Annotated in this window: 85 protein-coding genes, 1 tRNA gene, 1 rRNA gene, 1 other RNA gene and 1 pseudogene (1 of these 89 only partly in view); 15 read left to right on the top strand and 74 right to left on the bottom strand. The window is 38.5% G+C overall.

Annotated elements, in window-relative coordinates; translation table 11 throughout:
• The 10 genes from G592_RS0110705 to G592_RS0110660 form a co-directional block, all read right to left on the bottom strand.
• A 16S ribosomal RNA gene (locus tag G592_RS0110705) occupies positions 1 to 273 on the bottom strand; the annotation flags it as partial.
• 433 nt (positions 274 to 706) lie between these two features.
• The gene (gene radA, locus G592_RS0110700) at positions 707 to 2,092 is read right to left on the bottom strand and encodes a DNA repair protein RadA (RefSeq protein ID WP_028247814.1); all 1,386 of its coding nucleotides are present in this window, start codon (positions 2,090 to 2,092) and stop codon (positions 707 to 709) included.
• A gap of 79 nt (positions 2,093 to 2,171) precedes the next feature.
• The gene (locus G592_RS0110695; protein ID WP_028247813.1) at positions 2,172 to 2,585 is read right to left on the bottom strand and encodes a hypothetical protein; all 414 of its coding nucleotides are present in this window, start codon (positions 2,583 to 2,585) and stop codon (positions 2,172 to 2,174) included.
• 97 nt (positions 2,586 to 2,682) lie between these two features.
• On the bottom strand, positions 2,683 to 5,121 hold the full coding sequence (locus G592_RS0110690) for an ATP-dependent Clp protease ATP-binding subunit (RefSeq protein WP_028247812.1): 2,439 nt from the start codon (positions 5,119 to 5,121) through the stop codon (positions 2,683 to 2,685).
• A 14-nt stretch (positions 5,122 to 5,135) separates the two neighbouring features.
• A complete protein-coding gene (locus G592_RS0110685; protein ID WP_028247811.1) occupies positions 5,136 to 6,581 on the bottom strand; it encodes a hypothetical protein in 1,446 nt (481 codons plus the stop codon).
• A 115-nt stretch (positions 6,582 to 6,696) separates the two neighbouring features.
• Positions 6,697 to 6,888 carry a hypothetical protein gene (locus tag G592_RS0110680; RefSeq protein ID WP_028247810.1) on the bottom strand — a complete coding sequence of 64 codons (192 nt, stop codon included), beginning with the start codon at positions 6,886 to 6,888 and terminating at the stop codon, positions 6,697 to 6,699.
• 121 nt (positions 6,889 to 7,009) lie between these two features.
• Positions 7,010 to 8,359 (bottom strand): right-handed parallel beta-helix repeat-containing protein, encoded by a 1,350-nt coding sequence (locus G592_RS17095; RefSeq protein WP_051194879.1) that lies wholly within the window; start codon positions 8,357 to 8,359, stop codon positions 7,010 to 7,012.
• A 162-nt stretch (positions 8,360 to 8,521) separates the two neighbouring features.
• A complete protein-coding gene (locus G592_RS17090) occupies positions 8,522 to 9,169 on the bottom strand; it encodes a hypothetical protein (RefSeq protein WP_028247809.1) in 648 nt (215 codons plus the stop codon).
• A 319-nt stretch (positions 9,170 to 9,488) separates the two neighbouring features.
• A complete protein-coding gene (locus G592_RS17085; protein WP_028247808.1) occupies positions 9,489 to 10,127 on the bottom strand; it encodes a hypothetical protein in 639 nt (212 codons plus the stop codon).
• Between the two features lie 325 nt (positions 10,128 to 10,452).
• Positions 10,453 to 10,941 carry a PD-(D/E)XK nuclease family transposase gene (locus G592_RS0110660; protein WP_028247807.1) on the bottom strand — a complete coding sequence of 163 codons (489 nt, stop codon included), beginning with the start codon at positions 10,939 to 10,941 and terminating at the stop codon, positions 10,453 to 10,455.
• 662 nt (positions 10,942 to 11,603) lie between these two features.
• Here G592_RS0110660 and G592_RS17585 point away from each other — a divergent pair.
• The gene (locus G592_RS17585) at positions 11,604 to 11,762 is read left to right on the top strand and encodes a hypothetical protein (protein ID WP_155942197.1); all 159 of its coding nucleotides are present in this window, start codon (positions 11,604 to 11,606) and stop codon (positions 11,760 to 11,762) included.
• A 79-nt stretch (positions 11,763 to 11,841) separates the two neighbouring features.
• Here G592_RS17585 and G592_RS0110650 read toward each other — a convergent pair whose 3' ends face one another.
• Positions 11,842 to 14,259, bottom strand: coding sequence for a hypothetical protein (locus tag G592_RS0110650; RefSeq protein WP_028247806.1), 2,418 nt, complete (start codon positions 14,257 to 14,259; stop codon positions 11,842 to 11,844).
• 240 nt (positions 14,260 to 14,499) lie between these two features.
• On the opposite strand from G592_RS0110650, the gene G592_RS17715 reads away from it, so the two are divergent.
• Complete coding sequence (locus tag G592_RS17715; RefSeq protein ID WP_196801839.1) at positions 14,500 to 14,676, top strand: YlcI/YnfO family protein; 177 nt, start codon at positions 14,500 to 14,502, stop codon at positions 14,674 to 14,676.
• 46 nt (positions 14,677 to 14,722) lie between these two features.
• Here G592_RS17715 and G592_RS0110640 read toward each other — a convergent pair whose 3' ends face one another.
• Positions 14,723 to 16,150: an NCS2 family permease gene (locus G592_RS0110640; RefSeq protein ID WP_028247805.1), complete on the bottom strand. Its 1,428-nt coding sequence runs from the start codon at positions 16,148 to 16,150 to the stop codon at positions 14,723 to 14,725.
• 90 nt (positions 16,151 to 16,240) lie between these two features.
• Positions 16,241 to 17,833 carry a CTP synthase gene (locus tag G592_RS0110635; RefSeq protein ID WP_028247804.1) on the bottom strand — a complete coding sequence of 531 codons (1,593 nt, stop codon included), beginning with the start codon at positions 17,831 to 17,833 and terminating at the stop codon, positions 16,241 to 16,243.
• A gap of 374 nt (positions 17,834 to 18,207) precedes the next feature.
• Between G592_RS0110635 and G592_RS0110630 the strand changes: the two genes are divergently transcribed.
• Positions 18,208 to 22,458, top strand: coding sequence for a 2-hydroxyacyl-CoA dehydratase (locus tag G592_RS0110630; protein WP_028247803.1), 4,251 nt, complete (start codon positions 18,208 to 18,210; stop codon positions 22,456 to 22,458).
• Positions 22,459 to 22,633: 175 nt separating this feature from the next.
• On the opposite strand, the gene G592_RS0110625 is transcribed toward G592_RS0110630, so the two are convergent.
• From G592_RS0110625 to G592_RS0110500, 27 genes are all read right to left on the bottom strand, one after another.
• On the bottom strand, positions 22,634 to 24,256 hold the full coding sequence (locus G592_RS0110625; RefSeq protein WP_028247802.1) for a glycoside hydrolase family 13 protein: 1,623 nt from the start codon (positions 24,254 to 24,256) through the stop codon (positions 22,634 to 22,636).
• 234 nt (positions 24,257 to 24,490) lie between these two features.
• Positions 24,491 to 26,440: a molecular chaperone HtpG gene (htpG, locus tag G592_RS0110620; protein ID WP_028247801.1), complete on the bottom strand. Its 1,950-nt coding sequence runs from the start codon at positions 26,438 to 26,440 to the stop codon at positions 24,491 to 24,493.
• 254 nt (positions 26,441 to 26,694) lie between these two features.
• On the bottom strand, positions 26,695 to 27,135 hold the full coding sequence (locus G592_RS16300; protein WP_051194878.1) for a DUF6465 family protein: 441 nt from the start codon (positions 27,133 to 27,135) through the stop codon (positions 26,695 to 26,697).
• A 162-nt stretch (positions 27,136 to 27,297) separates the two neighbouring features.
• Positions 27,298 to 28,284, bottom strand: a complete 987-nt coding sequence (locus tag G592_RS0110610) for a peptidylprolyl isomerase (protein ID WP_051194877.1) — start codon at positions 28,282 to 28,284, stop codon at positions 27,298 to 27,300.
• Positions 28,285 to 28,286: 2 nt separating this feature from the next.
• Complete coding sequence (locus tag G592_RS0110605; protein WP_028247799.1) at positions 28,287 to 28,541, bottom strand: hypothetical protein; 255 nt, start codon at positions 28,539 to 28,541, stop codon at positions 28,287 to 28,289.
• Entirely contained in the window at positions 28,526 to 32,143 is a 3,618-nt protein-coding gene (gene addA, locus G592_RS0110600; RefSeq protein WP_028247798.1) for a helicase-exonuclease AddAB subunit AddA, read from the bottom strand. The genes G592_RS0110605 and addA overlap by 16 nt, the downstream gene beginning before the upstream one ends.
• 6 nt (positions 32,144 to 32,149) lie before the next feature.
• A complete protein-coding gene (locus G592_RS0110595) occupies positions 32,150 to 35,590 on the bottom strand; it encodes a PD-(D/E)XK nuclease family protein (protein WP_028247797.1) in 3,441 nt (1,146 codons plus the stop codon).
• A gap of 50 nt (positions 35,591 to 35,640) precedes the next feature.
• Positions 35,641 to 37,188, bottom strand: a complete 1,548-nt coding sequence (locus tag G592_RS0110590; RefSeq protein ID WP_028247796.1) for an amidohydrolase — start codon at positions 37,186 to 37,188, stop codon at positions 35,641 to 35,643.
• Between the two features lie 36 nt (positions 37,189 to 37,224).
• Complete coding sequence (locus G592_RS0110585; protein ID WP_028247795.1) at positions 37,225 to 38,469, bottom strand: 6-phosphofructokinase; 1,245 nt, start codon at positions 38,467 to 38,469, stop codon at positions 37,225 to 37,227.
• Between the two features lie 100 nt (positions 38,470 to 38,569).
• Positions 38,570 to 38,830: a hypothetical protein gene (locus tag G592_RS0110580; RefSeq protein ID WP_028247794.1), complete on the bottom strand. Its 261-nt coding sequence runs from the start codon at positions 38,828 to 38,830 to the stop codon at positions 38,570 to 38,572.
• A 26-nt stretch (positions 38,831 to 38,856) separates the two neighbouring features.
• A complete protein-coding gene (locus G592_RS18150) occupies positions 38,857 to 39,033 on the bottom strand; it encodes a phosphatase PAP2 family protein (protein ID WP_420329243.1) in 177 nt (58 codons plus the stop codon).
• A 364-nt stretch (positions 39,034 to 39,397) separates the two neighbouring features.
• Positions 39,398 to 39,931, bottom strand: a complete 534-nt coding sequence (locus G592_RS0110570) for a CarD family transcriptional regulator (RefSeq protein WP_028247793.1) — start codon at positions 39,929 to 39,931, stop codon at positions 39,398 to 39,400.
• A 216-nt stretch (positions 39,932 to 40,147) separates the two neighbouring features.
• Positions 40,148 to 40,491, bottom strand: an RNA gene (gene rnpB, locus G592_RS17100) — RNase P RNA component class A.
• A gap of 98 nt (positions 40,492 to 40,589) precedes the next feature.
• Positions 40,590 to 42,254, bottom strand: coding sequence for a nucleoside kinase (locus G592_RS0110565; protein WP_028247792.1), 1,665 nt, complete (start codon positions 42,252 to 42,254; stop codon positions 40,590 to 40,592).
• Between the two features lie 14 nt (positions 42,255 to 42,268).
• A complete protein-coding gene (locus G592_RS0110560) occupies positions 42,269 to 42,976 on the bottom strand; it encodes a tRNA (adenine(22)-N(1))-methyltransferase (protein WP_028247791.1) in 708 nt (235 codons plus the stop codon).
• A 122-nt stretch (positions 42,977 to 43,098) separates the two neighbouring features.
• A complete protein-coding gene (rpoD, locus tag G592_RS0110555) occupies positions 43,099 to 44,226 on the bottom strand; it encodes an RNA polymerase sigma factor RpoD (protein ID WP_051194882.1) in 1,128 nt (375 codons plus the stop codon).
• Between the two features lie 288 nt (positions 44,227 to 44,514).
• The gene (gene dnaG, locus G592_RS0110550) at positions 44,515 to 46,287 is read right to left on the bottom strand and encodes a DNA primase (RefSeq protein ID WP_028247789.1); all 1,773 of its coding nucleotides are present in this window, start codon (positions 46,285 to 46,287) and stop codon (positions 44,515 to 44,517) included.
• Between the two features lie 28 nt (positions 46,288 to 46,315).
• Positions 46,316 to 47,332 (bottom strand): deoxyguanosinetriphosphate triphosphohydrolase, encoded by a 1,017-nt coding sequence (locus G592_RS0110545; RefSeq protein ID WP_028247788.1) that lies wholly within the window; start codon positions 47,330 to 47,332, stop codon positions 46,316 to 46,318.
• A 135-nt stretch (positions 47,333 to 47,467) separates the two neighbouring features.
• Positions 47,468 to 47,734: a type II toxin-antitoxin system RelE family toxin gene (locus tag G592_RS0110540; RefSeq protein ID WP_028247787.1), complete on the bottom strand. Its 267-nt coding sequence runs from the start codon at positions 47,732 to 47,734 to the stop codon at positions 47,468 to 47,470.
• The gene (gene relB / locus G592_RS0110535) at positions 47,724 to 47,957 is read right to left on the bottom strand and encodes a type II toxin-antitoxin system RelB family antitoxin (protein WP_028247786.1); all 234 of its coding nucleotides are present in this window, start codon (positions 47,955 to 47,957) and stop codon (positions 47,724 to 47,726) included. The genes G592_RS0110540 and relB overlap by 11 nt, the downstream gene beginning before the upstream one ends.
• 70 nt (positions 47,958 to 48,027) lie before the next feature.
• The gene (locus G592_RS17970; RefSeq protein ID WP_278244644.1) at positions 48,028 to 48,162 is read right to left on the bottom strand and encodes a hypothetical protein; all 135 of its coding nucleotides are present in this window, start codon (positions 48,160 to 48,162) and stop codon (positions 48,028 to 48,030) included.
• A gap of 196 nt (positions 48,163 to 48,358) precedes the next feature.
• Positions 48,359 to 48,442, bottom strand: a tRNA-Leu gene (locus G592_RS0110525).
• Between the two features lie 718 nt (positions 48,443 to 49,160).
• A complete protein-coding gene (locus G592_RS0110520) occupies positions 49,161 to 50,099 on the bottom strand; it encodes a M14 family zinc carboxypeptidase (protein ID WP_028247785.1) in 939 nt (312 codons plus the stop codon).
• 62 nt (positions 50,100 to 50,161) lie between these two features.
• Positions 50,162 to 50,908 carry a metallophosphoesterase gene (locus G592_RS0110515; RefSeq protein WP_028247784.1) on the bottom strand — a complete coding sequence of 249 codons (747 nt, stop codon included), beginning with the start codon at positions 50,906 to 50,908 and terminating at the stop codon, positions 50,162 to 50,164.
• A 4-nt stretch (positions 50,909 to 50,912) separates the two neighbouring features.
• Positions 50,913 to 51,842 (bottom strand): DMT family transporter, encoded by a 930-nt coding sequence (locus G592_RS0110510; protein WP_051194875.1) that lies wholly within the window; start codon positions 51,840 to 51,842, stop codon positions 50,913 to 50,915.
• A gap of 108 nt (positions 51,843 to 51,950) precedes the next feature.
• Positions 51,951 to 52,631 (bottom strand): dihydrofolate reductase family protein, encoded by a 681-nt coding sequence (locus tag G592_RS0110505; protein ID WP_028247782.1) that lies wholly within the window; start codon positions 52,629 to 52,631, stop codon positions 51,951 to 51,953.
• Positions 52,632 to 52,657: 26 nt separating this feature from the next.
• Complete coding sequence (locus tag G592_RS0110500) at positions 52,658 to 53,461, bottom strand: Cof-type HAD-IIB family hydrolase (protein ID WP_028247781.1); 804 nt, start codon at positions 53,459 to 53,461, stop codon at positions 52,658 to 52,660.
• 146 nt (positions 53,462 to 53,607) lie between these two features.
• On the opposite strand from G592_RS0110500, the gene G592_RS0110495 reads away from it, so the two are divergent.
• Positions 53,608 to 54,438, top strand: coding sequence for an endo alpha-1,4 polygalactosaminidase (locus G592_RS0110495; protein WP_028247780.1), 831 nt, complete (start codon positions 53,608 to 53,610; stop codon positions 54,436 to 54,438).
• 104 nt (positions 54,439 to 54,542) lie between these two features.
• Here the strand turns inward: G592_RS0110495 and G592_RS0110490 are convergent, their stop codons facing one another.
• The 9 genes from G592_RS0110490 to G592_RS0110450 form a co-directional block, all read right to left on the bottom strand.
• A complete protein-coding gene (locus G592_RS0110490; protein WP_028247779.1) occupies positions 54,543 to 56,750 on the bottom strand; it encodes an EAL domain-containing protein in 2,208 nt (735 codons plus the stop codon).
• 146 nt (positions 56,751 to 56,896) lie between these two features.
• Entirely contained in the window at positions 56,897 to 57,328 is a 432-nt protein-coding gene (locus G592_RS0110485; protein ID WP_028247778.1) for a flavodoxin, read from the bottom strand.
• A 33-nt stretch (positions 57,329 to 57,361) separates the two neighbouring features.
• Complete coding sequence (gene eno, locus G592_RS0110480) at positions 57,362 to 58,657, bottom strand: phosphopyruvate hydratase (protein WP_028247777.1); 1,296 nt, start codon at positions 58,655 to 58,657, stop codon at positions 57,362 to 57,364.
• A gap of 232 nt (positions 58,658 to 58,889) precedes the next feature.
• Positions 58,890 to 59,018, bottom strand: coding sequence for a hypothetical protein (locus tag G592_RS17965; protein ID WP_278244643.1), 129 nt, complete (start codon positions 59,016 to 59,018; stop codon positions 58,890 to 58,892).
• A 36-nt stretch (positions 59,019 to 59,054) separates the two neighbouring features.
• Positions 59,055 to 59,576 (bottom strand): hypothetical protein, encoded by a 522-nt coding sequence (locus G592_RS0110470; protein ID WP_028247776.1) that lies wholly within the window; start codon positions 59,574 to 59,576, stop codon positions 59,055 to 59,057.
• Between the two features lie 116 nt (positions 59,577 to 59,692).
• On the bottom strand, positions 59,693 to 59,917 hold the full coding sequence (locus G592_RS0110465) for a hypothetical protein (protein ID WP_028247775.1): 225 nt from the start codon (positions 59,915 to 59,917) through the stop codon (positions 59,693 to 59,695).
• 17 nt (positions 59,918 to 59,934) lie between these two features.
• On the bottom strand, positions 59,935 to 60,180 hold the full coding sequence (locus G592_RS0110460; RefSeq protein WP_028247774.1) for a hypothetical protein: 246 nt from the start codon (positions 60,178 to 60,180) through the stop codon (positions 59,935 to 59,937).
• Between the two features lie 22 nt (positions 60,181 to 60,202).
• Positions 60,203 to 60,736, bottom strand: coding sequence for a hypothetical protein (locus tag G592_RS0110455; RefSeq protein WP_028247773.1), 534 nt, complete (start codon positions 60,734 to 60,736; stop codon positions 60,203 to 60,205).
• Positions 60,733 to 61,125, bottom strand: coding sequence for a hypothetical protein (locus G592_RS0110450; protein ID WP_036952607.1), 393 nt, complete (start codon positions 61,123 to 61,125; stop codon positions 60,733 to 60,735). Before G592_RS0110450 ends, G592_RS0110455 begins: the two co-directional genes overlap by 4 nt.
• A 228-nt stretch (positions 61,126 to 61,353) precedes the next feature.
• Between G592_RS0110450 and G592_RS0110445 the strand changes: the two genes are divergently transcribed.
• The 3 genes and pseudogenes from G592_RS0110445 to G592_RS18090 form a co-directional block, all read left to right on the top strand.
• The gene (locus G592_RS0110445; RefSeq protein WP_028247771.1) at positions 61,354 to 62,178 is read left to right on the top strand and encodes an ornithine carbamoyltransferase; all 825 of its coding nucleotides are present in this window, start codon (positions 61,354 to 61,356) and stop codon (positions 62,176 to 62,178) included.
• Positions 62,179 to 62,215: 37 nt separating this feature from the next.
• Positions 62,216 to 62,425, top strand: coding sequence for a hypothetical protein (locus G592_RS16290; protein WP_051194874.1), 210 nt, complete (start codon positions 62,216 to 62,218; stop codon positions 62,423 to 62,425).
• Between the two features lie 420 nt (positions 62,426 to 62,845).
• A pseudogene (locus tag G592_RS18090) lies at positions 62,846 to 63,064 on the top strand (ACT domain-containing protein); the annotation flags it as partial.
• Positions 63,065 to 63,136: 72 nt separating this feature from the next.
• Here G592_RS18090 and G592_RS0110435 read toward each other — a convergent pair.
• Entirely contained in the window at positions 63,137 to 63,928 is a 792-nt protein-coding gene (locus G592_RS0110435) for an HAD-IIB family hydrolase (protein WP_028247770.1), read from the bottom strand.
• Between the two features lie 152 nt (positions 63,929 to 64,080).
• On the opposite strand from G592_RS0110435, the gene G592_RS0110430 reads away from it, so the two are divergent.
• The gene (locus G592_RS0110430) at positions 64,081 to 64,860 is read left to right on the top strand and encodes a DeoR/GlpR family DNA-binding transcription regulator (RefSeq protein ID WP_028247769.1); all 780 of its coding nucleotides are present in this window, start codon (positions 64,081 to 64,083) and stop codon (positions 64,858 to 64,860) included.
• Positions 64,861 to 64,922: 62 nt separating this feature from the next.
• Here G592_RS0110430 and G592_RS0110425 read toward each other — a convergent pair whose 3' ends face one another.
• On the bottom strand, positions 64,923 to 65,378 hold the full coding sequence (locus G592_RS0110425; protein WP_028247768.1) for a GNAT family N-acetyltransferase: 456 nt from the start codon (positions 65,376 to 65,378) through the stop codon (positions 64,923 to 64,925).
• Between the two features lie 106 nt (positions 65,379 to 65,484).
• On the opposite strand from G592_RS0110425, the gene G592_RS0110420 reads away from it, so the two are divergent.
• Positions 65,485 to 65,943: a GNAT family N-acetyltransferase gene (locus G592_RS0110420; protein ID WP_028247767.1), complete on the top strand. Its 459-nt coding sequence runs from the start codon at positions 65,485 to 65,487 to the stop codon at positions 65,941 to 65,943.
• Between the two features lie 18 nt (positions 65,944 to 65,961).
• On the top strand, positions 65,962 to 66,477 hold the full coding sequence (locus G592_RS0110415; RefSeq protein ID WP_028247766.1) for a GNAT family N-acetyltransferase: 516 nt from the start codon (positions 65,962 to 65,964) through the stop codon (positions 66,475 to 66,477).
• A gap of 57 nt (positions 66,478 to 66,534) precedes the next feature.
• Here G592_RS0110415 and G592_RS0110410 read toward each other — a convergent pair whose 3' ends face one another.
• On the bottom strand, positions 66,535 to 67,632 hold the full coding sequence (locus tag G592_RS0110410) for a hypothetical protein (protein ID WP_028247765.1): 1,098 nt from the start codon (positions 67,630 to 67,632) through the stop codon (positions 66,535 to 66,537).
• A 123-nt stretch (positions 67,633 to 67,755) separates the two neighbouring features.
• Between G592_RS0110410 and G592_RS18085 the strand changes: the two genes are divergently transcribed.
• Both G592_RS18085 and G592_RS0110400 read left to right on the top strand, forming a co-directional pair.
• Positions 67,756 to 68,061 (top strand): SdpI family protein, encoded by a 306-nt coding sequence (locus tag G592_RS18085; protein WP_051194873.1) that lies wholly within the window; start codon positions 67,756 to 67,758, stop codon positions 68,059 to 68,061.
• A gap of 203 nt (positions 68,062 to 68,264) precedes the next feature.
• Positions 68,265 to 68,954 (top strand): peptidase E, encoded by a 690-nt coding sequence (locus tag G592_RS0110400; protein WP_028247764.1) that lies wholly within the window; start codon positions 68,265 to 68,267, stop codon positions 68,952 to 68,954.
• Positions 68,955 to 69,257: 303 nt separating this feature from the next.
• On the opposite strand, the gene G592_RS0110395 is transcribed toward G592_RS0110400, so the two are convergent.
• On the bottom strand, positions 69,258 to 70,583 hold the full coding sequence (locus G592_RS0110395; protein ID WP_028247763.1) for a hypothetical protein: 1,326 nt from the start codon (positions 70,581 to 70,583) through the stop codon (positions 69,258 to 69,260).
• 433 nt (positions 70,584 to 71,016) lie between these two features.
• On the opposite strand from G592_RS0110395, the gene G592_RS0110390 reads away from it, so the two are divergent.
• Positions 71,017 to 71,742 carry a hypothetical protein gene (locus tag G592_RS0110390; protein ID WP_028247762.1) on the top strand — a complete coding sequence of 242 codons (726 nt, stop codon included), beginning with the start codon at positions 71,017 to 71,019 and terminating at the stop codon, positions 71,740 to 71,742.
• A gap of 99 nt (positions 71,743 to 71,841) precedes the next feature.
• Here G592_RS0110390 and G592_RS16280 read toward each other — a convergent pair whose 3' ends face one another.
• Positions 71,842 to 72,951, bottom strand: coding sequence for a hypothetical protein (locus G592_RS16280; protein ID WP_051194872.1), 1,110 nt, complete (start codon positions 72,949 to 72,951; stop codon positions 71,842 to 71,844).
• Positions 72,948 to 73,511 carry an RNA polymerase sigma factor gene (locus G592_RS0110380; RefSeq protein WP_028247761.1) on the bottom strand — a complete coding sequence of 188 codons (564 nt, stop codon included), beginning with the start codon at positions 73,509 to 73,511 and terminating at the stop codon, positions 72,948 to 72,950. The genes G592_RS16280 and G592_RS0110380 overlap by 4 nt, the downstream gene beginning before the upstream one ends.
• Before the next feature lie 164 nt (positions 73,512 to 73,675).
• On the opposite strand from G592_RS0110380, the gene G592_RS16275 reads away from it, so the two are divergent.
• Positions 73,676 to 73,930, top strand: coding sequence for a nucleotidyltransferase domain-containing protein (locus tag G592_RS16275; protein ID WP_051194871.1), 255 nt, complete (start codon positions 73,676 to 73,678; stop codon positions 73,928 to 73,930).
• 247 nt (positions 73,931 to 74,177) lie between these two features.
• Here the strand turns inward: G592_RS16275 and G592_RS0110370 are convergent, their stop codons facing one another.
• The 8 genes from G592_RS0110370 to G592_RS17575 form a co-directional block, all read right to left on the bottom strand.
• Positions 74,178 to 75,218, bottom strand: a complete 1,041-nt coding sequence (locus G592_RS0110370) for an RNA ligase family protein (RefSeq protein ID WP_028247760.1) — start codon at positions 75,216 to 75,218, stop codon at positions 74,178 to 74,180.
• Between the two features lie 115 nt (positions 75,219 to 75,333).
• On the bottom strand, positions 75,334 to 76,269 hold the full coding sequence (rhuM, locus tag G592_RS0110365) for a RhuM family protein (RefSeq protein ID WP_028247759.1): 936 nt from the start codon (positions 76,267 to 76,269) through the stop codon (positions 75,334 to 75,336).
• Positions 76,259 to 76,591: a hypothetical protein gene (locus G592_RS16270; RefSeq protein WP_051194870.1), complete on the bottom strand. Its 333-nt coding sequence runs from the start codon at positions 76,589 to 76,591 to the stop codon at positions 76,259 to 76,261. The genes rhuM and G592_RS16270 overlap by 11 nt, the downstream gene beginning before the upstream one ends.
• A gap of 78 nt (positions 76,592 to 76,669) precedes the next feature.
• Entirely contained in the window at positions 76,670 to 76,966 is a 297-nt protein-coding gene (locus G592_RS0110355) for a hypothetical protein (protein ID WP_028247758.1), read from the bottom strand.
• 16 nt (positions 76,967 to 76,982) lie between these two features.
• Positions 76,983 to 77,738, bottom strand: a complete 756-nt coding sequence (locus tag G592_RS0110350) for a metallophosphoesterase family protein (protein ID WP_028247757.1) — start codon at positions 77,736 to 77,738, stop codon at positions 76,983 to 76,985.
• A 123-nt stretch (positions 77,739 to 77,861) separates the two neighbouring features.
• Entirely contained in the window at positions 77,862 to 78,161 is a 300-nt protein-coding gene (locus G592_RS0110345; protein WP_028247756.1) for a helix-turn-helix domain-containing protein, read from the bottom strand.
• A gap of 2 nt (positions 78,162 to 78,163) precedes the next feature.
• Positions 78,164 to 78,910 carry a DUF6577 family protein gene (locus G592_RS16265; RefSeq protein WP_051194869.1) on the bottom strand — a complete coding sequence of 249 codons (747 nt, stop codon included), beginning with the start codon at positions 78,908 to 78,910 and terminating at the stop codon, positions 78,164 to 78,166.
• Positions 78,911 to 79,460: 550 nt separating this feature from the next.
• Complete coding sequence (locus G592_RS17575; protein WP_155942195.1) at positions 79,461 to 79,628, bottom strand: hypothetical protein; 168 nt, start codon at positions 79,626 to 79,628, stop codon at positions 79,461 to 79,463.
• Positions 79,629 to 79,928: 300 nt separating this feature from the next.
• Here G592_RS17575 and G592_RS0110330 point away from each other — a divergent pair, with 300 nt between their 5' ends.
• Positions 79,929 to 80,921 (top strand): serine hydrolase domain-containing protein, encoded by a 993-nt coding sequence (locus G592_RS0110330; RefSeq protein WP_028247755.1) that lies wholly within the window; start codon positions 79,929 to 79,931, stop codon positions 80,919 to 80,921.
• Positions 80,922 to 81,061: 140 nt separating this feature from the next.
• Here the strand turns inward: G592_RS0110330 and G592_RS18025 are convergent, their stop codons facing one another.
• The 11 genes from G592_RS18025 to G592_RS0110280 all read right to left on the bottom strand — a co-directional run.
• The gene (locus G592_RS18025) at positions 81,062 to 82,660 is read right to left on the bottom strand and encodes an alpha/beta fold hydrolase (protein ID WP_196801837.1); all 1,599 of its coding nucleotides are present in this window, start codon (positions 82,658 to 82,660) and stop codon (positions 81,062 to 81,064) included.
• A 161-nt stretch (positions 82,661 to 82,821) separates the two neighbouring features.
• Positions 82,822 to 83,016 (bottom strand): hypothetical protein, encoded by a 195-nt coding sequence (locus G592_RS0110320; RefSeq protein WP_028247754.1) that lies wholly within the window; start codon positions 83,014 to 83,016, stop codon positions 82,822 to 82,824.
• A gap of 109 nt (positions 83,017 to 83,125) precedes the next feature.
• The gene (locus G592_RS0110310; RefSeq protein WP_028247753.1) at positions 83,126 to 83,371 is read right to left on the bottom strand and encodes a heavy-metal-associated domain-containing protein; all 246 of its coding nucleotides are present in this window, start codon (positions 83,369 to 83,371) and stop codon (positions 83,126 to 83,128) included.
• Between the two features lie 17 nt (positions 83,372 to 83,388).
• Positions 83,389 to 83,511, bottom strand: coding sequence for a hypothetical protein (locus G592_RS18145; protein ID WP_420329242.1), 123 nt, complete (start codon positions 83,509 to 83,511; stop codon positions 83,389 to 83,391).
• Positions 83,483 to 83,647, bottom strand: coding sequence for a hypothetical protein (locus tag G592_RS17565; RefSeq protein WP_155942193.1), 165 nt, complete (start codon positions 83,645 to 83,647; stop codon positions 83,483 to 83,485). Before G592_RS17565 ends, G592_RS18145 begins: the two co-directional genes overlap by 29 nt.
• Positions 83,648 to 83,668: 21 nt before the next feature.
• Positions 83,669 to 84,436, bottom strand: a complete 768-nt coding sequence (locus G592_RS0110300; protein WP_028247752.1) for an alpha/beta fold hydrolase — start codon at positions 84,434 to 84,436, stop codon at positions 83,669 to 83,671.
• Positions 84,437 to 84,441: 5 nt separating this feature from the next.
• A complete protein-coding gene (locus G592_RS0110295; RefSeq protein ID WP_036952596.1) occupies positions 84,442 to 85,350 on the bottom strand; it encodes an alpha/beta hydrolase in 909 nt (302 codons plus the stop codon).
• A 10-nt stretch (positions 85,351 to 85,360) separates the two neighbouring features.
• On the bottom strand, positions 85,361 to 85,543 hold the full coding sequence (locus G592_RS18140; protein ID WP_051194868.1) for a hypothetical protein: 183 nt from the start codon (positions 85,541 to 85,543) through the stop codon (positions 85,361 to 85,363).
• A 25-nt stretch (positions 85,544 to 85,568) separates the two neighbouring features.
• Positions 85,569 to 85,700, bottom strand: a complete 132-nt coding sequence (locus G592_RS18135) for a hypothetical protein (RefSeq protein WP_330365436.1) — start codon at positions 85,698 to 85,700, stop codon at positions 85,569 to 85,571.
• An 11-nt stretch (positions 85,701 to 85,711) separates the two neighbouring features.
• Positions 85,712 to 86,503 (bottom strand): class I SAM-dependent methyltransferase, encoded by a 792-nt coding sequence (locus G592_RS0110285; RefSeq protein WP_028247750.1) that lies wholly within the window; start codon positions 86,501 to 86,503, stop codon positions 85,712 to 85,714.
• A gap of 117 nt (positions 86,504 to 86,620) precedes the next feature.
• On the bottom strand, positions 86,621 to 86,746 hold the end of the coding sequence (locus G592_RS0110280) for a metal-dependent transcriptional regulator (RefSeq protein ID WP_028247749.1). The gene runs 246 nt beyond the window's last position; 126 of the gene's 372 nt are visible here — the last part of the coding sequence; the start codon falls outside the window, past its right edge; it ends in the stop codon at positions 86,621 to 86,623.

The raw sequence follows: 86,746 nt of genomic DNA, 5'->3' as shown, positions 1-86,746 counted from the left end.
TCACCAACTAGCTAATCAGACGCGGGTCCATCTTGTACCGAAAAAACTTTTCACACTGCATCATGCGATGCTGTGCGCTTATGCGGTATTAGCAGTCGTTTCCAACTGTTGTCCCCCTGTACAAGGCAGGTTACCCACGCGTTACTCACCCGTCCGCCACTCAGTCAATATCTCGTCACCCCGAAGGGATCGTAAGAAATTGCTTCGTTCGACTTGCATGTGTTAAGCACGCCGCCAGCGTTCATCCTGAGCCAGGATCAAACTCTCATGTTAAAAAGTTTAATTCCGAATCAGTATAAAACTGACTTGTTTACTGCAAATGTAAGAATCAGAGATTCTTACTAGGCAATGATTTTCAAAATCAAGTTTTGAAAATCCTCACCCTTTAATAAAGGTTTCGTTTCATCAAGAAACTTAAATGAATTTCAAGGATACATGTTTTAAATAAAACTGTATTAATTCAAGGTTTGTTTCACTGTTCAGTTATCAATCTACATTTGTTTTGTTTGCTCTGTGTGACTCGCTGTCCCTCAGTGCTCGATTATAATATCATCCTGAAACCCCAGTGTCAACAGATATTCTGTGATTTTTTAAAGTAAATCTATTTGGCTGAAACGACTAATTTGTATGATTTGTGTGAATTGTATCAATTATTTTTACAATTATCATTTCAGCCCTCAAGATGTAGCCCCAAATCCACTATTAGCTAACGAGATATAGCATCAACCGCTTCCTTCACATTAGCCACTCCTACTACCTTTATTCCTGATAAATTCTTGAGACTTGCAAGATTTGAATAAGGAACTATAGCTTTCTTGAATCCGAGCTTCTCCGCCTCTCGTACACGCTGCTCTGCCATAGATACAGAACGCACTTCACCAGACAGGCCTATCTCACCAAAGACAATTGTGCCTGCATCGATAGGAATATCCTTCTCGCTGGAGTATATTGCCATTGCAATAGCTAAATCGATTGCTGGTTCGTTTATACGCATACCGCCTGCTATATTTACATAAATATCTGAACGTCCAAGGAATATTCCGCAGGCCTTATTGGCTTTTGTATCTCTCATACGTTCCAACACAGCTACTAAAAGGTTTACTCTGTTGTAATCGCAACCTGTAGCCATACGTCTAGGAATTTCAAAAGCTGTTTTGCTAACAAGAGACTGTATTTCCACAAGGATAGGACGTGTTCCTTCCATGGCACAGGTAACAATAGAGCCTTCTGCGTTCTCTGGGCGGCCATCAAGCATAACAGCTGATGGATTCTTTACCTCAGCAAGGCCAGTATCCCTCATTTCAAATACACCTATCTCATTTGTGGAACCAAATCTGTTTTTAACTCCGCGAAGTATCCTATAGGAAGCGTGTCTGTCCCCTTCGAAATATAAAACTGTATCAACCATGTGCTCAAGGACACGCGGACCTGCCACTGTACCTTCTTTTGTTACATGGCCGACGATAAATACAGCAATTCCCTGAATCTTTGCGATTTCCATAAGAACGCTTGTAGATTCTCTAACCTGAGTAACGGAACCAGGTGCTGAACCAACAGCCTCATTATACATGGTCTGAATCGAGTCGATTATAAGGACAGTTGGTTTTTCGCGCTCTACTACTGCCTTAATTGTATCTAGGTTAGTCTCGCAGAATAAATCAAGCTTATCATTAAACTGTCCTATACGATCTGCACGAATCTTAATCTGTTGAAGAGACTCCTCACCTGAAACATACATAACATTAACTCCAGACTGGCAAAGGAGACGGCATGTCTGTAAAAGTAATGTGGATTTCCCAATACCAGGGTCTCCGCCAACGAGAACCATAGATCCTGGAACAATTCCTCCACCTAATACGCGGTCAAACTCTTCAATATTAGTAGATATTCTATGCTCATTTGAGGCTGTAACAGCAATGAGCTTTGTAGGGGTCACATCTGCCACCTTGGCCCTGGCCTTCACCTTTGATTTATCTACTATCTCTTCCACAAGGCTGTTCCATGCACCGCAGGCCGGGCATTGGCCTGACCATTTGGATGTTTCGTTTCCGCATTCCTGACAGAAAAAGACTGATACATTTTTCTTTGCCATATTATTCTCCTTTACTATAGAAAAATCTTCCCACTTATTTTTATAAATGGGAAGATTGATTAAATGATTTTATTGTTTATTAAATTCTTTTGACCTGTACGTCAACTGCAACCCCTGGGTCAAGCTCTACTGATAAATTAAGCTTTCCGCCTAAGTTAGTCTTCATCTGACTTGTAGTAGTGCCACCAACAGCAATAGAATACTCTGTCTCAGGCTCAAGCTCCAATGTAATCATGGCATCTCCTTTACCCTCTACAGTAAAAGATACAGCATCAGATGAACATTTAAATTTCTCAACTGCTGTGCCAGGAACTGACTCATATACAAACATTCCATTTTTCTCGAGCTTGGTAATGTCTGAAAAAGTCTTTACCTTGTACAAGTCCCCTTCGTGTTTGTAGTCCTCAAGCTTCTTCTTGTCAGCTAAGGTGTAGTCGCCAAAGCTGATACTTCCATCTGCTTCGCTGCGAATTAACTCGCTAATAACAGCCATCCTTACTCCTCCTATGCCACTGCTTAATTGCAGATTGTCTTATGCAAATTATAGCAAAGGAATTTGGTTTTAACAATAAATGACTGTGTGAAAAATATTATTTTTCGAAAACTACAACATCAGCCTTAACCTTAGCCTTTACAGTATCGCCGGACTTGAATTTGCCTGCGAGGATTTCTTCTGCCATAACATCCTCAAGGGCTGTCTGAATCTTACGACGGATAGGACGAGCACCATATTTAGGATCATATGCTTTTTCCACAATCCATGTCTTAACTGCAACAGGGATAGATACATCGATATCCATCTGGTCCTTGCAACGTGAAACGAACTGCTTAACCTGAAGGCCTGCAATCTGCTTCATATCATCCTTTGTAAGTGCACGGAATACAATTGTTTCATCTATACGGTTTAAGAATTCTGGCTTGAAGATACGCTTAACCTCTTCCATAACGCCATTCTTCATAAACTCGTAGTCTTTATTAGCATCTTCCTTAGATGCAAAACCAAGCTTCTTAGGTTCAATGATAGCCTGGGCGCCTGCGTTAGATGTCATGATAATGATGGTGTTCTTAAAGTCTACTTTACGCCCCTGTGAATCAGTAACGTGACCATCATCTAATATCTGAAGAAGTACATTAAATACATCTGGATGTGCTTTTTCAATCTCATCAAAAAGAATTACTGAGTATGGATTTCTGCGAACCTTCTCAGAAAGCTGACCACCTTCATCATATCCAACATATCCTGGAGGTGAACCAATCATCTTTGAAACAGAATGTTTCTCCATGTACTCACTCATATCAACACGAATCATAGATGATTCTGTGCCAAATACTGCCTCGGCAAGCGCTTTTGAAATCTCAGTCTTACCAACGCCAGTAGGCCCCAGGAATAAGAATGAACCGATAGGACGTCCTTTTTCTTTAAGACCAACGCGGCCACGGCGGACAGCTCTGGCAACTGCAGATACGGCCTCCTCCTGACCGATAACCCTCTTATGAAGAATGCTCTCAATCTTTCTGAGACGTACAGATTCCTGCTCTGTAAGCTTTGCAACTGGAATCTTTGTCCAGAGAGCTACAACTGTAGCTACATCATTTTCAGTAAGAACAACTGATTTTGCTTTACGCTTTCTAGCAGCTTTTTTATCTTCGGCTTCCTTCTTTGCAACAAGCTCATCCTTTTCCTTTTTAATAAGGCTGGCCTGAGCAATATCTCCATCAATAATAGCCTGTTCCATATCATCAGCTAACTGCTGAATCTTTGTGATGAGCGTATCATCCTTAACAACTTTCTTAACAAATGAAAGCTTTAATGAAGCCGCTGCTTCATCCATCAAATCTATAGCTTTATCCGGAAGGAATCGATCTGCGATGTAACGCTCTGACATCTTCACGCATGCTTCAACAGCCTCATCAGGAATAACTACTCCATGATGTTCCTCGTAGAGATAGCGTACGCCCTTAAGGATTTCGATAGTCTCCTCCTCTGTAGGCTCCTCTATCATAACTGGCTGGAAACGTCTCTCGAGAGCCGCATCCTTTTCTACGTATTTACGATATTCTGTAATAGTGGTAGCACCGAGAATCTGAATCTCGCCACGAGCCATAGCTGGCTTTAAAATGTTGGATGCATCGATAGCACCTTCTGCTCCACCAGCTCCAATAAGTGTATGTATCTCATCGATGAAAAGAAGGATATTTCCTTCCTCAACAACCTCTGCTATTACTTTTTTAATACGCTCTTCGAACTCACCACGATACTTTGAACCGGCAACCATGCCAGACAAATCAAGGGAAAGTACTCGAAGGTCACTGACTGAATCAGGAACATTTCCCTCAACAATGCGCTGAGCCAAACCTTCTACGATGGCTGTCTTTCCAACACCAGGCTCACCAATGAGACAAGGATTGTTCTTGCCACGTCTAGAAAGAATCTGGATAACACGCTGAATCTCTGAATCACGTCCAACGATAGGATCAAGCTCACCATCCTCAGCCATAGCTGTAAGATCTCTGGAGAACTGATCCAGGTACGATACTTCATTACGCTTTGCACGGCCACTGTTGATAGCCTGCATCTCTTCTTTATATACTGTGCCCTCGGCACCCATTCCTGCTACAAGCTCTGAGAAAAGCTTATGAGGATTAACATCTAATGAATTGAGAAGTCTTGCACCTGAACAATCCTGCATGCGAATCATTGCAAGAAGCAGATGCTCTGTACCGATAGTCTTAGAATTGCATTTGTCAGCTTCATCAGCTGCGTGCTCTAATAACTGTTCCATCTTAGGTGTGTAGCCATCGCGCTCGCGGACTGCCACATCACCTCCTGGTGAAATGAGCTCTTCTACAAGCTTGAGAAGCGCCTCTTTGTCTACGCCATTAGAATTCAAAACTTTAGCAGCAAGAGAATTCTCCTGTTCAATAATAGAGATAAGGAGGTGTTCTGTACCGACATAGCTATGCTGCAGTGACTTCGAAAGTTTTGATGCACCTGAAATAGCTCGTTTTGCCTGCTTTGAATATTCCATTATCTTCTCCTTTATTAAAGATCATTAAGATCCATCATATTTAAGCTTGAGTTTCTACGAGAATCATAATCAGAAGCTGACTCAATGTATGTAGTAGAACGAGCATCCTCGTATTCCTCGTCATACTCCTCTTCTTCATCTACATACTCATCATCGTACTCTTCCTCTTCGTATTCTTCTTCCTCTTCTTCCCTGGAGTTACGGTTGAATACAAGAGAACGAGGGCTTCTGCGTGTGTTTTTATTCTTTGCTGGAGCTTCTGCGAATACATCTCCATCGAAATCATCATCTCTGTCACGAGCCTTAAGTAATGTGTTAATTAATAAGAATACTAATATAACGCAAAGAACAATAAGACCCATGATAACTTTGCGATAAGTATCGAGCTTATTAATATAAATATCTACATTATCATTTACTGCTGCTGATGTATCTTCTTCGCTAACATCGCTAGATGAACCACCTGCAGAAAGGAGTGATTCGTCCATTCTTGAAACAGTGTCATTAGCGCTATCAAAAACAAACCAGCCTGTGTTGCCTGCTGTGTTTGTTCCATATACATAATAGAAACCTGAGTCACCAATAGTGTAAGCTGTAGTACTACCGCCAGTAACATCTAATGACATAGGTGTAAACGCTGATGATGGGCCAGCATCTGTAGGCGAAATAATAACGTAATTCTTAGCTGAACCAAGCATTAAAAATTCTGAAACTGTACCAGCTTCTGCATTATATAAATAGAAGACACCGGAACCTGCGATGTTATCAGCTGGCTTTAAATAAAGAAGTGTAAGGCTTCCATTAGTAGGCTCACTGTATGTGCTTGAGCCAATCTGAACTGTAGTCTTAGAGAAACCTGCTGGCACCTCTGAATCTGAATAACGTTCTGAAACAACATATGCTGCGCCATTGATATCGAAACCACCGCTGCCATTAAGTGTGCCAGCTGCTCCGCCTGCAGGAGCTGCTGTCTCTGCTGGTGCCGTAGGCTCTTCTACTGGTGTTTCCTCTGCTACTGGTTCGTCAGCTGGTTCCTCTGTAACCTGAGCTGCTGGCTGTTCCTGGGCAGCTGGCTCTGCTGGTGCACTACCTCCACCTATAGAAAGAGTAGTGCTGCTGCCAGAACATGAAGTAGATGAAACTATAATAGAAGCTGTGCCTGATGCTGCAGCTGTAAATACGACGTCTCCTGTCTTTCCAGAGAAAGAAACAGAATTGCCTGATGTAGTGTAACCTGAGCCTGTGCAGCTAACGAATGTGAGCATGGCAGATGTGTATTTAACAGTGATAGTGCCAGACTCTGAAGCTGTAACAGAAACTGTGACCTTATCTCCTACGGCAGGAGAATTCTTAGATACTGCAATCATAGTGGTACCCTGAGCGAATGCCACAATATTCATTGCAAAAACAAGCATAACTATAGCTAAAACAGTAAATGTTCTTCTCATCAATTTATTCATAACAAATTACCTTCCATTTCCTGTGATACACTCAACAACACTAGAGATTGCTACTGAGCCCCTTATATCACACTATATATAGATAATTTAATTATAGATAAACCACAATTCATAGTCAACAGTTACGGCAAAGTAAAAGGAGCCAAATACCACCTGAAAGTCCCGAGTATGAACCAACGATTCCTGTAATGTGCTCTGCCAAATCTATTCCAAAAATAGACATAATCAGGAACACAATTCCAAGCGCAAATGCAAGTGCCATGATTCCAAAAGAAATAATCAATTCTTTGTCTAATCTTCTTCTCATAAATATGTACCTCCGTTCCATAACCTTATTGGGATGATATAAATATAAATCAGGAAGGTGTCCATATTTATGTACAAGCAAAAGGACGCTGCCTAAGCAACGTCCTAATCATCACGGAAAGCTATTCTTCCACTCCGCCTGGAAGAATTGTACTGTCTGAAGAATTGTTGGTAATGAAAGCGTCGGTTTCTACTGTGACAACCTGATTTTTGTCATCAACAACAACGCTATCAATATTTATCACCTGATTATTTGAGCCAGTCTGAATATTCTTGTTAGCCAGGTTATCCTTAACGGTGTTACCATGGCTTCTTCTACCAAGAGTTTCTGAGTATATTTTGGCATTATTTGCTGCTATAAAAAGGTTGTTTTCAACAATGTTTGTAGAATCGCTTGCGTTTTGAACAACCACGCAGCTGTTTTCGGAATTTAAAACGGTGTTACGTGAAAATCTACAATCTACTGCAGTACCATTTCGTCTGTCAGCCCCACCAATACTTATACCTGCATAACCATCGTTATTTACAAGAGTATTGTTTGTCACATTAATGTCGCGTGTGTTTTTACCTTTGTGCTCGCAGGATACCTCAATGCCGATGTCGCAGTTCATAACGAAATTATCATAAATATCGATGTCCTGACCACCATCAACATAAATACCTCCGGCGCACTTTGAATCGTATGTGACGTTAGAATTTGGATCTGAAGAAATGTTTACAATAGTGTTATCGTGAATGCTTCCACGTTTTGCCGTGTCGTTTTTATTCTTAGTAGAATGTTCATATCCTATGGCATCAATTCCAATGTTGTCGCAATCATGAATGTAATTTCCTGAAATCTCAAAACCTTTTACAAAACCGTTAATCGCAATTGTTTCACTCTGGCCAAGGGCAAGATTGTACAATTCGCAATTATATATCTCTACATTAGAAATAGGATGTTTGTTATCGTCGGGATTGCTGGAAACTAAAATACCGTGGGCATTATAGTCTTCAGAGTCCACCTTATACTTGCATCCCATATCATGTATTTTGCATCTGGATATGGTAACGTTGCAGGATGCCTCACCTACTTCAATACCTATAGGGGCAACCTTGTCAGATGGCTTGCTAATATACAAGCCGGTGATTTCCAGGTTTTCAATAGTTACATTAGATGCGTTTATGTAAACCATGGAACCTGTGTTTCTGCCTGGCCTGATATCTGAACCATCCAGCACAGTACCGTTATCACCTTTGATGGTGATGCCGCTCTTGTCTGGATTGATGGAGATTTGCTCCTTATAGACATTCGCAGGAACTATAATTGTGTCACCAGAAGCCGCTGCTTCAATGGCTTCTGAAATTGTTTTTGTGTCTTTTCCTACTTCGATAACTTTCGGACTACTTTTTGCTTCCGCAGTGATAGAGGTACTTCCCAAAGCAATACATGCTACCAAAACCAAGGAAAACAATAATAATCTTTTCTTCATCAATTCTCCTTTCCACAAATATGTGTACCAGAAGATTATAACACATTTTAAATATTTTTGTAACTTTTTTGTAATTTTTAATTTTGCGTATAAAAATCGGCAGCCCCAAAAGGACTGCCGAACAACTTTTCAATATTAAATTTTTATACTAAACAAACAACATTATGGAGTTGATGGAGTTGAGCTTGTTGTTGGATGATATTTTCTATACTCTTCTGCTTCTGCCTGAGCCTTCATCTTCTTATCAACTACTAATTCACCATGCTTAATTGACTCTAAGTCATTAACGCCATTAATCTCTGACATATAAATCTGGTGTGGTGTAACAACTAATGAAGAATCAACGAGAGATGTAACTGTGATGCCCCACTGTGAAGCAATGTGAAGTGTAGTTACAGGTCTTGTCTCTGTACCCTTTGTGTTGATAAAGTGACGATAGTAAGCAAGAATATCATTTCCATAAGCTGCCTTCAAATCACTATATGCGCTAGCATAAGCATCAACATTGAAGTCCTGGTTGCCCTGACGGCCTTCCCAGATACCTGTTGTAATGAAGTGATTGAATAATGCATTCTCATCATTACCATACTTTGCATAAAGATCAGGATTAATGTATGCATAATATCCAGCGTCGAATAAAACCTTAAGTAATGCCTGGTCTTCTGCTGAAACTGTTCCATAAGTAACCTTTGTTCCATCCTTTACCTGGGTCAACTCCTCAGCCTGAGCTGCTGAAGCAAAACCAAAGAATGTTGCAGCTGATAATACTGCGCAAACTGCTAATGCCAAAATGTTCTTTGTTCTCTTCATGGTTAAAATACCCCTTTCTCTCACTGACAATCGTTACATTGCCGCCTCTGTTCCCGATAATAAATCCTGGATATAATTTATTCAACACCAAATACACACACGTTGTAGCCTTTCATATATTGTTCAATAAGTGTTCTATAGGAAAATGTTCATATCGATTCTTGCCACACATAGAAAATACTGAGAAAAATATAGAAAATACACAGTTGGGGATGTTCTATATTTTTTTTTAAAGAGTTACTTCTATAATATACCTTTTTTCTATAAGACAAAAAATCGGCAGCCCGTAGCGGACTGCCGAAAAATTATACAATATTAATTAGTGAGCAAGACCATGTGTTACTAAAAACTTTCTGTACTCTTCTGCCTCTGTCTGAGCCTTCATCTTCTTATCTGTAATTAATACACCATGCTTAACTGACTCTAAATCAGCTGTTCCATTAATCTCTGAGAAGTATACATCATAAGGTGAAATAACAATTGAAGGATCAACAAGTGATGTAACTGTGATGCCCCACTGTGAAGCAATGTGAAGTGTAGTTACAGGTCTTGTCTCTGTATCCTTTGTGTTGATGTAGTGACGATAGTAAGCAAGAATATCGTTTCCATAAGCTGCCTTTAAATCATCATATGCGCTAGCATAAGCGTCAACATTGAAGTCCTGGTTGCCCTGACGGCCTTCCCAGATACCTGTTGTGATGAAGTGATTGAATAATGCAGCTTCATCGTTACCATACTTAGCGTAAAGATCAGGATTGATGTATGCATAATATCCAGCGTCGAATAAAACCTTAAGTAATGCCTGGTCTTCTGCTGAAACTGTTCCGTAGTTAACCTTTGCAGAATCTTTTACCTGTGAGAGCTCTTCTGCCTGAGCTGTTGATGCGAATCCTAAAAATGTTGTAGCTGATAATACTGTGCAAATTGCTAATGCCAAAATGTTCTTTGTTCTCTTCATGGTTTGAATACCCCTTTCTCTGACTGGCGACCGTTATATCGCTGTTTCTGTTTGCGATAATATACCCTTCGTATAACTATTTCAACACCAAATACACACATGTTGTAGCCTTTCATATATTGTTCAATAAGTGTTCTAGTGGAAAAATGGTATATTTAGTCTTACCGTATATGGCAAAATCTGAGAAAAGTGGAGTAAATACACAACTGTGGATGTTCTATATTTTTTTATAAAAAAAGTATTGCTTTTAAATATAAGGGGGGTAAAAAAGACCTGGCGAAGTGTGCCAGGCCCTGTTACTTTCTAAACCGCTAGTAGTACATTGTTAATTTCCCAAATTCTCTAGTTTCTTTTTTAACTCGGCTATTATTGCATCTTTTTCTGCAAGTGCTGAATCTTTTTCTGCAAGTGCTGAATCTTTTTCTGCTAACTGTTTCTTATAGTAACTATGAAAATCGTTCTGAGTCTTATAGTAATCCTCTCTTGCTTGGCACTGAAGACGAACTTCTTCCTCTTTACTAAGCTTAAATACAGTCTCAGATGCTTTTTCAATTATAGGTTTTTTCTTTGCTAACATATGGATTTCCTCCCATGTAGTTGCAGTAAACAGCCTAGCCCAATAATCCAATCCATTAGTCTTGTCTTCTGCAGTAGCCATATCTATCTGAGTTAAGTCTAACACGTATAGTTGGATTTTGTCACTATATATCCGATGATTTTTCTCATTCATTAACTTATAGGAAGCAAAGAATTCTGGTGAATCTTCAAACAGTGTAAAGTTTAACAAGCCTACCTGAAGGCAAGTGTAGAACATCTTGGATTAACGCTTTCAACACCAGATTATTTTCCTGAAGAAGGGCTCTAAAAAAATAGAACAAAAATATAAAACAAAAACAAAAAAGCTCAAGATCATGAGCACGAGGATAATATCATATAACTTTTAAGGATGCAATATAATAAATGAGGGACCCGCGGAATGCGAGTCCCCCATTCGTGTAGGAATGTATTTTTTATACCTGGTTGAAGATATAAAAAGCTAGAATTTTGGTATTTCAATACCTATCCTGCTGAGAGTAGAGATATTTAATCACATTACTATGTAGAGATTCGGGTTAAGGAACAACGATAGCATTGGCTTCGCTAGGCTGCGATAAATGTGGTTGGGGGGTGTGACTACTTTTATCGCAGATGTGTCTACTTATAAGCTTTCTGGAGATACTTGCGATAATTGGTAATTAAAAAGGGGAGGGATTTTATCACTGAGGTAATTGGAAAGGTGCATTGTTTCGTTAGGCTGCGATAAATGGATTAGATGAGTTTATCGCGGGATGACTGTGAACTAGCTCTGCTTCGTTGGAACACGATAAATAGATATCGCAGAGGTGGCATGAAAAAGCTTAGTGGTGTGGATTTGCGATAATGGGTGTGGATTGAGTTGGTGATGTAGGATTGGGATGGAGATATTGGAGGTTGGGGATGGAAATTTTAGTTTATAGAGATAGGAAGATTTATGGGGATTTATGGGGATTTATGGGAAGTGGACACAAAGGAAATGGGAGGCCCGTGGATTACGACGGGTCTCCCATTCGTGTAGGAATGTATTTTTTATACCTGGTTGAAGATATAAAAAGCTAGAATTTTGGTATTTCAATACCTATCCTACTGAGAGTAGAGATATTTAACCACATTACTGTATAGAGATTAATGTTTACAGTTAGTTTGTTGGAAGACCATTAGCCTCAGTTACCTGATTATTAGCCTTATCCAAATTCTGCTGGGCAGTTGTCTTAGATGCATCAGCTGCAGCCTTAGCTTCATCTGCCTTTGTCTTGTTATCTTCAGCAGTTTCTAACTGACCTTCTACAGTCTCAGTTTGTGTTGCAGCACTTCCAACTGCAGCATTAGCTTCGGTCAATTCCTGCTGTGCCCAGCCAAGCGCGGTTTTTTCATTTCCATCAGGACTACCTGGTATTACTAAATTACCATTAGCATCTTTATCATATCCTGTTGTCTTTAAAGCATTAACTTCATCAGTGATTACATTCTTCTCGTTTGTGGCCTTGTTAACTTCTGCAGTTGCCTTTGCATTCTCAGTTGCTTGTGTCTCTTTTGCTTTACCCAATGCTTCGTTTGCAGTATCATAATCAGCCTTTGCCTTATCATTGGCATCTTTTGCTGTTGTAACATTCTGTTGTAAGGTTGAAAGCTTCTGTAAATTATCATCTGCAGTAGATTTTGCAGTAACCTTACTTTCATAATCTGTAACTGCAGCTGTAATTTGCTCTGATGTTCCAGCTTTCTTCTCGATAGCAATTAAAGCTCCATCTGTAGAAGATGTTGCATCAGGAGCTCCTGTTTTATATGCATAACTTTCCGCAACGGCTGGGGTTGCACCATCATCAGCTGCTGTATGTGTAATTAATGCTGCACTAGCATCAGCAACAGAATCATAACATCCATATTCTACTAATTTAGCTAGAGCTGCATCAATTTTATCTAATTCATCTTGTTTTGCACTTGATGTGGTAGCAGTTCCCCAATCAGTTATGGCGGTAGTAATCTTCGTCAACTCACTTGTAATTTGGCTATTTGTAGGAGCAGTCTGTTTTGCACGAGCAACTTCTCGAGTATTAACTGTTCCATCTTCGTTTACTGCAGATGCCACCATAGCCGTTAAAGCATTCTTGCTATCTGTAAGATTAGTTTCTGCTGAAGAAACCTGTCCTTCAAGAAAGTCTTTTCTAGCTTTTGTATTGGTTGCATCTACGGACGTTGCGCCTGAAGTTGTTACTTTTATTTCATTTAGAAGTGCTGTATTTGCATCGGCTAATGCTTTTCGTGTTCCAGCACTATCACTTGCTCCATAAACCGACTCAGCCGCGTTCAAAGCTGCAAGTGCATTACCCACAGCTGTTGCCTGCTCTGCTGCAACCTTTGTCTGATTCTGTTCTGCTTTTTCAACTGCCTGTTCTGCTGCGGCTATTCTAGCTTCACCCTTTTCAATCTGGTCATTAATTGCTGCCACTTTATCTGTTGCAGCAATCTTAGCAGCTGATGCCTGAGTCTGTGCCTCCTTAGCTGCTGCAAGTGCTACTTTTGCAGCTGTAACAGCCTCATCTGCCTTTTCTACTGCTGTAGTTGCATTTGTAACATTAGTGTTAGCTGCTAATAATTCATCCTTCGCTTTTTCAACTGCGTCCTTTGCGGCATCGACAGCGGCTGTCTTATTTGCCGAAGAAGGTGTAGTTTTTGCAGTTGCTATTTTACTTGTTGCTGTTTCTATAGCAGCTGTGGTGGCTGCATTTGCATCACTTACAGCCTTTGCAGAACCTGTAGATGCATTAGCAACTGCATCAATAGCTGTACCAGCAGCGGAATTCTTTGTTCCAACATCCTGAGCTGATACGTTACCATTAGCAGTAGCAAGTGCAGCATTAGCATCTTTTAGTGCCTTATCTGCTGATTCAGCTGCTTTAGCGGCTATATCGTAGGCCTCCTCAGCCTTTTCTACATCAGTCTTTGGGGCAGGTGTTACACTACTTGAACTTCCGCCTGAAGAGCCGCCTGAGCTGCCACCTGAACTTCCACCAGAAGCTGCAGCTGCCTTAGTTCCACCTGGTAAAATGTTCTCAGCTGGGAAACCACCCTGTGTTCTATGCTCTTTCTGACCAAGGTTTGCAAAGTGCTGATAATATAAAGCAATATTATCACCAAATGCTGCTGCAAGATCAGGATAAGCTGCCTTGTATGCATTAACATCAAAGTAAGGATTAATCTTTCTACCTTCGTTGATACCGAATGTCATAAAATGCTTAAATAAAGAATCAGCATTGTTACCGAAGACAGCAACTACATCTGGATAAAGCTTTGCATAAAGCTCAGCGTCAAATAACTGACGAAGTGGAGAATTGCTAAGATCGTCTGCGCTAGCAGCTCTGCCTTCATTCTTACCGAATGTGTTGTAATGCTGCTCTAAAGCCTTTGGAGTGTTACCTACAACAGCAACTACATCAGGATTCTGCTTTGCATAATATGCTGCATCAAATGCTGCGTAAGCTGGTACTGCTGTTGCAACTGTTGTTGCGGCAACTGTGAGTGCCATAAGTCTTACTAGTTTCTTGTTTCGTGTCATCTCTTTTAGCCCCTTTCTATACATTATTTTTTAATTTTTGACCGGATTCCTATTACATTCCCGCCTATAATTCGTATTTTAATAACTTGTATTACTTTTTGCAATACTTATAGTCATACTATACGTAATATTTCATAATATTTTCACACAATTTACAATTTATGTATAGAAATAATACAGCGTGTAATTTTGAGTGATGATTTTTATTATGGAAACATTCAAGAAATAAGGAGGCTAGATATGGCATTTCATTTAAAATCGGAGCGAAAAGAAACTGAGACTAAAACAATAAGATTCCCAGTTCCTCTTATCGAAAGAATAGAAAAAGCTATTGTGGGAAAAGAAGTGAGTTTCTCAGGATTTGTAATACAAGCCTGTGAATATGCTTTAGATAATATGGAGAAAGACAAAAAATAAAAGCGTATTGCGAAATGCAATACGCTTTTATTATATCTTCGTATGATTATACTGCTAAGAAGAACTTGATAAGGAAGAGAATTGAAATTACATATGTAAGTCCTGATACTTCCTTAGCCTTGCCTGTAAATACCTTGATGAATGTGTATGAAATCATTGCAAGACCGATACCATGTCCGATTGAACCAGAGATTGGCATACCGATAAGCATGATTGTTACAGGAACACAAACCGAAAGATCGTCGAAGTTAACCTTCTTAAGACCTGTCATCATAAGTACACCAACATAGATAAGAGCTGATGATGTAGCTGCTGCTGGAATGATTGCAGCGATTGGTGCAAGGAAGATGCAAAGAAGGAAAGCAATACCGCATGTAAGTGCTGTAAGACCTGTACGTCCGCCTGCCTCTACACCTGAAGCTGACTCGATGAATGTTGTTACTGTAGAAGTACCTGTGCAAGAACCAACGATTGTACCAACTGAATCTGAAAGAAGTGCTTCCTTCATGTTTGGCATGTTCCCCTCGCGGTCAACCATTCCTGCACGTGAAGCTGTACCTACAAGTGTTCCAATTGTATCGAACATATCAATGATACAGAATGTAATAACAAGTGTTACTGCTGTGAACCAACCCATCTGAGCAAGTCCAGCGAAGTTGAACTTGAAGAGTGTTGTTGAAGCCATATCGCCAAATGCTGGAACGAATGAAGCTGTTGCAAGTGAAGCAAATGGGTTGCTTCCAAGGAATACTGCATCGCATACCCAGTAAAGAACTGAAGCCGCAAGCATACCGATAATAACTGCACCCTTTACACCCTTAGATGCAAGAACAACAATTACGAAAAGACCAACGAACATTGTGATTGCTGAAAGAACCATTACTGGATAAGCATCTGTCATTGTGTCCTTAGCATAAGAAGCTGTAAGAGCTCCAAAGAAATCCTTCATTACAAAGAACTGATTGAAGTTTGAATCAGCAATGTAAACGTTAGAACCAAAACCAATGTTAAGAAGCATAAGACCGATAGCTGGTGAGATACCAAGTCTGATACCAAGTGGAATTGCATCAACGATCTTTTCACGAACATTAAGAAGTGAAAGGATAAGGAATACAACACCTTCGATAAGGATGATGCAAAGCATTGACTGGAATGACTGAACATAGCCCATTCCTGTTGTAGCAACTAACTGGCCAATAACGATTGCCATGAATGAGTTGAGACCCATACCTGGAGCAAGACAGAATGGCTTGTTAGCAAGAAACGCCATTACAAACATAGCAACTGCAGATGAAAGACATGTAGCAAGGAATACACCATTCCAGAGCTCTGCGCCACCTGCTCCATAGTTTGTAAGGATGTTTGGATTCAAGGCAATGATGTAAGCCATAGTCATAAATGTAGTGAGACCGGCGATCACCTCAGTCTTCACTGTAGTGTTGTTAGCACTAAGTTTGAATCTTTTTTCTAACATATTTTTTCTCCTTTATATTAAATATTTTTATAAAATATTTATTACACCTCATCAGTCAGCTCCGCTGACAGCTTCCCCTCAAGGGGAAGCCTATTTAATACTAGCCTTTACAAAAGCTGCGAATAATGGATGTGGCTTGTTTGGGCGGCTCTTAAATTCTGGATGGAACTGAACACCAACATGGAACTTGTTTGTAGAAACCTCTACTGCCTCTACTACTTCATCGTTAGGTGATGTACCAGAAATTGTAAGACCCTTTGATGTCATTACATCTCTATATGAGTTATTGAACTCGAATCTATGTCTGTGACGCTCAGAAATATTGTCCTCGCCATAAGCCTCGTGAAGCTTTGTATCTGGGCGAACTGCACATGGGTAAGCACCAAGTCTCATTGTACCGCCTTTACGAAGTACAGCCATCTGCTCTTCCATAAGGTCGATTACGCAGTTCTTTCCTGTGCTGTTGAACTCTCTAGAATTGGCATCCTCAAGACCGCAAACATTTCTTGCAAACTCGATAGCAGCAACCTGCATACCAAGACAGATTCCAAGATAAGGAATATCATTTTCACGTGCAAACTGACAAGCAATAATCTTTCCTTCGATACCTCTGTCACCGAAACCACCTGGTACTAAGATACCATCACACATGCCAAGTTTTTCTTTAACATTCTTCTTTGTGATTTCCTCTGAATCAACCCACTCAACTTCAACGTGAGCATTGTTTGCATAACCACCATGGTAAAGAGCTTCTCTAACTGAAAGATAAGCATCGTGAAGAGCAACATACTTACCAACGATAGCAATCTTTGTTGTCTTCTTAAGACCTTTGATTGTCTTAACCATGTCTTCCCATTCCTGAATCTTAGGCTCGCGATTCTCGAGGCCAAGCTCACGACAAACAACATCATCAAGACCATACTTATGCATCATAAGTGGTGCTTCGTATAAGCAATCAAGTGTATCATTCTCGATTACGCAGTCCTTCTTAACATTACAGAAAAGAGAAATCTTATCCTTAATAGACTGCTCAAGTGGATGATCAACACGGCAAACAATGATGTTTGGAGCGATACCAAGTGACTGAAGCTCCTTAACTGAGTGCTGTGTTGGCTTTGACTTGTGCTCCTCTGAACCTGAAAGCCATGGAACCAATGTAACGTGAATGAATAAGCAATTCTCGCGGCCCTTCTCAAGGGAAACCTGACGAATAGCCTCAAGGAATGGCTGTGACTCGATATCACCTGTTGTACCGCCAATCTCAGTAATAAGAACATCACAATCAGATGTCTCAGCACCCATGTAAATGAATCTCTTAATCTCTTCTGTGATATGAGGAATTACCTGAACTGTCTGTCCAAGGTACTCACCCTTTCTCTCACGATTAAGAACGTTCCAATATACTCTACCAGAAGTAAGATTTGAATATTTGTTAAGGCTCTCATCAATAAATCTCTCATAATGGCCAAGATCAAGGTCAGTCTCGGCTCCATCATCTGTAACGAAAACCTCACCATGCTGATATGGGCTCATGGTACCTGGATCTACGTTCATGTAAGGATCGAGCTTCTGTGAAGCTACCTTATATCCTCTCATTTTAAGTAGACGTCCTAAAGACGCAGCTGTAATACCTTTACCTAAACCTGATACTACACCACCAGTAACAAATACGTGCTTTGTCATGTTATACTCCTTCTATATTTATAAATTAATTACTCTGTACAGTTTCTTCCAAAAAGAAAAGGAGTCGAAACTTACACCTCTCTTGAAGGTGCAGCTCAACTCCAATATAAACAAATGTGATCTTCAACTAATTCAACATGTGATAGTCGACACATATTTCCTCCTGAAAATAAAAAAAAGCGTTTTTTTTTATGAGAAATGAGTTCTCATAAAAATGTACGCCCTGTACTTAAAGAATATACAACAAGGTTTAATTTTTGTAAAGGGGGCTCTCGGACAAATTTTCAGTTTTGTTTATTGTCATTTTTTTCAGCAACATTTATAATAGCTGAGGTTAGAATTTATACATATAATAAGAAAGAATAATAATGATTATGGAAAACAAACAGTTTAAACTCGGCATCGACATCGGCTCTACTACAGTAAAAATCGCCGTGTTAGATGAAGAAAACAATCTTTTATTTTCGGATTATCAGAGGCATTTCGCTAATATTCAGCAGACTCTTACCGATTTATTAACACAAGCCAAGTCAATGCTTGGAAAGATCGAGGTCAGACCTATGATTACAGGTTCCGGCGGACTCACTCTTGCAAAGCATCTTGGTGTTGAATTTGTACAGGAAGTAATTGCTGTTTCCACATCTCTTACTCACTATGCTCCACAGACAGATGTTGCTATCGAGCTTGGTGGTGAGGATGCAAAAATCATTTATTTTGAAAATGGAAATGTTGAACAGCGTATGAATGGTATCTGTGCTGGTGGTACAGGTTCTTTTATCGACCAGATGGCTTCACTTTTACAGACAGATGCTCCTGGTCTTAATACATATGCAAAGGATTATAAAGCTATCTATCCTATCGCTGCACGCTGTGGTGTATTTGCCAAGACAGATATTCAGCCTCTTATTAATGAGGGAGCTTCAAAGGAAGATCTTTCAGCTTCTATTTTCCAGGCAGTTGTTAATCAGACTATCTCTGGTCTTGCATGTGGTAAGCCAATCCGCGGACACGTTGCATTCCTTGGCGGTCCTCTTCACTTCCTAGATCAGCTTAAAGAAGCTTTCATTCGTACATTGAAGCTTGATGATGAGCATACAATTGACTTAGATAACTCACATCTTTTTGCTGCTATCGGTTCTGCTCTTAATTCAAAAGAAGAAAATCACGTTCCTATGGATGAGCTCATTGATAAGCTCTCTGAAGGAATCAAGATGGATTTCGAGGTTGCAAGACTTGAACCTCTCTTTGAATCAGAGGAAGATTTCCGTGAGTTCAAGGACAGACATGCATTAGCAGAAGTAAAGAAGGGTGACCTGGCTAATTATCATGGAAATGTTTACCTTGGTATTGATGCAGGTTCTACTACTACAAAGCTTGCTGTTGTAGGTGATGACGGAACACTTCTTTATTCATTCTACTCAAGCAACAATGGTAGCCCACTTGCTACATCCCTTAAGGCATTAAAAGAAATTTACTCTATCATGCCTGAGGATACACATATCGTACATTCATGCTCTACAGGTTATGGTGAGGCACTTTTAAAGGCAGCTCTCCAGCTTGATGACGGAGAAGTAGAGACAATCGCTCACTACTATGCTGCAGCATTTTTCAATCCTGAGGTTGACTGTATCCTTGATATCGGTGGTCAGGATATGAAGTGCATCCGCATTAAGAACGGTGTTGTTGATAGCGTTCAGCTTAACGAGGCTTGCTCTTCTGGTTGCGGTTCTTTCATCGAGACATTTGCCAAGTCACTTGATTTTAGCGTACAGGATTTTGCAGAGGAAGCTTTATTTGCTCTTAATCCAATTGACCTTGGAACACGTTGTACTGTATTCATGAATTCAAAGGTTAAGCAGGCTCAGAAGGAAGGTGCTTCAGTAGCAGATATTTCTTCAGGTCTTGCTTACTCAGTAATTAAGAATGCATTATTCAAGGTTATTAAGCTTTCTGATGCTTCAGAGCTTGGAAAGAATATCGTAGTTCAGGGTGGTACTTTCTACAACGATGCTGTACTTCGTTCACTTGAGAAGACAGCTGGTGTAAATGTTGTTCGTCCTGATATTGCAGGTATCATGGGTGCTTTCGGTTGTGCTCTTATTGCTAAGGAGCGTTATGAGGAAAATCCTACTACAACTACTCTTGGCATCGATGAGATTAACAGCCTTACTTTTGATACAAAGCTTACAAGATGTCAGGGTTGTGTAAACCACTGTCTCCTTACAATCAATCGTTTCTCTGGCGGACGTTCATTCATCACTGGAAACAGATGTGAAAAGGGTGCAGGCGGTGTTAAGAATAAGGAAAACATTCCTAACCTTTACGATTATAAATACAACAGATTATTTGATTATGAGCCTCTTACAGAGGAGGAAGCTACTCGTGGTACAGTAGGTATTCCTAGAGTACTTAACTTATACGAAAACTATCCTTTCTGGGCTACATTCTTCAAGGCTTTGAAGTTTAGAGTTGTATTATCTCCTCGTTCAAACCGTAAGGTTTACGAGCTTGGTATTGAATCAATTCCATCAGAGTCTGAGTGCTATCCAGCTAAGCTTGCTCACGGACATGTTCAGTGGCTTATCAACGAGGGAAATGTTGATTTCATTTACTATCCATGTATTCCATATGAAAGAAACGAGTTCCCAGATTCAAACAACCACTACAACTGCCCTATCGTTACTTCTTACGCAGAAAACATTAAGAATAACGTAGATGAGATTACTAGTGGAAATGTTCGTTTCCTTAATCCATTTATGGCATTTACAAGTGAGGACATTCTTGCTGCTCAGCTTGCAAAGGTATTTAAGGAAGAGTTTGATATTTCTGAGAGCGAGGTTCGTGCTGCTGCTCACGCTGCATGGCTTGAACAGGAGCATTTCAGAAATGATATGTATGCAAAGGGCGCTGAGGTTCTCAAGTATTTAGAGGAAACTGGCAGACACGGTATCGTTCTTGCTGGTCGTCCTTACCACGTAGATCCTGAGATTAACCACGGTATTCCAGAGCTTATTAACAGCTACGGTATCGCAGTTCTTACTGAGGATTCTATTTCAAACCTTGGTGAGGTTGAGCGTCCTCTTATCGTTATGGATCAGTGGATGTTCCACTCACGTATGTATGCCGCAGCAAACTATGTTAAGAAGCATGACAACCTCGATTTGATTCAGCTTAACTCATTTGGTTGTGGTCTTGATGCTGTTACTACAGATCAGGTTTCAGATATCCTTACTCACTCAGGTAAGATTTATACTTGCCTTAAGATTGATGAGGTTAACAACCTTGGTGCTGCACGTATTCGTGTTCGTTCATTACTTGCTGCACTTCGTGTAAAGAAAAAGAAGAAGCAGGAGCGCACAATCGTTCCAGCTAACTATAACCGTGTAATGTTTACAGAGGACATGAAGAAGAATTACACAATTCTTTGTCCACAGATGTCACCTATCCACTTCGATTTGATTGAGCCAGCATTTAATGCTGCCGGCTACAATCTTGTGGTACCAGACATCCCTACACGTACATGCGTAGATGTTGGTCTTAAATATGTAAACAACGATGCATGCTATCCTTCACTTATGGTTATCGGACAGCTTATGGCTGCCATCGACACAGGTGAGTTCGATATGAACCGCACAGCTCTTTTGATATCTCAGACTGGTGGTGGATGTCGTGCTTCCAACTACATCGGATTCATTCGTCGTGCACTTGCAAAAGCAGGTTATCCAGATGTTCCAGTTATCTCTCTTAACCTTAGCGGTTTAGAGCCAAACCCTGGATTTAAGCTTACACCAAGCCTTATCCAGCATGGACTTTACGCTCTCACATTCGGAGATATTCTTCTTCGTTGTGTTTACAGAGTTCGTCCATACGAAGCAGTTCCTGGTTCTACAGATGAGCTTCACGAGAAGTGGAAAAAGAAAATTGTAGAATTCGTTGGTACACCAAAGATGCTTTCACATAGAAAGTACAAGAAGATGTGCCGTGAGATGATTCGTGATTTTGATAATCTTCCTATCATAGAAGGACTTGTTAAGCCAAGAGTTGGTATCGTAGGTGAGATTCTTGTTAAGTTCCTTCCAGCAGCAAACAATCATCTTGCTGACTTACTTGAACAGGAAGGTGCTGAGGCAGTTGTACCAGATCTTACAGACTTCTTACTCTACTGCTTCTACGATTCAACATTTAAGGCTGATAATCTTGGAGCAAGCAAGATGTCTAAGCACATTGGAAATCTTGGAATTAAATTCTTTGAGTGGCTTAGAAGTGCTGCAAGAGATGAATTTAATAAGTCTAAGAGATTTACAGCTCCAGCTTACATTAAAGATACTGCTGAGCAGGCAAAGGATATTGTATCAATCGGAAATCAGACTGGTGAGGGTTGGTTCCTTACTGGCGAGATGCTTGAGCTCATTGAAAATGGAGCAAGCAATATTGTATGTATCCAGCCTTTCGGATGCTTACCAAACCATGTAGTTGGTAAGGGTGTAATCAAGAGAATTCGCCATGAGCATCCAGATGCAAACATTGTAGCCATCGATTACGATCCAGGTGCATCAGAGGTAAACCAGCTCAATAGAATTAAGCTTATGCTTTCTACAGCAAATAAGAATCTTAAGGATGCATAGATGACTATCCAAGACTTACATGCTTCCGCAAGCCATCTCCCATCTCAGAACCTTTGACTAAATGTCAAAGAACCTGAGCGGGGCCCTCTTGCTCGCGCTTGCCAAGGTTATGAAGTCATCTATGATAAACAAAAACGAAGCCAGCTTGTACGAATGTGCAGGCTGGCTTTTTACGTTATATGTTTGATGCGACGATGCGAAACTCGTATGGTTTGAGGTAGAAGTTATCTCGGTCGTATGCGTGATAGTTTCCGAAGATGATGCGGTCGCCATAGAACTCTACATGGCGATTTGATGAAGAGAGATTACAATAAATATAAAGGCGCTCTTCTTTTGCTTCCCTTGTGAATATGTACACGTCGTTTGGTGCTGCAACTCTTCTATAAATACCCTCTGTTATAGCTTTTGAATTTTTCCTGAATTCTATCATCTGCTTGTAGAAATTAAGGATACTATTTTCGTCCTCTGACTCTGCTTCCACATTAATGAATGATTTATTTTCATTAATCCTAAGCCAAGGTGTGCCGGTGGTAAATCCTGCATTTTCTGAAGAATCCCACTGGACAGGTGTCCTTGCATTATCACGGGATGTTCTTAGGATTAATTTTCTTCGAAGCTTATGTGTTAATAATAATCGCTTCATTGCCTGATTAACATTATAGGATTCGATATCTTTTATATCTCTTAGACCTATAAAATCTCCATTGGTCATTCCAATTTCTTCGCCTTCATAAATAAATGGAATCCCCTTAAGGCTGAGATTCAAACCGCATAAAAGCTTAGCACTCTTTTCCCAGTATTCCTTCGTATTTCCGAAGTGATTAACTGAACGAATCTGGTCATGATTTTCTAAATAGTTTGCAGGAAATTCTAAAGCGTTTTGCCATTTATCTAAAACTTTAATAAGCTTATTTGGCTTATACTGTTTTTTGAACCATTTTATTCCACCTCTGCTATCTACATCCATGTGTTCAAAGAAGAATATTGCATCCAATTCTCCTCTTTCTTCGTCACATAAAAGTTTGGCATCGTTTGGAGTAACAAATACTGTCTCACCAACTATAAAGGTCTTGTAATTTGACCATACATCTTTATTAAATCTCTTTAACAGCTCATGGCACCCTTCAGTGTTAAGATAATGCTCACGACCTGTAAGAATAAATCTTCGTCTTCCGTTATTAATAGAATTCTTATAAATGATATTTATCACATCACATCTGAAACCAGATATTCCCTTATCAAGCCAGAAGCGCATTACATCTGTAATCTCATCATAAACATCTGGATTTCGCCAATTTAAGTCTGGCTGCTTCTCACTGAATAAATGTAGATAGTAATCCCCATCCTCAGTTTTGGTCCATGTTTTATTTCCAAAGAAAGAACCCCAGTTATTAGGTGTGTCACTAAAGAAATAATAGTTCCTGTACTTTTGGTCTCCTGCAAGGGCCTTCTTAAACCATTCGTGCTCATCAGAAGTATGGTTAATAACCAGGTCCATAATAATTCTTATGCCTAGTCTCTTTGCGCGACTGATTAGTCGTTCCATATCCTCCATTGTGCCGTATTCGGGATTTATGTCTTTATATTCAGAAATGTCGTAGCCATTATCATAGCCTGGGCTCGGATAGACTGGGCTGAGCCAAATGACGTCAACCCCCAGATTCTTTAGATAATTAAGTTTAGAAATGATGCCCGGCAAGTCTCCTATACCGTCACCATTACTATCACAGAATGAGCGCGGATATATTTGATATACAACCGCGTTCTTCCACCATTTTTTTGTACCAGTTGTGGCCATACCGTTCCCCCAATGTGCTCATACGCAATAAAATACCTATGCGCTCTCCCCATAGACCTATAATAAAGTAAAGTACATAGTTTTTCAACAATTTCATCACACAATCATCACATCAGTTACTAATTATTGCGACAAATGGTATATTTTCATAATAATAGTAAAAAAACGGCAGACTCATCCGTCTGCCGTTATAGATTTATGCAAGTGCACAACCTCTAATTTTTATAACAATTCTTATTTTGTGAGTAACATCATAATCTTATTTGAACGTGCTACAAATTCTGTCATAGCCTCTGGCGAAAGAGGTGCGTTAGCAATCTTTGCTAAATCATAAAGCTGAGCTGCAAATGTAGGTACGTTCTCTGAATCCTTATTGTTAAGGATGTACTGAACTAAGTCGTTGTTTGCATTAAGCACAAGAGTCTCTGATGCAGAACCAAACATGTTCATATCCATGCCACCCATAGCGTACATTCTCATCATATCCTGCATACGACGGCTCTCCTCTGATACTGTAAGCATAGAAGAAAGATCCTTGTTCTTAAACTTCTCAACCTTAACCTCGAGACCTTCGTTGTTAAGTGCCTTACGGAATACATCTGTAAGTGTCTCTGTCTCTGCCTTAAGCTCGTCCTCTGCTGTCTCCTCAACCATAGTGTCAGTAACATCAGCATCGATACGACAGAACTTATAATTCTCATTGCGCTGCTCAAGCTGTGTGATGAATGATGTATCAATAGCGTGGTCAAGAATAACTGCATTCTGTCCCTGCTCCTTGAACATATTTACATACTGAGACTGCTGCTGAAGATCTGTTACATAGTAAACTGTCTTACGAGTATCCTCTGGCTCCTTTGTGTCGTCAGCATCTTTATTTTCCTCTACAACCTCTGCCTCTACAGCCTCGCCATTTTCATCTGTAGCCTTCTCTTCTTCCTTAACAAGAAGCTCTGGAAGTGTAGTGTACTTATCATTAATATCCTTGAATAAGATGTAGTCGTTCATCTTATCGCAGAACTTTGTATCCTTTAAGCAACCAAACTTGATGAATGGAGCGATGTCGTCCCAATACTTCTCGTAAGATTCCTTATCAGTCTTGCACATACCTGTAAGCTTGTCAGCAACCTTCTTTGTGATGTACTCAGAAATCTTTGTAACAAAGCCATCATTCTGAAGTGCAGAACGAGATACATTAAGTGGAAGATCTGGACAGTCGATAACACCCTTAAGAAGCATTAAGAACTCTGGGATAACTTCCTTAATGTTATCAGCGATGAATACCTGATTGTTGTAAAGCTTGATAGTACCTTCGATTGAATCATACTCTGTATTAATCTTAGGGAAGTATAAGATACCCTTAAGATTAAATGGATAATCCATGTTAAGGTGAATCCAGAAAAGTGGCTCCTTATAATCATGGAATACGTCGCGATAGAATGCCTTGTAATCATCATCTGTACACTCTGATGGAGACTTAGCCCAGAGTGGCTGTGTCTCATTAAGAGGTGTAGGCTCGATTACATTTCCGTCATCATCCTTCTTTGGCTCCTCACCCTTCTTTGAAAGATAAATTTCTGTAGGCATGAATGAGCAGTACTTTGTGATAACTTCTCTTGCTCTGTATTCGTTAGCAAATTCTAAACAATCTTCGTTTAAGAATAATGTGATTTTGGTACCTACCTGATCCCAGTCGCCATCTCCCATCTCGAACTCTGTACCACCATCACATTCCCAGTGAACAGCTGTAGCGCCATCCTTATATGAAAGTGTATCGATGTGAACCTCATCAGCTACCATGAAGGCTGAGTAGAAACCAAGACCGAAGTGTCCAATAATCTGATCACTATCTGCCTTGTCCTTATATTTCTCGAGGAAGTCTGTAGCACCAGAAAATGCAATCTGATTGATGTACTCATCTACCTCTTCAGATGTCATTCCAAGACCATTATCAATGAATGTAAGAGTCTTATCTTCAGGACTAACGATGACCTGAATCTTTGCCTTGTAATCAAGTGGAAGAGAATACTCTCCCATCATATCTAACTTCTTAAGCTTTGTGATTGCATCACAACCATTTGAAATAAGCTCTCTATAAAAAATGTCGTGATCACTGTATAACCACTTCTTAATTACTGGGAAAATATTCTCACTTGTAATAGATAAACTACCTTTTTTATTACTCATAATTTCTACTCCTTCTCTCGCTGTTACACTAACAAGCATGATGATTTCTACACTCGGCTGAAGAAAGCCTCGCTTAAGAAATATCATAGCTTGTTAGTTACAGCTATTTTCACTAAAACTTATGATAATACTGCATGTTTACGAAGTCAATAGAAAATTAGCACTCTTTTTACGAGAGTGCTAATAATGAGTAAAAAAAGAGCTGTATCGTATATACGATACAGCTCTACGCTACGTCATAATAAAACAAAATCTTAAAGCTCTACTGATCCCACACTGTCCTTATTAGCTACATAATAAATTCTACGCTCTTCAGGCTTGATATAGATGCTGATCTCTTCAAGAGTCTTACCCTTGTAATCCTTCTTGAACTGAGCCTGTGCTTTCTTTAAGCACTCAGCCTCTGTAAACTCACGATCCTGATACTGAACAACTGCTGTTGTTGCAACTGCTTTTTTCTTTGCTGTAGCTTTCTTAGCTGTAGTCTTTTTAGCAGTTGTTTTCTTTGCAGCTGTCTTCTTAGCAGGAGCTTTCTTAGCAGCTGCTGCCTTCTTTGTTGCTACTTCTTTCTTTACTTCAGCTACACCTTTTTTTGTAGCTTCAGATGCACTAGCTACTGCAGACTTAACAGTTGTAGCTGCAGATGCTGCAGACTTCTTTACATCATCAACTGTAACCTTTGCATTTGTTACCATTTTTTCACCCTCCTATTTGAGCAATAAAAGTTTTTGTTTTTTATTTAAATAGTATTATAGTCATTCTTTCTTTTAAATGCTAGTCTATTGTGAAAATTTTCTACCAATTTAACAATAAAAAACAAATTATAAAATGGATTTAATACAAAGTGCACTTATAATTTATAAATACTCATTTAATGTTTCAAAAAAACTTGCACTTGTAAGTTCAGAAACATCATCCGTAAATACGATATTGTTCCAAAGTTCTGTGTTCATATCTGAGAAGTTTTTTTCTTCCAAATCTGTCACAATATCTTCCAAAACCTGCTGACGTCTTTTCTCAATTATGACCTCTTTATTTGCCTCTGATAATTCCTCATTATATTTATCCAGGCACTGGAAGAAATAATATCCATTGTCAGCAGAAATTGCAGTGGAAACTTCCTCTGTATCAAGGTTGAAAACTACGTCGTCAATTTCTTTTGAGTACTCTCCTCTTGCAAATGTAACCTGATAAGAATCAAGCTCTGTATATGTAGATGCAAGACGTTCAAAAGTGTATCCGTAATCAATCATACCCTGGATTTCATTTGCTTTTGCTTCGTCCGATACAAACAAAACAAATGCTTCCATAACTCGTGCTTCGTCTTCAGAAACTTCCTCATCAACTGAGTTCATAAGTTCCTTATAAACCTTTGTAGCAAGAGCATATTTTTTGTATGCGTTTGCTACATCTTTTTTTCTCACTCCAGTGAAAGAACGCTCTGCAGAATTTAGTGAAGAGTAATATTCTTTAGCTGCATCTTCGCATGCTTTTTCTTCTTTTTCTGAGAGAGTAATTTCCTTCTCCTGAGCATATAAATTTAATACGTAAACACGTGTTAAATGTTCAATGGTTAAATCCTTAATTGAACCTGTCATTGTGTCAGTATCAAAATCTTCTGTCCAAAGATTCACACCATCAACTGAACCATAAATATTTTTCTCATTTAAAAGATATAAAAGTGCTTCCTTTTTTGAGCACTTCATGTCACCAATTTTGAACACTGTATTTCTCCCACTGGAGGTGTCAAAATACACTGTCTTATCCTGAAATGTGCAGGCAGAAAATGACAATGAAAGTGATGCCACAAGACAGGCTGCACAGATTCTTTTTACTAACTTCATTTCTATCCCTCTACAATAAGATATCTTCCGTCGCCAATGGCAAAAACTTCCTCAGAAGAAAGAATCTCATCTTCTGACATTCCTGAGATATCCATTGCATCTTCAAGATATTCCATTACTTCTTTTTTATTTTTACATACAGTGGCACAAACGTCCTCTAAAAACTCTGCGGCCTCCTGCTCATCTTCAGCTACCTTTTCTGGGAAGAGCTTAAGCTGGTTGTCAAGAAAAGCCTTGATTGTTAATTTGTCGTACATATCGTAACTCCTTTCTCTAATGCGAAGGAATATAGAAGCATTTCCTTCACAGGGGTGTTGTAAGCTTTTTCGATTGCAGACTTGTATAACTGCAACTGCTTTTCATATCTTAGCACTAATTGATTATCCTCGTCTACTCTATCTGTCTTATAATCCAGAAGAACTATTCCATCATCTTCCTGGAAGAAAACATCGATAATTCCCTGTACTAAAATCAGCTCATCTGATGCTGTTTGATCGTCAAATAAATCTCTTCCATTGCTTCCAAAAACGAAAGGTTTTTCTTTGAATAAAAGACCTTTTTCAGCAGCAAGGGACATACGCTTTGCTATGTCATCAGATAAGAATTTTTTCAGCTTATATGTATTGATTCTGTTCTGCTCATCATCGGAAAGCATATGAACATCTTTCATATATTTGAGCTGCTCGTCAAAAGACTTCTCATAGTCAGCTCTGGCAAAATCAAAGCATTCCATAAAGCGATGCATGGCTGTTCCATAAAGAGCACCTGCAGGAATTTTGGAACCAGAATCATCCCCTGCCTCCTCATTTATTTCTGCTCTCATAAATGCTGGAATATAACTTTCTTCTTCATGATGAATAAAGGCTGGTGCTGCATCTAAATTCTGTTCATAAACAGATTCCATGGCGCTATGTTTGATTTCAGAAACAGAATACTTGCTCTTATATTTGCTGTCCTCTATAGCGTCATATTTAAATGACAACGTATTTACGATTTCATTATCAGATGAAAGCTGGGCGTCATCCACCAAGCGCTGAATAGCATTTTTTGCATCCTCGCGAAGAATAGCTCGCTCTACTTCGTCAACAAACAGCTGACCACATTCCACAACTGTCTTATTGTATGAAACTCCTGAAGCATTTAATCCGCGAATCATCAACTCGATTGCAGACTGCGCCTTCTCCTTTGTAAGATAATCAATCACAGAACCAGTAGCAGTAAATCCATCGATAATTTCCACCACCGATTTTTTCGTGGTAGGTTTCATGGTGGCTGTGATAATCAGCTTATCAACCGGTCGTGTAAGAGCTACATAATACTTCCTGAAAAATTCGCCCTTGGCGCTTTCATTAAGCTTTGTTTTCACAATGCTATAGAAAGGTGTGGTGCAGCTGATTCTGGTACGTGGATTTTGATAATTAAGGGCAAGACCCAGGCTATCGTCGTAGCAAAATTTACCACCTTCATTCGCCATTCCACGCCCACATCCACTTACAAAAACAACAGGGAATTCCAATCCCTTACTTTTGTGGATGGTCATGATTTTTACTGCATCATCATTCTCTCCTACTGTCTTTGCAAGGCCTAAATCTTCTTCGTATGTACGAAGTCCCTCGATGTATTCTACAAAACGTGAGAGACCCTTGAAACTGGTTCCTTCGAAGCTGACTGCCTCATCCACAAGCTTTTCCAAATTGGCATAAGCCATCTTTCCAAGAGGAAGTGAGCGGACATAAAGACCATATCCTGTCTCCTCTAAAAGCATTTCGATAACCTCATGGATAGGTGTGTCGATAGCAATATCTCTGAATCGATTTAATGTATCAAGAAACTTTTCAATGTCCTCAGAAGGTTTCTTTTCCTGATAAGAAATCAGGCAGTTATATAAAAAACCATTTGGCTCTGTAGAGCGAATCTGCGCCAGTCTGTTTGAGGAAAATCCAAACATAGGCGAGTGTAAAACGGCAGCAAGAGGAATGTCATTAAATGGATTATCAATGCAGGTAAGCATAGATAAAACTGTCTCAATTTCCTCTCGCTCAAAAAAGCCCGTCTCTTCAGCCACATAGGCTGGTATTCCTTTTTCTTTAAGGACACTTATAAATTTTTCTGCGTGACCTTTTACTGCCGACATAAGAATAACTATGTCGGAATATTTCATAGGACGAAGCTCTCTCTCATCTCCATTTTTGAAGCTGACCTGGAAATTGTCCCTTTTCAATTCTTTAATTCTCTTTGCAACAACCAGTGCCTCCAAGGACTCTGCATCTTCGATGGAAAGTTCTCTCATTGCTTCACTGTCCTGAGCGGCAACAATAATCTCAGATTCGTATGTTTTACTGTCGCCCTTGAATTTATCATCTCCAACCTTAAGAGCAGCTCTCTCATCGTAAATTACGCCACCCATATCTGCCTGCATAAGTGGTGCAAAAATCTGATTGCAAAAATTCAGTACCTCTCCACGGCTTCGGAAATTGTAATCTAAATCAATTCGAACTGAATCAGCATTTTCATCATCCATAGGGTAAGAATAAAGCTTCTCAATAAACAGCTTCGGGCTGGCCTGTCTGAAAGCATAGATGGACTGCTTTACATCACCTACTGTAAAGTAATTATTTCCAGAGGTAATAGCTGTAAGAATCTGCTCCTGAAGCTCATTTGAATCCTGATACTCATCTACCATTACCTCTTTAAAATGGTTGGCAAGCTCCACTGCCACAGGACGAATCTCGTGCTCTTTTGAATCCTTATTTCTCAAAATCTCCAATGCCATATGTTCAATGTCATTGAAGTCATATATATTCTTTTTCTCCTTCATTTTAAGGAGTGTGTCAGTGTAGTCCTGGGTAAATCTAATAAGTGATGTAGCCTGTTTTTTCACAAATGAAATACAGTCAAATAATTCATCGGGATTCATGGCAAAGAAATCCTTTGCGTATTCGCTAATGACACCCTTATATAAATCCCTTATTTCTCTGATGCGGTCTATCTCGTCTGGATTAAGTGGAGTCTTTCTTGCATTCCAGGTTACTGGAGAAAAACCTGCATATAATCCGACTTTTTCCCGATATGTTTTTGCATTTAAAATAGCCTGAATATATGAATATTCCTCAGAAATGATGGTTCCATCTTTAGAAGAATAATCGCCATTATAAAGCTTCATCAATGGCTCAAGACGCTTTAAAAGATCCGATAAAACAAGGTCTGTTGTCCTGATAATACACTGTATAAATTCACTTTCTTCCAGCTCTTCCTCTGATGCAATATCGTATATACGAAGTGCATCCTGATACCATTCATGTGGCCATGGATAGCTTTGTGCCTTTGCATGAAGATCAAAAACCATCTTCTTTAAAGTGTCAGTTTTGCGACCTGAAATATATGCATCTGCAAGAAGTCTAAACTCCTCATCAGCATCTTCAAGATACTTGCTAAGAAGCTCATCAAAGACCTGATCTGCAAGCATTTTTAGCTCACCCGTTGTGCCAATTCTAAAGGATGGTTCCTGGTCGATTTCATAGAAATAATTCTTTACAATCCAGCTACAAAAACTGTCGATGGTCCTGATATGGGCGCTGTGAATCAAAGTAGCCTGAGCCTTGATGCGCTTGTCGCTACCCTTTTCTGAAACAGCCTTATCGATGGCCTGACGAATTCTGTCCTTCATCTCCGCTGCGGCAGCATTGGTGAAAGTAACAACCAAAATTCTGTCTACATCGATAGGATTTTTCTCATCAAGAATTTCAGATATTATACGCTGCACAAGTACGAAAGTTTTACCACTACCTGCAGCAGCACTGACCAACATATTTTTATTTCTGGTATCCCTTACCTTTTCCTGTTCTTTAGTAAGACCCACGTTTATTTACTCCTTTGAATCCATTGATTCTTTCATAAGTTCGATTACTTCTTCTTTTTTGCCAAGCTTCTGAAGCTTACGAGCCTGATAGCCCTCTTCATTTTCATTGAAGTGACAAACGCTGTTAAAGCTGCAGAATCTGCAGGCATCTATGTCACCAAGCTTGGCTGGAGAGCAATCAAAATCTCCCTCAATAATGTGCTTAGCTGTTTCCGCTGCAGAATACTTTGCGTATTCCAAAACAGTATTAATTCCCTCTAAGCTGACGGCGTTTGTGTAGGCATCGATATTACCATCCTTTTTCACACCATAAGGAACGATAGATGACTTTGATGTCTGTCCATCCTCTGTACCAACTGAGGAATCGTTGGCAAACAAATCGCTCTCTTCTGAAGATAACAAGCCTTCCATTCGGCTTAACTTTAATCGCTCCTCTTTTGTGCCAGAGAGTGTTCCTGTGCGCGGCACATATTTATTTGCCATCTCATAATAAAGCATGGCTGATGGATGCATGGATGCGTTGGGATATTTTTCCTTAAGCTTATCCAAAACAACTCCCATATAAATAGGCAGCTGCATGGAAAGTCCATAGTAGCATTCCTCCAAATCCAGCTTATGACCACTGGACTTATAATCTATGATTCGAACTGCCATATCATCAGAATCTGTCAAATCGATTCTGTCTACCTTACCTTTTAAATTAGCCACTAGTTCATCACTGTCCTTGTCGCGAATCTCTGCTGCTATCGATTCCTCGAAAAATGCAGGCTCAAATTCGCCTCTGGACACCTGAGTAGTAATGACCTCTACTGTGTGACGCAATGTGTCTCTCATGGCCTCTACAATGTATTTCTGAGTGGAATCCTCAAGGGTGGAAACCTTTGCCATTGATTCGAATGTCTGGTTGAAGGCAGTATTCAAATAAACCTCTCGCTCTTCCTCTGAAACATCCTTCCACTTCTTTCCATCATTCTTCAGATTTTCAGAATAGTGCTCGATGGCAGCATGATAAAAGTTACCCATATCCATGCTGGACAGCTCGAATTTCTCCCTTTCCTGAAGCTTTAGAATATATGTAAGGAAATATTTATAAGCACATTCATTATAAAGCTCGAAACGGGACACTGAACCTGAAACAGTCTCGTCTGCGTTAAAAGCCTCATTAACAGCAAGCATGATATCCTTTTCCACTGACTCAGGCTGATGCTGATAGAATGCTCCTGAAAGGATGGTACCCAGGGTCTTCTCATCCTCTGACTTTGTCCACTCTATAAGGCCCTTGAAGATTTTCTGTTCCTCTTCTGTCATAGCCTCTATACCTTCTGAGGCTGCCTTATTTATTAGTTCGATAAGGTAATTTACAGCGCTCTTCTTTGATAAAAGTCTGTCTGAAACATTGAAGTCCTCGATTTCTGTAAGAGAAACCTGAGGGAACATCTTTGTAATAACCTCCACCAGATATGATGGATTTACTGATTTTCCATCCACATCTACTCGAGGCATGGTAATGTACAGCTGCTGATTTGGCTTGGTGAGCATCAGGTACAAATAAAATCGTTGTCTAAATGATTTTTGTCTGTCAGATGGTGCCAGTTCAAATCCCTGGTCCAAAAGCTGCTCTCGTTCAAGCTGAGAAAGAATACCTCCATTTTCCACCTTCTTAGGAATAGCATCATCAGATGCTCCAAGGCAGAAAAGAACCTTGATATTTGAAAGTCTGGTACGTTCAATATCACCCAAAATAACACTGTCATTTGCAGGTGGAATAACACCTATGGATGCAGCAGAAAGGCCCGCTTCATAGATGTCGTGGAACTCATCAAGCTTCATCTTCTCCTGGTCTAAGATGTTTACCATCTTATCCAGGATATCCATAATGATAGGGTAAATCTGGCTATACTCCTTCGCCTTCACAGCGTTATTGTTTTCCTGATAAAGATTTCCTCTCTCATTAATTCTGTTTTCCACATCAAAATACAGAAGGAATCTGTAAAGGGCTGTGGCTATATTTCTAACAGTGTCAGTTTTTTCTATGGCATTATCGAAATCAATAAATGGCTGGATAAATTTACTTCTTATTTCGTTTACACGAATTAAATCTTCATCTTCTTTAAACTGATTTGAACGAATGGCAAATGGGTGGAAATATTTCTTTTTTCCACGAATGCCTGTGGCCAAAACATAGTTTTCCAGAAAATCTATCTCATCATTAGTAAGGACTGTTAAATCTGTTCGTAAAAATCTAAACACGTCCTCTTTTCTAAAATCATTATCAAAAACATCAAATAAAGAATCTATTGCCTCTGCCATTGGATGGAATAAAATCTCGGTTTTGGCATCAATAAAGTAAGGTATCTGGTAATCTGACCAAATCCCTGGCAAAAGATATCTGTAGTTTTCCATGTTAGGTGCCACCACGGCAATATCCTTGTATCGCATTCCATTTCGCACAAGTTTATTTATAGTGATAGCTACATATTTAAGCTCATCTCTTGGACTTCTAAGACTGGTGATCTTAATCGATTTTTGTGCTTCTTCTCCCTCAAATTTCACATCATTTCTAAAGATATTTCTCTCTAAAAACTGAAGTGCGGGGTTATCTGAAAGCCATCCATTTTCATCAGATATATATACCGGCTCGTTAATCTCCTTGCCGATTCTTTTTGCAATCTGATTCATCTTTACAGCAAATTCTGAGGACATGGCAAAAACATCATCCTCTGATTTCATTTCAAACAAAGCAGTATTTTCATCTGCTGTGATTGTAACTGCTACCTCGTCGCAAATCTGAAGCATGTGCTCCACAAGCTGGTACTGGATAGGTGTAAATCCGGTAAATCCATCCAAAACTACAGTGGAACCTGTAACAATCTCAGAGCTGTCCAGCATTTCATTTAAAGTGGATAAAATAGATTCTGTGGTGACATATTTACCCTCAATGAAATCTAAAAAGGCCTGGTAAATTACCAGTAAATCTGAAGCCTTTCTTCTAAAACTCTCAGACATTACTGGAGAATTCATCATATCCTGAAGTCTTTCCGGTGTGATGTTGTACTGGGTCATCTCAGAAATCAGTGACTTAATCTGAGTGATATAGCTAACCCTGGTGATGTTATTCCTAAGGGCTTTAATATCATCCAGCTTGCTATTTACCAGCTTTCGAATCACAAGGGATTTTCCTGTATCATCCAAAACGGACTGTACAGCCGTTCCCAATTCCTCAAACACTCTGTAGGCCAGACGATTGAAGGAAAGCACGTCGATATTCATAATGCATTTGTTTGGATGCATGGATACCAGCAGACGCTGGGTGGACATAGTGTACTGCTCCGGAACGATTACAAGATAATTATTATCCATATTTTCCATGGATTCTTTAATTATTCGACTGTAAATATTGGTAGACTTTCCACTTCCTGAACTACCTACAATTAGACTAAGCGACATAAAAAACTCCTAAAAAATAAACCCCTCCCTTTTCAGGGAGGGAAAAATAGCTATTGTGGAAACATTCCTCGAAGCATTGTGGCCATTGAGCCGGTCCGAGAACGTTTATAAGGTTTTCCTTTAAGATAAAGCTCTGAGACATTGATTGTCTTTAGCTCATCCACTGGAATCTCATATGGATTCTTGTCGAGAACTGCCAAATCACAGCTCTTACCCATTTCAAGAGTGCCGCGTTCCTTTTCATCGAAGCAGGAAATGGCGCCATTGATAGTAGCCATTTTAAGCGCATCATAAATAGAAACTGACTCTTCTGGGTTAGCATTATTACATGCATCGTGAATCCACATAATAGGATTTGGATCTGAGGCTGGTGCATCTGAATTGAAGCACACTTTAATGCCCATATCAGTAATAGTTTTCAGAGGATTAATTCCCTTAGCTCTATCCTCAGAAAGTATTCCTTCAACGAATTCCTTAACACCATCGATATGAGAAAGCAATGATGGCTTTACCGAAATCATGATGTTGTACTTGGCACAAATCTTCAATGCCTTTTCTGTAGGCAGGGAACCATGCAGAATAATGTGTCTGTGGTCGTAGCGAGGATAATCCTCCAGTGCCATTGAAATAGCATTTACAGCCTGTTCAAATGCAGCATCACCAACCGCATGCAAAGCTATCTGGTAGCCTGCTCTGTTGGCATTGATACAGAAATTCTGAACCTCAGCATCGCTGAAATATGAAACACCCTTATTATTTATTGTTTCGTAGTTATCGTTTAACGCAGCATCCTTATTGGCAAAAGTACCGTCAAGATTTCCAAACACGACTCTTGTCATATCCTTCTTGGCAATCTTATCAACGTTTGAGCACTGATATGCAACCCTTACCTGCATTCCGTTATCAAGTCCCTTGGCAACAGAACGCTCCATATCGAAATCATAATCACGAATGAATCCCATTCCGCTGGCTGAACAAATCAGACCGATACCCTTGCTGGCAAGGAAATCTGATGTCTCCACCATGGAATCGATAACCTTTTTGGTGGACATTCCGTGAGTAATGAATTCGCAAGCTGCTAAAAACGCTTCCTGCTTCAGCTCGCCTGTATCTGCATTATAACCTCTAAGGTTAGAAACTTTTGACTTGATAGCATCTAAGAATAAGCTGTTTGCCACACCAGAATGAGCATCATGCTTGATAATAAAAGCAGGCTTTTCAGGGCATGCCATATCCATCTGTTCCTTAAGGATAAGGTGTCCTTCAGATACAGAAAACTCTGTGGCGCCAAAGCCAACAATTATATTTTCTCTGGTACGAGAAGCGTATTCCTTAAGCTGCTCCAAAATCTTAGCGTTGGAATCCGTATCATTGATAGGAAACATCTTATGCAAAACAGAAAATCCTGAATAATGCATGTGAGTATCAACGAAAGCTGGAATCAAAACATTGTTTCCAAGCTCGATAGGTGGAACCACCTCATACTGTGTAGGGAGCTTAGTTCCAATGTAGGCTATACGGCCCTCACGCTCGACTAAATAATTTGCAACGGTATTGTTTTCATCACAAGTTAAAATTGTTCCATGAAATACCTGCATTTGTCCCCTCCAAAAACTTTAAAAATCTATAAATCTTTATTTCTTACTGCCTGTTGGTCTGTAGATGTGTCTTGGGATACCATCTACCATGATAGGTGAAACATCACCCTGGATAAGAGGTCTTACGTATGTGATAAATGCCTCTGTTACATATGTACCATCGTGTGTAATCCAGTTGCGAGGTACAAGCTTCTCATCGTTGGCAATCTTGTGAACATCCTTAACCTCAGTTCCACACTGATAAGGATCATCAGAATGACGGGTAAGTGTAACCATCTTTCCTGTATCACCTTCGTCAGCAGCAAGAACAGCGGCACCACCAACCTGATATGCCTCAAGGATATCTACACGAGATGCAAGATGTGAACCTGCACGCTGTAATGTAGAAAGCTCGATAGCTCTGGTCTTGCAACCTACCTCAGCTGCGATGTAATTGCAAAGATATGCTGCTGTACCTGTAAGCTGCTTGTGATTAAACGCATCAACAAACTCTACATTATTTCCAAGCTCACATACATATTTTCCGTCCTTTGTATGGATACCTTCAGAAATACAAATAACAACAGATGACTGTGTCTTTAAAAGCTTGAGAACTCTCTCTTTGAATTTTTCAATATCAAATGGAACCTCTGGCAAATAAATCAAATCTGGGCCGTCACAATCTTCTCCCTTTGCAAGGATGGAAGCTCCTGTAAGCCAACCTGCGTTACGTCCCATGATTTCAACGATTGTAACAAGTCCCTTGTCATACTCTAAGCAATAGCTATCACGGATGATTTCCTTGACAGATGTACCGATGTATTTTGCGGCACTACCATAGCCTGGTGTGTGATCAGTAAGAGCCAGGTCGTTATCAATTGTCTTTGGACAACCAATGAACCTGATATCAGAACCTGTAAGAATAGCGTAGTCGGAAAGCTTTTTGATGGTGTCCATGGAATCATTTCCACCAATGTAGATAAGCGCTTCGATTTCCAGCTTCTTGAGAATAGCGAAGATTTTCTCGTAAGTTTCCATATCCTCGTGGATTTCTGGAAGCTTAAAACGGCAAGAACCTAAATAAGCTGCTGGTGTACGTTTTAAAAGTTCTACATCCAAGTCGTTCTTGATGTAGTCTGAAAGATCAATGTACTGCTCGTCCATCAATCCTTTGATACCATGCAGCATGCCGTAAACTTTTCCAGCTCCACGGTCCTTAGCTGTACGGTAAACTCCCGCTAAAGAAGAGTTAATTGCGGCGGTTGGTCCGCCTGATTGTCCCACAATTACGTTTCCAGTCATTACATATTACCTCCCAATCATTTATTGTCAAAAAAAATTAAGACCAATAATCATATGTCCTTATCCAAATCCCCATTAAAGATAAAGACCCGCTGATATGCTAATCATCCTCTGGAATATCGCGAAAATAACCTGCAATGATGTCGCACAAGCACCAAATAGCTCCTCCAACTGTTGATGCTATAAAAATCTTAATAACATTTACCAGAAGCATCCCCGCTGTGAGCGTGCCACCAGTAAACCCAATAACTAGCCAATAAACAGAGCGAACGAATAAAAGATATCCGCCTATGTACAACCCTAAAACTGTGCCAAGAATGCTAAACAGCACAGCTAACGCTCTCTTTGCATTCTTCTTCATATAATATCTCCGTAAAATTGTATCTATTAAAATGGTAGCATAATGAGTCCAAAAACGCCACAAAAAAACCAAAAGCATATCACACCAATTAAAATAGCCATGAGTGCTCCTGCCACGACATCCTTGATAAAATGGACTCCTCCTACCACTCTTATTACTGCAAGGCCCACGCCTAGCACTAATAAAAATACACCTGCAGGGATAGAAACCTGGAAAATGTGATTGCAACCATGAATATGGAGAACACATGTCGACTAGGAAAGCTTTTTCCCTTTGTATCCTTGTGTAAAGCTGGGGTGAAATTATAAACCTCGTATGGACGAGGTGCGCTGGCAACTTTTCTAAATAAGCTGACTAACACAAAGGAAACCCCTGGAATCACTATACTTCTGTATAAAAGGGTAGCTCCTATTTTAGGAATAGAGATAGCTGCATAAATAAGCAGCCCAAGGTAAAATAAAATCGTAATATAAGTAATGGCCTTGTCCAGCACATTGAGTGCTGTAACAAGACCACTATTATTTTTTATTGAAGTTGATAAATCAGAATATGAAATCTTCATTAAATTTATGCACCTACAAGTAAATTATTTGAAAAATGTATCTTAACGGCGTCCTCAAATAAATGCTGTGCATAAGGGATATCCTTTCCCATTGAAAAAGCCATTTCCTCGTAGAGCTTACGACCTGCAAGGCTTAAAATCTTCTCATCTAATGCCATAACCTTCTTGCCAGACTCGATACGCTGCCACTTTCTGATAAGAACCGTCTTTACCACACGGGCCAGAGACTCTGGTGTAAACTCAGCCATAACCTCTTTGAACTTCTCCTGAAGCATTCTGTCGTTTGGCTCATCGATACATTCGATATCATCAATATTATCAAGAATTTTAGTAAATGTAGCCATTTCTGCTACCGGACGTAATCTGATTGTAGAACCAGTAATTGGAGTGAATACTTTTGCTCCAGCTTTGAATACAGGTGCCATGCAGTAGTAGGTCTTTTTTGAACCTTTGCCCATAAGCTCCATATCATCGATGTCCTCAATTTTACAAACACCACTTCCCTCATGAACTAAAAAATCGCCTACCTGATAATTCATTTTTCACCATCCTTCTAAAGCATAAACAATATGTACCTCCATAACTCATTTTCTCCCATTACTTAATGTAATTATAGCACGATTTTAGTCTTCAGAACACAGAAAATTCACATTCGTTAATAATTCACACGAAAACTTACGAAAATGTAGAATCCATTGTGAGATGTTACAAATTATCAGAAAACAATGTATCTATTCAGCCCCCATTCGCAAAATAAAAAAGGCCCGACTGTGAGCCGGGTTATGTCTTTTAAAGTAGTCATCTATCTAGGACTGCTGTTGCCAACAGCCTCAAGCGTTCAACCTTGCGCTGGCGGGCCGCGTACGCGCATTTTAGAACTTGCTTCGGATGGGGTTTACATGGCTACCGCTGTTACCAGCGATACGGTGGTCTCTTACACCGCCTTTCCACCCTTACCTGAAAAATCAGGCGGTATATTTCTGTTGCACTATCCTTGGAGTTACCTCCACCGGCCGTTAGCCGGCATCCTTGCCCTGTGAAGCCCGGACTTTCCTCTCCCTGGCTATTACCACCAGGCAGCGACTACTCATCGGACCTTTTATTATATTTCCCGATTTTCTAGCTTGACGCAGAAAATCGGGAACAGCGACCTGCCCTAATCAGCAAAGCTGATTTTAAAATGGCAGGTCACCTTTTTTATAGAATACAGCTTCCTCCAATAAACTCGCGAACCAGAGAATTGTTTGGAATAACATCTGGTGCCATTGGAAGGAAATAATCCAAAAGCTTAATAAGACGCTTTGCCTCAGCATACATTGGATGATCAGGCTCAATAGCGTAAAGCATTGGATCGACGTATAATTTTAGCACAGCCATCTCATAAATTAAAGCTGTATTAAATATATAATCAGCCTTTTCCTGGAATGGGAAGATATTCTTCTCCTCTCCGCGGCGAACTGAATCCCACATAGCAATAGTTTCTGCTGCTGATGTGGCTCTGGTTCTGGCATCTCTAACAATTCGACGAATCAATCTACCATCTGCTGTAGATAGTGGATTGTGCTCATCAATAGAAAGCTGTGTCAAAGCAGAAAGATAAATCTTATATTTAGATTCTGCTGGCAGCGATGAGCTCATTCTGTCATTAAGACCATGAATACCTTCGATTACAAGAATATCATTCTTGCCAAGCTGCATGTAATGGTCATTATACTCTCTTTTTCCAATTTTGAAATTGAAATTTGGCAAAAGAACACGCTCTCCATTGAGAAGCTTAACCATACACTCGTTGAAATAAGGGATATCAAGACCTTCTATAGCCTCAAAATCCTTCTCGCCATATTCGTCGATAGGCATCTGATCTCTGTCTAAATAGAAATCATCCAATGGAAGTGGATGTGGAACGCAGCCCAAGGCTCTAAGCTGGGCAGAAAGCTTGTGAGAAAATGTGGTCTTTCCTGATGATGAAGGACCAGCCATCATAACAAACTTAACGTCCTTGTTGGAAGCTATAATACTAGCAAGCTCGCCAATATTTCTCTCAAAAATAGCCTCCTGTGAAAGAACCAAATCCCTAATGTTTCCCTTGGCAATGACTTCGTTTAATGCGCCTACAGTAGGCACACCCATAATCTGACCGAAGTCAGAAGCAGCCTGCTGAACATTGAAAAGCTTCATTGGCTTTTTGAATTCAGCAACCTTTCTTGTATCTTTGCCTGGAAGACTTCCGTCTGGATACAAAAGCATAAAACCATGCTCGAATTTGAGCAGGTCAAAATACTTAAGATATTTAGTAGATGGCACCATATAGCCATAGAAATAGTCTATACAGCCATCTAAATCATATACATTAATATTTGAGCTGGTACGATACTTTAAAAGCTGTTCCTTGTCCTTCATATTGAAGCTGTGGAACATCTCTTTAGCCTGAGTAGTCTTGATGGAATATTTCTTAAGAGGAACATCCTTCTCAACCAAGTCAAGCATTACCTTTTTAAGCTCTTCCAAATCCTCTTCTGTAATCTCTCCAACACCCTCTAAAGTGCAGAAATCACCCTGTCCAAGAGAATGTTCTACTCGAAGATATGGATTTGATGGCAAAGGATAAACATCCATAAGAGCTCGCTGAAGAAGAAATACAACACTTCGTCTATAGGCTCTACGTCCATCCTTATCTGCTGTTGTAAGAAACTCTACTTCTGCTACGCCAGTAACAGCCTTGCTAAGCTCTGTAAGGCTTCCCTTGTACTTTGCCAGCACAATATCATCCTTAAACTCAGACTGATGTTTTGCTGCAATGTCGACTAATCGTGTGCCTTCTTCGTAAGTTTCTTCCTTGCCGCCTATGATTACTTTCGCCATAGTTCCTTCCCCTCCTACAGTGAATTTTTGATTTGCGTTATTATTTCAAGCTCAGCTCTAAGCTCCTGACATCTGGCAGCTGCCACTTCAGAAGCGCCCCCTCGCTCAAGCTTGTTAATAATTGAACTGTATTCACTTTCGTTTTTATCCAATAGCTTAATCAAAAGCTCTGGTGTCTTTTCAATAACCTTAGGTCCGTATTCCAGCTGAGCGGTAGTATAAGTAATACGTTTGCTCTCATCAGCTTCATAATGAAACTTGATAATAGGATAAATCTTATTTTCCTCACAGGTGAGATCTTCGTCATCAATAACGAAGCCCTGATTCATGAGAAATGTTCTAAGTTCTAGGTATTCTGACTGTGGCTCAATAATCATCAACTTTGCTGATTTGGCTACAGCGATACCAGCGCTTATTATCCTTTGAATGAGAGCGCCGCCCATGCCACAAATGCATATGACATCTGCCTCGTCTGGTGAAAGCTTTGCAAGACCATCTGACAATCTAAGATCTGACTGGTCCATAAAGCCTGCCGCCTGAATGTTTTCCTGGGCCTTACTAAGAGGCCCTTTGTTAACATCCATGGGAATAACCCTTTTTGCGACACCATTTTCAAGTAGTGCAATGCTGAGATATCCGTGGTCACAGCCAACGTCTGCTACAGTGTCGCAGGCAGGAATCATATCATATACAATTTGTAATCTTGGTGACAATTTTATCATTAAAATTTGTTCTTTCCTTGTTTTTATTTCTAAGGAAAAACTGCCATGCAAATTGCCTTCGGCAATGGGCAGTTCTTGAGCATAATAAAATCCTTCACTTATGTTCGGATTTTGTTATGCCTTTATTGATCTAAGTAATCCTTTAACTTTCTACTGCGGCTTGGGTGACGAAGCTTTCTAAGAGCCTTTGCCTCAATCTGACGGATACGCTCACGTGTAACGTTGAACTCCTTACCTACCTCTTCAAGTGTGCGGGCCTTACCATCCTCAAGACCGAATCTAAGGATAAGTACGCGCTGCTCACGCTCTGTAAGTGTATCGAGAACCTCGTGGAGCTGCTCCTTCAAAAGTGTGAATGTAGCTGCCTCTGCAGGTACTGGTACATTCTCGTCTGGAAGGAAATCACCAAGGTGGCTGTCTTCCTCCTCGCCGATAGGTGTCTCAAGAGAAACTGGCTCCTGAGAAATCTTAAGAATCTCGTGAACTCTGTCTACAGTAATACCCATTGCTGCAGCGATTTCCTCTGGAGTCGGTTCACGGCCGTACTCCTGGAGTAACTGTCTAGAAACTCTGATGAGTTTGTTGATAGTCTCAACCATATGTACAGGAATACGAATTGTACGGGCCTGATCTGCGATAGCACGTGTGATAGCCTGACGAATCCACCATGTAGCATATGTAGAGAACTTATATCCCTTGTGGTAATCGAACTTTTCTACAGCCTTCATAAGACCGAGGTTACCTTCCTGGATAAGATCAAGGAAAAGCATACCACGACCTACGTAACGCTTAGCGATAGAAACTACAAGACGAAGGTTTGCCTCAGCAAGCTTGTTCTTAGCATCCTGGTCACCCTCTTCCATACGCTGAGCAAGCTCAACCTCTTCCTCTGCTGAAAGAAGTGGTACCTTACCGATTTCCTTAAGGTACATACGTACAGGATCTTCGATGCTGACTGAATCAGGAACCGACATATCAATGTCTTCCAAATCCTCATCATCACTTGCAAGTAAAAGTGCATCTGAAGGGCCAGATGAGAAGTTTACATCGATTCCCTTCTTATCAAGATAAGTAAGGATGCGCTCCATCTGCTTAGCATCAATCTTGTAATCCTTTAAGAACTCAGAGATTTCGTAGTCCTCAAGGATGTTCTTCTGAGACTTTGCGATTTTGATAAGCTCAGTAACCTTTGAATCGAGCTCATCGCTACCGAATGAATCAATATCATCATCCTCGTCATCATCATCCATATCCATAGATGTCTTTGCTCCTACAGAAGCAAGGAACTCATCTACATCATCGTCATCCTCTGTCTCATCGATGTTGTCGAAATCATGCTCATCGAACTCAAGGTCCTCAGCTGAAATTTCTTCGAGATCGCCGAAATCTACATCTTTGTCATCTGACTCAGTATCTTCGATATCGTCTGCATCTTCAACATCTGCCTCTGCCTCAGCTAAGAATGCCTCAGCAGCTGCATTTAAATCTCCGTTTTCGATTAACTCATCTACTTTCTTCTTTGCCATTTTTATTCCTTTCTAAAGTGAAATGTCTAAACGCTCAAGGCGTTGTAGTGTCTTCTTACCCTCCACCAGGCTTTTCAAATCGGCTCCATTTTTCTGAGCCAGCTCCAGGGAGTTCTTTTTTATTCTAAGCAGAGTCTCTTTAAGAGCCTTGCTAAGATCACTGTTTTCTGTAAGTTCGCCAACTGTGGTGTTAAACAGGGCTGCCACCGTCTTGCGTTCCTCGTCCTCCATGAACAAATCAACGATTCTGGCGGTGTCTACTGGATTTCCTTCATCACAGTATTTGAAAACTTCCTCTGCTACCGTTCGATATACCCCCGCTTCAAAATCCTGCGGATTCACGTAAAGTGAAATCTTTGGATAAACATCCGGGGTCTCAACCAACCAAGTAAGCAACAGCCTCTGGGACATTTTCATGCCATCATCCTTTGGCTTTAACTGTTTTTTCTGGTAGTCATCACCTGTGGCTGAATCTCTTCTGGCCGTGATGCCTGACTGACCAAGCTCTAATATATATTTAGCCAACGCATCCTTAGGGATGTTGAATTTGGCTGCTACAGACTCTGTGTAGTTTTCACGCTCAAGCTGAGTAGAAAACTCCATAACTATCATGCGGGCCGCTTCCTTTTGGAAGTCTGACTTTTTCTCAGGATCAGTCATGTCGTAATTGTTCTGAAGCATGCGAACCTGATACATAAAGCTGTTCTCCGCATTTTGTATGCGCTTTTCATATTCCTCTGCCCCAAGATTCTTGATGAACTCATCAGGATCCTTGTATGGACTCATGTTGATGATTCGGCATGAAATACCGGCATTTTTAAGGATAGGTATTGCTCGAAGGGCTGCTTTCTGACCTGCCCCATCTGAATCGTAGCTAAGGTAAACATCCTTAACATATCGTTTGAGCATGCCGGCGTGGCCTTCTGTAAGGGCCGTGCCAAGGGATGCAACTGCATTATCGAAACCTGCCTGATGCAGGGAAATTACATCCATGTAGCCTTCGCATAGTATAAACTGTTCGCGTCTGGTCTTTCTGGCAAAATACAATCCAAAGAGAGTCTTTGATTTGTTGAAAATCTCCGTCTCAGGAGAGTTCAGGTATTTAGGCTCTCCGTCTCCCATTACTCGGCCACCGAAGGCAACTACTTTGCCGTTGGCATCGAATATAGGAAACATTGCACGGTTCCAGAACTTATCATGACCGCCTCGCTTCTCATCGATAGTGATGAGACCGCAATCCTTTAAAATATCATCTTCATATCCTCTACCTCTAAGATATTTATAGAGGGAATCGGAATATTTGCTGGTGCAACCCAAACCAAACTTGTGCATGGTATCAGGTGTCAATTCACGCTTGGTGAAATAATCCATGGCCTGCTTTCCAGCATCGGAACGAAGCATCTTATAATAGTAGGCTGCCGCATCCTTATTAATCTCGAATAAGCGGCTGCGTCTGTCGGCACGCTGTCGTTCCTGAGGTGTCAGCTCTCTTTGAGGAAGGGTGACGCCACATTTCGGTGCCAGTTCCTCCACAGCTTCCTTGAATGTCATATTTTCATAGTCCATCAAAAAGCTGAAAACATTTCCACCCTTTCCACATCCGAAGCAGTAATACATCTGCTTCTGTGGGCTTACAGAAAATGAACCTGTTTTTTCATTATGAAAGGGACAAAGGCCAAAATACTGGCTGCCCTTTTTTTGTAAGTTAACATATTGCGAGATTACATCAACGATGTTAGTGCGATTTCGCACCTCCTCAACAACTTCGTCAGAATAAAAAGCCATCGTTCTCCCTAACTTACATTTCTATATTTTAAAATCCATCAACGATCCAAGCCTTTGGCATAAAGTATTCGTTGAATTTGGTAATGCAATACTGATCTGTCATACCTGAAATATAATCGCAGATAATACGCTCCTGAGTCTCTCCATCGTCCTCCATAGCGCGATATCTGTCAGGTAACTCATCAAAGTGAACCTGATAATACTCGAAAAGCTCGCGAATCATACGCTTTGCCTTTACCTCTTCCACCTTTGCAATAGAGTCCTTATAGACATTTGCAAACATGAAATCTCTCAGTTCTTTCATAGCCTCAGCGATTTCAGGTGACATTTTAATCTCTGGGCTGTTCTGACTGCTGATAATAACGTCGTGGATAAGAGTATCCAAACGAACTGCAGAAGTCATACCCAGTGTCTTTCTTACGCTCATAGGAATAGATTCCTCGGTAAGAATCTGTGCGCGGATAGCGTCATCCACATCACTGTTTACATAGGCAATCTTGTCAGAAAGGCGCACAATCTGACCCTCAGGCGTAGCTGGGTGACCTTCTGTCTGGTGATTTCGAATGCCATCACGAACCTCCCAGGTAAGATTAAGGCCCTGACCGCCTTTTTCAAGCTTTTCTACAATGCGCACACTCTGCTCTGAGTGCACAAAGCCAGTGGAGCACATGGCATTAAGCTGAGCCTCGCCCGCATGTCCAAATGGGGTGTGACCCAAATCGTGCCCTAAAGCAATTGCCTCTACCAAATCCTCGTTAAGTCTCAAAGCCTTTGCAATGGTTCTGGCGTTCTGTGAAACTTCCAATGTGTGAGATAATCTGGTTCTGTAATGATCTCCTTGTGGAGTGAGAAAAACCTGAGTCTTATTCTTCAATCGGCGAAATGCCTTGCTGTGAAGAATTCTGTCTCGATCCCTCTGAAATAGAGGTCTGATATCACATTGTGGCTCATCTTTTTCGCGGCCACGTGAATTTTCATTGAGTGTGGCAAAAGGACTAAGAGTCTCCCTTTCCATCTGCTCAATCATCTCTCGAATTGTGCCCATTTTAGCCTCCCAAACATGCATTACACGACACTTCTATAAAACAAATTACACAGAAAAAAAGGATATCCTTTTTTTTATTAAAAAAAGTTACTATTCACAGTAACGAGCGCAAAAATAGGCACCTAAGTGCCTATTTTATTCATATATTTTACTTCTATGACCAATATTCAATGCAAGAATTACAAACTGATTATCATGTATTTCACATATTAATCTGTAATCACCTATTCTATATCTCCATTGTCCTGCAAAATTTCCTTTAAGAGGTTTACCTGAAACCCTTGGATCCTCGCAATCAACTAGATGATTATTAATCCAAGAACGTATCATCCTTTGGGTGTATTTATCAAGTCTTTTGAATTCCTTCTTGAAGCCTTCGGATAATTCAACACTATACTTCATCCTCTAAATCAAGCTCCTTCCAGAATTCCTCAACAGGTGTAGTTTTGCAACCACTGGCAACCCATTCTTTATGTGCTTCATCAGCTATAGCGATATCATACTCATCTTCTATTTTTTCAAACAATGCTCTTTTAAATGCTTCTGCCAATGACATAGAATGTAGCTTAGCATAGCTATCAGCAAGAGCTTTTTCTTCATCAGTTAATCTAAGTGAAAATGCCATAAATACCACTTCCTTTCTTGTAATACATTGTACTACATCTATGTTAAAAATACAATAAAAAAGTCTTTATCTATTCCTGATCCATAGCTTTAAGAATCTGATCTACATAAGTAGAAGCTTCCTTCTCAGATAACTTAAGCTTGCGCTCCTCTACAGTAGATGCTCCCCCCCTTAGTAAGTACATCATGGATTGTATCTTTAACATTTTTTAACTTCTTCCATATTTGAAAAGATGGGACTTGGTCTCGCCTCCCGGCTCGGTCGGTGCTCCTTGCTTCGCAAGGGTCGTCCACTGGACGACCGCACCCCACTCGATATTGCGAGCAATATCGCGAAATTGAATTAAGCCTAATCTTCTGCATAAAAAAAGACCCACAGACTATGTCTGGGGTCTTTTTTTATGCAGAAGATGGGACTTGAACCCACACGATATTGCTACCACAGGCACCTGAAGCCTGCGCGTCTGCCAATTCCGCCACTTCTGCGAACATTTAGTATTCTAAGGAATTTCAACCACTAAGTCAAGTGGATTTGTTACTATTCACAGTAACTTTCCAACATTCATAATGGAAGTCTTTCAGACTTCTTTCTCGGTGCTAAAGCACCTAACATTATTCATGTATGGAAAGTCACTTATTCAAGTCAAAAAATATTCAATGATTATTCTTTTACAAGCAAGCTTGACAAGAATTAATCATTAAATATTTTTCACTGTGAATAGTAACAAAATTGACACAAAAAACGGGCGACACCAATTCGAAATCCTCTGATTCCTAACTGGTGCCGCCCCTGAAATTCGATCCCAATGGACTATACCTCTCATTCTGTTTCATTTTTCATTGTTGCTGTCCATTTGAAAACTTTTAATCATTGATGGACCTCATCATGAAATTGTCGCGTGTGTAACTGATTTAAATCTCTGGCGGACTATACCTCCATTCCCTAGATTTTAATAAATTACTTTGGTTTTAAAATTAATCCTCTGGTGGACCATACCTCCAATCACTAGATTTTAATAAAACCATTACAATAACTACTTAATGTTTTGGTGGACTGTACCTCCCTTTCCTCTTTTTTTCTATAACACCTTTTGTAATTATTATTATAGCCTCGGTTTTATAAATTGCAAGATTATTTTCCACTTTAAAACAGAATTGTCAGATAGCTCAATGTTCGTGTGTATGTTCTGTGAAATATGTCTATTTACAAAAACAGAGCCGCCAAAACCTTCCATAAACCAACATTTTTATTATAAATACCTGTAAATTGGGATATTGGCACAGGATTTGCTGTTCCTATCTCTATGGTTACACTTGGACAGTCTGTCACTTCATAGAAATAATCTGCAAAGCTGCCGCAGGCATCTCCGCAATATTTTGTTCTGTAACCATTTACCGAACTCACTACGTTGGCAAGCGCTTTACAACGTTTAGCATTTTCCGCCGAATTAGTGCTGGCCCCATAGTAATTTACATTTCCCATGGAATGATAGTTAATACAGGCCATAAATGGATAAGTGTTAATCAGCCCAGAAAGAGCTTGGGTCTCTGCTTCTGTTAATGGTGCTGTGCCTGGGTAGTAAAACAAACCTGGTGAAGACGCTGTGCCACCATGACCAAAGCCTACTGGGAAATTCCTATTTAAATCAACTCCATTTGCATTTGCTTTTAGCTGGTGCATTCCTGGTTGGAACTGACACATTGTGACACCATCAGGATTTACCATAGGCATAATATAAAGGCATGTGTCACTGAATAGCTGCCTGTATGTATGGCCATCTACCTGAGGAGTATCAACATTTAACACATACTCTTCTAACATCCTCATCACTAGCTGGGATGTCATATACTCCCTGGCATGAATGGATGCAGTTATAAGAATCCTCTTGTCAGCCTGAAGATTTCCATATTTAACCAGCCACACATTTCTTCCCTGTAAAGTGGTGGCTAAAGATTCATATGAAATAATATCCTCATGGCCTGCCGCAAGAAGTGCCATATCTTCACATAAAGAATCATAGGAATAAATCTGCCGTGACACATCAACGATAACGAAATCAGTTGCATTACATTTAACAGCAGCGCAGAAAATCATAAGAAAAATACCTATTGAACTAACTACGAAATTACGGAAATACCTCATGGTCCTATTCTAAAATGTAAATGTGATAGAACCTTCAAAAAACCTGCAAAGCTTTGTGAAATCTAATCCAAAACCTTAAGTGGTTTCCATCTCAAAGCATCACCTGAAACAAGTGAATATCTAATTCTTCTCTTTTTCCCAGTAATGCTGTCATGGAATCTGGTTTCGCCATGACAATGTCCATAAATCACCTGCGATACACCATACTGCTCAGCAAGCTTCGTGAAGATGCTGTTTGTCTGTATAATGTTGGTAGGTGGATAATGTAAAAACATGATGAACTTCTTATAGCCATCAGCCTTGGCTGCCTCAAGAGAAACTATTAGTCGTTCAGATTCTCTCTTAACAAGCTTTTCAGCATGCTCTGCCTCTTTTTCATCCCAGCCCTGAATATTACCATAGCTGTCAACATAGAATGGCCCCTCAAAGGTGTAACCCTTTGTGCCAACCAATGCATAATCTTCATATGAATAATAATTGTTCTGCAAAAACTCCAACCTGCCTTTAAACATTTCGTTCAGCTGATTGGTCTTCTTTGCATCCCAAAACATGTCATGATTTCCACGAAGCAAAATTTTTCTTCCTGGAAGATTCTCTATATATTCCAAATCCTTCTGGCACGCATCCAGATTTTTGCCCCAGCTATGGTCCCCAACAAGCACCAGGGTATCATCTGGCTTCATAGCCTTCAGACAATTTTCTCTGAAAATCGCCTCGTGATTGTGCCAGATTTTACCTTCTATTTGTTCTCTGGCCTTTAGCTCAGACTGAAAATGTAGATGTAAATCTCCTATCGCAAATAAGCTCATGCCATCACTCCTCAGTTCCGTTAACAATGTAAATACCTGCACTGACAAGAGCAAGTGCAATTAAATATTTGATACTAAGGGTGCTCCACTCAGCAAGAAATACCGCTGATAAAATCGCGCCAAAAATTGGATTCGTAAATCCGTATATAGTAACTGAAGATACTGGATTGTATTTCAGAAGAATCCCCCACAGTGAATATGCCACAGATGAAATCAGTGCCATATATATTAGCAGGATAATTCCTGACCCTGTGGTGATATGAATTCTGGCTCCTGAAATAAGAGCTACAATCATCATAACCAGACCGCCCAGCATAAACTGGTAGCCACTAAGGGTCACAGGATTTTCTTTTCTGGAATATTCTTTTATCAGCACTGATGAAATAGCATAGGACACTGAAGCGATGAGAATAAAGCCCTCACCATTTAGGGCAAATCCACTTCCTAAATCTCCTCCAGTCAGGCTAACAAGAATCACACCTGCTGCACCTAAGATACATCCTAATATTTTATTTCCGGTAAGCTTTTCCTGCTTTCTCACAAGACTGGCAAGTAAGATTGCAAAAAATGTGCTCATTCCATTTATGATGGAAGATTTCACTCCTGTGGAATGGGCAAGACCTATGTAGAAGAAAAAATATTGGATGATGGTTTGAAACAAGCTCAAGTTGATTATAAGTTTTGCGGATTCTTTCTTTGGGCATAGGAATTTCTTTTGTAATAATGAGCCAAAGATAATAGTAAGAATGCCAGCTAAGAAAAATCTAGTTCCCGCAAATAAAATCTGTGACATTACATCTGATGCTTCTATTCCAAATATCGCATATCCGATTTTGATACATGGAAATGCGCTTCCCCACAACAGGCAGCAAAGAATCGCCAATAAGAATACTACTATTTTATTGTTAAATATATTAAGATTTTTATTATTCAATTAGTCCTCCATGGAAGAGACATTCGTAAACCATTTTCTTTTTGTAGAAAATCCACAAGCTTCTTGTCCATTTTTATTTACCCCCACGTAACTTCAACCCATTTAGCATTATGCCATAACCTTATATTTGATTCGTATATACGAATCCTCTAACGCCTCAACATTTTCAAGTTTTAAAACTCCAAGCTTATTAAGCTCATCAGTACCTGTAATAGATTTTCCATCTATCAATGTGGATGTATCTTTTCCTCCAACAAGTGTTGGTGCCACCACGATATCCACATAATCAAATAGCTTTTCCCTAAGGAATAATCCATTTAATGTGCCACCACTTTGGATGGTAATTCTCTCACATCCATATTTCTCTTTCAGCTCTACTAAAGCCGCCTCAAGGTTCTGTTCTTCCTGATAAATGATGTGAAGATTATCCTCTGCTAGCGAAAATGCAGGATGATTCTTGTTGCTGGTGATTACCACAAAGTTCTTTGACCTTGCACAAAAATACTTCACTCCCTGCTCTGTAAGATGACTGTTATCAAGTAACACAAAAGATACAGGAGTCTTCTCTGGAATAGGTAGTTCATTTACTCCCATCTTCTGCTGCACTCGACCTGTATTAAATGACCATAAATCAGTAGTCTGCTCTATTTCATAATATTGATGGAGCCCTTCCTTCAGGCCATCAATATTTGGAAAGTCCTTGTCATAATCCACTTCATCAGTGGCTCCCGGACTTATCTTTCCATCCACAGACATAAGCATAAACAAAGTAGTAATTGGTCTTTTAATCATAAAATTATTCCCCATAAACTAGTCTAATTTTCTTCTACTGGAAAGTTGGCAGCAAGAATCTGATACACACCCTTTTCCTTCCATGAAGGGCAAACGTGATTTGCTGCAGCCTTTACTACATCCGGAGCTGTCTCCACAGCATAGCTTTCTGTGGCACACTTAAGCATGCCGATATCATTATTGTTATCTCCAAATACCATGGTCTCATCAGGTGAGATTCCATAGAACTTCTGGATAAATGAAAGAGCATTTCCCTTATCCACTGACTTATCCATGAAATCAACCCAGTCCTCACCTGCCATAGTAACCTTTAGTCTATCCTTCCACTCTGGGATGAGAATATCGTCACCTATAGATCTGATAGAAGGTCTCTTGAAGATAGAAGCCTTGATAATATTTTCACCCTCAGTAAGGACATCATCCACCTGCTTGTAGTCGCACTTATACTGAGTCTCAATGAAATCAATGAACTCTGGATTCTTTGACTCAATGTACGTGATACCTGGGCCCTCACAGATCATCTCGCAGTCTTCAAATGTTCTAAGCTCTTTTATAAGTTCATCAAGATATTCCGGATTCATATTTACGATATTTAAATCTTTGCCGCGGCACTTTACGTGAGCACCATTATCGGCGATAAAAATCAAATCATCCTTAACATCCTTGAAGAGTTTTTCGATGCTGGAATACTGTCTTCCGCTGGCAATGCAGACAATGATGTCTCTTCTTCTGAGCTCCTTCACCATCTCGATAATCTCTGGATAAATCTCAGGCGAAGCATCTTTCACTAATGTTCCATCTACATCTGTTGCAATAAGTTTAATCATTTAATATACCTTCTTCTTAATGTTATGCCATATATACTAACATATTGAATAAGTAGAAAAAAGGTTGACCGGGTAGTTGGTCTTTTCTGTTTTTATAGCTATTTTACCAATACAAATTAATTTCAATTTCAAGTAAAATGAAATACATGAAACTATATACAAAAATTTTAATCCCAATAATTTTTGCATTGCTTGCAATAATAATTGTCATAGCCACAATACCTAAATTTCCAAAAGACTACGGTGTCTATTTGGGTGTCAATGAAAACCTTGAGCAGTTTTCGGACACTTATATTGTTGTGGTAGATGCTCAGTATTTTTCTGCTAATGAAATTAAATCCTTCGTTTCCAAAGGACACAAGGTATACAGCTATATTAATGTTGGTTCCTTGGAAAACTACAGAGACTACTACTCTCGCTTCGAAGATTTGACTTTGGATGAATACGAGCACTGGGATGAAGAAAAATGGATTGATGTATCTTCTGAAAAATGGCAAGATTTTATTCTGAACGAGCTTGCTCCATCCTTATTAGATAAAGGAATTTCTGGCTTCTTTGTAGATAACACAGATGTTTATTATCAATATCAAAACGATGATATTCTAAATGGCCTTGCAACAATTATGAAAGGGCTAAAATCCTATGACAAAGATGTCATTATAAATGGGGGCGATGTATTTATGGACTCCTATACCCAAAAGCTTGGCAGCTGGGATGACGTTATTACAGGAATCAATCAGGAGTCAGTCTTCTCCTACATTGACTGGGATAATAACAGCTTTGGGATAGCTGAAAAATCTAACCGTGAATACTTCGAGAATTATATAAAAAGATACAGCTCACTAGGAGCTGATATCTTTATTATAGAATATACTAATGACTCTAAACTAATGGATGAAATAACCCATTATTGTAAAAAACAAGGCTTTCATTTCTATATTACTGATTCTGTTGAGCTATCAAATACTGATTATTAAGATAAACAGTTGTCGCAGACACCTACTATAAGTGTTTTTCCTAAATCGACCTGAAGACCATAGGTTTCCATCCTTCATGGTCTGGCTCTCTGTATTTGTTAACCCTATGTTGTGACTCCTTTGTCACACAGGTTTTCAAACTCTTCTACGCAAACTGGCTTGTAGAAATAGTATCCCTGCATTTCAACACAGCCTTTTTCTCTAAGGAATTCGGCCTGTTTTTCTGTTTCAACACCTTCAGAAATCAGCTTCATTCCTAAATCATCAATCATGTGAATCATATTACTGATGATAATTTTTCCTTTTTCTTTTGATCCCTCGTCAGAAAGGAAATTAAGATCCATCTTTACACGGTTAATAGGAACTTCCTTAAGCATATGAAGTGATGAGTAACCGCTTCCAAAATCATCCATCTCTACAGTAAATCCCAATTTCTGTAAATTTTTGGTAACTTCAATAAGTGCTTTAGCATCATCTGCAAATGCATTTTCCGTTATTTCAATATGCAGCTGATCAGGTGACAAGAAGTATCTGTCAATAAGCGAGCGGAAATGCTCCTGTACGTTAGGATTAGCTTTAATATCTGCTCGTGATACGTTTACGGATACTGTTCTATATTTACCTTCTTCATTCCACCTGCTTAAATCCTGACACACTCTATCCCAAATATAGCTGTCAAGCTCGTAAATTTTTCCTGCTTTCTCCAATACTGGAATAAAGATTCCCGGACTAATCCAACCTAAATCACTGTGGTTCCAACGACACAGCGCTTCTGCTCCCGTTATAATACCTTTCTCAAAATTTACCTGAGGCTGGTACCAAACCTGAATACGACCTTCCTTTAGAGCAGGAGTTAAATGACTGGTAATATCTGTGGCTTGTTTTTCTGCTTCCCAATGACTAAGATTATAAAATTCGAAATTTACATTTCCTTTTTCAATAACCTTTTTTTCTGCAACTCTTGCGCAATCCAAAATATGCTCCAGATTAAGATTTTGATAATCCTCATCTGTAAGAACATAGATACCACTTCTAATTTCTGCCTTATAGTTATTACCAACTTCTACAAAGAAATTAGATACTGGCTCAATTACGTCTGCTAAATCGTGATAAAATGTTTGTTGGCCATCCATTTTTCGGAATACAACAATTCTATCAGCGACAGCTCTGCATATAGCTTCTTCCTCAGTTAAGGCATCAATAGATTTCTTTACCCAAAACTTTAGAAGATTATCACCTGCTTCCATTCCAAAGTGATCATTTATAAATTTGAAGTTAACAATGTTATTATATGCAATAAAGTATCTATTCTCTGGATACTCCTTTATTAATTCAGCAACCTTCTTTTTAAACCCAGCCAGAGTATAGGCACCGGTAAGCTTGTCAATTTCGATATACTCACGGAGCCTATTATCCTGCTTCTGACGATATGCTCGTGCTCTCATTATCATAATTGCTAATATGGCGTAGAACAAAAGGGACCCTAGAATAATAAAAACGCCATACATATGCCAATAGTCACCAAGGGTATATTTGTAAAGTCGTCGAGTGGTATAATCCAAAACAATAGCTTCTCGATGAGAATCATCTATCCTTGCAATACCCTTATTTAACCTGGAAATGATTTCATGTCCCTTTGGAGTATCCAAAACGGCTGCCTTATAATCGATAGAAAGTATCGCGCCAGGCTGAACATGCAAATTACTATAGGCAGGTTTCTGCAATACATAGCTCCAAACATAAGAATTATCAAGTAAGGCATCCACTTCTCCATTACGAAGAGCTTTGATGGATTCAGATATATCATCATAAAAAACAATATCGGTATTTGGATAGCGCTGTGGAACAAGCTCTGCAAAACTTCTTAGAGAGCGAAGCATACCAATCCTCAGGTGCGATGAAATATGAATCGGATGCTTTTCTTCTGTAACAAGAGTGAATGGAACTTCAGAAAGATTATCTGATATTATGGTCGCTCTACCTTTAGCTGAAGTTGTTGCGCTACCCAAAGGCATAACAATATCGTATGCTGTATTATCAAGTGCTTCCTTTATATCTTTTTCTGTAATAATTTTAATTTCAATTTCATAACCGGCCTTATTTGCTGCCTGTTTAAGTAAATCCACAGCTATTCCGACTTGCTCACCTGATTCATCAACATACATTACAGGACATCGATCTGGCAGTACACCTACCACCAGCTTTTCAGATTCTGAAGCAGTAATAATACTATAATTTTGAACAGCAAAACAAAGCACAGAAACTGTGCTTATTAGCGTTATAACAATATGTCTAAAAAAACCCTGCTTCATAGTAAAACCCTAAAACTTTATACTCCCTCGATGCTATTTTAAATAATGATTGTGATAAAAGTGTTACTACTTTTGATTAATCATGTTAATTTAAGAAAAAAATAAAAGCCCCCAGGCTTTGACATGCCTGAGGGCCAAAAATAAGTTTAAATTGCTGCAAGAGCCTTGCCAAGTTCCTTGCATTCTGCCTCTGCTGAACCGTCTGGTGCATCCTGACAGATAACACCCTCGCCATTTACCACTGTGGCACCAGCTGCAGTCATGCGATCAACCCAGTCACGCATCCACTGGCCATCGCCCCAACCGTATGATCCAAAAAGACCAATTGTCTTTCCTGAAACAAAGCCTTCCAAGTCAGAAACGAATGGCTCCATTTCTCCTTCCTCTAAAACTTCAGCACCCATAGCTGGACATCCAAGTGCAAACGCTTTTTCTTTCTTTAATTCATCAATAGAAGCATCGCCAACATAAACGACATTTGCCTCTCCTCCTGCTTCTTTAACACCCGCTGCTACCGCATTAGCCATAGCTTCTGTATTACCTGACTGTGACCAAAAAACTACATTTACTTTACTCATGATTACTCTCTCCTTTGATTAAAATTTGTTTATTTATTTGACATTAAAAGCTCCCATTCCTGGGTAAACAGCTGCTGCGCCAAGCTGCTCTTCAATTCTGAGAAGCTGATTATACTTAGCCACGCGCTCTGTTCTAGATGGTGCACCTGTCTTAATCTGGCAAGTGTTAAGAGCTACTGCTAAATCAGCAATTGTTGTATCCTCTGTCTCGCCTGAGCGGTGAGAAGAAATTGCAGTGTAACCTGCCTTGTGAGCCATCTTGATTGCCTCAAGTGTCTCTGATACTGAACCAATCTGGTTAAGCTTGATGAGGATTGAATTTCCACATCCATTAGCGATACCCTTAGAAAGACGCTCTGTGTTTGTAACAAAGAGATCATCGCCTACAAGCTGAACCTTATCTCCAAGCTCTGCTGTAAGCTTCTTCCAACCTTCCCAGTCTTCCTCATCAAGGGCATCCTCGATAGAGATGATTGGATACTTCTCAACAAGCTTCTTCCAATGCTCGATAAGCTGCTCAGAAGTGTAAACTGTGCCTGCCTTTGGAAGTTTGTACTCGCCAACCTTTCCTGTCTTCCACTCAGATGAAGCTGCATCCATTGCGATTCTGAAATCCTTGCCTGGCTCATAGCCAGCCTTCTTAACAGCCTCAAGGATTGTCTCGATAGCCTCCTCATCAGATGAGAGAGCTGGGGCAAAACCACCTTCATCACCTACTGAAGTAGCAAGGCCTCTGTCCTTAAGGATAGCTGCAAGTGCATGGAAAACTTCCGCACACTGGCGAAGAGCTTCTCTAAATGATGTTGCACCTACTGGCATAATCATAAACTCCTGAACATCAAGTCCTGATGAAAGAGCATGACATCCACCATTTACAATATTCATCATTGGAACTGGAAGTCTGTTTCCATTTATTCCACCTAAAAATCTATAAAGAGGAATATCAAGAGCTGTGGCTGCTGCTCTGCAGCAAGCAATGGAGGTTGCAAGAATTGCATTAGCACCAAACTTTGACTTATCCTTTGTGCCATCAGCTGAAATCATCGCTCCATCGATAGCATAAATGTCAGATGCATCCATACCACAAATAGCATCAGCAATTGGCCCGTTGATATTCTCAACTGCCTTTAAAACACCCTTTCCTAAGTATCTATTCTTATCACCATCGCGAAGCTCTAATGCCTCGAACTCACCTGTGGATGCTCCAGATGGTGCCATTCCTCTGCCTACTGTTCCATCAACAAGAGTAACCTCACACTCTACGGTTGGATTTCCTCTCGAATCAAGAATCTCTCTACCTACTACCTTTTCAATTTCCAAATAATCCATAAATATTCCATCCTTTCACTTAATAGAGAACTCCTTTTTCTAGAGGTAGCAACTCTTGAAGCAAAAAAGGAGTTCTGCAATGATTTACACTCGGTTAGATATCTCTAACCATAAGTAGACTAGCAGAACTTCTCTATTATTACAAGGCATTTAGTGCCTTTTGTTTTGATAAGATTTTTCAATAAGGAAATTAATTATCGAGCCTAGTAATTCTCCAAACTATTCGCTCTATTTACATCACTCCTAAAGATAATGCAGTAGTTATTCTTTTAACAAAACTGATATCTATAATAAAACAGCCCTCTATTAATTGTGCTAGACGGCTGGAGTCTTGAACTTTTAGTTTTCTATGATAATACATACTAAAGGCCTCCCATTTCTGGGAGGCCGTGATTATTTAATTAGGCACAACAGGAATAAAGTTCAGATTGGAACCTAAATCTATTGGAAGATTTTTTATAGGCGAATCATCAGCGTCCACAGCAAACTCATCAGCATTCTGATTTGTTACAGATGTTCCACGCAAATAGACATTCTCTACCTCAGGAACACTTGCAAGCATAAACTGCCTCAAAGTGTCCTCAAACCCTACTGCATCATCTATAACCTCTGGGTCGTAAAAATACTGAACTGTGATGGAGTTTTCAGAGGCACTTTCACTGTATATATCCAAATTTACCTTGCAGCCAAGCACCCCTCTGCATGTCATGATATCTTTAGCAAGCATGTTCGCCAGATAGTTATTAAGAGATTCTCTCTTTTGCTCTTCACTTTGATCTTTACTTGGCTTAATTTCCTCATAAGAAACGTTGGTGCCAACTACATCCGCAGGCAATTCTCCTGATATATCATCAGTTCCCCCTGCTATACATACTCCAAATAGTAATACAGTCAATGCCATAAATATTCTTGATCTCATAAGCACCCCCCATGCTAATAAATCGTATGACACGCCACTCTTTATGTCCATTTTACTACTATGTGTCTAATAATTCGATACTTTCCTATTATTCAGACTGAAACAATATTTCGATATTATGCTCTATGTCCCTTCTTATGAGATAACAATGCCAAGACCAAACATATAATTATACCTATTATGAATGGAATAGCATAAATATATGCTGTACTTGCCGGCGCACTATACCCAGCATACTTTCCGCCCCACAGCAAGTCACAATAATTATATGCGACAACAGCACACATAGCATCTGACAGAACAATTGCCAAAATAATCAAAAACACTGATATCTTTTTCATGTGTCCTCCGATATATTTTAAATTCTATGAGACATCTCATTTTTAGTAAGCATACCTTTTGATGCTCTTTCTATCTCTAACTCAGTGTTAAGTTGACCTTCTTTGTCATAGTTTATTGAGCCTTTGAATTCTCGCATTTTTCTTTTCCCACTGATTTGACGTTTGTAATCAATATGCGATATTACGCAACTAATAACATAGGCTACCATAATTATCAAAATAAAAATCCCTGAATAAATCAATAAGTACTTGTAAAACTCCATATGAGCCTCCTCCATCATTGTCCTAATCTGCTATTCTTATATTTCCTAAGCCAACCAGCTCAACACCATCCCACTGATATAGTTTTGAAAGCTCCCTCGTATCTGGGAAATACTGATACAAAACACAAGGTAATTGCCAATTTACATTATGCTTTTCGAATACAAAGATATTTCCATCTACACTAAATATTTTTACACCATAAATATCGTGACCCGCATTTTCTGCCACATCATCAATGATTCTTCTCAGATTACCATCAGCCTCATATCTGCTTCCATCTTCATCTTCTAGCTCGTATTTATTTACACTGACAGAAATCTTTTTACCATTAATCTCAGAAGAAAAGTCATTATCTGAGACTTGAAGCATTTCGATGTTTGCTGGCTCGAATTCCTCTATTTCTTCAGAACTATTATTGTCATAGATAGTCCAGTAATGAATCTCACCTGTCTCTATATTTGAAGTAATAACATCTACGACAGGGCTAGAACTTTTACCACATCCCACAAGAAAAACTATCATTATTGACAATAATAAGACAGCAACCTTCTTCATAAACTTTTCCTCTTACTATTTACTGACCTCAAATAGCCAATCACCATTCCCAATAGCGAAATAATCAAACCTGCAAAAAATATAGTAAAATCTGGAGAATTTACTTTATTGAACATAATATTGTTTGCCAGACTAAAAGTTGCGTATGAAGCAAGCATATACATAATTCCAGAAGGAACTGACATAAGCCATCTCAATAATCCCCATTCTTTATGCTTACCTATGATGAAAGAATTAATAAAAATGAGAATAGGTATAACACCCCAAAAGAAAATAATAGAATACCCCATTGCGTCCATAGTTCCATTATGATACGAAACCCAAAACACTATTAGTGAAATACACAAAACTATAAGATATGAACCAACGATAGTTAACTTCTTGTTCATGATTACCCTCCCACTTTTTTTGTTCCTAACTCCATTTTAAATATAACACCATTTTGTGAATATTGTCCATTTAATGTAGTCGATAATATTTTCCAATTTTTTAAGTTAACCGAGCAAGCTATCCTATCTCCGTGGATTCTTTTCCACGGAGTTTTTCTTTTTATATGGCTAATTATCCCTCAATGAAGTACAATGATTACCAAAATATCGAAACTGTAGAGGTTAAAAATGCGTTCATTCATTAGATTAACGGATTTCAATATTTCAGATTTACTAGAGATATTCCAGATTGCAGATAATATTGATAAGTATCCGAACTTTCTCAAGGGAAAAACCATTGTAATGTTCTTTCCTTCAAATAGTATAAGAACTCGCGTTTCTTTTGAAAAAGGAATATATCTCCTGGGAGGTCAATCAATCTTATTTGATTCTGCCACGTTAGAGAAAAAAGAGGATATCAAAGATGTTTTTGGCTATCTGCAGAACTGGGCTGATGCTGTTGTCGTCAGACATAAAGATATCAACCTTCTTGATAAAATATCAAATGTTACTGATATTCCTGTTATAAACGCATTAACCGATGAAAATCATCCCTGCGAAATGATGTCCGATTTATATTCAATTTCTAAGCTCCGATCTTCATATCTGGGAGATGAATATTTATTTGTTGGAGCTACAGGGAATGTAGGCAAAGCTTGGAAAGAAGCTTCTAAAGCCTTTAGTCTTTCTCTATCTCAATGCAGCCCATCTGAATATGCAATTCTGGATGTTAAGCATGGTAATAATTTATTAGATTCCATAAAAAATAAAGACATAATCTGCACTGATTCTATTCCTGAAGAAATACTTGATGACTTCAAAGAGTATCAAATAACAAAAGATATAATGAAACAGGCAAATAAAGGTGCAATCCTTAATCCCTGCCCACCATTTTATCGCGGTGAAGAAGTATCTGAAGATGTAATTGATTCAGATTTCTTCGTTGGGTATACGTTTAAGAATAATCTTTTAAGAATACAGCAAGCGATATTAATTTATTGTTTGTCACATTAATCTATTTTTTTGCTTAGACCATGTTGGAGATATTATTATGAAAGTACTTCTATTTTGTTGTAAAGGCTTTGAAATGATGGAGTTTGCGCCATTCTATGATGTAATAGATAAACCGGTTGTCATTGATAGTAATGTCATTACATCTTATTGCCCTCAGACGGCTGCCGAAGTAGCTTTCAAATTATTAGAGGTGTTACTTGGTAAAGAAAAAACAAACACTGTGAAACAAGGTATGGGCTTTCTATAAACGAGGAAATTACATGGATTCTTTGCAAATTATTATTGCTGAACAAAGTAAGACACTTTGTACGGGAGAGCTTCTGCTCTCCTCTTCTTTTTTGCATTTCATATAGATATCAGCTCTCTAATAAAGTAAAATTGAAATCAACAAATCGAAGGGTGTAGAGATAATTGAAGTCGATTCTTATGTTGATTTTAGTACGGAGGGAAGGAAAAAGGTTGCGATTATGTAGCTGCACTTAGGAAAGTAAATCAATCCTATGAATATTGATCATATACAAGGCAGCGCAATGCTACCGAGTAATGGGATTTACATCATTCCTTTACCGTTAGGTCTTAGCAGGTAATGGAATGGCATTTTTTAGTTTTGGAGGAAGATTGAGGTGTTTACGATGTTTAGAAAAATGAGAAGATTTAAGCAGCAGGTACTATCGAGCGCGAGGATGGATGGAATGGATTTCGGATTCAGGGAACACTTGATTTTTCACTGATTGGGATACTGTCTAAACTGTCAACTATCCTTGCAGAAAATGAAATTGGTATTTTTGCTGTCTAGACATACAATACGGACTATATACTTGTTAAGTCAGAGAATTTTGAAAAAGCAATGAGTGTTTTGGAAGAACAAGGATATAAGGTGGTTTGAATTCTCTTTTAATTCTTTGATTTATATTAATACCTTTCATAACGCTCCCTATCGAGATCACGCTGAAAGGTATTAACAAGCAACAGCATCAAATAATCCCAGCTTCTCGCAGGCATTGTAAATTCCATCTTTATCAACGTCGGAAGTCACATAGTCTGCAAGCTTCTTCAATTCAGGAATAGCATTCCCCATGGCAACCTTTGTCCAATCATCTGTAAACATTGAAATATCATTGCCAGAATCACCAAAAACAACAGCATCACTATAATCAGCATTAAAATAATCCATAACCTTTTTTATGCCTACAGACTTGTAGCTTGGCTCAATAAACAAATAACTTTCATGAAATCTACAACAAGGAAGATTTTCCAGTGCTTTGAGATTTTTCTCATCTTCTGCTCTGCAGGCTACATATGCTTTATATATATGTTCATAATCTTCAGGATTCAATCCATTAATTATCTTTTGTTCCATATATGTATCCTTTGCGATTTCATTAAAGCGCTCATCGGGAACATATCTTACAGCTGAATTTTCAGGTTGAATTCCCCATGGATATCCTTTCTCCTGACATTCTCTTATTAAAGTAACAACGTTTTCTTTTGGAAGTGGCTTTATTCCTAATAGAGTTTTGTTAATGGTAATACCATAACCTCCATCACTTACCATATTTTCAAAACCTAATTCATTCATTATATCAACTGCAAGAGCCTGAGCTCTGCCTGTTGCAATACACAGAAAATGACCAGCCTTCTTAAGATTTTGCAGCGCTGTAACAGTTGAGTCTGGAATATAGAAATTTTCATATCCTCCTGCAGCCAGTGTGCCATCGATATCAAAAAACAAATACTTTTTCTTACACATTGCTATCTCCTAACAGTATTTTATATTTTTCGATTGCAAAAAGATAATAGCACATATATTTACATGATATAACGTTCAATGTTGTTCGATTTGCGGAGTTCTGTGGTATAATTATGTTTAATAAAACATTTCATCATCTGAAGGAGCATTCTATGAAACAGATAAATGAAAATAATGGAATACGCCGCCGTGAATCTATCTACGAATCGTTAAAAGAACAGACTACTGTAAATGTAAAGGATTTATCACAAAAATTTGGTGTGTCTGATATGACTATCAGAAGAGACTTACACATAATGGAGGAACAGGGAATACTTGTTACCCATTATGGTGGCGCTACTATCAGGCATCCTAACTCACCTATACATAGTTTTGATATGAGGAAAGAGAGCTTCTACGAGGCTAAAACTGCAATTGCTCGTCGCGCAGCAGAACTTATTAAAGAAAATGATGTAATATATCTAGATCCAAGCACCACAGTGTTACTTATGACTAGATATCTTCCATCTTTGCATCACACCGTTGTGACAAGCTCATTGGCAGTAATGCAGGAATGTTCTCATAACCCATATATCACATTATACATAGCTCCTGGTAAATATCAGGATTCAAATGGTGGTTCTATGGATATGGATACTATGACATATCTTTCAAATTTCCATTTTAATTCTGCATTTCTAGGAACAGGCTTTATAGATACAGATTATGGTGTGACCAGCACAGAAATGGATTGTTCAATAAAACAGGTAGTTATGAGAAATTCTGAGCAAAATATTCTTCTTGTTGACCACTCAAAATTCGGGCAACATACTATGAAAAAGTTCGGAGATATCAAAGACTTTAATACTATTATCACAGACTCTGATATATCCGATGAGGATCAATATAATATATTAAAAGAAAAGGTAAATCTAAACATAACACATTTTTAAGGACACCCAGATACAATGAAAGGAGTTTGGGAATTTGATATATACTTTAATTCTCCCAACATTTAATCTAAAACATTCATCACCATGCACTCATCAGAAGACTTAAATCCTAGGCTCTCATATAAAGGTCTTCCAGACTCGGTAGCATCTAAACTGATTTCTGTTACACCTTTTCTTTTTGCTTTATCAATTAGAATCTCCACCATTTTTCTAGCTATCCCTTGACGCCTATACTCTTCCTTTGTGTAAACATTCATAAGATGAGCTCTTTTTCCCGTTGGATGAGAAAATGTAGGCATTACTTCAATATACGAAATACTTGCACAACCTACGGCTGCACCATTATCAAAAGCAAGACAGGTCTCCTGATTTCCATCTATAAAATACCTCCTGCTGTATGCCACTAGCTCATCTGAAAAATCCTGATCTTCTTTAAGGTCATTAACAATCCTTAGCATTTCAAATCGTATGTTCATCAATTCTTCGATGTCATCAATAGTTGCTATCCTATATTCCATTCTGCCTCCTTCAATATCTATCTCGCTCAAAATAATTTATACCATTGTAAACGTTCCTAACAATAGATACAATAATTACCAAAACAACAAAACTGTAGAGGTTAAAATGGAACAAAATAATCTTAGATTTGTAAAAGCAAGCACTTCTGATGCTTTAACACTTAATGGAATATCTAAAAGAGCCTTTGATAGCGATGTTCAGGTTGGAGCACCTTCAGCTGGTGGGCCACCTGGATATATGTCTGTTTCTTATCACACAAAGATGGCCAGAACAAATCACTTGTATAAGCTCACGGACAATGGACTAATTGTTGGCGGTGCGATTCTTTTTTTGGAAAAAGACAAGTTGAACATCGGAAGGATCTTTGTAAGCCCAGAGCATTATCGCAAAGGCTATGGAGTCTACATGATGCAGGAAATTGAGACAATGTTTTCAAATGTAAAGGAATTTGTATTAGATACTCCCATTTGGAATGTCAGAACAAACGCCTTTTATACCAAGCTGGGATATGTGGAAGTGAGTCGGGATAATGAATTCATTTATTATATTAAGAAATGTGAGTGATGAAAGAGGAATTATCATTTGATAAAAATCGAATTATTATCAGAGACAAATTTCTGTTTAGAATCATTAGATTCATATAACAGAAAACAGAATGTAAATAAAGTATATCGAAGAATAGACGGAGAATATGCATTAGTAGAATGCAAATATACCGAAGATTGGGACTTAAGCCAAAAGCGTTCTGTGGCAAAGCAAATAAGCAGTGATGACTATATTACATACATCGCATTAGAAAATGATAAAGTTGTTGGCTTTATTGGGCTATTAAAGAAACTAAACGGTCCTTACATGATTCTTGATATGATGCAGGTATCTTCTGAATGCAGAGGCCAAGGTGTTGGCAGACGATTATTTGAATTGGGACAAGCGGAAGCAATAAAAGCTGGTGCACAGGCTCTGTACATATCTGCCTGTTCTTCTGAGGAGACGATTGCATTTTACAGAGCAATGGGAAGTGGCCTGGCAAGCATTCCTATAAAAGAACTTGCTGAAAAGGAACCATATGACCTTCAGATGATCTGTCCTGTAATTTAACTGAATAGTTAATTCCTTGACAAAATTGGCCGCGATACTTTCTCAATAGGCCATTGACTACCCATTACGCTTATGTATTAATAATGCCTGCGCTATATCTTGACTTATGTAATTTACCTTATAATGATTTCTCTTTAATACTTCGCCAATATCATTATGCTGTCTGAAGAATCTGGTAGCTATGCGAACTGTCTCTTTATCAAACTCTGCCTTAATTCTGGATTTTTCTTTTTCGACTGTGCCCTCATATGATTTTTTCATAAAATCTTTTGCAGCATTTGCTTTGTCTTCATATGAAAACTCGGAACTGTTAACCATCTTCATAATGTTATCATATGATGAATTTACCATATCAGAGTAGAATTTTGAGTCGGCTTCCTCCTTTTTACTTTGCTCACCGATAAAATCAATTTGTTCTTTTGTCTGTCTGATTTGTTTATCAGCACGCTTTTCATTTTCAAGGCTATCGTGATTGAGTGAAATCGGCTCTCCATTTTCATCAACTTCTTCCTCAGAAACCTCTTCTTCGGATTCCTCTGCCTGGGCTTCTTCTTCCTCTTCTAATTCTAATGCCTCTGTAAGTTTTTCTACTAGTTCCTCTTTGTCTTTTATCTCAAACTCGTCCTGCAGGAATGCAAAATTCTGTTGGAAAACATTATCATTCGCCTCTATTTCCTTGAGCATATCAAACATCATACGTCTTCGCTGAGCCATATTTTCACTAAGAGCTTCCAACACATCTTGTCGTTCAAATTTCATATTTACAAGATTATTATAGTGTCCTGACACGATGCTGTTCAACTCACCATCCAGCCATTCTCTGTCCTTCTGAGATACAGTCTCACCTTTGCCAATTTTACCTAGAACATCATTCATTCTTTCCATATATTCGGTGTAGGCATCTTTTTTCTTTTCCTCGGTATTAAAATTCTCCAGAGACGAATCACTTTGATTTTCAACCGATGGTACATTCTGATTCATCTCCAGCCGTTTTTGCCCTTCATTAGATATGGACACAGATACATTCTTATTCTTGGCTTCAGTCAAAAGTACAGGCGCTTCGACCTTTGCTTTATCTAAATCCAGATTATAATTACTTTTATTTTTTAACGATTCTGAGGAATAACTTATCTTATACGTATTTATTTTCATCATAAAGAATACCTCCATATGAAATCGAAAACGTAAAGTACCCATTCTCCATTACGAATATCGGCAAAAAAGATGAAAAGATTAATATGATAATGTTATTAATAATTTAATTTACGTGGCTATTTCATGTATAAGCACCCGCCTAAGGAGATAAATGGTGTTATTGGTTATAGAACCAAAATGTCTAGGAAGAATAAGGACACATGGAAGTTCGCCCATGATTATTGCGGAAGATTATGGTTAAAAATAGGATTGATCTTATTAATTCCTACCGCCATTGTTCAGATACCATTTATTCATTCTTCAGATGATATTATTGGAATAATGACTCTTATGTTAGAAACTGTTCAATTAATAATTTTGTTCCTTTGTTTTATTCCTGTAGAATTGAAACTAAGAAAGAAATTTGATCAAAATGGAAACAGGAAATAATAGCACATGAGCCAAAATTTAAAATTTTATGTTAATGCAGTAGTTAATTTCTTGTCATACAGTGGGAGAGCTTCTGATCTCCTCTTCTTTTTTGCATTTCATATAGTTATCAATCTCCCAATCATGTATAATTGAACTCAACAAATCACACTTTGTCAGATATACATAAATACTATGAATAATTCTACAAGCGGAGGCATAATATGGGAAGAGTGGTTGCTATCAGTGGTGGGGATCTTCAGACTACTGAACAAATTAATAAGTACGCAGTAAAACTTTCAGAAAAGGAATCACCAAATGTTTTATTTATAGGAACTGCCAGTATGGATTCAGAAGGTTATTTGGCAGGTATTAAAGCTGCGTTTGGTAAACTGAATTGCAATGTAAAGGATCTACCTCTTACGAAGGAAGAGCTTGATGATGCTGAAATAAATACAAGACTTGAGTGGGCAGATGTCATTTATGTCGGTGGCGGCGACACTAAGACAATGATGGAAATTTGGAAAAAATATTCACTGGATATAAAACTAAAAGATATATACAAGAACGATACAGCTGTTTTGATGGGACTTAGTGCAGGTGCCATATGCTGGTTTAGTGCTGGACATAGTGACAGTGCAAGTTTTGAAGGCGGTGATAATTGGAAATATACTATAGTTGGAGAAATGTTAGGATTATTTCCATATTGCTTTTGCCCACATTACAATGAAGAAGGCAGAGATTCATTTGATCATATGATTTCTAATACTGAGTATGAAGGTCTTGCATTGGAAAACGAGGCTGCATATGTTGAAAAAGGTGGGAAACAATTCATTATTGGCTCACGTAACGCTACAAAAGCCTGGTTAGTTTCCGATAATAAAAAGCAAGAACTGGAAGTAATCCATATCTGAAAAAGTTTTCAAAAAAAGAAACGCCAAATTCCAGGTTGCAGAGGCATTTTGAATTTTAAAATAACTTGCTAGTTAACTTTTTGACATACAGTTAATTAACCATAAACAGAGCCACCAACTCTCATTGATGGCTCTGTATTTTTATATATCAGACATACAATTCTTCAGCTATGCCTGCTTCCGTAGGATTCAGCATCGCTAATAAGACCAGTGTCGTTACTATATTGCACGCTTGTACTAATAGCATAACCTGACAAAATATTACTTACTGACATAAAGCTCCTTTCTGAAATTGCCTGTAATTTATGAAATTTCAACAGTCTCTTTTTCTAATCTTTCTTTTGCTTGTTCTTCTTTAGTCTCCTCAATTTCCTCCTTGACACTCTCTATCATATCATCGATATCAGCATCGATTCTTGCCAAGAGCTTTTCCCATTCCTCATCAGTCATTTTGCGCCAGTCACCATCTTCATCATCCTTCTCATGGATTTTCTTATAGCTTTCCATAAGCATCTTTATAATATCTTTTGCATCAAGTATTTCACCTGTTGATTCACGCTTGAAGGATATGTCTGATTCTGAAATTGTTTTAGTCCAATTGAATTTTTTAGTGGATGCCTGCTCAACTGAATCAAACTCAAAAGCTCCGCCTGGATCCATAAATCTCTTCACTTCACTCCAACTAGGAAAATTGCTCTTTGATATTCCTTCTCCAATAGAATCTGCGTACTGACAATATGCAAACATTTCAATAGCTGTTGCACTTCTTGGATCTACTTCTGAAATATTAACATCAAACGTCTCGCCACCATTTGCTTCTGACATCTTTACTCTAACAATCACATCATCAGAATCTGGATTAATTATTTGAGTTGCTCTCATTCCAAAAGCTGAACCTGGTGACAATAAATATCCAAATCCTAAATCCTTAGTCTGAGGCTCAGTTGGTTCTTCCACAACAGTATCAAGATTTACATTAAGCGACTCCATAGTTATACCCATAAGAGTTTCCATAAGCTTATTAATATGCGGCATAAAGTTTTCTAACGAAAGATTTCCTAGCCCTGCTATTTCATACTTACCCATTTCACTTGAAAAAGTAGCAAGGTAGTCCATACGCTTGAAGATATCGTTTACCTCAAAGTCGCTCATGAACTTCATTGTCTCATCAGCAAGATTCTCTGTTTCACAAATATATGAGCATAAAGCAGCGAATTCTGTAAAATCAGCATCAGTTGGATCAACATTGTATGGATCAATTTCTTTTTCAAATTCATTTCCATCTTTGTCTGTACCGATAGCAGTGTATTTTCTATCATCGCCATTAACATCTATCCTTATCTCAAATTTCTGCACAACACTTTGATAGGAAAAAGCTGTTCGGCCATCTGCTGTACTTGTGGCACTCATCTCACTACTCATCACAGAAGCCGATACAACACGAGTATAACTATTACCTTTACTTTGCTTATCATCAGGTAACTCTGCTGTATTCAATTGTTCATTGGAAGACGCTTTCATAGCGTTTTCAAACTCGTTATTTTTATTTAAAAAGTTTGAAAAATAAAGATATGAGCTTGAATAGCCACTTTGAAATAGTAAATTGTTTTCTGCTAAATAATCTGCCATATAACTCCTTTCTGCAGCTCATCTGTCAGTCAAAGCTGCGCCGCTCTCCAGAAAGGTCCGAGCGGTAAAAAACGACTAAAAAAGCACCTATTCCAACTTCATTCCGTTGAAATAGATGCGTCCTTAGCCTTATAAAAATACTTACAGTTATCCTATCGACCAATTACCATTATTTATAATCAGCAACACCACTAATGTTTTCCATATTTTATTGGGCATTTCACACTAAAATAGATTTTTAGAATATAAATATTACGCTATTTACTAAAACGATAAAAAAACCATAGGTTATAGTTATTATCATCCTATGTAATAGACTCTGGACTTATGTATTTTAATTCAATCGAGTAAGTAAGACACATTGTTAATTACAACAACAGTGCTATAATATACCCTGTTTGAAAAATCAAAGATATCAGGGAGAATGATAATTATGGCAACAAGAAAAAGTAAAAGAAAGAAGAAAGCTAGAGTTTTTTCCATATGTTTGATTATCATAGCTTTAGTTCTAATTGTAGGCTGTGGACTTTACATTCTTAATGAAAAGAAAACTGATACAGTAGTATCAAATATCACTCCTACTACTACAACTACAATAGATCAGTCTCAACCTACTGAGAATAATTCTGAAGAAGCTGAAAATAAACAAGAAAGTAAAGACGATTTATTTGATCTTTTCTTAAACGGAAAAATAGATGCGGAAGTAATTTCAGAAGATGGTAGAGATTCTTTAAATGCTTCTTCTCTTGATCTTGAAGGCGATGAATGGGATTCTTATCACTTCTATGACTATAGAGATGTAAACAACGACGGTGATGCAGAATTAATGCTCTCAGGTCCTTACGGTTACAGCTTCTTTGATATAAGAGATAACAAAGTAATTCTCTTCGAAGATGGCCAAGGTACTGGAGCTACATGTATCTTGTCATATTACAAAGATAGTTACTGGATTGTTCATGCCCACGCTTGGGAAGAATTCGACGATTTTAGCATGCACAGATATGAAGGCTCTACCTTAGCTGAAACAATCCGATTCGGCAGCGACGAAGATGAAAACGGTGAAAAGTACTTCTACCGTAGCCTTCCTGACAGCGATGAAATAGAAAAAATATCAGAATCAGAATACAACAAACTAATCGACTGTATCCTTCAGGACTAAATATTTCTTTATTCAATTTTAAGTTAATAAAATAGTGAATTTCTTAACATAATAAACAAGGGATTATCGCATTTGATAATCCCTTGTTTGTCTCTATGTCTATTGAATTTCAACTTCTACCATATCGTTATTACCATCATCATTTGGCCAGAGTAATAATGATTTTACCTGAGAGATGTCGATTACTCTATCAAACGCACTAGAGCTGGTAGCGTATTGTTTTGTTTCATCGTTATATCCGTAGGAGCCACCATTTGCCACATATGGAAGTCTGGTGCCATCTTCCAAAACAAATCCAGTAAATTGAGGTATCCCCAAGAAGTCCTCAGATTCTTTTACCTCACCATTTACCTTGTAATTTACTGTCATTGACACAGGTGAAATATCAACACTTTCAATTACAAAATTTGTGCCTGGCACTTCTTTATCGACCTTTATGTTTTGAGTATTACTTACAGTAGGAAGCTCTAAGGTGAAATCCCAGTTACCAGATATATATGACTTATAGTCAGCTTTGCCAGGATAAATGCCCAAGTCGGTAAAGTTAACATGTAACGTATTGCCCAATATAGTGTTAAGTCCTTCTATTGATTGAAGCTGAATAATATACTCGAGATTTCCGTCATCATCATAATAATGACAAAGTGTATTTCCATCTTCACCTTTTTTAACTTCACTTCCGTCTGCGTTGGCAATCATTCCATTGTCATCAGCAATTAACCCGTCATAGAAAGACGATGAACCATTTACCCATGAACTCTCTGAATCTGGATCATCACCTAAATAGTAGTCAAGTTCTGCTGCTGGTTCTTCATTCTCTCCGACCTCAAAACCAGAAACTGTGAATGAAATGTAAGCAAAATCATTGCCAACCACAACTGTATTTGGAGCAATAGTTACGCCCTGATCTGTCACCTGATATGATGAGTAATCTGTAAGCTCAGGATATACGATAGCCTGTCCTGACTCAGTCAATGTCTGTTGCTGTTCTTCCGTAGATTTCAACTGGCCGCTCATACCTCTTCCCCAGAAATGACGTATAGCAGCCACTGCTGTGGCGGAAATCAGTATAGCCAGGCAAATGCAAGCTACAAATGAAAGTCTCTTTTGAAATTTTACAATTCTTTTTTTATTAGAAGGTCTAGATGCTTTTGCCAAAATCACATCATCTATTCCCGTCATGCTTATATATAAATCTCTACTTGTCATGATGCTAAATACCCCTCCTTTACAAGTCTTCTCTGCAATTTTTCTCTTAATCTGCTTAAGATAACAGAAACATTATTTGCCGACATGTTATACTTTGAAGCAATTGTCTTAACATCCTCTGTATAAAAATATCTGCAAGCAAAAATGCATGCGTCTCTTTCAGGTAATTCATTTACAAAATCACGAATTATAAGAGAAAGCTCACTTCCTAAAATTGTCTGTTCCACATCGTTAGAATCAGGAATGCATTCCTCTAATTCATCCAGAACAGCTTCGATTTCTCCGCCGCCTCTTTTCTTAGCAGTCATATTTTCATATCTGTTAAATGCAATGTTTCGAGTGATTTTCCCCAAGAAAATTCTTAAGATTTGTGGTCGGGTTGGAGGTATTCTTTTCCAGGCCCTCATGTATGTGTCGTCGAGGGTTTCTTCTACGTCCTCGTCGCACCTTAAAATATTACCTGCTATGGATGCCAAGTAATTGCCGTATTTATTATCTGTCTCTTCAATTGCTCGTTCGTTACGCTTGAAATACAACTCGATTATTTCTTCGTCTCTCATGTTTTCTCCCTTCGGTTCATTATTTGTAGGCCTTACATCTATATAGACAGGAAACATCTTTTTATCTTACAATTTTTCTATAAAATTTGAAAATAATTTTATATACCTCGAAGCGGTCACCATAATGTTAGCCACTTCTGTATATTGAGTTGACGGAAATCATATTGTATGGATCTTGCGCAAGAGGCGACTTTACTAGCAATTCTGATGTTGATATTGCTATCCTTACTGATAGCGACAGAGAAACAGTTAAAAAGTATGATTCAAAGATTGATGATATAGCTACATCAATTGGTATAGATACTATGGCTATAGTGAACTTTGTATGTTTACCTAAAAAAGAGTTCGAAGAAAAGAATACCTGGTATCCATACTTTATGAATATCAAAAAAGAAGGGATAGTATTATATGAACATTGAAGATAGAAATAACCTTGCAAAAGTAAGACATCGCCAATAAAGCAGAATGTGAAAATCAGGTTGAACAGGCTAAACACAATCTTGAAAAGGTACATATATATTTAACTGATAATGGTGTTTTGGGATAAGATCCTTGCAATTTATCACAGGATTGAATTTTAAGATTATTAAATAGTTAATTTATTCACACATTGCATAAATAAAGGATACTGCGCTCTTACAGTATCCTTTGAACACATATATTTTCCTAATCATTCTTAAGTAAATATTTATTGCTAACAACCTTCATGGATAACGAACCACTTATAAGCTCTGAATATACTGGTTCTGTAGGACGAATAACTATTCCTTCTTTTTTGCCCCCTTTTGGATATTCTCCATCAGCTCTAGCAAGCAGATCTTCTACTGAAGCATACTTTGATGGTAAATCATAACCTACTTCTTCAATTGGAACCATTTGTAAATGTAGGTTCTCACATATCATCTGCATACGCATTAAGCCCACTCTTTTGCCATTTTCTCTAATGGTAAATACGTACCACTCAGGTCTAACTAGCTTAAGTCGATTTTGCTGAATACCAGGTCCACAGAATTCTCCTTGAATGGTCAGTGTAGATAGTTTATTTTCTTCTACATAATTTTGCATATCCTCTTGTATATTTAGAGATTTTACCAATTCATAAAAAGAACTTTTGCCATCATCCTTATATTCATAATTATGTCCGGTAACGTGAAATCCATTTTCATCAATTCCAATCGAATGCGATGAACCATCCATCTTCGTACTTATGTAATACTCCAGACCAGAAAACTCCTCAATTAATCCTGGCTCAGCCTGAACTCTAGTCTCATCTGTATGAGGAATATCATAAGGCAATGTACCAATTGTAGTTCCACCTGTGGTTGCACGTTCCTCAATTTCCCACTTTTTCACTCCTAGCAATTCTGTAACATCGTCTCCGAGATTTTGTTTATCATTTATAATTGCAAAACAAGTTACCGGCAGCAATAAACCTTGAGATATTTGTCCTCTAAAACGCATAGTTTTAAGCCTATAACCTTCTCCCATGACATCTGTCTTTCTGTAACTGGAACTTCTTAAAAAATCGAATTCAGGTATTATAGGCAGGAAACTGTCAATCTCAAAATATACTGCTAAATCCATTGGCTTAAATTGCCCTTTATTAACCACACACTGCCACCCAAGAACATAAGCTAACTCAATTTTGTCGGCTCCTTCAATAGGTTCTATCTTCCATATTCTTTGAATACTTGCAAGTTTTCTCATGTTCGCTGTTCTCCCTTCAATCTTTAGCTATTACTATTTTTGCATAGAGAGTAGCTCTTGTCATTGAACTTGTAGTATAAAAAAACAGCAGGCTTAAGACCTGCTGTACTAAAAACTATAATCTCAATAAATTCATAACCAATGTTGTCATGATATCCTTTTCATCAGGATTTGATTCTGCAATCATAAGTGTAATTGCTACTAAGGCACCATCACTAATTATCTTTTGTCCATCTCTAAACAATGCATCATTCCTGCTCAAGAATTCCAAGAAAAGAGAAGCTGCTATTCTCTTACAACCATCTGCAAAAGGATGATCTTTAATCATAAAATAAAGAAGATTTGCTGCTTTTTCTTCTAGTGATGGATATACTTCTCCACCAAACACGTCCTGATAAACAGCAGCTAGAATTCCCTCTACTTTACCTTTTTCTTTTTCTACACCGAATACATCCGAACTAAAACTATCCTCCATGTGGTTAATCATGTTCCTGCAATCAGCATAAGTAATACGATATAGAGGTCTACTGCCATCAGGCTTCTTCAATGATTGATGATCATACTGATCAAGAAGAATCAATGCCTCTGTATATAAGTTTACAGCTTGAAGTACTTCTCTTTCCTCCAAGTCTAACGTATTTGCGATAATTCTGGATTGAATCTCCACTGTTTTGTTAAGAGCAGCTAGACGCTTTTCATTGATGGCATAGCCTTGCATTATGTACTGTCTAAGAATTGTATTGGCCCAACGTCTAAATTCGACACCTCGATTTGACTTTACACGGTATCCAATAGAAATCACCATATCCAAACTATAATAATCTACATTGTAGTTTTTTCCATCTTTGGCAGTTGTCGCAAAATTTGCGACAACTGAATTATCCAATTCTTCCTTCAGAGCATTATTAATATGCTTACCAATCGTCTTAACATCACGGTCAAATAATTCTGCCATCTGCTGTCTATTAAGCCAAACATTTCCATTGTCCAATGGAACAGATAACTTAACCTTCTGGTCTTTTGTTTCAAATAAAACTATTTCATTTGTCAATGACTGCTCTCCTTTTTAGTTCCTCATATTTTTCAGGTTCATATTCCTCAAGGTAATAAACAATATAGTCGGAAATACACTCCGGGTACTTATTATAAAATGTCCTACATACTTTTTTATACAAACCTAGTACCTTTTCATAACCGCAAAAACTCAGGAGGTAATCCAGCATTAAGCCTACTTCATTTTCTGATACAGTAGAAGAATTATCACATAGTCTTTCTACTGGTCCCATGTATTCATAATAAGCTTCTTTTCCAAGATTTGCCAACCCTTCTGCTATTTCTGCAATATCGGCTAGAAATTCATCATAATTATCCATTCTTAGGTTCCTTTATTTCCTCACAATTTAGCTTAGGTCTTCTTTTCTCATCAACCTCAATCCACTCCTCAAGATATTCTACTGTGCCATCAAAGAATCTTTTATTTTTTCTAATTCAACTGTCTTGCAATACTGAGTGTAATCCATACCAGCTTTATAAAAACTTTGAGCCTTAGCCATTTCATGTTGATATATCTCTTCTTTTGGTAATCCAAATCTCTCTCGAAGATCATCTGCTGTAGTGGCTTTAAGGTTTTCCGGATGTTCTTCACATTCCTTAATTGATGCATTCAATAAATCTAATTCCTCTTGTAAATCTTCCTGCTCATACCCAAAGAATGAAATTTCATTCAAAAAACTTACCACAACATCCATTGCATCTCCTCCCAGCCTAAGATATACGTATTATCTGCTCATAAATTAATATCTCATCAGCATTGACATTCTTATTATCATGATAATGGCCAAAAAACCATTTTTTGAATTTAACGCTTTGTTTGATATCTTCTAGATATCTTGTGGCTACGTCCGTCGTGAATTTTCCACCACCAATAACTGCCTGAGTACTTGAAGAACAACAATGTGTAACAATATAATCCACGCAATTATCATGCGCTGCAAGATTGCGAACACCCTCCTCCATTTCTTCCGCATCAGGTAATTCGTTTTCCCACCAGCTGAGATGATTAATTCTGTATGGTATCCATTCTCTATCCAGTAGTTTTCTCTTCCTATGAAAATCCGGATCACTAATATCTAGAATCCCTCCATCAATATCGTGACTACTAGCACCACCAAAGGTAAAAATAGTTTTACCATCTAATTCAAATACTTGGCCGCGCATTAAATGAATAACGGATTTGCGAATTCTATGTACATTTCCTCCGTTCCATTTCTCAACTGGATAAGCCATTAATCTATCAAAATTCTCATGATTGCCATCAACAAACAATGTGGTAAACGGCCTTTCATCAAGCCAATCAAGCTTATTTGTTTCTTCTGGACTCTCTTCGAATCTATTCCAAACACCACCAAAATCTCCACAAATTATAATGTAATCATCTTTTGTCATTTCACGTTGTTCTGGAAAATTTTTGATAGAAAACCGCCGAAAATCAGCATGACAGTCCCCTGTTATATAAATCATATTAAAGCCTCTCCTTTATTAGTTATCATTAATAATTTTACATAGAAAACAGCGATTGTCATTGAACTTGTAATTCAAAAAACTCAGCCTCCAATTCTGGTAAGCTGAGCTTCAAAGGTATTCTTATGCAACTTTTAAATTATTAATCTCAATAAAGTATCGGTATAGTCGTTTTGCCTTTGGGTCATCTATTACAACTGGCCTATTTCCACAAATCATATCGTCAAGCGTTACATTGAACAGCACACTTAAAGCATATAAATTGTCAACTGAAGGCATAGATTTTTCCTCAAGCCAATGATATACACTTTGTACACAGGTTAGATTTAAGTATTCTTTTATGTCTTTGACCGAATATCCATTATCATCCATAAGTTTTTTCAGTCTTTTAGCCGTTTCATGTTTATCAATGGTAGGGTACAAAATCACATTCTCTCCTCGCTTATCAGTTTTATATCAGTATTATTATTAATATACTCTCGTATTTCAGCTTCCTTATTTCGACGACGCGCATACCTAAACATTTTCTTCTCATCCACCTGATATTTAGAGAAAATATTTTCTAGTATGTCAGCATAGTCACCTTTTGAAACCAACGTCATTAGTGTCTTATTTGCAAATAAATCTACTATTATCTTTTCAATGGACGCTATGTGGTTATTTTCTGAATTTGCAGGGCTTTCGCTTACAAGCCTTTCAATCAAAACTGCATTATCCGTCGAATAATATGTCATCTCTTTAGTAGTTGGCCTTAATAGTATCTTTCCTGGGAACTTTTCACTTAAAGATGAATAAACAAACTCACATCCATCATTTTCGACATCAAGAAAAATAATATTTCTAGCTAATAGGTGATTTACAAAATCATTCAACCATCTGAGCTCCCATACTTGAAAATTTATAAAAGGATAGGCTTTCTCTACCTGAGATATCACTTCTTCTGCCTCTTCGGACAACTGATTTGAATAAGTCTTTTTTCCTTTTATTACTTTTGCTTTTGCATAACAATTATGTCCTACTCGTACTATTTCTCCATGCTCGATATATTTTGAAACAAGATAGCGGAGCTGAGTATTCGTATAATCTCCATATAAATCAAAGGCAGAACTTAATAGATCCTGCCTTGAGAAGTAGTCTTTCTTTATATTATTCAATACTGCTGCTTTATTCATGATTCTGCAGCCTCCTTAGATAATATCGGCAATATTTTTATTTTTTGCCGATATGCATATTATTATTGTACAATGGTTGCCGCAAAATCTCAATAGCCATATTGGCAATATTTATATTTTTTTGCCAATATGGCTATTCTTCTAACCTTCCAGTTCTAGAATTATAAATCCTTATTTAAAGCCAATAGACCCTCATTTTATCAATAATATTTTGTCACAGAGATTTATTCTTGTCATTGAACTTGTAGTTCAAAAAGTCGTTTACACTAATTTACTACTTAGTAAGTTATCTCAGCTATTTAATCAATTTTCTCTCCTTTCAGTCTGATCTTTATCATTTTTATTCAAAAACAGGCAGAACAGCTCTTTTTGAGCATGTTCTACCTGTCAGTTGTCATACTATAATTTTAGAAAAACCAATACCACATTACAGTATTGAATAGATAGTTTGTATACCAATTGTAATAACTACATCCATATGATGGATACCAGTATGAATTGCGATATGAATGTCTTCTGATAGGCACATTATCCTCGACAACATACTTGCTTAATTTTCAAAATAACTGAGAGGATGCCAGCTGTCTTCTGGAACAGATTCTCTGCCAGTCTCTTTATCAACTAATGCCGCTTCAAGCTTCACAGCATTTACACCTGTTGAAACATAAGACACTGTGGTAGCACTGGATACAGCATCTATATCTTCCTCTCCAACCATCTTATGTTCAAAGCTGCCAACCAGTCTGATAAAAAGATTCTTATTATCTTCTACTACAACAGGCTCTTCCTTCGCAGGTTCCTCTTCCTCACCATTTTCCTGGGCACCATAAATTTATTACTCACCTTGAGTAATATGTACCAACCAAGTTAGTATAATATAACCACTGGAAGATATCAATAACTCTAAGTTGCTTAGTCAAACTCAACGAAATAAAATTAAAGATTTTTCTTGAAAAGAATTTTTAATTAGATTAGCCTTTTCTTAGGACGTCCTAATCTTTTCTAAGAGGAGGCTTTTATGAATAAAGAAGAACTACACCAATTCATTTCTGAAAGCAAAGGAAATGAAAGTAACATTTGCCAGATTTGCGTAATAAGGGGCGAAGAAATTGTTTATGAAGATTGCTGGCGAGGATTTAAGCCTGAAGATGCTGTCAACGTCAATTCAGTGACTAAAGGTGTCATGGCAATACTTGCTGGAATTGCAGTTGATAAAGGGGCTATTAAAAGCCTTGATGAAAAGGTTTTAGCTTACTTCCCTGACTATCAGGTTAAGAGAGGCGAAAAGACAATTTATGATGTTACCATAAGGCACCTACTTACCATGACTGCTCCCTATAAGGGTAAGTCAGAACCATGGAAAAAGGTATGTACTTCCGATGACTGGACAGTGGCTATACTGGATTTTTTAGGAGGCCGTAAGGGAATAACTGGAGAATTTAGGTACTCTACTCTTGGTATTCAGATTCTAGCTGGAATTATAGAGAGAGCCACTGGAGAAAAATTGATTGATTTTGCAAATAAGAATCTATTTCTCCCACTTGGAATCCCAGAACATGTCATTCATGGCGACAGCAGCAAGGAGGATCAGTTTGATTTCTTTATGAATAAAGGACCTCGTAAGAATGAATGGTATTCTGATCCTCAGGACACAGTTACTGCCGGCTGGGGACTATGTGCTACAGGAAGAGACCTTGCCAAGCTTGGTTCCATGGTTTTAAATGAAGGAAAATACAATGGACAACAGATAGTTTCAAGTGAATGGATTAAGCAGATGACTACGCCATATTTAAAGCTCGGTGAAAGATTCGGATTTATGGAGTATGGCTATTTATGGTACAATCCTATCGCAGATAGGGAAGTCTATGCTGCTATAGGTGATTGTGGCAACATCATCTATGTAAACAAAAAACTGAACCTTGCTGTAGGCATGACTGGAACCTTTAAGCCAAGGATTTTTGACAGGGTAGAATTCATAGAAACAACTGTAATCCCGGCGGCGATACAATAGAACAAAAAATCATGTATGGTCCCACTCCAAATAGTGGTAGCTTTTGATCTTCACTCATGTAATTCTTCAACATACCTCACCTCTACTATTTTCTATTTCCTGCCTACCAATAGTGTTGAGCCAGACAATCCCATCCATCCCTACTTTTCAAGAAAAGCCTTAATTCTATCTGCAAATTCCTTTGGCAGCTGTCCTTGTGGAGAATGCCCACAACCTTCAATGAGATTTACTTCTACATTAGGTGCTGTTATGCACTGGGCATACTCCTTTACAAGGCCTACTGGACAAATCCAGTCACATGAGCCGGATAACAACAGAACTGGCATTTGATAATTATCATTGTATTCCAATGCATTGAAATCCATCATGTATTGACCAAGTGGTTTTTCTACCAGTTCCTCATATCTTGTGTCTCCCATTGTTGCACCCATTTGAACCATATACCATCTAATATCATCAACACCTGCAATTGGACTTGTTAGTGCAGCCATAGCTGAAATATCCTTCGTCACAGTCTGAGGATGATATTGACTAACATAGCTTCTCAACTGCAAAAGATTTGCAATACTTTTATCAGTGGAAAACTTTTCATAAGCTGCTTCCATTTCAGTTGTATCATCACCCATTGCCATTGCTTGTATGAGAGCATCCTGATAAGAATAGGTCTCGCCGTAATAATCACGTTCATTAACACACTGGCCTACTCCGATATAAGCCGATACCTTTTCAGGATAAGCAAGCGCATATCTGCTTCCAAGCATTGTTCCATATGAGTGTCCCAGAATAATCACCTGTTCCTGGTCAAAACGCTCACATGCATAGTTCACAAGTGCATCTAAATCCTCTACCTGCTGTTCAAAAGATAAAGTTAAGTTATCTGAATCAATATCCATATTTCGATAATAAGTTCTGCCACAGCCTCTCTCATCCCAACTAATTACCGTGTACTTATCAGTAAGATAATCCTGCCAACAGTAATCAATGTATGTAGTTGGCGAACCTGGCCCTCCATGAAGGGAAATTATGACTGGGTTCTCAGTGGACTTACCAATAATTGAAATATATTCTTCCTGATCATTAAGCTGAACATAAATCTGATCATTTACACCATCTTTATATGCAATTGCGTGCTTAAACTGGTTGATATTTCGACAAGCAATAAAAAACATGAATGCTCCGCATATAACTATAAGAAGCAATGTAGCTACAACCTTGAAGGTGCCAAACAGTATTCGCTGAGGAAGCTTTCTCTTTTTCTTCACCTTTGGTCCATACACTTCATTACGATGCTGCAAATGTATTCCAATATGCCCCACACCAAGAATGACAGAACCCATGAGCATTAATATATTTCCGCCATAGATACCAAGTAAGAAAAAAGCTACAACTGGAAGAGTCGCGCCAGCTAATGGAATTCCCCAATAACTGCTGTAAAAGTCCTTCATAGTTTTCTCGCTTCTGAAATATCTAATCCAAAAGAGTTCGTACAACACCATGCATAGAAATGAAACTAAGAGCACAATACTCCAGAAATGCCATCCTTTGTAGTTAAAATCCGAAAAGAATATTGCAACAGGGGTAATTATAAACTGCCCTGTTCTTTCGAGAGCAAGAAGAATTTTATTCTCTTTTACAACATATTCTTCATAATCCTTTGGCTTATGCTTTGTCCATATCAAATTGGGAATTAGAAGAAGCACATACCATATTAGACCTACATAAGAAAAACCAAATTTCATTAATTTATATCCTCGTACTTTCAATTATCTGCTTAAGCTATTTCTACTCATTATATATAAGCTTGTGTATTCAAACAATAGAAACCAAAATTTGGAGCCAATAAATGAGAAGCCCTCAGGCGCTGGTATGCCTGAGGGCTGTATAAGAATTGACTATTTACTTACTCTTTAGTTAAACTCATTGCACATACCAGATACATCAACAACCATCCAAAGGATTCAAATCCTGAATCCATGCCACCTGCAATATAATTAGCAAGGTTTCCTAATAATCTCCGATTATAGCTAATACCATAGCTACACAGCCCAATAATATCTTCTGTCTTGATGACAATCTTTTCATAGCTTCCTCCCAATTAATGAATCTTTCTCTTTACCGTATGTATCAAAAATATTAACCCCCCAACAATCACAATCGAAATAAGAATTCCACTTGTATCCATACTGAAATCCTCCTTCCTCTTACTACCAAAACAAACCTTTCTTCACAAACTCTTCGGATTCTGCCGAAACAAAAGTATATCCTGTAGCATCAATCACTTCCCTAAGCCTATTGTCATCTATTTCTTCAGAAATAAAATTGGCAATTCCTTTACTGTGAGATGCTTTTACTTTTTTCGCATCCGGAAAAGCAGCCCTTATCGCATCATTGATATGTGCTTCACACATGCCACACATCATGCCATCTATTTTCACCGTGTATTTCTTCATAATAAATACTCTCTTTCCTATTTCACACAATTAAACACAGCTATACTCTCATCTTTAAATGGTAGTTTTCCTACATCCCCCTGCATAAACCTCACATTTGTTATACCTATTTCATCTGCTCTGTTTTTTGCAGACTGCATCATCTCTGTTCATTCTCCATACAGAGTGTAATACCAACTTTCCTGCCAGAGTAGTTCCTGTCATCATTCCATCATAAAAGCTATGTGCACCACCCAAACTTTTGTAAGCTGATTTGATTTCATCCTTTCTACTCATAACCCCACTCCTCACCTTATTTTAAACTGCCACATCCATAAATTCATCTATAGCATTCAGCACAGGCTCAGAATATTCTTTTTCTCCGAAAAGCCACTGCTCATGTTGCATATCAAACTCTCTAATATCAGGGTCGTGAAAATATTTCTTGTAGCGCTTTAAATACTTTTCCCCCATTTTATTGGCATATATAAAATGAGCCCGTGTATGTTCTACCTCAATATCATCTTCAAGATGAGTCAATAAGTCAGTATAGTACTCATTCTTAATTGACTCTGGATTGAACTTTGAAAAACAGCTCATGAACTTCTCAGCAGTCTCGTCATTCATCAGAAAAAAACTCTTCAATTTTTCTTTAGTCTTATTCCGCTTCTTTTCGCTCTTTGTAAAGCTGGTAAGTAGCGGAACTACAAGCATAGACTGAAGCTTTGCAGCTACTTTTCCACTTTGGTCAAGGTCTGGACTACCAAAAATGGCATGGTCTATATGCACATTTTTTCTCATAACAAGCTGTCCAACAAAACTTGAACCAAGAGAAGAACCTATAGCACCATCAAGTCTGCCATAGTGATTCTCCCTTATATAATTCTCAATTTTCTCTGTTACAGTTATCATGTCAGGAAATATATCATCACTTCCATCAAAACCATCATAATTTACACATATAAGATGATATTTTTCAGCAAGCTCCGATATGACTGTTCCAAAATTTGTCTGCCAATCGCAGCACGTTCCAGGAAGTAGCATAAGCGTCTTTCCTGCCATGTTTCCTATTTCTTCAAATTGCATAATATCTAAGCCTCTCTTGCTAATTGAACCATCTGCTCCCACCCCTCTTTTGCTTCTTTTACTATTGGGAACACTGGATAACAATGGAACATTCCTTTTCCTACAATCATATTGTAGCTAACACTATATCGTTTCATTACTCTCTCAAAAGATGGAGCACAAGCATATAAAGTTTCATCAGAACCATATATAAAAGTTACCGGTGGACAATTTGTAAAATCACCTTTCTGTAACCAAATCATATAATCAGGAACTGAATTATCACCATGTCTCATTATTTCCACAGCTCGTTTCATATAATCTGCTGGAACCATGACATCCTTTTTCTCAAGTTCAAGCATACGCTTCCATTCTTCTTCTGAATTTACACAAGTGCCTGGCGAAAGAGCAATGATATGTGCTGGCATCGGAACATCTTTATGTCCATCATTAATATAAGCCACCAAGCCTAAAGCTAGGTTTCCGCCCGAAGACGAACCAAGTATGCTTATATTCTTTTCATCATAATCTTTAAGCATCTCCTTGTATGTTTCATGTATCATTTCATAGGCTTTTGAAATTGGATAATCTAAACATAAAGGATAATAAGGTATGTACAAATCTAAACCTGTTTCCTTTGCAAATCTAAGTGCTTTTTTGATCGAACCGGCTCTGGGAGCTATAACCATACCACCACCTATGATAAACATATTGGCTCTATTTACTTTTTTCTTATGAATCAATTTCAGAACTGTACATCCCATAACCTGAATTTGACTTATGTTAAATTCATCATCCTGTAAATCAGGAACAGTAATTCTAGCATTTAATTTTCTTTTACTCTCAATAAAATCCTCATCATTACCACCAAAGTAAAGCTTTTTTAAATTTAAAGCCTTCACCAAAAACTTAAGTATTTCGTATTTTGCACTCATAATATCAACCTCATTTCTCTGCAATCACAGTAATCCAAGGTTTGCTTTCATGGTGGGCAGTTTTAATCTTTGAGAAGCCAGCATCCTTTAGTGCACCTTCTATTTCAGTTACAGTATGACAAGTCATACCATCAATAATTTTCTCAAACTTAAGGCTGGCTTCATCGGTGCCATCTGATTCATTTACAATCATGAATGTTCCACCTGGCTTAAGCGCTTTATTGACTTCTGAGAAGCACTTCCCAATCAGCCATTTTAGCATGCCCACTATTCATTCCATTTACCATCATCTGACCTAAAAATCCTTCAGGTTTTCTGGTCTGACTAACAAAATTCTTAAATAACCCCATTTAAAATCCTCCTATTTTGTTCCCACCAATAAAGTTGATCCTGAAAGCCCCATCCAGGTAGACTCCCATTTACTCATGAATTTTCCATCTGTAGTATCTATCAGCTGAACATCCTCATAGCCCATATCTTTGAGCTTCTTCTCAAAAGCCTTCATATCTCCATATTTTCCCTTAGACATGATGTCATGGATTGCAAAAGTGCCCCCCTTTTTCAAGGTTCTAAGTGTTTCTAAAAGAATAGCCTGTCTGTCCTTACTAGGGATGTTGTGATAAACATAGTTGCTTGTGACAACGTCAAAGGTTTCATCATCGAATGGAAGCTTTGTAGCATCTCCCTGTCGGAAGCTTACATTACTTACACCTTCTGCCTGTGCGTTGTTCTCGCAAAGATTTCTGTTAAATGAAGCATATTCCTTACCCCATCTGTCGATACCCATGAAAGATGCATTAGGATTCCTTTTTGCACAAGCAATGGTAAGTGCACCGCTACCACAACCTACATCAAGCCCTTTGCCACCATCAGGAATATTTACATACTCAGCAACTCCTTCGATAATCTGCTTTGACATCTGTCTATTCCCTTTATAGGAAAATGCACGATGCATAAGAATCATCCAAACTGTCATAAATATTAGTAAGACCCACAAAATCAGTAACACTACACTCACTACACTTCTTACTGTTTGGGCTGTGATTAAACTAAAATTATTTATAATCCAAAAAACAACCCAACAAACAACTGCCGCACTTGCGAATCCATTAATCATCCCCTGTGGCATCCAATTTTTGTAATCTGCTTTCATTTCAAGTCCTCCCTTTTTTTGGTTAATTCGATTCTAGTTAGTCAACACTAACTCTACATCTAAAAAAAAGCTATTCAAGACCGGTATATCTCAAATAGCTTATTTTCATTTATAAATTTACAACTCAGGATGAGCGATGATAAACTGCTTAATCCCTGCGTATGTATCGTCACTAATATAGTGCTCGATTTTGCAGGCATCCTCTTTGGCAGTCTCCTCGTCTACCCCTGCAACGTCCTGAAG

Origin of the sequence: Pseudobutyrivibrio ruminis CF1b (assembly GCF_000424005.1) — a bacterium.
GTDB lineage: Bacteria > Bacillota > Clostridia > Lachnospirales > Lachnospiraceae > Pseudobutyrivibrio > Pseudobutyrivibrio ruminis_C.
The sequence above is the reverse complement of the archived record's forward strand: the minus strand, read 5'-3'. Positions and strand labels throughout refer to the sequence as shown.

Coding starts and splice junctions, on each gene's coding strand:
- G592_RS0110355 (WP_028247758.1), bottom strand. CDS start 76,966: ATGGATGTTGTGGTAAGTTTTTTGAATGAAATTTCATTCTTTGGGTAT.
- G592_RS0110590 (WP_028247796.1), bottom strand. CDS start 37,188: ATGCAGGTATTTCATGGAACAATTTTAACTTGTGATGAAAACAATACC.
- G592_RS0110485 (WP_028247778.1), bottom strand. CDS start 57,328: ATGAGTAAAGTAAATGTAGTTTTTTGGTCACAGTCAGGTAATACAGAA.
- G592_RS16280 (WP_051194872.1), bottom strand. CDS start 72,951: ATGACAAGTAGAGATTTATATATAAGCATGACGGGAATAGATGATGTG.
- G592_RS17965 (WP_278244643.1), bottom strand. CDS start 59,018: ATGTATTATCATAGAAAACTAAAAGTTCAAGACTCCAGCCGTCTAGCA.
- G592_RS17970 (WP_278244644.1), bottom strand. CDS start 48,162: ATGTTAAAGATACAATCCATGATGTACTTACTAAGGGGGGGAGCATCT.
- G592_RS0110370 (WP_028247760.1), bottom strand. CDS start 75,218: ATGAGAAAACTTGCAAGTATTCAAAGAATATGGAAGATAGAACCTATT.
- G592_RS0110310 (WP_028247753.1), bottom strand. CDS start 83,371: ATGAAGAAATACACGGTGAAAATAGATGGCATGATGTGTGGCATGTGT.
- G592_RS18085 (WP_051194873.1), top strand. CDS start 67,756: ATGTATAAGCACCCGCCTAAGGAGATAAATGGTGTTATTGGTTATAGA.
- G592_RS0110500 (WP_028247781.1), bottom strand. CDS start 53,461: ATGATTAAACTTATTGCAACAGATGTAGATGGAACATTAGTGAAAGAT.
- G592_RS0110425 (WP_028247768.1), bottom strand. CDS start 65,378: ATGGAATATAGGATAGCAACTATTGATGACATCGAAGAATTGATGAAC.
- G592_RS0110465 (WP_028247775.1), bottom strand. CDS start 59,917: ATGAAAAAGATATCAGTGTTTTTGATTATTTTGGCAATTGTTCTGTCA.
- G592_RS0110490 (WP_028247779.1), bottom strand. CDS start 56,750: ATGAAGCAGGGTTTTTTTAGACATATTGTTATAACGCTAATAAGCACA.
- G592_RS0110635 (WP_028247804.1), bottom strand. CDS start 17,833: ATGACAAAGCACGTATTTGTTACTGGTGGTGTAGTATCAGGTTTAGGT.
- G592_RS0110625 (WP_028247802.1), bottom strand. CDS start 24,256: ATGGCCACAACTGGTACAAAAAAATGGTGGAAGAACGCGGTTGTATAT.
- G592_RS0110435 (WP_028247770.1), bottom strand. CDS start 63,928: ATGTGTAAGAAAAAGTATTTGTTTTTTGATATCGATGGCACACTGGCT.
- G592_RS0110420 (WP_028247767.1), top strand. CDS start 65,485: ATGGAACAAAATAATCTTAGATTTGTAAAAGCAAGCACTTCTGATGCT.
- G592_RS0110455 (WP_028247773.1), bottom strand. CDS start 60,736: ATGAAGAAGGTTGCTGTCTTATTATTGTCAATAATGATAGTTTTTCTT.
- G592_RS0110640 (WP_028247805.1), bottom strand. CDS start 16,150: ATGTTAGAAAAAAGATTCAAACTTAGTGCTAACAACACTACAGTGAAG.
- G592_RS17585 (WP_155942197.1), top strand. CDS start 11,604: ATGGAAATTTTAGTTTATAGAGATAGGAAGATTTATGGGGATTTATGG.
- G592_RS0110565 (WP_028247792.1), bottom strand. CDS start 42,254: ATGGCGAAAGTAATCATAGGCGGCAAGGAAGAAACTTACGAAGAAGGC.
- G592_RS0110400 (WP_028247764.1), top strand. CDS start 68,265: ATGGGAAGAGTGGTTGCTATCAGTGGTGGGGATCTTCAGACTACTGAA.
- htpG (WP_028247801.1), bottom strand. CDS start 26,440: ATGAGTAATAAAAAAGGTAGTTTATCTATTACAAGTGAGAATATTTTC.
- G592_RS0110680 (WP_028247810.1), bottom strand. CDS start 6,888: ATGAGAAGAAGATTAGACAAAGAATTGATTATTTCTTTTGGAATCATG.
- G592_RS0110585 (WP_028247795.1), bottom strand. CDS start 38,469: ATGACTGGAAACGTAATTGTGGGACAATCAGGCGGACCAACCGCCGCA.
- G592_RS0110285 (WP_028247750.1), bottom strand. CDS start 86,503: ATGAAAGCAGATTACAAAAATTGGATGCCACAGGGGATGATTAATGGA.
- G592_RS0110570 (WP_028247793.1), bottom strand. CDS start 39,931: ATGAATTATCAGGTAGGCGATTTTTTAGTTCATGAGGGAAGTGGTGTT.
- G592_RS0110610 (WP_051194877.1), bottom strand. CDS start 28,284: ATGAAGTTAGTAAAAAGAATCTGTGCAGCCTGTCTTGTGGCATCACTT.
- G592_RS0110380 (WP_028247761.1), bottom strand. CDS start 73,511: ATGAGAGACGAAGAAATAATCGAGTTGTATTTCAAGCGTAACGAACGA.
- G592_RS0110295 (WP_036952596.1), bottom strand. CDS start 85,350: ATGAGTGCAAAATACGAAATACTTAAGTTTTTGGTGAAGGCTTTAAAT.
- G592_RS0110560 (WP_028247791.1), bottom strand. CDS start 42,976: ATGATAAAATTGTCACCAAGATTACAAATTGTATATGATATGATTCCT.
- G592_RS0110545 (WP_028247788.1), bottom strand. CDS start 47,332: ATGGGCACAATTCGAGAGATGATTGAGCAGATGGAAAGGGAGACTCTT.
- G592_RS0110395 (WP_028247763.1), bottom strand. CDS start 70,583: ATGGCAGATTATTTAGCAGAAAACAATTTACTATTTCAAAGTGGCTAT.
- G592_RS0110410 (WP_028247765.1), bottom strand. CDS start 67,632: ATGATGAAAATAAATACGTATAAGATAAGTTATTCCTCAGAATCGTTA.
- G592_RS16265 (WP_051194869.1), bottom strand. CDS start 78,910: ATGAATAAAGCAGCAGTATTGAATAATATAAAGAAAGACTACTTCTCA.
- relB (WP_028247786.1), bottom strand. CDS start 47,957: ATGGCATTTTCACTTAGATTAACTGATGAAGAAAAAGCTCTTGCTGAT.
- G592_RS17085 (WP_028247808.1), bottom strand. CDS start 10,127: ATGAAGAGAACAAAGAACATTTTGGCATTAGCAATTTGCACAGTATTA.
- G592_RS0110685 (WP_028247811.1), bottom strand. CDS start 6,581: ATGAATAAATTGATGAGAAGAACATTTACTGTTTTAGCTATAGTTATG.
- G592_RS0110520 (WP_028247785.1), bottom strand. CDS start 50,099: ATGAGGTATTTCCGTAATTTCGTAGTTAGTTCAATAGGTATTTTTCTT.
- radA (WP_028247814.1), bottom strand. CDS start 2,092: ATGGCAAAGAAAAATGTATCAGTCTTTTTCTGTCAGGAATGCGGAAAC.
- G592_RS16300 (WP_051194878.1), bottom strand. CDS start 27,135: ATGGTAACAAATGCAAAGGTTACAGTTGATGATGTAAAGAAGTCTGCA.
- rpoD (WP_051194882.1), bottom strand. CDS start 44,226: ATGGATGATGATGACGAGGATGATGATATTGATTCATTCGGTAGCGAT.
- eno (WP_028247777.1), bottom strand. CDS start 58,657: ATGGATTATTTGGAAATTGAAAAGGTAGTAGGTAGAGAGATTCTTGAT.
- G592_RS0110300 (WP_028247752.1), bottom strand. CDS start 84,436: ATGCAATTTGAAGAAATAGGAAACATGGCAGGAAAGACGCTTATGCTA.
- G592_RS0110330 (WP_028247755.1), top strand. CDS start 79,929: ATGAATAAAGAAGAACTACACCAATTCATTTCTGAAAGCAAAGGAAAT.
- G592_RS0110630 (WP_028247803.1), top strand. CDS start 18,208: ATGGAAAACAAACAGTTTAAACTCGGCATCGACATCGGCTCTACTACA.
- G592_RS0110495 (WP_028247780.1), top strand. CDS start 53,608: ATGAAACTATATACAAAAATTTTAATCCCAATAATTTTTGCATTGCTT.
- G592_RS0110660 (WP_028247807.1), bottom strand. CDS start 10,941: ATGTTCTACACTTGCCTTCAGGTAGGCTTGTTAAACTTTACACTGTTT.
- G592_RS17565 (WP_155942193.1), bottom strand. CDS start 83,647: ATGAGTAGAAAGGATGAAATCAAATCAGCTTACAAAAGTTTGGGTGGT.
- G592_RS0110605 (WP_028247799.1), bottom strand. CDS start 28,541: ATGTACGACAAATTAACAATCAAGGCTTTTCTTGACAACCAGCTTAAG.
- G592_RS0110540 (WP_028247787.1), bottom strand. CDS start 47,734: ATGAAGTATAGTGTTGAATTATCCGAAGGCTTCAAGAAGGAATTCAAA.
- G592_RS0110690 (WP_028247812.1), bottom strand. CDS start 5,121: ATGGAATATTCAAAGCAGGCAAAACGAGCTATTTCAGGTGCATCAAAA.
- G592_RS0110390 (WP_028247762.1), top strand. CDS start 71,017: ATGGCAACAAGAAAAAGTAAAAGAAAGAAGAAAGCTAGAGTTTTTTCC.
- G592_RS18135 (WP_330365436.1), bottom strand. CDS start 85,700: ATGGGGTTATTTAAGAATTTTGTTAGTCAGACCAGAAAACCTGAAGGA.
- G592_RS0110445 (WP_028247771.1), top strand. CDS start 61,354: ATGCGTTCATTCATTAGATTAACGGATTTCAATATTTCAGATTTACTA.
- G592_RS0110430 (WP_028247769.1), top strand. CDS start 64,081: ATGAAACAGATAAATGAAAATAATGGAATACGCCGCCGTGAATCTATC.
- G592_RS18025 (WP_196801837.1), bottom strand. CDS start 82,660: ATGAAATTTGGTTTTTCTTATGTAGGTCTAATATGGTATGTGCTTCTT.
- G592_RS17575 (WP_155942195.1), bottom strand. CDS start 79,628: ATGGTTGGAGAGGAAGATATAGATGCTGTATCCAGTGCTACCACAGTG.
- G592_RS0110515 (WP_028247784.1), bottom strand. CDS start 50,908: ATGAGCTTATTTGCGATAGGAGATTTACATCTACATTTTCAGTCTGAG.
- G592_RS0110650 (WP_028247806.1), bottom strand. CDS start 14,259: ATGACACGAAACAAGAAACTAGTAAGACTTATGGCACTCACAGTTGCC.
- G592_RS18140 (WP_051194868.1), bottom strand. CDS start 85,543: ATGATTGTAAATGAATCAGATGGCACCGATGAAGCCAGCCTTAAGTTT.
- G592_RS0110595 (WP_028247797.1), bottom strand. CDS start 35,590: ATGTCGCTTAGTCTAATTGTAGGTAGTTCAGGAAGTGGAAAGTCTACC.
- G592_RS0110695 (WP_028247813.1), bottom strand. CDS start 2,585: ATGGCTGTTATTAGCGAGTTAATTCGCAGCGAAGCAGATGGAAGTATC.
- G592_RS16270 (WP_051194870.1), bottom strand. CDS start 76,591: ATGGATAATTATGATGAATTTCTAGCCGATATTGCAGAAATAGCAGAA.
- G592_RS0110460 (WP_028247774.1), bottom strand. CDS start 60,180: ATGGAGTTTTACAAGTACTTATTGATTTATTCAGGGATTTTTATTTTG.
- G592_RS16290 (WP_051194874.1), top strand. CDS start 62,216: ATGAAAGTACTTCTATTTTGTTGTAAAGGCTTTGAAATGATGGAGTTT.
- G592_RS18145 (WP_420329242.1), bottom strand. CDS start 83,511: ATGCAGTCTGCAAAAAACAGAGCAGATGAAATAGGTATAACAAATGTG.
- G592_RS17715 (WP_196801839.1), top strand. CDS start 14,500: ATGGCATTTCATTTAAAATCGGAGCGAAAAGAAACTGAGACTAAAACA.
- G592_RS17090 (WP_028247809.1), bottom strand. CDS start 9,169: ATGAAGAGAACAAAGAACATTTTGGCATTAGCAGTTTGCGCAGTATTA.
- G592_RS17095 (WP_051194879.1), bottom strand. CDS start 8,359: ATGAAGAAAAGATTATTATTGTTTTCCTTGGTTTTGGTAGCATGTATT.
- dnaG (WP_028247789.1), bottom strand. CDS start 46,287: ATGGCTTTTTATTCTGACGAAGTTGTTGAGGAGGTGCGAAATCGCACT.
- G592_RS0110470 (WP_028247776.1), bottom strand. CDS start 59,576: ATGAGATCAAGAATATTTATGGCATTGACTGTATTACTATTTGGAGTA.
- G592_RS0110350 (WP_028247757.1), bottom strand. CDS start 77,738: ATGATTTATATAACAGGGGACTGTCATGCTGATTTTCGGCGGTTTTCT.
- G592_RS0110450 (WP_036952607.1), bottom strand. CDS start 61,125: ATGAACAAGAAGTTAACTATCGTTGGTTCATATCTTATAGTTTTGTGT.
- G592_RS0110580 (WP_028247794.1), bottom strand. CDS start 38,830: ATGAAGAAGAATGCAAAGAGAGCGTTAGCTGTGCTGTTTAGCATTCTT.